The following is a 115343-nucleotide window of genomic DNA, read 5'->3' on the forward strand; positions in this document are numbered from 1 at the left end:
GAAATCACAATTTGATAGAGAACACCCATACAATAAAACTATCTTTACCGTGATTGAAAATGAGACACTTTTACAACAGGCGATGGATGCTGTTGCGAAAATTGTTGATGTGGATCAGCCTAACCAAGGAATGATGTTTACGATTCCCGTGGGTAAAGTTGTCGGTTTACGTAAAGAATAATTATTGAATCCTCAATGTTTCAAAAATGTTGAGGATTTTCTTTTTAATTATTTATATTTGGCTTCGGAAATAGTAGAAAAGACCGTCTTTTTAAGCGTATTTAAAGACATTTAAAATTAATTTAAACTTTTTACAAATTCATGTTGACACTGTCAATTCTTAATGGTATATTATTAAGGCAGTCAAGGGAATGGGCCTGTAGCTCAGTTGGTTAGAGCGCACCCCTGATAAGGGTGAGGTCGCTGGTTCGAATCCATTCAGGCCCACCATTCTTATTAACTGTATCTTCTAAATTTGGGGTTTTAGCTCAGCTGGGAGAGCGCCTGCCTTGCACGCAGGAGGTCATCGGTTCGATCCCGATAAGCTCCACCAAATTTATAAATTACAAGCATCTCAATCGAGATGCTTTTTTTTATATTTTGTGATGATGTTGTTTTCTGAATTCAGATGGAAGCATGTTATAGTGTGCTTCAAATATACGTGCGAATGATTTCTTATTTGGAAATCCTGCATCATAGAGAATTTTTATAAGAGGATCATCTGTATTGATAATTAGGTATACGGCATGTTCAAGGCGTAAGTAATCGAGATACTCCTTATATGTTTGATTCATATACTTTTTAAACAAGCGACTTATGTGTTGAGGTGACAATGGATAATGTTGACTTAAATCAGCAAGTGTAATGGGTCGGGTATAGTTTTTATGGACATAAAGTAATATGTCAGTAAATATTTGAGGGAAGTTCCCTTGCCAATTCGGAATATTATCGGCTTCAAGTTCAGAAATTTTGAGGTAATACTCATAGAAGAAAGTATCTAACGCAGCATTGAAACCAAAACGATCAATTTTTGAATAACAATCCATAAGCTTATATATTTGATTTATAGCATCTGTTAATTTATAACTATTAAACTGGTAAAAGCTACTTACGTAGGGAAACCAAGAAATATTCTGTACGACATAACGCCCTGATACAAAAAGAGTTAGAATTTCAGTTTCTTCAAGTACCTTTATTTGGTGATGAGTCATATAAGGTATCAATATTGTATCTTGTGGTGAAACTTCTCGGTTACCATCTTTATCATTAATCTGAAATTTTCCAGAAATACAATGAATAAATATGAGCGAATCACATTGTTTCTCTTCGATATGAAATTTATCATAAATTTCTTTTAATGCCAGTATCTCATGGTTATCATGATATTTATATTGAATGATATTTGATGGTTGTGTAAGGAGCTCATGGTAAATATCTTTAATTGTTTTGATTGCGGAATCCATTCTTTTACCTCTCTAAGTGAAAGTAGAGACTTCTTTCACATTCTAACGGTTCTTTGTTTGTATTATAACATGTTCAAAGATTATGTCCGGATACGACCCCTCTCATGTTCTAATTTGACCCTAATCGTAATTATTCTAGTGATATAGTTCGAATAGAGAGGAAACATGAATCATGTTTATGAGGTGAATCTATGAAAGTATTTATAATTGGCGCTACAGGATTGTTGGGAAGTGAGGCAGCACGTCAACTTATTGATGCAGGTCATGAAGTATCGGGCTTAGCACTTCCTCCAATCCCAACAGGTGCTCCAATTCCTAAAGAAATGACTTTAAAATTCGGAAACTATGCTGAATGTAGTGATGCGGAAATGGCAGAATATCTAAAAGATATGGATGGTATTGTATTTGCGGCAGGCGTTGATGAACGCGTGGATTGCCCATCTCCTGTTTATGATTTTTTCAAGAAGTGGAACATTGACGCATTGCAACGTATCTTAAAGATTGCGAAAGAACAGAAGGTAAAGCATGCTGTTGTATTGGGATCGTACTTTGTACATATGAATCGTAAATTTCCAGAATTTAATCTTTATGAATCACACCCTTATATTAGAAGTCGTGTTGATCAAGAAGAACTTGCAATATCTATGGCTGATGCATCATTTGATGTTGCAGTGTTAGAACTTCCATATATCTTTGGAACACAACCAGGACGTAAACCTGTCTGGACATTATTAGTGGATTCAGTGAGAGCAACTCCTGACGTTACCTATTACCCAACAGGCGGAACCACGATGGTTACAGTCAAACAGGTCGGACAGTCAATAGTAGGTGCCTTAACGTTAAATAAGGGAGGAAACTTCTATCCAATTGGATATACAAATATGACATGGAATGATTTGATGGGTGAAGTACACAATGCAATGGGATTGAAATCAAGACCTATCTATAATATTACTAAAGATCAATATATTGCCTCAGTAGAACCTTTACAAAACGAACTTGAATCTAAAGGACTCGATTCAGGTCTCAACATGGTCAAATTTGCGGATCTTCAATTTTCAAATATGTTTATTGATAAGAATGAAGGTAGCACACAACTGGGAGTTACTGAAGATGATATCATTGAAGCAATTCACGATTCAATTCGTTTAAGTATCGATGTTGTGGATGCTAATGTCGAAGTAATCGATATGAAAGTAGATTAGAAACGTTACATATTCATAATTAAATCAAAGAGGACGCGTCCTCTTTTTTAATATATATTACTTGAAACGTGATATGATAAAAGCAAATAAGAGGTATGATAACATGAAATTAGGAGAAGGCATTCGATTGAATCGACTCAAGTTAAATTTAACTCAAGATGATCTTGCTGATCAGCTTTTTGTTTCTCGCCAGACTATTTCAAAGTGGGAACAGGGAAATACGTATCCTGATTTATCAAACTTGATTCGTTTGGCAGAAATTTTTGAAGTGAGCATTGATGAATTGGTGACAGGTGATAAGTTTATTAAAAAACCATTTGTTATTGGAATCAAACCTAATCGTAAAATATTTTTAAAGAAGTTCTTTTGTAATCAATTTGTATTTTTAACGATGAGTTCAACAATGTTTCTGGCGTTAGGTATTTGGTCAATATTCTTTAATAACAGTGTAACGCTTGAGAGTACGTTTGCCTATCGTGTCCCAATTAATATCACTGTTGGACTTCTTCTAAGTTTTGCTATATTTGCACTATACAGTAGCAAGATCTATCCTTACTGGATGATTGCTGATGAAGGAATTTATTACATGGGACCCTTAACCTATCAACAATCTTGGAAAAGAAATTTGAGTCTTTTATTCCATGATACTGATGAGTCATTTTTGAGTGTAATACCTTATCATGATATTGAATCAGGAATTATCACATATGAACCGCGTGCGTATCAGGACAAGGATATTATTGCAATCCCTCAAGCGTACAATAATCCGACGGTTGCGATGTACTATATCATGCAAGCGCCTTTATATATTGCTTTGAAAACAAAAGATACCGTGATTAATCTGGATTTGAAAATCGATTATTACCGCGGAGATCAGGCCCTGTTTCATTACAACATTGAAATATTGCGCTACCTCAACAATCGCAATATAAAAATAAGTGATCCAGATAACATCATCGAAAGAGTTTTATCCGGCGAAGACCTTTCATAAAAAAAGAACATGTTCAACTTAGAACATGTTCTTTTAGTATTATACTTTGATTAACTTTTTCTCTAGATAACTTAGAGAAACATCAGCAAGTATTGCCATTAAGGCTGTTGGTAGTGCACCAGCCCATACAATGGCGCTCCCGTTGGATACGTTGATTCCGCGAGTGATTATGTCTCCCAGACCTCCGGCCCCTATAAAGGTACCTATAGCGGTGATACCGATAGCAAGCACAAGAGCATTCCGGATTCCCCCAATAATAATTGACATGGATAATGGTAATTCAACTTTAAGAAGAATTTGACGTGACGTCATTCCCATTCCTTTCGCAACGTCAAGAAGTTGAGGTTGAACATTAAGTACGGCTGTATAGGTGTTTTTCACTATTGGTAAAAGGGAATATAAAAATACAGTCATCACAACAGTATTGGGTCCCAGTCCCATCACGATCATTAAGATTGAAAGCATTGCCAGTGATGGAATGGTTTGGATGACATTACCAATTCGGATAACCCACGGTGCAAGTTTCCGGTGGCGTGCAATCTTGAATCCTAATGGAATAGCAACGATTGAAGCAAATAAGACACCATAAATTGATATTAGAAAGTGTCGTAGAAATTGTTCTAAGACGAGGTTCCCGTTTGTTGCATAATATTGTAATATTTCTGAAATCATTGAGCACTCCTTTCTTGGTACCAAGAATACCCATCACGCTGTGATAATGGCGTTGGTTGTACCGATTCAAAGTAGTTATTCTCTTCTAAGAATTGCTGTGCAACTTTCTTAGGTTCAATCTTTAATTCATCTGCTTTTCGATTTAAGCCTTGCATGACATCTTGAGGTATCTGGTTTTCTAATTTTAAGAATACCGTTTCTAACTCAGGATGTGCTTCTAGGAGCTTGATGGAAAGTAGCGGACTTGCATCATAGGGCGGAAAGAGATTTCTATCATCTTCTAAGATTACAAGATCATAAGCTTCAATACGACCATCGGTTGAATAACCGAGTACAGCTTGCATTTCATCAACTTGAAGAGCGTTATAGACTAAACCGATTTCCATGGGATAAAGGTTCGTAAAACTAAAGCCATATAGTTCTTTAAAGGATTCATAACCATCACCCGGACGATCAATCCATGATGAGTCTACTCCGACTTTAAGGGTAGATGACAGATTTTCAAAATCACTAACTTTAGAGAGATTGTTTTCTTCAGCAAACTTTCGTGTCACCATGAATGCATACGAGTTTTCAAATCCGTATGATGGAAACCAGAGCATTTGGTAACGATTATAGTATTCTTTTTGTACGGTTTCCATTGCCAGTTTAGGATCGGTAATTGGATCCATGTGAAGCTCACCAGTTAATGATGTCCCAGTATACATTGCCCCCGCCACGTTAGCATCGTTTCGAGTTAAGGCTTGATAGATAAGTAAGGTTGATCCGAGATTGTTAATTTGAGAGACTTTAACGTCTGGAATATAGTGTTGTGTCATTTGAACCAGAATTTCTGTCAGAATTTGTCGTTCTGTTGTGTTCCCACCAGCAATAACAATATCGTTGGATTGAGCATTCGCTCCCAAACCCGGTAGCGTACATCCTGTTAACAGTGTTAATGAAAGAAGCGTTATGATAAATTTTTTCATAATGATTCTCCTCCCTTTCGTTCTGTCTTCGGTGTCCAAGCAATTTCTACTTTTTCAAGAATTAAATCGATGATGAAAGCAAGAATGATTATCGGAAAGGTACCCGATAAAATAAGTGTCATATTAAAATTATTGAGACCACTAAAGATAAGATCACCCAAACCTCCTGCCCCAATATATGAAGCTAGGGTTGTCCATGCAAGAACAAGCGTAGTTGAAAGTCTGACCCCAGACATAATTACTGGGAAGGCAAGTGGGACTTGGACAGCCTTAATTTGTTGAAATGGATTCATTCCCATTCCTTTCGCAGCATCGACAATACTGGAATCTACGGACTGTACTCCAAGAAAAGTATTTCTTAAAATTGGGAGTAACGAATAAATACATAATGCGACAATTGCAGGTTTACGTCCAACCCCCATAATGGGAACAATCATTGCTAGTAATGCAAGTGATGGAATTGTTTGAAGGACCGAGGCAATCGCAATAACAACGGATGAGAGTCGTTTGCTACGACTGATAATAACACCAAGAGGAATTGCGATAAGACATCCCAAACCCAATGCTGATAAACTAATGATAAGATGTTGTCCTATCTTAGTTATGAGTGTGGGTAGTAGTGCTATAAAATCATTCATTTAAATCACCTTCGTATGTAGAAGCTGCCAGAGCTTTATCAGAAAGTTCCATATCTGCATCCTCATCAGCTTGAGGTTCATAGTCTTTCCATAACGCGTCGTAAACAGCTTGTACAATCGCACCACGAGTTACAATTCCTACAAGACGTCCTTTAGAATCAACAACTGAAATATTTCGATGACCTAATTCTTGAACATAATAAATAGCATCACGAATCGTTGTATCATTTTGAATATAAGTAACTTTCTTCATAATCGTACTCACTTTTTCATTGCGGTTTTTGACTTTTGTTAAGGCACGAATATCAACACGACCAATTAAAACATCATCTTTATCAACAATTAAGATATCATCGACTTTTGTTTTACGCATGCGTATTGCAGTATCACGGATTGTCATATCATCCGTTACTTTAATCGGATCAATCATCAATTTCTCAACGGATTCGTACTCAAAAATTGCCTGTTGAAGGCGTTCTTCACCAATTAAGTGCCGTACAAAATCATTAGCAGGATTAATTAGTATTTCTTCTGGCGTACCTTGTTGGATAACTTCACCTTTATCCATGATTACAATTTTATCTGCCATGGCTAAAGCTTCGTCCATATCATGTGTTACAAAGACAATCGTTTTATTCATATCTTTTTGAAGCTGTTTAACAAATCGTTGCAATGCATCACGAGTAATCGGATCCAATGCCCCAAATGGCTCATCCATAAGAATAATGGATTGATCCGCAGCCAAAGCACGAATTACCCCAACACGTTGCTGCATACCACCACTTAATTCCGAAGGATAGGCTTCAAGAAGCGTTTCAGGTAAGTCAGCACGTTCCATCAACTCTAAAGCTTTTTGTCTTGATTTCTCCTCATCCCATTTTAATAGTTTTGGAACTAAAGTTATGTTGTCATAAATTGTCATGTGCGGCATTAAACCGATTTGTTGGATAACATATCCAATTTGACGTCTCAGCTGAACTTCATTGATTGTTTTAATATCAACACCATTAATCAAGATTTGTCCTGTACTTGGATCAATCATTCGGTTGATCATACGCATGGTTGTGGTTTTACCACTTCCTGACGTTCCAATGAAGCAAACGAAAGATCCTGTCTCTATCTGAATATTTACATTATTTACGGCAGATTTAGTCCCGAATGTTTTGCATACATTTTTGAATTCAATCATAATCTTACTTCCTCCAATAGCAATGATGAACATGACTCGGAGACTTAAAATTAAAAGTTTTAATAAAAAAGAACATCAATATGTTCTCTATAGTTTATCGTGACATCATGTCATGCATTGGTAGGATAATTATATCACTGTGATGATTTTTTGCAAATTTCTATTAAATCAATGAGATTTTCACGGTGTTTTTCACAAGCAGTAGAACTCTCAGACATACAAACTTTAACTTAAATAATTGAGTGCTCAAATCCTCTTAATAACGCTTAAATTGGGTTTTAAAAAAGATATAATTAATAAGCGTAATAATTTCAGGAGGCTTTATGAAAAAAATATTAGGATGTATTGTTGCTTTATTATTAGTTACAGGTTGTCAAAGTAAACCTAAGGAAGAACTTCAAACTTTAAAAATTGGAGTGATGCCTGCGGTGGATACAGCACCCATTTTTGTTGCTATTGAAAATGGATATTTTGAGGAATTAGGATTGAAGTTGGAAGCAGATGTTTATACGAATGCTATGAATCGTCAAGCTGCACTTCAAAGTGGGGAACTCGATGGTGCGATGACAGATGTTATTGCTTTAGTTAATAATGTTGATAATGGTTTTGAAATGAAAGTAACACTTTCTACAGATGGCGTCTTTCCAATTCTAACTTCACCAAAATTCGAAGAAAAATCGGATATTAAAGTAGGCATGATGGAAGTGAGTGTTACAAACTACTTAAGTGATGAGTATTTAAGTAATTACACCATTAATAAAGAATATATAAATGAAATTCCTGCTCGACTAGAATTAGTAGCGAAAGGTGGATTGGATATGGTTGTTGTTCCTGAACCAGTAGCATCTCAAGGGGAAGCAAATGGACTGAAGAAAACAGTATTTGAATCCAAGGATAATTTCTCTCCGGATGTGATGATTTTTACGGATAAAGCAATTAAAGAAAAAAATACCGAAATTAAGAAATTCCACGAAGGATACAATAAGGCTGTCACTGAAATTAATAAAAATCCAGAACTTGCACGTAACGTATTAGTGCAAAAACTAGATTTAAAAGAAGAAGTTTCAAAACTTATGGTTTTACCAACTTACCATGAAGCACGCGTTCCAGATGAAGCGTTTGTAAATAAAATTATTGAGTGGAATAATCGAACTCTTAATACTGATGTGAAGGTTAGCTATAAGGACTTGGTTGACCCACAGTTTACAAAATGATTGATATCAATGCGTTAACTGTTAGGTATGGAGAACAGTCTGTTATTGAAAATCTTAATCTACACATTCAAAAGGGGACGATTTGTACTCTAATTGGACCTTCGGGTTGTGGTAAAACGACGCTTTTGTATTGTATCGCTGGACTTAAAAAAGGGAATCAAGGAGTCATTGAAATTGATGGTGAAACTCTCAATGATGTTCGTTCAAGTTCGAGCTTGATTCTTCAAGATTACGGTTTGTTTCCTTGGAAAACAGTTGCGGATAACATATCTTTTCCATTGAAATCTAAAGGGTATGCAAAAGATGAAATCAATCATAAACTTCAAAGTACTCTAGACAAACTGGGACTTAAGGGACTTGAAAATCGCTATCCTACTGAGCTCAGTGGTGGTCAGCGTCAGCGTGTCGCTTTGGGCAGAAGTCTCATCTTGGAACCAGATCTACTATTGATGGATGAAGCGACATCGGCTCTTGATTCGATAACAAAAGAAGCCATACAAGATCAAATACGAGATTTGTCTGCTCAAAATAAGTTAACAGTATTGGTGGTTACGCATAATATTGAGGAAGCTGTCTTTTTAGGAGATCGCATTTTAGTGATGAATCAAGGCAAAATTACCCATGACCTAAATAATGATTTAGATCGAAGTGATGATGCACGGAGTTCCGAAGCGTTTCATCAACAATGTTTGAAGGTTAGAGGATATCTCAATGAAACAATTTAAGACCAAAGGGCTGTCAATTCTCTATGGGTTTGGTATGGTGTTATTGTTTTGGTGGCTTCTTTATATATTACTTGATACTCCTGCGATACCTAATCCAGGTGCTACCATCACTCAAACACTAAAAATATTTCCAAATCAACTCGCTTACCATCTTTGGGTCAGCCTAAAACGAATTGGTTGCGCAATTCTTTTTGCGGCTCTGGTTGGTACAACGCTGGGCATCACGATGGGTTTAAATCAACGCTTTGACCAAGCACTATCTCCGATTGTTTATATCCTTTATCCATTACCTAAAATTGCATTTTTACCGATATTTATGATTTTATTTGGTCTAAACGAACTCCCTAAAATTATCTTAATCTTCGTAGTGATTGTCTTTCAATTTATATTATCTGCGAAAGATGCCGTGAAAGAGATACCAGTTTCGTGGTTTGACTCCTTCCAATCACTCGGTCTACAAAAAAGAGATGCTTTGAAACATCTTATTATACCGGCAATTCTACCGCAATGGTTCACAGCACTTAGAAGTAGTGTTGGAGTAAGCATTGCAGTCCTGTTTTTCGCGGAAAATTTTGCGACTAGCTATGGTATTGGCTACTATATTATGAATGCATGGGCTATGGCTAATTATGTCAACATGTTTTGCGGTATAACGGCTTTAGGCGTACTGGGACTTCTTATTTTCATGGTAATTGATTGTATAGAAGCTAAGGTTTGCCATTGGAAAACGATTGAAACGAAAATGAAACGAGAAAGTATACAGGCCTAATTCTTCGGATTTAGGTCTTTTTTGATATAGAAACAAGGATATTTGATGAAATCAGTGTGACAAAACAATGAGAAAGTGTATTTTTAGTGTTTAGAGTGTATACACGCATTTTTATATCTTTGCAATTACTTTATACTATAGTTAGCAATACGGTATTTTGACATGGGGATGATAAGGAGGAGAATATGAGTGTCTATATCGATAAAGTAATTGAAATGATTGATTTAAGTCAAAACTTACCATTGAATCAAATTATTTATGATGGATTACGAACTGCAATTATTACGGGTGTGATTCCAATGGGGGAACGCATCAATGAAAAATACTACGCTGAATCATTAAATGTGAGTCGTACACCAGTACGAGAAGCATTGCGTAGAATCCAAGACGAGGAAATTGTGGAATACATTCCTAATTATGGTATCGTCGTTTCAACTTTTGATGTTGAAGATGTAAAAGAGATTTACCAGATCCGTACTGCATTGGATATCTTAGCCGCAACTAATGCGATGAAACTAATGACTGAAGAAAAAGCAATAAAGATGGAAACATTGCTCGATAAAACAGATGAAGCACAACGAAACCATGATGTAGAAGGTGTCATTGAAATGTCGAAAGAATTTAATACGATGATTTATGAGTTTGCGGAAATGCCGCGGCTTGAGTCAATTCAAAATCGACTCCGTGACTATTTAATGCGTTTTCGTGATATCTCTTTAACAGCAGATAAACGTCGTGAACGTGCCTTGGCAGAACACCGTCTTATTTTCCGTTGCCTTAAAAATGGCGATGTTGAACAAATGCGTCTTGTTATTGCGGAACATTTAATGCTGTCAGAAGAATTTATTCTTCTCGAACTTGAGAGACAAACTAAAAAATGATTGACATTGATAAACTTGTATCGTGTGCGACAAAGGCTTTGGTTGTGGAAGTAAGTCTTTATCCCAAACCAGGATTGGTTGATCCTGTTGATTCGGGTGCACACCAGGATATGGATTACATTACATTCATGGAAAGTTGTTTCGCATTAATTCCAGGATTTAAAATATACATCGAAACGGGTATGAATCATCAGGGTGACTTAAAAGAGCTCTTTAATCTTATTCGTGAAATAGGGATGGAAAATGAATCGCGAATGTTTTCAGCGACTGAAAATGTAAATACACATAAAGGCGCAAACTTTATGTTCGGAATCATTTTAGCGGCCATTGGTTATCTTGATAACCCTACCTTATTGGAACTTCAAGACGCGATTAAAACTATGACTGCAGGACTTGTTGATAATGAACTTAAAGATCTACAAGAATACCGCACACATGGTGAAAAGATGTTCCAACTATATGGCTATACAGGCATTCGTGGTGAAGTAGAAAGTGGAATTCCGCATGCTTTTAATGTTGGATATCCAATTTTAGCTAAAAAGGACAGATCGTTTGATACGCGTCTCAAACATGCCTTACTTGCAATCATGGCATCCAATGATGATGCAAATATGCTAAAACGGGGTGGCTATAAAGGACTTCAAACAGGAAAAGAATGGTCTCGAAAAGCATATGACAATTTGAATCAGCATTTATCAGAAATGAATGCAAAATTTATAGAAGATAATTTGAGCCCAGGAGGAAGTGCGGACTTACTTGCTGTATCGATTTTCCTTTATTACTATCAAAAAGAAATTATAGAAAAAAATAACAGGTAGAGATACCTGTTATTTTACGGATGCTGTATATATTTTAAATTTAATGTTATCAAACGATTTGAAGAGATTCTCTACGTCTCTGTATTTCTTTAAGCTTTTGAATTTATAAACATGTTCATTATTCTTAGGGTTTGAGTACTCTAGCTTGCCCATTTCATTAAGCTCTGATATTTCATCATCACGAAGCTTTCTGCTTAATATAAATATAAATGTGAGGGTGCCTGGATAATCGATGGCGTCAGTTGTAAGTAAGAGTGGTTTGTAAACATTCTTCTTAAATTTACGTGCTTGCATGTAATTAATAAAGAAGAAAGAAATAAAACCAGCAAGGAGCCAACCTGATAGGGATCGCGGGAAAATGTTTGTCCAGATAAAGATGGCTTGAATGACTGCGAGTACAATCGATGAATTGGTTATAAATTGATTGAAATCTAAGAGTTGTTGGTTATAAAAAATTGCGAGTAAATCGGGGATAGTTCTTCAAAATTTTGTTTTTTACCAGCAGAATAAGAAATGGTAACATGTGAAGAAGTGTGTTCGGTAACAGAAACAGCTTGAGCACGTTGTGGTGCGTTTTTCTCGATGTATAACGTTACTTCTTGAGGGGTGTCACTCTTTTTGAAGAAATAAAAACCATATTTTATCTTGGTTAATGTATATCCCTTCGTGTATTTGCTATGTAAAAAATCTTGAATTTCTTGAGGTGTATCAAAAAAACGAATGCGGTTGATCATAGGTGTTCGGTTGTATTGATAGCAATACATTCCTTTCTATATATTGTTATCTTTACGATATCATAATTTATTTCTGATAGCTATGTAAGTCGAACAGGATTTATCTAAAAAACATATTAAATACAACAGATACTTAATAAGTACACTTCAAGTATCAGAAAAGTGTTAGGATTAAATTAGGAGGTATACTATGAACCCACTTAGTATTCATCAATCATTCCGTACAACTATTGAGACTGCTTTTTACCATAATCATGTAAAGTGCCTCAATTCGAGATCTGATATTTATGACTTGGCTTGCCAAGATCCAGCGAGCATTGTAACTGATATCCCTGTTCATCATACCCAAGAACTCGGACTTCCTAAGAATGCCAAGGTACTTGTTGATAATAATGGCTCTATTGTTGGTCGAACTGCTTCTGCACGGGTTATTGTTACTGGAAATAAGAATATGCAAGAACTTAAAGTACTGCAAGATTGTATCAGGGCGAATCATGAAAGAACATTCTATAAAACGGATATCCACATTGGTCTGAATGAAAATTTTGAAGTGAATGCTCATGTTATGGTACCTGATAACCAAATCAACAATCTTTATAATACAGTTATAAACTTTGAGTCGGGGTTAATTGAAAACCCTAAAGAAACGCTTTATTTGTATGTTGATGCAAACTGGCGTGATCCAAATTATCCACATGGTTTGGTTGTATTGGATCCTGAAAGTCATGTGGGAGCTGTACTTGGATTAAATTATTTTGGAGAAATTAAAAAAGCACTTCTCTCATTAACATGGAATGCATCAAAACTATATGGATATATTCCCTGTCACGGAGGTGTGAAATATCTCCGTCACAAAAATCGAGAAGAAACAATTGGTGTATTTGGATTATCCGGATCGGGAAAGTCTACGATTACGTTTTCAAAACCTAAACATGCTGATGATGTCCAAGTATTACATGACGATGCTTTTATAATTCATGAAGAAAATCTCAGTACCATAGCTCTGGAACCGTCCTATTTTGATAAAACGGCAGATTATGCAATGGATCATCCCGATATTGCTTCGTTTATAAGTGTGCAAAACAATGGAGTCACAAAAGATAAGGATGGCAATCTTGTCTTGGTTACAGAGGATATCCGAAATGGCAATGGGCGTTGTATTAAATCGCGCTACGCAAGAGAAAACCGTGTTGATTATATTGAGACACCACTCACTCGTATTTTTTGGATTATGCGTGATGATGCATTTCCACCATGTATTCAAATTACCGATCCAGCCCTAGCAGCAGTTATGGGAGCAACACTCACGACAACACGTAGCAATGCTGAAAATACCAAGGAAGTTGGAAAGCTTGTAATTGAACCCTATGCGAATCCATTCAGAATTTATCCATTGGTTGAGGATTATCAGCAGTTTAAGAATCTATTCTCAAAACAAAATGTAAAATGTTATGTTTTAAATACAGGATACTTCGATGGAAAGAAGGTAACTCCTGAAACGACATTTGATGCGATTGATCAAATTCTAACTGAAACAGGTGAGTTTGAACCATTTGGTTCTACAAAAACAATGAAATATTTGGTTCAAGAAAACTTCAAACCGGATATAAATTCACAAAGTTATCTTGAGAAAATTAAGAAGACCTTTGAATTGCGTCATAATTTCCTTGCAGATGCGAATGCTTGGACATGGCTTCCACAGGAAGCACATGAGAGCATTAAGGCTATTTTAAGCGGTTTATAAAAGAGGGACAATGTTTGTTCCTCTTTATTTTTATAACATTTAAAATGCAAATGAATTCTGTGTCACGCAGTGTTCACGAAGTGTTCACAGTGTATATTAGATGTTTTTTAGTCGTTAAACCCATTGATGTAAACGCTTTCCAATATTATGATGTGAATACATTCTCAAAGCGAGAATATCCGAAAGGGAGGAGAAGAAATTATGTTTAATGCAATAACTATTCTGGCATGGACAATGATTATAGTATTCTTATTCTTAATTATGAAAAAGAAACTATCACCATTTACTGCTTTGATTATAGTACCTTTGGTATTTGCATTGATTGGTTCATTTATGGGATTGTATACAGATCAGATTATGGAAGTAAAGAAATTAACTGATGCGTCTACAATTGGATTTATGGATCAAATTTGGATTTTGGGTGACTTTGTTCTTGGAGGTATTAAGAAAACCTCGACAACAGGAATCATGTTACTCTTTGCAATATTCTACTTTGCTTTGATGTTAGATGCAGGGATGTTTGACCCAATTACGAAGTTGATGATTAAATTTGCGAATGGGGATCCACTTCGTGTCTTAATAGCTACAGGGGTTGTTGCTGCAGCGGTATCACTAAATGGTGATGGAACGACGACAACACTGATAACCTGTACGGCATTTATACCACTTTATAAGAAACTTAATATGAAGATGATGAACTTGGCTGTTATGGTTATCTTGATGAACACCATCATGAACTTACTACCATGGGGTGGTCCTACAGCACGTGTTATCTCTGTATTACCAGAATTAAACGGTATGGATTCCCAAGTTCTTCGCGCATTAACACCAGGAATGGTTATTTCCGTTATCTATATGATGGGTGTTGCGGTATATCTAGGACTCCAAGAACGTAAACGTCTTGGTATCAAAGTTCTTGATGAAAAAGAACTTGCTGACCTTACAACAATTACAGATGAAGAAGTCCTAAAGATGCGTCGTCCTCATTTGTTCTGGCCTAACTTAATTCTTACAATTACAATTATTACATTATTAATGATGGAAAATACTTTCCCATCAGTATTCCTATTCTTAGTAGGTACTGTTATCGCATTAATGATGAACTATCCTAAACTTAAAGATCAAAAAGTGCGACTTCATGAAAACTCAGGTGATGCCGTTGCGGTTGTTATCTTAGTACTTGGTGCAGGGGTCTTTACCGGTCTCTTTACAAGTACAGGAATGTCAGATGGTCTTGCATTAAGTTTAACTAAGATGATTCCAACAAGCTTCGGACGCTTCTGGGGACTTGTAGTTGCATTCTTATCAGCACCTGGAACATTCTTCTTATCAAACGATGCATTCTACTATGGTGTTCTTCCAGTATTAACAACAGCTGGAGAAAGCTATGGTTGGACACAAATGGAACTTGGAGTGGCTTCCTTACTTGGACAAGCATTCCACTTACTCAGTCCACTCGTTGCCTTTATCTATCTCTTGTTACAAATGACAGGATTGGATATGGGAGAATGGCAAAAAGAATCAGCTAAATGGGCATGTGGTATCTTTATTATCTTCATTGTCACAGCAGGCTTAACAGGAGCAGTACCATTCTATAAATAAAAGTATAGCTGGTATCACTACCAGCTATCTTTGTTATTAACGCTTAATACCAGATAAGAAACGTTCCTTTACCCATACACTTAATAACATTGAGATCGTATCGGTTGGGATGAACGTAAACCAGTAAGCAACAAACAATTTACTTAAAGGAATTGAAACACCGCTATTCATCTTTACGTTGAAATATAGAATTGGAAGTGCAATAGCATAAAGTACAATTTCACTTGCAATGAATGCGAGCCATTTCTGTTTCTTCGGGAGACGATTGTAGAGGGTGTTGAGTGTTAAGGCCATTGGAATGAATCCAAGAATGAACCCAAATGTAGGGGACATAAAGACTTGAATGCCAGACATTCCACCTGCAAAAACAGGGAGACCAATCAATCCAAGTAAAATATAGATTAATATCGCAAAAAATGTTTGTTGAAATGTCAATGTTAATGCGGTAAGACAGATTGCAAATACCTGTAAAGTAAAAGGTATAACGGGTAAGGGAATTTTGATAAATGCAGAGATTGCAATAAAGCATGCGAACAACGCTGCAAGTGATAAATCTTTAGCTTTCATGTTTGAATTTTCCTCCAATACTGACTTCTCCAGAGTAGAGCAGTCTTTCATTACCATGATTATCTTTAACAAGAAGATGTCCTTGATCATTAATATCTACAGCGGTTACTGCTTGTTTTGGATCGTTATTAATCCAAACTTCTTCACCAAGAATGAAGCAAGCTGTACGATATTCATCCAATAATTTCTCACGACTATCTGGTAATGAGTTATAAATTTCGTAGAAATTATTAGCGATAGCTGCAACACACTCGTTGCGATCAATGGCACGGGTAGTGTGTTTATCGATTGAGGTATAAATATTTGAAATTGAATCGGGAATATCATTGTCTGTAAAGACATTGATACCAATTCCCAATACTAAATATTTATAACTTTGAGATTCAAGAATGATCTCACCTTCTGTTAAGATGCCGGAAAGCTTTTGATTGTTGATGTAAATATCGTTAAGCCATTTGATTTGAGCATCAATATCAAGACATTGCTTGAGACTCTTGATGACAGCAACTGCTGCAGCAAGCGTTAAAAGTTGTGTATCTTCGAGATGGGTGGTCGGTCTTAAGATAAAACTCATGTAGACACCGTTTTGAGAAGGAGAGTAGAAACTTCTTCCCATACGACCCCGACCCGCGGTTTGATTATCAGAAACAATCAAAACATCACTCAGATTGGAATCCTTGGCGAGATCTTTAGCATACGTATTCGTTGAATCAACAGATTCAAGATACTCGATGCCACGCAAAGTATTGGGATTAAGTAATGACTCAATGTAGGAAACGGAAATGTTATTATTTCGTGATAAAAGTTTATAACCCTGATTTCGAACAGATTCAATACAATAGTTTTTAGATTTAAGTTTTTGGATTTCTTTCCAAACGTTAGCGCGAGTCATTGATAAAGCGTTCGCAATTAATTCGCCACTGACGAATTGGTCAGGATGTTCTTCCAAGAATTCAAGAACAGTTTTCATAATAGTGCCTCCATTTATTTTCTACAGAATATCATGATAACGATTGATTGTAAACCACATGTGAAACGTAAGTTTACAATAGGGTGTGTTTTAAGTGTTTATACACGTAAAGAACACTCAAGATGTATCGTGGTAAATTGGGAGAGACTATAATTAAGATGTAGAAAGGACAGGTGTATCAATGTTTTGGGTAAAACGTAAGAAGTTAATTACTGATGAACCAATTATGAAGTCAGACCTTGTGAAACCTTTAGAACATAAAATAGACTTCACAGAAGAAGTCCTTGATCGTGAAGAACATGATGAAGTTGCAGTGATTGCATCGGCAATTTTATCAACAAGTTATGATGATGCGAAAGTCCGTGTCAAATCGATTCGTCGCGTTGATCAAGATAAAGAAGCTGCAGCGATTATTGCGGCTGCCGTCTTGGCTCATGATAAGCCAGAATCAACGTTTCGCTTGGTACGTATAACAGAGGAAGGGAGCAGTAAAGATGCTTAGAAAATTTAGAGTTAAATTAAATGATAAAGAATATGTCGTGGAAATGGAAGAAATTGGAAATCCAGAAGGATTATCATTTTCTCAGCCAGCAGCACCTGTTCAAGCAGTAAGTGAAGCAGAACCAGCACCAACACCGCAACCTCAAGCAAGTGCACCAGTACATGTTGAAGGTGGTACAGAAATTGTGGCACCAATGCCGGGAAATATTTTATCCGTTGCTGTGAACGTAGGAGACACAGTCAATGAAAATGATGTCTTACTTGTTTTAGAAGCTATGAAGATGGAAAACAACATTGTTGCTCCTAAGGCAGGAACTGTTGCAGCTATCTACACAACAAAAGGAACAAGTGTTGATGTTGGTGAAGTAATGGTTGTCATTAACTAAATAGAAAGCAGGGAAGATTATGGAATTTTTACTACAGGGATTTATGCAGGTTACCATTCCTCAACTTATTATGATGGGAATCGGTTGTGTGCTTATTTATCTAGGAATTGTGAAAGAGTATGAACCAACACTTTTAGTTCCTATGGGGTTAGGAGCAATACTCGTTAACTTTCCAAACTCAGGATTGATTACTCAACCTGGAGGACCCGAAGGAGTCCTAAACATTCTCTTCAAAGCAGGGATTGAGACTGAACTGTTTCCCTTGCTGATATTCATTGGTATTGGAGCGATGATTGATTTTGGACCACTACTTCAAAATCCATCAATGTTACTCTACGGTGCAGCAGCTCAATTTGGAATTTTCTTTACAGTTATCGTAGCTGTACTTGCAGGATTTACTTTACCACAATCCGCATCCATTGGAATTATTGGTGCTGCCGATGGTCCAACCTCAATATTCGTTGCGAATAAATTAGCACCTGAATTGTTAGGGCCAATTACCGTTGCGGCATATTCATATATGGCATTAGTACCTATTATTCAACCAGGTGCTATTAAATTGGTTACTACTAAAAAAGAACGTGCAATTAAAATGGAATATAAAGCAAGTGGTGTATCGAAACGTACAAAGATTTTATTCCCAATTGTAATCACAATTGTTGCGGGATTTATCTCACCAGTTTCACTTCCACTCGTAGGATTCCTCATGTTTGGTAACTTACTCAGAGAATGTGGTGTTCTCGATCGTCTGAGTACCACAGCTCAAAATGAATTGGTTAACTTAGTATCTATTCTTCTTGGATTCACCATTGCAGTTAAAATGACTGCAGATCAATTCCTTAATGTGCAAACATTGATGATTATTGGTTTTGGTCTTGTAGCATTTATTATGGATACTATCGGTGGTGTCTTATTTGCAAAATTCTTGAATTTATTTAGAAAAGAAAAAATCAATCCAATGATTGGTGCAGCAGGAATCTCAGCATTCCCAATGTCAGCACGTGTTGTTCAAAAACTAGCAACTGAAGAAGATCCGCAAAACTTCGTTCTCAACTATGCAATTGGTGCAAACGTCTCCGGACAAATCGCATCCGTTATTGCTGGTGGAATGATCTTGATGTTCTTTGCATAGGGAAGGAGAATTACTATGAATGTTGATATGAAATTAGTATATGAAGCATTACAGATTATGGTTGAAGGAATGGCAGGTATCTTTGCTGTTCTTGGTATTATTTATTTAGCGAGTGTTGCTTTATTAAAAATATTTCCTGAAGAAAAATAGGAGGAACGTCTATGTCTGATATTCGTCGTATTCCTACCAAGAGACATCGAGATGAATATGATCGATGGGTAGCATTTTTAAATGCTGCATCCATCCGTCATGAAGATAATGTCGATGCCACATATGGTGTTTATGAAGACAATCGTTTGATTGCAACAGGTTCAATATATCGAAATATCTTAAAATGTATTGCGGTATGTAAAGATTACACTGGAGGTCCGGTTCTGAATCAACTCATCTCATTTTTAATGAGTGAGGTTATGGAACAGGGATATACCGCAGTTTATGTCTATACGAAACCTGAATCCGTAGTTTCATTTAAGTATCTCGGTTTCAAAGAAATCGCTACAGTTGAAGATCTTGTCTTTTTAGAAAAGGCAGTACATGGTTTTGATGAATACCTCAATAAGTTAAAAGAATTAGCACATGATAAACCAGATTCTTCTGCGATTGTTATGAATGCAAATCCTTTTACGAAAGGACATCAATACCTTGTTGAATATGCATCACAACATTCAGAACATGTTTATGTCTTTGTGTTATCAGAAGATATATCAGAGTTTCCAGCCGCTGTTCGATTCAACCTTGTGAAAGCAGGTACCGCACATCTGAAAAATGTTGAAGTCGTAGAGACGGGAAATTATATGGTATCAAGCCAAACATTTCCTTCCTACTTCCTCAAAGAAGAAGCAGATGTAACATACGTTCATGCATCCTTGGATGCAAGCATCTTCAGACAAGTTGCTCAGGCGATGCATATTACGAAACGCTTTGTTGGCGAAGAACCTTATTCACAAGCAACAGCCATTTACAATCAAGCCCTATCAAGTATTCTTAATTCGGAAATAGAGTTGGAAATTATACCACGTAAAGAATTTGATCATGAGGTAATCAGTGCTTCACGAGTACGGAAAGCCTTAAAGATCAATGACCTAGAAACCGTTAAGAAATTGGTTCCTGAAACAACACTAGAGTATTTAGTATCTGATGAAGGTCAACACCTTGTTCATGAATTACGAAATGGAGGAAAGTACCATGACAAAGTTTGAAATTAAAAATCCTGCTGTAGCAGGAACATTAGAATCATCTGATTTACAAATAATGATTGATAGTAATGAAGGAAAAGGAATTGAAATTGATTTACAAAGTAGCGTCGAGTTCCAATTTGGGAAACAAATTCGTAAAGTAGTTTTAGAAACACTTGCGAATATGGGTGTTACAGATGCTAAGGTATCAATTGTTGATAAAGGTGCCTTAGATTGTACAATCAAAGCACGTACTATTGCTGTTGTTCACCGCGCTGCGGGACAAGTAGAATCGATTAACTGGGAGGAAATTGAAACATGGAACGTTTAAGAAGAACGATGATGTTCATTCCAGCAAGTAATCCTGGAATGTTACGTGATGCTAACTTGTATGGAGCGGACTCCATTATGTTTGACCTTGAAGATTCAATCTCATTAAAAGAAAAAGATACATCACGATTTTTAGTTTATCAAGCAGTGAAAACATTAGATTTTGGGGATACAGAAACACTCGTAAGAATTAACGATTTAGAACAAGGTGGTCGCGATGATATCAATGCGATGGTTCGTGCTGGTATCGATGTAATTCGTCTTCCTAAAACTGAATCAGCAGATGATGTTCATGCTGTTGAAGCAGTTATTGAAGAAGTTGAAAAGAAATGTGGACGTGAAGTTGGATCCACAAAAATCTTTGCAGCCATCGAGGGACCTCAAGGTGTTCTTAATGCATTAAGTATTGCGACATCAAGCCCACGTGTTGTAGGGATAGCTCTAGGTGCTGAAGACTACGTTACTGCAATGAAAACACGTCGTTACCCAGAACGTAACAGTGATGAAATTTTCTTTGCACGCTCAATGATTGTTCATGCAGCTCGTGCAGCAGGTATTGCAGCTGTTGATACTGTTTTCTCAGATGTTAATGATTCCGAAACACTTCGTCGTGAAGCAGAGTTTATCCGTCAAATTGGATTTGATGGAAAATCTGTTATTAATCCACGTCAAATTCCGGTTGTAAACTCTGTATTTAGACCAACAGACAAAGAAATCCGCAATGCTTTAGACGTTATTGATGCTATCAATGAAGCTGAGGCAAAAGGATCAGGTGTTGTAGCTCTAAACGGTAAGATGATCGATAAACCAATTGTTGAACGTGCAGAACGTGTCTTAATGCTTGCGCGTGCAGCGGGAATTGATGTAGAAGGGAAAGGGGAATAATCATGAGTGTAAATAAATTAGGTCGTAAAATACCACAAGAATATGCAGATAAATACGGTTTGTTTGTCGATCAATTTGATCGTAAACCGACTTATCGTCGTAATAGTGCGAGTGTTACCGCAGTTTTACCAGGGGAAACAAAGCTCCGCGATTCAATTAAAGATGTTATTATCGAATCAGGACTTAAAGATGGCATGACAGTTTCATTCCACCACCATTTCCGTGAAGGTGACTATGTCTTAAATATGGTTATGGAAGAAATTGCGAAGTTAGGTATTAAAAATCTGACATTAGCATCAAGTTCAATTGCTAATGTTCATGAACCAATTATTGAACATATCAAAAATGGTGTCATTACTAATATTACATCAAGCGGTCTTCGTGATAAAGTTGGTGCGGCTATATCATCCGGAATTATGGAAAATCCAGTTGTTATCCGTTCTCACGGTGGTCGAGCTCGTGCGATTGAAATGGGAGATATTAAGATTGATGTCGCATTCTTAGGAGCATCCAGCTGTGATGAATATGGAAATGCTAACGGATCACATGGTAAATCAGCATGTGGATCACTTGGATATGCGCGAGTTGATGCTGAATTTGCTGACAAGGTTGTTATCATTACAGACAATTTAGTAGCTTATCCTAACACACCAATTAGTATTCCTCAAAACCATGTTGACTATGTTGTTGTTGTCGATGCAATCGGTGATCCAAATGGGATTGCTAAGGGTGCAACACGATTCACAACAGATCCTAAAGAATTGTTGATTGCTGAGTACGCAAGCAAGGTTATTGTTCAATCACCTTACTTTAAACCAGGATTCTCATTCCAAGCAGGATCGGGTGGATCAGCACTTGCTGTTGCTCGTTATCTTAAAGAAACAATGATTGAAAAAGACGTCAAGGCAGGATTTGCATTGGGTGGTCTTACCGCTCACTTATGTGAAATGCATGAAGAAGGTCTTATTGACACAATTATTGATACTCAATCCTTTGATAGAGGAGCAATTGAATCTATTAAAAATAATGACAAACACTATGAAATTAGTGCTTCAATGTATGCAAACCCAGGTAACAAGGGAGCATCAGTTAACTTATTAGATATTGTAGTTCTTTCAGCACTTGAAGTTGATACCAAATTTAATGTTAACGTTATGACAGGATCCGATGGTGTTATTCGTGGTGCGTCAGGTGGACACAGTGACACAGCCGCAGCGTCAAAATTAAGCATTATTCTATCACCAATTGTTCGAGGACGTATCCCAACAATCGTTGATGATGTTAATACCGTTATTACACCAGGTCAATCTATTGATGTTGTTGTTACTGAAATTGGTATTGCAATTAATCCACTTCGTACAGACCTCATTGAATGCTTCAAAGGTTCAGATATTCCTCAATTTACTATCGAAGAACTTAAAGAAAAAGCTTATTCAATCGTAGGAAATCCAGAACCTATTCAATATGGTGAGAAAGTTGTAGCTTTAATTGAATATCGAGATGGAAGTTTGATTGATGCAGTTTGTCAGGTAGAACGTGACTAATTACCATCTTCATCAAACCATCGATGATGCCTTTGTGAGTGGAACTGCTCCAACATTGGAAGCAGTTTTACGCCACAGAGAAAATAGAATTAATTTTCTTGATACTTTAATTAATAAATATTCGAATTTTGCTTTAATTTGTACGAAAGTTAATATGCCGGGTTCAATTAAAAATAATGAACTGGTTCAAACGCTCATGCAGTATGCAAGTGAAATGTTAATGAATACTTTAAGTGATAACAACCTGGAAGTTATTTATGAAAAATGGATTAACTTAGAAACAGGCTGTGAATTAATTCAAGTTGTTGATGGAATATCAGGAATTGAACTTAAAAATTTGATGATTGATCTTGAAGAATCGTGGGGATTAGGTCGTTTGTTTGATTTTGATGTCTATACTACAAAGGGAGCAATTTCGCGTGAAGATTTAAACGTTGGAGTGCGAAAGTGTCTTGTTTGTGATTTACCATCAAAAGTATGCGGACGGGATCGAACCCACTCAGTTGAAGCATTACATCACGAAATGAAAAAAATAATACTCAATGAAGGGAGAGTGACCTTTGATGACACAACAGGTTAAAATTACAGATACGATTCTAAGAGATGCCCATCAAAGTCAAATTGCTACGCGAATGACAACAGAACAAATGCTGCCAGTTCTTGAAACACTAGACCATGCAGGATTTGAAAGTCTCGAAGTTTGGGGTGGTGCGACTTTTGATTCGTGTCTCCGTTATCTTAATGAAGACCCATGGGAACGTCTTCGAACCATTCGAAAACATGTAAAGAATACTAAATTACAAATGCTTTTAAGAGGTCAAAATCTCTTGGGATACAAACATTATTCAGATGATGTGGTAGATGCATTTATTCAAAAATCGATAGAAAATGGGATTGATGTTATTCGATGCTTTGATGCATTGAATGATTTACGAAATCTTAAACAATCGGTTGATTCAATTAATAAATATGGTGGTCATGCACAAATGACTATTTGCTATACCATTAGTGATATTCATACAGATGAATACTATGTCGAATTGGTTAAAGAAATGGAAAAAATGGGAGCTCATTCTATTTGTGTTAAGGATATGGCGGGTATTTTAACACCGGCACGTGCCTCAACACTTATTAAAGCACTCAAGGAAGTTACAAAATTACCAATTCATGTGCATACTCATGCTACCAGTGGGATTGCTGAGATGACATACCTCAAGGCTGTCGAAGCAGGGGCGGATGTTATTGATACTGCTAACTCATCGTTTGCGGGAGGAACAAGTCAACCGTCAACGGAAGCAATGGTTATTGTGCTTAGAGAACTTGGATACCAAGTTGATGTAAGTCTTGAAGATTGCCAAGAAGTATCGGAATACTTCAAAGGCGTGAAAGAAAGCTTTATTGAAAGTGGCGTCTTTAATCCAAAAGTTCTTGAAACAGATCCTAATACGCTCATTTATCAAGTTCCTGGGGAATGATTTCAAATCTGTTATCACAACTGAAAGATGCGAAACAGCTTGATAAGTTCGAACAAGTACTTGCTGAAGTGCCTAAAGTTCGAGAAGAGATGGGATATCCACCTCTTGTAACGCCACTATCACAGATGGTTGGAACACAAGCTGTTATGAATGTTTTAAGTGGTGAACGTTATAAATTGATTCCAAATGAGATCAAAGACTATGTAAAAGGATATTATGGAAAATCACCCGGACCTATTTCAGAAGAAGTTCGTCAAAAAGTGATTGGAAATGACACGGATGTAATTACAGTCCGTCCAGCCGATCTTTTAAAACCATCTCTTGAACAATTTGAAATTGAATCAAAAGCATTCGCAACAAGCATGGAAGATGTATTATCCTATGCATTATTCCCTCAAATTGCGACGCCTTTCTTGAAGAAGAAAAAAGATCCGTTCTACGATATACCTGAACAAAATGTCACCATTATTATTTAATTGATAAACATAAGTAAAAAAAGGATTGTTTCCACAATTTGCGGATTCAATCCTTTTTATTATCTTTGCAAAGATATATTTATTATATGTGATACACCATCCTAAATGGGGATTCGTATCCAAAAGGTGGTACCGTGAGGATCACTGGACTTTACCCCATATTCAAATTTATGAAGGTCTAAAATATTCTTGACGATTGATAAACCAAGACCACTACCATATTGATCTCTTTGATGATCGTTGTTGCTTTGGTAATAGCGATGCCAAATTGATTCAAACTCAGATTCTGGAATCCCTTCACCATAATCAATCACTTCTAATTGTATAAAGTTTGCTTTCGACTTCGCTTTAATACATAAATTACTATCAGTGTGGATAAGAGCATTATTCATGAGGTTATAGAGGACTTGTTCAAATTTGGATTCATCAACACTGACGATAATTTCGTCTGGAATATTCAATTCAATGAGTCGATTCGGATAGGTTTGTTGGAGTCTGCTCGTAATTGAAGCAATTTGTTGTGAAAGATTAATTTTTTGGATATCGAGTTGCATCATCCCGGATTGAATTTTTGATAAATCGAGCATATCTTCGACGAGTTTACTGAGTTTGTGGGTTTCTTTAATAATAATCTGAAGGTTATTTTCGGTCATTTCATCGGGAAGATCTTTCATCATTTCGGCATAACCTCCAATCATTGTCAGAGGAGTCTTTAAATCATGACCAACATTAGCAAGCAGTTCATTTCGTAATTTTTCAATATTACTAAGTTCGATTCTCATTTTATTAAGGGTATCACTTAATTCTTCAATCTCGGTATAACCTTTTCCTTGGAACGGTTCAATATAATTCCCGTTAGCCAATACTTTAGCACCATCGTTAATTTCGATAATGGGTTTGGATATTTTTTTATAGAGATATTTTGTGAGAAGATAAGAAATGAAGATAAGAATAACACTTACGAGTACAAGTTGTACCTTTATGGTATTGATTGTAGCGTTCACAGGGACGACTTGCGTTTGGACTAGAACCATACTGCTATCATCCAGTTTGAGCGCGTAGGTGATGTCTGAGGCGCTTCGAGTAGCATTGGAATAGTCGAAACTAATTGACTTACCAGAACTTCCAAGTTGATTGAAAATATATTGGAGTTCAAAAGAAGAGAAAACTGGATTTTTAAGTGAAACTCCAAAAGAAGAATCATCAATAATATTTCCGTTAGCATCAGCAATCAATACATATGTTTCGCGATTAATCGTAACGGGATTTTTTCGTGAAGGATTATTGTACTGTTCTTTGACAGTATAAGCTAATTTTTCTACTTCTCTGGTCTTAATATTTCGATAGAAAGGTTCTAAAAGTACGACCTGAAATACCCATAAAATTATGAGTAGTGAAACACTGAAGAGAATCAGTGAATTTTGAATTTTCCATTTAATGCTCTTTGGGTTCAAAACGGTACCCCACACTTCTAACAGTTACAATCCATGAACTGTATTGTTTCAATTTTCTTCGTAGTCTTTTTATATGTGTATCAAGCGTTCGATCATCACCATCAAAGTCGTATCCCCAGACATGATTCAAAATCTGTTCACGTTGTAATACAATTCCTCTGTTTTCAACAAAGAGGAGTAATAATTCGTATTCTTTAGGGGTAAGTTCCACAGGTTCATCATTGATAGTAACAGTATGTGCTTGTTTATTAATACATAGTTGTTGCCATTTATATTGAGTAAGGGTACTTTCATTTAAGGATCTTTTCAAGACAGCTTGGATTCGATACATCAATTCTTTGGGTGAGAATGGTTTTGTGACATAATCATCAACACCCAAATCAAAACCTTGATACTTATCTTGGTTTTGTGTTTTTGCAGTTAACATAATAATAGGAGTATCAAATTCTTTTCGAATAGCCCGACAGGTTTCAAATCCATTAAGACCATCCATCATCACATCTAAAATAATTAAGTCATAAGTAAAAGAACGAACTTTATCAATGGCTTCTAAACCATTGGAAGCTTCATCAACAAAGTAGCCTTCGAACTCAGCATATTTTCTGATCAGATTTCTAATATCTGCTTCGTCATCAACAATTAGTATATTCTTCATGATATCACCTCCCTTATTTAATCATGGCAATGTGGCATTTGTGTGACATTAACATTATATAATTAATCTAGAAATACATAAATATAAAAAAATCTAATCTAGAGAACTAGATTAGATGTTATTTATAATATGGTGGAGCTTATCGGGATCGAACCGATGACCTCCTGCGTGCAAGGCAGGCGCTCTCCCAGCTGAGCTAAAACCCCATATTAATCATGTTAATTATATACTTAAAGTATATATGGTGGGCCTGAATGGATTCGAACCAGCGACCTCACCCTTATCAGGGGTGCGCTCTAACCAACTGAGCTACAGGCCCATAACATGACTGCTTTAATAATATATCACTATGCCTAAAAGAAGTCAACATGAAAAACGAGTAAAATGTAATTTTATAATAAATGCCCTATTGATGTATAATAAATGAAAGGAGTGATACGCATGATTCAACAAATTAATGTCCATGAATATGATCTCAACCGCCTTCTTGATATTTGGGAAGCATCAATTTTAGCAACGCATAATTTTATTAACAGAGACGCTATTGATGAAATGAAACCATCAGTAATTACAGCATTCGCAGCGATGGATACCGTTCTGATTTATGAAGACCATGAATCAGTTGCTGGCTTTATGGGAATTAAGGATCATAAGATAGAAATGTTATTCTTAGATCCAGTCTATCGTAAAAGTGGTATTGGTAAACAGTTAATCGAAGAGGCACTTCAAACCTATAAAATTAAGTATGTCGACGTCAATGAACAAAATCTACAAGCCGTAGGTTTTTATAAACATCTGGGATTTAAGGTTATCTCTCGATCAGAAACTGATGATGAAGGAAGGAATTATCCTATACTTCATATGGAACACGAATTGTAATGATATTGTAATGTTTATATTAACTTTTGTTAACAAAACTCCTATTCTTCCAATGTTATGATGGATTTGGTCGAATATGATGGAGATTTAAATGTCAATATTAGTTGTGATTAGGGAATACAATTTAAATATTAATGCAAGACATTAAAAGAAAATACTCAGAGTGGTGACGGATGTCGACCGCTCTTTTGTGTATTCAAAAGCTCCTTACTATATTTATGGATTCATTTGAAGAGAAAATCTATGGAGGGAATTATGATTTTTTTAACAAATACACCACAACTCGGTGATATACAGTTTAATGTAATCTTAGGTGGTTTTGGTTTATTCTTATTGGGGATTAAGTTTTTAGGGGATGGATTTAAAGATGCAGCGGGTCCGAAAATTCGGGACTATATTGAACGCTACACGGGTAATTTGCTTTCCGCAATTTTAGTGGGAACCGTAATTACTGCACTGATGCAATCAAGTACGGCAGCTACTGTTATTTCAATCAGTTTGGTTCGTGCTGGATTGATGCGTTTGGATCAAGCGATTGGTATCTCTGTAGGCGCTAACTTGGGGACTACGGTTACCGCATTAATGATTGGTCTCAATATTGAAGACATGGGTTACTATTTTGTATTTATAGGTGCTCTCATGTTGATGTTTTTACAACGTAAGAAGTATAAGAATTATGGTCAAATCATCTTTGGACTCGGAATTACTTTCGTAGGTCTTCAATTAATGAGTGATCAATTAATTATTCTTCAAGATTTACCACAATTTGAAGCATTCCTATTAAAAATGTCAGACAATCCTTGGCTTGCATTACTAGCAGGAACTGTGGCTACAGCGGTCATTAATTCATCGATGGCAGTTATTGCATTAGTCCAAAAGATATATGCAGGTGGGAACATGACCATGGTAGCGGCATCGGCTTTCGTCTTTGGATCTAACGTTGGAACGACATTGACTGCAGTCTTAGCTTCGGTGGGGGGTTCCGTGTCGACACGTCGTGCTGGGTGGTTCCATGCGCTCTACAACATCATTGGTGCACTGATTACGATGATTGTGATTCAACCTTATTCTGAGATGATACTGAAAATCCATGAAATTGTGGGCGGATCACCAGAAATGGCGGTCGGAATCAACCACTTCGTGTTCAATCTCATATGGGTAGTTGGAATTATTCCATTTATTCCTGCATGTATTCGTCTGTTAGAGATACTGATACCTGGTGAAGATCGCATTAAAGAACGTGAAAAAATTGAACCGCTTGATTATGGACTGGTTACAACCTTCCCAGAAGGAGCATTACAATTAGCTCAAAAACAAACTTCCCAAATGGCTGATCTTGTTATGGAGTCACTAAATACAACGCGTGATTACTTACATTCACGTGATGTTGAGGATTATGATGTGGTTATGCAACTTGAAGAAATGGTGAATGAGATGGATAGCAATCTCACACGATACTTACTCGCTATTGCGAAACAAAATAATGACCAAGGTATTAAGGCCGAGACCTATGTTGCAAACGTTGAAATAGTAAAAAATATTGAACGTATTGGAGACATCACAACAAATATTGCGGAATTCTACAGTCGCATTTTTGAAAATAGAGAATCATTCTCAGAAGAAGCATTACAAGATTTAGATCTCATGTATAAACACTTAATAAGCATGCTTGAGAGAAGTTTCGAAGTCTTTAAAGATGAAAATCTTGAAGGCTTAGAAACACTCTTGAAAGATGAAGAATATCTTGACGCAATTGATATTAAATATCGTGAAAAACATTTTAGAAGAATGTCAGACGATGTTTGTGATGGGAAAATTACATCAAGTCTCTTCGTAGATATTTTGTCATCCCTCGAACGAATGGGTGATCATGGTATCAATGTTGTGAAGTATGTTAAATCGAAAAAGGAAGCAGTCTAATAAGATTGCTTCCTTTTTACTTGAATTAAGATGAGGTTCTCGGTTAAAATGGGCATAATAAAGGAGAATGAAGATGACAAAGAAAATATATTTTGCAAGCCCATTATTTTCAAATATGGAATTTGAATACAATGCTCGAGTGGTAGCGAAGATTCGCGAACACTATCCAAGTTTGGATGTTTATCTACCTCAGGAACAAGGGGATATCAATGATAAAAATTCTTATGCTGATTCAACCATGATTGCGAAGGCGGACACGGATGCATTGTTGAGTTCAGATTTACTCATTGCAGTACTTGATGGTATCTCTATTGATGCAGGTGTTGCGTCGGAAATTGGTGTTGCTTATCAAGCAGGTTTACCAATTCTTGGATTGTACACCGATTCGCGTCAACAAGGATCTAATAACAAACAAAAATTAGAAGCAATTGGAAATCTTGGTGAATCGCAATTCTCATATGTTAATCTTTACACTGTTGGATTATGTAAACTTGCGGGTGAACTCGTAGATAACGAAGCAACCATGATTGAAAAAATAGGTGAAGTTCTCGAATTAAATTCATAATTTAATAAAGAGGTGAGAGAATATCTCGCTTTTTTTATTATAGATAAGAAAAACTATTTCATGTACAATGAGACTATAAGGATGTGATGTTATGAAAGAACACATATTAAAATTAATGCCAGGAGACGACTTCTTAGCGGCTCTTGATAACTATTGCAAGAAGTTTGATATCAGTGCTGCATACATAGGAACATGCGTCGGTAGTTTGTCGAAAGTGATGTTGCGTAAAGGATATGATAAGTCATTATTAAAGCTTGATGGTCCTTACGAAATTGTCTCATGTGTGGGTACGTTATCCAAAACAGGAATGCATATTCATGGATCTGTGAGTGATCGTGAGTTTCGCGTTTATGGTGGACACTTTATTGGTGGATGTACCATTCAATCCACATGTGAAGTTGTGATTATTGAACTTGAGAATCATGAACTAACCCGTTCTAAAGGAGAAATGTCGGGCTATAAAGAACTTGTTATTTCTTCAGTGCAAAAAAGTTGCAACGAAAATTAGTGAGGAAGTTGAAATGGATATTAAATTAGTACCAATTACTGATGATAATGTTTGGGACGTCTATAAAATGTCAGTAGCGAAGCATCAAGAGGATTTTGTAGCCCCCAATGATCAAAGCCTGATTGAAGCGTATGTCACGTTATTAAAAGGTGATAATGTCCATACATTTGCTATTAATCAAGGGGATACACCTGTGGGATTCGTGATGTTAGGATATGGAGCTCAAGAAGGCGACCCTGAAATAGCGAAGGATAATTACTTGATTTGGCGATTTATGATTGATCATGAATATCAAGGTAAAGGTTATGGCAAACAAGCGCTACATGAAATCATTAAGTTCATCAAAAGTTTCCCAAATGGGGAAGCAAAAGCATGCTGGCTTTCATATGAACCTGAAAACATATTTGCTAAGAAATTTTATGCTTCGTTTGGATTTAAAGAAACTGGAGAAATTTGCGATGATGAACTTGTCGCAGTTTTGTCCTTGAATTCTTAAAATAACCTTGATTTGTATTCCAATGTTTTGTACAATTGGAATGCGCCGACTTAGCTCAATTGGTAGAGCAACTGAATCGTAATCAGTAGGTTGGGGGTTCAAGTCCTCTAGTCGGCACCATCATAAAATTAAAACACCGAATTTATCGGTGTTTTTATATTTTATGATTGATGATGTAATATTAAGCAAGTAGTCTCGCTTTTACTTTGTCAAATTCTTCTTTGGTGATAACATCTTCATCGAGTAATTTCTTGTATTTAAGAAGTTCTTCGACAGTATCAACCTCTGGTTTCTGAGGTTGGTTTTGAGGCTGACTTTGATTGATAGTGTTCGCAATTTGATTTCCAAATGCTGCACTAGCACCTAAACCAGCAAGACCGCCTTCTTGATTTGATGCATCACGCATCGCTCTAACGGATTGATATTGTGTAAAGGTAGCCATATCTTTTGAAGCCAAGCCAATACCTGATTGTTCATCAATAAGTTTTTCAACTTCCTCGGGAAGCGAAATATTTTCAACGTTGACATTCACAAACTCTAAACCTAAGTTTTGACATTCAAGGTTAACTTTATCTCTTACTGATTGGCCAATAGCTTTATATTTTGCACCTAAATCCAAAGCTGGAATCTGAAGTTCTGCGATAGATTCAGCAAATGCTGAAGAAACCATGGAACCTAAATAGGTGATGATATCCCAAGTTAAGGTTAGTTTTTGGGATCCAAATATTTCTTTCATGAATTTTTCTACATCGTTGATTCTAAAACTGAACATTCCAAATGCTCTCAGTCTAAGAACACCGAAATCACTATCACGCATCATAATCGGATTTTTAGTGGACCACTTATTATTAACTAATTGGTTTGTACTAACAAAATAAAAGTCACTCTTAATGGGAGAGTTAAAATTATGAGGGAACGCCATAAGAGACGATAGTACTGGAAGGTTTCCCGTATCAAGTGTATGCGTTCCAGGAGGCAAGATATCTGCTAGCTTTCCACCTGTCACAAACACACCATATTGGCCTTCTCTTACAATAGCCTTAGCACCCTGTTTGATTTCATTACTTTCTCGATCTGTGAATTTTTTTACTAAAATTAAATCACTTTCATCCACATACTCAATAACATCAAAAAATTGATCTTTTATCCAAGCCATAATGCACCTCCTATTGTACTACTGGCAATCCATTACCATCTTTAAACGCACCAGCCAGGATTACGACACAGTCCACAAGAACACCGAATCCACAGAAACCTGCTGTAAAAAAATAAAGAATTCCAGTTCCAATTTTTCCAACATAAAATCTATGGAAACCGAAGACTCCTAAGAATAAGCATAACGCAAAAGTTGGCCATTTTCCTTTTGGAGATACATTCGAATTTCCGTGAGTATTTCCGTAATTTGAAGTGTTATAGTTTGTTTGATAAGAATTATTAACGATAGTAGCTGATTCATTGCTAATAGATTCTTTATAATTACAATATGTGCAAATACCATCTTCCATTGGTGCGCCACAATTTTGACATTTCGACATGATTCAATACCCCTTTTCATAAATATATACATTTAACGTTATTATACTATCTTTCCTTGTTAAAATGAATATAAAAGAGGATATAGAGCCTTATAGGCAAAATAGTCGATAAAATTGAGTGACTGAACTGCTATATTTAAAAATTATGGTGGATCAAAAAATGTGAAACTCTAAGAGATTTAAGGAAAACATTATAATGCTATGAAACCTCAAATCTTTTTGTTATAATACCTATGAAGTAAAAGGAGTGTATTTATACATGGAAGGTATCGAATTACTAAGTTTTCAAATGATTTCATTTAATGGTTCAGCACGTTCATGCTTTGTAGAAGCAATCGCTGCTGCAAAAGAAGGCGACTTTGATCGCGCAGAACAATTAATGGCTGAAGGGGAAGAACAATTCATCGAAGGACACCGTGTCCACGGTCAATTGATTCAACAAGAAGCACAAAATGGTAACACAGAAGTTAATCTTCTTTTAATCCATGCTGAAGATCAAATGATGAGCGCAGAAGTCTTAAAGATTATTGCTGCTGAACTTATTGATATTCACAAAAAAATTCAATAAGAATTTTATCGTTAGTCCCTGGGATCTATCTTGCGTAGAACCTGGGGATTTTTTTATATGTTATTGTATCTTTTACATTTTATAGGTTCATGGTACAATTTGCTCGAGGTGGAGCAGATGGGAACTAATAATATTGTAATTATTTTAATTCGTTGTATCGTTGTCGCAATCTATCTATTATGGTTGATTCGCTATAACAAAGCCAAACGTATGGATGAAACATTGGCATTTTCGTTTGATACCCGATCATGGATCGAAATTGCAGCTGTAATTATCGGTAATCTATGCCTGATGTTTATTCCAGTTACGCAAGCTAATGTTGGATTGATGTTAGTATTAGGATATGCAATGCTAGTTATCTCTTTCTTGCATTTAAGACGATTTGTTATCGTTGGTAAGAAAGTTGTATTCTTGTTGGAACATCCTTTCGATGTGAAATCATTGAGTAATCTAAAATATCAAAAAGGGGTCATGCATATATCAATTAAGGGTCAATCCTTTAAGGTTCGTTACCCAATTGGTAACAAAGAAAAAATAGAAGAAAGACTTTCTGGCAAGTATTTTCGTAAAAGTCGTTAAATAGCCGTTATTTGTTAACGGTTTCATATAGACTATATAAAGTTTTATTGTTATAATGAAGTTGTATTCAAGGAGGATTTTATACTATGAGAAAAATTGTACTACTTTGCTCAGCAGGGATGTCAACTAGTATTTTAGTTACAAAAATGCAAGAAGCAGCAGCAGCTCAAGGCTATGAAGTTGAAATTTCAGCTCACTCAGTAAGTGAAGCTGCACGTGTGGGAGCTAACGCAGATATCGTGTTATTAGGACCACAAGTTCGTTTTAACTTAAGCACAGTACAAAAACAATTACCTGAAAAACCAATTCAAGTTATCGATATGCGTGCATACGGAACAATGAACGGTGAAGCAGTTATTGCTGAAGTTAAGAAAACATTAGGCGACGCTTAATTAGTCAAACAAATGTTAAATAGAAATGTTAGTGAAAACTAGCATTTTTTATTTGCTTAAAATGAATTATAATGTCTACAGGAGGTAAGGTTATGAAAGCAGTTATTGTATATTGGACAGGATCAGGAAATACACAAATTATGGCAGACTCAATTCAAGAAGCAATTGAGGATATGGATTTAGAATGTGAATACTATCAGGTATCTGAAACGAGTGCCGAAGATGTAAAGGATGCTGATATTTTCTTCTTAGGATCACCAGCTATGAATGATGAGAATGTGGAAGAGTATGAGTTTAGACCATTTCAAGATGACTTAAACCCACATCTATCAGGAAAAAAGGTCGTTATGTTTGGATCATACGACTGGGGAGAAGCTGAATGGATGGAAAATTGGAAACAAGAAATGAATGATGTTGGGGCTCAAATTATGGATACATTTGTTGTTCAATGGGAACCTAATGATGATCAATTGAAAGAAATTTACGATAAAACACAAGAAATAATGAAATAATTTACATTGAATGAAATATATTTAAATATTTTCAGAAAAGATGTTGACATTTTTCATTGGGTGGGTATAATAGTATTATAGATAGCATAACTATCTAATAATACTTGTCCTCAGGAGTCATATAGTAATCTCTTTCCTCGTTATTTACTATTTAATCTATAGTGTTTCCTCCATTGATTTATAGATGATTATGTCTCCGAAACTAGCGCATGAAAACATGTGCTTTTTTTCTTTCATTAAATACGTAAATACGCTATACTTTTAGTAGTGAGGTGCGCTATGAAAGTTATGTATCCAGGATCCTTTGATCCTATTACAATCGGACATTTGGATTTGATAGAACGTTGTTCAGCAAAATTTGAAGAAGTGATTGTCGCAATTATGATTAACGGAAGTAAGAGTGGTACTTTCACACTAGAAGAACGTTTAGAAATGGTTCAAGAATCTATTCAACATATGCCAAATGTAAAAGTTGAGGTAGGGGAAGGACTAACGATTGAATTTGCTCAAAAACTGGAATGTGATGTTTTAGTCAGGGGAATTCGTGCGGTTATGGATTATGAATATGAATTACAACAAGCAACAGCCAATCGTATTCTATGCCCACATATAGAGACGTTATTCTTAGTTGCAAATCCGAAGTATTCATACATATCTTCATCAGTAGCAAAAGAAATTGCGAAATACGGCGGGGCAATGGATGGTTTCGTTACCAAAAATGTGGCGCGTCGTCTTGAAGAAAAGTATCGAAAATAATAAAATAAAAAGAGAATATCGCATGATATCTCTTTTTAATCAAGCCCCTGTAGTTAAATGGATATAACAAACCCCTCCTAAGGGTTAATTATCAGTTCAATTCTGGTCGGGGGCGCCATATATATTTATTCATAAATCCTTTAGATAAAGGATTTTTTATATTCTAGATAGTTGGTGAAATATTTGAATGTCACTGATCCGCGCCTGTAACTGTAATATATTGTGAGTACGAGGTTTGAAAATGTTATTTATATGTTTTCGAGAGTGTACTATAAATTGAATTTACTCCAGTCACTGACACTTGTTATAATGGGAAGCCAACACTCTAATTTGAAAGAGTCTTTTGTATAAGGACTTGCGTAACCATCAATTATTGCTACACCTTCACAATGAATACGTACCCAATCTTCTTTAATTTCCTTAATTACAGAAGTATAGCGTACTAGCGGTTCATGTTCAAAAATATAAAAAGTATCTTCACGTTCATATGCTGCTTCAATATTTTCCACTTCGAAACAATGTCCTATTAATTCGTCAATTTGTCTAAAAGACGTTTCAATTTGGTTAATGCAAAGATAGGGACTTATACTTATTTCTCCGGTGGTATTTTTTTCGAAAGAACAATCGAAAGAATATTCTAAATTGCCGTTTTCTCCGTAATGGACGAAAAAGGCAGTATTTCTCGTTTTTGTATTTAAAGCAAATGTCGTATTCATAAATTGTAGACTCATAATAGTCCCCCTTACTGATATTATCCTATCACCCTTAACATACGAATGAGTGAGAACTTAATGATATTTAATTAAGATTTTAAGTAATGCTCCATGCATCTTTTAATGCCAAGAGACCTTTAATAACTGTAGCTTCACTTGATTGCGAAAGCCCTAAAAAAACTGTCGAACAATGTCGCTTATTTTGATAGAAATCTGTAGTAGGATATACTTTTACATTTTTTAGTTTTGCTAGTGCAACGAGTTCATCTGATGTTTGAAGAGAATGTAGATCTAAAATTACAAATAGTCCCCCTTGATTGTCACGAACCGTCACTTGATTTCCAAAAATATCTTTACATTGTGAGACAAGGAAACGATAGCGTTTCTTATATTCTTTGTTCATGATACGGATATGTTTTTCGTAATCGTGATTGTCTATAAATTTTGTAAGGATTGCTTGTTGAAGGGTAGATACCATTGAGGTTTGGTTACCAAAATATAAATCATAGAGAGGAACCAGTTGTTTTGGTAGAATCAGATAACTCATTCTTAAAGAGGACGATAGTGGCTTTGAAAAGGTTCCTAAATAAATGACGTTATCATGGGTTGCAATCGACTGTAACGAGGGTACTGGATCACCAACATAGCGGAATTCGCTATCATAATCATCTTCAATAATGAAAGCATTACGTTTTTGTGCCCAGTCAAGGAGTTCTAAACGCATCGGCATTTGCATCAATCCTCCCGTTGGGAAATGGTGTGAGGGGGTAATGAGCAGTGCGTTAATTGGAACATCAGAATTACTTGGAAGATGAATGACGCCGTTTTCGTAGTCAAGGGGTAAAACGTTGCCATGTTTTTTTAGAATATTTCTTGAAACAGGGAATCCAGGGTCTTCCATTGCTACTGTAATGGAATCTGATTTACTTTTCAAAATATCGCAAATTATATTTAAACTAAAAGTATGCTCATTTGTAATTACGATTTGATCGACATCTGCGTCAATGCCGCGATGCCGCGAAAGATAATGATTTAAGGCAGTTCTTAGTTCTAAACTTCCTTTAGCATCAAGATGATCTTCTATTTGTCCTTCGAGAACTTCTAAACTGTACTTTTGCCACTTAGAAATAGGAAAGTTTACGAAGTTGGTGCTACCATAGCTAAAGTCTGCAATATACTGTGGTTTAGTTTCAATCATAGAATATTTTTCAGAAATTGATTTGTTTTTAAGTGTTGTGAAATCATCCCTAACTTGAAATCCAACATTTGAAACTGAATTAAGATAGCCTTCAATTTCTAATTGTTGATAGGCACGATCAACACTATTTCTACTCACAGAAAGATCTTGTGCGAGTGTTCGAGTTCCAGGTAAGAAATCCCCTTTTTTTAGGCTGCCGTCAATCATGCTTTGAACCAAATATTTATAGATTTGTTGGAAAATGGGTGTTTCGCTTTTTTTATCGATAAACATATTCACCTCTACTGGACCCATAAAATATTAAATTGGTGGTACTTACGAGGGTCCAGTTAAAGTGTATAATTGTTGTAGATACAGGTCAAGAGGAGAAACTATGAAAAAACAAATAGATTATTATAAGGAAGCACCAGATGCAATGAAAGCAATGTTTGCAATGGAAAAGTTCATTAATGATATCCCGTTGGATTCTAAGTTAAAGGAATTGGTTAAAATAAGAACATCACAAATTAATGGATGTGCCTATTGTGTCAATGCACACTCAAAAGATGCTCTTGAAATGGGAGAGACAATTCAAAGAATTATTAGCCTTGTTGTTTGGAGAGAGTGTACGTTTTATTCACGTCAAGAGCAAGCTGCATTAAACCTTGTTGAACATGTAGTGGAAGTTGCAGATAAGCGTATTCCAGATGAAGTTTATCAAGAAGTATCTCAATACTTTACAGATCAAGAGTATGTTTACTTAGTATTTTGTATCAATCAAATGAATGCATGGAATCGCATTGCTATAGCAATGGGAAAGCATGCTGATTTAATGGAACTATAAAAAAGAAGGTTTCCCTTCTATCTCTTAAGCATGGTTTAAAGACCGTGCTTTTTAATATTTTGTTTATGGTATAGCAAAGCTGATGATAAGCAGAACCTAATTTCATTAAGTGGTAATGGCTCAAGAGGGTTTAACAATATTGCACGGTTGTTTAAGAATTGAAGATCATTTGGGAAAAGTTCTCGGAAATTCTCAATGAGAGACGTTTGACAGTGAAAATAGATTGCTACTTGATCATTGAGGCGATCCATTCGAATGGGAGTTCCAGACTTGCTCTTGAGAGTAGAGTAAGTAGGTTGTCCCCATTTTAAACTTTCGGTAATTTCGCCAATATCTTTGTTTTCTGCTGCAATAGTGTAGATTAGTGCTCTAATTTGAACCAAGTAAGAATGGTAGGGCTCTTCATAGTTTGCTAATATATCGAAATTGTCTGTGTTCATAAAACCTCCAGTATACGTGAGTTTATTTCAGTCTAACATAATAAAACAACAGGTAGGTTTATAGTGCTCGGTACATCGAGAAGATAAAAAAAACCAACAAATTGTTGGTTGTGAATTTCTTCTTGGTGCACCAGATAAGATTTGAACTTACACGACTTGCGTCACACGCCCCTCAAGCGTGCGCGTCTACCGATTCCGCCACTGGTGCAACTGCTTTGATATTATAGCATTCATATTTTTTGATTTCAACCAGTATTCGTAAATATTATCGCATTTTAGAGCGAACTTTATGTTTCAACCAAGTGCATGTCGTTTATCAACATGATATAATAATTCCATGAAATGAGGAAATTATGAAAAAGAAGTTTGGACTTTTATCGGCATTAGTGATTGCGATAGATTTATATACAAAATATTGGATTGAACAAACATTGAATCTTGGCTCTTCAATAACAATAATTCCTGGTTTTTTTGATTTGCATTATCTTCGAAATACAGGTGCAGCTTGGAGTATGTTAGATGGGAAACGTTGGTTTTTCATTATCTTGGGTTGCATCGTTACTTTGGTATTGTTGTATTATTTCTTGAAAGAAGAAAAACCATGGTATTCGTTAGGTATTGCATTGATGCTTGCTGGAACAGTTGGGAACCTCTATGACCGTATGGTATTGGGGTATGTTCGTGACATGCTTGCATTTAATTTGTTCGGATATCATTTTCCAGTATTTAATGTTGCAGACTCGGCACTTTGCATTGGAGTATTGATATTGGTAGTACAAATGTTTATTGATGAAAAGAGGTCTGTATAATGGAAGAAATTATAGTAAATGAGGAATTCGCAGGGATTCGTGTGGATCAGTTTTTAGCACTTGCCCTTCAGGATTACTCCCGATCAACCATACAATCATGGATTGATCAAAAGAAAATTATTGTGAATGATGAAATTGTGAAACGTAACTATCGGGTAAAAACGGGTGATGTCATTCGTTATGAAATATTAACCGAAGATATTGAACTTGTAGCAGTACCCATGGATTTAGATATTGTCTATGAAGATGATGCCATTATTGTAGTGAATAAACCAAAAGGTTTAATTGTTCACCCATCAGCATCAAGTCTTAATCAGGCAACACTTGTGCATGGTTTATTAGCACATACGAAGCAGTTAAGTGATATTAATGGTGAATTCCGTCCAGGGATTGTACACCGTATTGATAAAGATACTTCAGGGTTATTGGTTGTAGCGAAAACTAATGAAGCTCATGAGATTTTAGTACAAGATTTAAAAGATCGAAAAATTTCTCGTGAATACTTAGCGTTAGTTCACCATCCTTTTGAACATCAGTCGGCTACCGTTGATGCACCAATTGGTCGCGATCCTAAAAATCGTCAGAGAATGTGTGTTACTGATCAAAACAGTAAACATGCAGTGACTCATCTTTATCTTGTAGAAAACTTTAGAGAGTATAGCATTTTGAGATGCAAACTTGATACAGGGAGAACACATCAAATTCGTGTTCACTGTCAATATATCAAACATCCTATCGTTGGTGATCAAACATATAGTTATAAAAACACACCCGATACGAATGGACAATGTCTCCATGCTTATAAACTATCACTTGAGCACCCAATTACACGTGAGAAGTTAACTTTCGAATGTGAACTTCCTCAAGAAATGAAAGATGTGATCGAAGAAATTAGGAGGTTGGATTAGTGTATAAACAGACCCAGTATGATTCATGGCTTATCGAGTTATCCAATTACTTTATCAAAGAGTATGGATATCAAATGATAACAATGTCAAAAGATAATACTGAAATCTGGATGGTAAATCCTTTAAATAAGGTGAATCCAATTGTTATGCTTTCCTCATTGCCTATTTCTCGTTTTAACGCTGAGGCTATAGGAAAACATCGAGAGTCATTAGCAATCGTGTTTAAAACAATGGCTGAAGGCATAAACATCAGTGTTTATCCTGAAAAAGATTATATTACCGAAAAAAATGTCGTGGTTGGTCCACTCTATAAGTCTAATTCCTTGGCGTTAAGTCAATTCAAAAACATTGAAACAGTACTTAAAGAGAGTAATAATCCAGATCGCGCATTATCCAAAGCAGTCATTAACTTAAAACGTACTGTCCAACAAAGTCAAAAGAAATCCTTTGTTAAAGCGTTTCCTGTTACGAATGCAATTTCTACAATTTGTATTGTCATCTTTTCAATCGCAGTGTATCTCAGAATGTCGGGTATTGATTCAACAACTACAGCCGTGATGCTGGGGGCATTCTACAAACGTTTCATTCTTGATGCACATGAGTATTGGAGATTTATTACTGCAGGATTCCTTCATGTCGATTTTGTTCATATTATGATGAATCTCTTCGCGCTTCGAAATCTTGGAAGTATGTTGGAACCTGTATATGGGCATAAGAAATTCCTTGCAATCTTACTTGCGGGAATTATCGGTGGAAATGCGTTTGTCTATATTGTTGATTCAGGAGTAGTTGGTTTAGGACTATCAGGAGGACTCTTTGCATTACTTGGTGCCTTGCTTGTATACCTAATTGAAACTCAAGCTATTAAGAATCCGAAGGTTTTAAGACAAGTTGTTTCGATCTTAATGATTAATTTATTTATTAGTTTAATGCCGGGTGTAAGTATGGCAGCACATATTGGTGGATTCCAAGCGGGGGTATTCCTTGGCTTCGTCTTCTCCAAACGTAGCAGTTGGTCAACACTGCGCAAACAAGTAGCAGTACTGGGAAGTATTTTTGCTATTGCGATTATTTATATTATGACTCAAAAACCTTATACAACAGTCGATCTTGCACTGGATAACCGTGTCATTGATGCTTGGTCACAGATTGGTTTAAAGAGTTATGCAGATCGTTTATTACGATTACTATTTTAGGAGGCTATCATGAGCAAACGTAAGAATGCCATTACTTGGGATGAATATTTTATGGGTTTAGCCCATCTTTCAGCAATGAGATCTAAAGATCCATCCACTCAGGTTGGAGCAGTGATCGTTGATACATCAAAAAAAATAGTTGGAATTGGCTATAATGGCCTTCCAACTGGTTTGTCAGATGATGAATTTCCATGGGGACGTGAAGGTGAAGTTTTGGAAACAAAATATCCTTACGTAGTCCATGCTGAATTGAATGCAATCTTAAATGCGACATTATCATTAAATGGATGCAGTATCTATGTTTCATTATTTCCTTGCAATGAATGTGCGAAAGCAATCGTTCAAGCAGGTATTAAAGAAATTGTTTATGAAGATGATAAATATGCAGAAACTGATTCTGTAATTGCATCAAAACGAATGCTGAAAGCTGCAGGAATTAATCTCCGCCAGCTTCCACAAAGTGTTCATGTTACTCTTAATCATGGTGAATAATTCGCTGTGTATTACTAAAGTGGTATTTTGCCACTTTTTCCAATATTTCAGGACCGTGCTCTTTAACAAGAGCCTGTCCAAAGGTGTCAACGTGTGTGCCTGCTCCCTTAGGGAATGTGACGCCATATGTTTCCTCTAACTGTTCGTATGCTTTTAAGAAGGCATAACGTGCAATGATGGCACCACAAGCAACAGCAAGATATTTATTCTCAGCTTTTGTTTCAAAATGAAGCTTGCGGTAGACCGCTTTCTCATTGACTAGAGCTTCATAATAACGATTCTCAGGCATGAATTGGTCAACAACAGCCAAGTCAGGCATGACTTCAGCTTTTTCTGCAAGATGGAGATAGGCTTGGTTGTGAAGCTTCGCTTTGATGACATTAAGATTCATGGTTTGATGAATGATATTATAGCGTTGGTTCTGGAGAACTAATAAACTATAAGTAATCTCGTCCATAATTTTAGGTGCAATCTGGAGTATGACTTCATCCTTCATTTGTTTTGTATCCATGATTTCATGGATGGGAAGATGTTTCATATTTTCTTCAGTGACAAGCGCAGCACATACTGTGATGGGACCAAAGTAATCACCGGTTCCAACTTCATCACTTCCAGCATGGAATACTGCTTGAGGAGATGATATTGTTTGGGATGATGATTTACTTTCAGTTTTACCATCTGTGTAAGGCGATGCATGATATTCGGCACCTTCACCAGAAAACACAACTTTACCGCTGGTATAAGCTGTGATTGTGAAGTCTGAACCTTTAATTTGATAATGTGTATATTGAATATCAAAACGCATTGGCAATTTTGCATAGCGTTCTTTAAGTTCCTTAATTTGATTTTGTGTGAGTTTTACCGTAATTGTTTTCATACTAATAATATAGACTATAATAAGTGTTAGTTCAACGAAAAGGAGTGATCATTGTGTTTGTTTTTCCAACTGATTGGATTGTTTATTTAAATGGGGTGCTAATCATATGGTTGTTGATTGAAATATATCAAGGGTATAAGCGCGGCTTACTTTTACAACTCGTTGATTTCGTAGGAACTTTTGTATCGTTATTTATTGCATGGGTGATTTCACCAGTGTTTGAAAAAGTATATGCCTTCGTCGCAATCGAAGGGAATGGTTTTATTACCGTAAACCAAGTTGTATCACAACAAATTAATCGTTTGGTTTGGTTCGTAATCTTATTTGCTGCCATTCGTTTATTATTGATGTTAGTAACACCACTTGCATCGTTTATTTCAAAAATGCCTTTGATTAAACAAGTGAATTCAGCAATCGGTGGTGTCTTTGCTGTTTTATTATTTATCTTTAAAATGGTTGTAGTATGTATCTTACTCTCTACACCTATTGTAAAAAATGGAAATCAGATAGTCGAACGAACATGGCTCAATAAAATTGAGAGTGTTACGGCACCCATTTCTTCATCCGTTGATCAATTTATTCAACGCAATGATGCGATTCAATCGATTATCTTGAATCAAAGATTAACTCCTGAGCAAGAAGATGCTATGTCAAAATGGCTCTATGAAAAAGGATTTAATGAAAAAGAAATTAAGGAGTATATAAATAGTTATGAATAATATATCGTCGCGATTAGAGTTCGATAAAGTTCTGACTCAGGTTGCTCAATATGCTTCTTTCTCTTTGGGGAAAGAAGCTATTCTTGCAAGTGAGCCGTCTTATTCGCCACTAATTGTTAAACGTGACTTAAATCGAATGAGTGAGGCACTGCGATGCGTGGTGTCTTTTGGTTCGTTATCATTTGGGGGAATTAGTGATGTATCGAGAGAGCTTCGTTTTACTGAAAAAGCAGGCGTGCTTTCTGTCGATGAAATTGTGAAAGTTGGAAGATTCATGCAAGGTATTAATCGTCTTAAAAAGCAATTTGATGCTTTAGAAGATGATTATGAGGCTATGGATGATCTTTTCGCAAGTTTAGAAATCAATCAAACCCTACTTAATAATATTGATCACTGTTTTGGTGAACAAGGAGAAGTCTTGGATAGAGCAAGTGTTGAATTGGGTACAATTCGACGTGAAATGCGTCAACTTGAACAGACGATTGATCGTAAAACTCAGGAGTTTTTAAATAAGAATCGTGAGATGTTAAGTGAAGCAGTTGTATCACTTCAACAAGGTCGTCGTACCTTTCTTATTAAGCCCTCTGAAAAATATAAAATGGAAGGAACCATTTACGGTGAATCAGCATCCGGTCAGTCCATTTATTTTGAACCTGCATTCTTAGGGAAAATGCAAAATGATTTGCTTCAATATCGTCATCGAGAGCTGAATGAGATTGAAAAGATATGTGCTAGAACTTCTGCAGAAATAGCCCAAGATGCACAGCAATTAGATGCAAACCTTGATACTGTTACTGTAATTGATGCACTTTTTGCGAAAGCAGAGTGGGGATATAAGCATGATGCTGTCGTAGCAACGATGAGTCAAGATACTTTAAAAATTGTGAATGCCCGTCATCCACTCATTAATCCAAAAGAAGTTGTTGCGAATACATACCAATTAACACCACCTCATAAGATGATTCTTATAAGTGGTCCGAATACAGGCGGTAAGTCTGTTTCGCTTAAAACTATGGGACTTGCTGTCGCCATGACACATGCAGGTTTTCCAATTTGTGCTGAGTCCGCAACCGTGATGTTTGTGGATCAAATATTTGTCGATATTGGTGACCAACAATCAATAGAAAAGTCATTGTCATCATTTTCTGCGCATATGCAAACCATGACAACAGTGAGTCAGAAAGCGACTCGCAAGTCACTTGTTCTCTTAGATGAGTTAGGATCACAAACAGATCCTCTCGAAGGGGAGAGCCTCTCTATGGCCATTCTAGACCATTTTAGAGAAGTAGGATGTTGGGTAGTGGCTACAACACACTTTTCGCGTCTGAAACAATACGGAACACAGTATGATGATATTCTCATTGCGAGTGTTGAGTTTGATTTAAATAACTTGAAACCTACTTACCGATACCGTGAGAATATTATGGGTGAATCAAATGCTTTTGCAATTGCTAAACGTTTGGGGCTAGATCCTGAAATTATCGATCGTGCCTTTAAATATAAGCAAGAAAGCCAATATGAAACGGACCACATGATGGAAATTCTAGAAGGAAAGATTGCGGAACAAGAAAAACTTAACGAAGCTCTTAAAGAAAAAGAAACAGAACTCCATCAACAACAAGCAACGCTTCAAAAACAACTTGAAGAAAGTAAAAAACAACTTGAAGTAGAGCGTGAGAAGTTACGCGAAGAAAATGATGTCTTGTTAGAAGATATGATTCGTGAAGCTGAGAAGCAAATGGAAACACTCAACAAAACTAACCGTCCAGATTTACGTCAAAAGGCAGTAAAAAATATTGCGAAAATGCAAAAAGAAGTTATTGATGAAACCATTTCATCTGGTGATCGTGTTCAACTTAAAGCAACCGGTCAAGTTGGTGTCGTAGATAAGGTTGAGAAAAATTCAGCTCTCGTAACGATTGGTGGTCTTGTCATGAGTGTAAATCTCAATAAACTTACAAAAATTGCGGGTCCTGCCCAACCTGTTAAGAAAAAATATACGAAATCACATTCTGTTAAAACACTTTCTTCGTTTAAGACAGAGGTCAATGTAATTGGGCTCCGTGTTGCGGAAGCACTTCCCATCGTTGACAAATTTATCGATGAGTGTTTGGTTCACAATGTTCAGGTATGTCGTGTTGTTCACGGACATGGAACCGGAACGCTGCGTACAGCCGTTCATGATTCCCTACGAAGAAATCGAAATGTTAAGAGCTTTGAACTTGCATCCATTAGTGAGGGTGGAGCGGGTGCAACGGTCGTTAAACTTAAGTAATGAATAAAACTGTTGCAGAGAAATTAGAAATGCTTCCTACTGATCCAGGGTGCTACCTCATGAAAAACAAGCAAAATGAGATTATTTATGTAGGGAAGGCAAAAAATCTTAAGAATCGTGTGAGCTCCTACTTTACTGGAGCACACGATCATAAAACAACAAAAATGGTGAGCAACATTCATGATTTTGAGTTTATTATTACGAGTACAGAAAAAGAATCTCTGATTTTAGAAATCAATTTAATCAAAGAACATCGACCTCGATTTAATATTCTCTTCATGGATGATAAATCATATCCGTATTTAAAAATATCCAAAACTGGGAAACCTGAAGTCATGGTTGCTAGAGATCGTAAACAATCTCCAAAGTTTACGTATTTTGGTCCGTATCCCGATGCAACTGCAGCACGAGAAATGGCACGACTTCTCAATGAATCATCACCCCAAGGATCGGTATTACTACCGAATAGAGACGCAATTTATTCTCAATTCAACCGAACTCAAAAAGAATATACTGAAGAGGAATTAGAGACATGGAGACAAAATGTTGTTAGCGTTTTGAATGGAAATATCAAAGATTTTACTGATGTTCTTGAGAAGAAAATGATTCAAGCCAGTGAGAATCTAGAGTTTGAGTTGGCTCAAACTTATAAAGATCGTTTGGATGCGTTGCGTTACATAAGTGATAAACAACAAGTTCAATTTGCTAAAAACGAAAATTTCGATTTATTCCATTATGCTTATTATCAAGGGTATATTGCAATCGTGGGGTTATTTGTTAGAGCTGGACGTCTTTTAGAGAGAACAATGGCAATCGAACCCTGTATGGAAGAACCAGACGAGGCTCTCTTCTCGTTTATTGCCCAATTCTATGAGAATCAACCCGTTCCCAAAATTATTTATGTACCCGAAGCATTAAATGCTGAAGATCTTCAAGATATATTAGGTACTGAAGTTAAACATGCTCTGCGAGGTAAGAAAAGAACATTACTTGACATCACGCAACGCAATGCAAAACAGCAAATTACGGAACAATTCACATTGCTTAAAAAACGTCAAGATTTCCGTGATGATGCGCTTCTCGAACTTCAAAATGTGCTAGGATTTAAAGATTCGATTCATCGTATTGAAATCTTTGATAACTCCCATATTTCAGGGAGCTACGCAGTGTCTGCTTGTGTTGTATTTGATGATGGCGAACCTAATAAAAGCCAATACAGACGTTATCGCCTCCACCAAGGAAACGATGATGTGGCTTCAATGAAAGAAGTCCTATACCGTCGCTATTTTAGAATATTAAAAGAAGGAAAAGTCATGCCAGATTTAATTTGCGTCGATGGTGGTAAAGGTCAATTGGGTGCAGCCCTAGAGATTAAAGAAATGCTTGATCTTGATGTTACTATTTGTGGTCTTGTGAAAGATGACCGTCACCGCACGCATGCATTGATGAATGAAAACATGGAAATAATGAACGTTGATGAGCGTTCACCACTTTTCGGATTACTCGTTCAAATGCAAGACGAAGTTCACCGATTTGTTATCAGCTATCATAAATTATTACGTAAAAAAGCAATGACGAAATCAATTTTAGATGAAGTAGCTGGTCTTGGTCCCACCCGTCAAAAGAAACTCTTCAAAGAGTTTGGCAACCTTAAAAATATAAAAGAAGCTTCCGTAGAGGAACTAAGTCGTGTTGTTCCCAAAGAAGTTGCGGAAGAACTGTATGACATTTTAAACATTGATTGGGGGAATAAAAATGCCTACTAATAAAACACTAGGAATTTATGATTCAGGTCTTGGCGGATACAGTGTCTACCAAGATTTGAGAGTAGCGTATCCAGAGTATGATATGATCCTCTTTGCAGATCAAAAGAACGCACCTTATGGCAATCAGTCAGATGAAGCAATCAACAATCTCGCAAGAAATGCCATGCAATGGTTTGTAAATCATGATATTGAAAATGTACTCATTGCATGTAACACTGTATCAGCTGTCTCGTTATCTATTCTTAAAAAAGAATATCCAAGTTTGAATATTTATGGAATTATTGATTTAACCGCTTCGCAAATTCATAACCAAGATAAGCACATTGCCATCGTATCAACACAAGCAACTTATCAATCTCATGCCTATGCGAAAGTTTTGCATGAGAATGAAGTCACAGAACTAGCTCTTCCAGAGCTCGTGAAGCACATTGAGTCTTTAGATGATGAGCAAATCATAAAAAATTATCTTGATAAATTCAAACAACCAATAAGTGCATGTGATAAGATTATTCTAGGATGTACACACTATCCATTGGTTGATTATTTGTTCAAAGAAGTGTTCAATAAGGAAATACTTGATAGTCGTAAACCAATTCGTCAGTTTGTTGGAACACTGGCAATTGGCGAAAATGGATATCATTGTGTATATACTACTGGAGATGCAGAAATTATGTCTCAACAAATATTTGATTTATTTAATATTCAAGAGGAGGTAGTTCATTATGGCGATTGAAGTAATTATTTTAAGTGATAACCATGGCAAGGTAAAGGTCATGGATCAGATTAGGGAAGCGTACCCTAACGCTGATGCGTACCTTCATTGTGGTGATAACGAATTAAGAAATAGTGATATGGAACCTTACCATGCCGTAACAGGAAATAATGATTACTTTTATACTTACCCTGAACAATTAGTAGTAAATGTGAAGGGCCATCGCTTCTTTATTACACATAGCCATACTTTAAGATATGGGAAGCGTATTGAAGACCTCGTGATGCTTGCTAAGAAGAATCAATGCGAATTTGCATGTTATGGCCATACCCATATTTTTGATGATCAAATCGTCGATGGTATTCATATCATTAATCCAGGTTCGCTCTATTATAATCGTGATGGATCTCAACCAAGTTTCGCAAGATTAACCATTGATGATGAAGGAAATACAACTGTAGAAAAATTATATGCGGAAGATTTACAATAACCGTTGTAATCGTTGCGACAATTTGGTATTATAATAATCGTCGCACAGGTCTTCGTAGCTCAGTGGATAGAGCACGCGCCTTCTAAGCGTGTGGTCGGGGGTTCGAATCCCTCCGAGGACGCCATATAGACATCAAACCCACTCTAGAGTGGGTTTTTTAGTGTATCGATGAACGGTGCCTACCAAAATCCTACCACTTTCCTACCAAAGTTTATCTAGACGTTACCTAAATTGTTTAATTTTGCAAAAATTTCTTGATTTCTTTTTGGATATTAATGACCGTAAGTTTCTTTAACTTCATGTACCGAATGTCTTAATCTATCAGAAATATCTAAAGCTTCCTAACCGAGATCAATCAGTGTGAAAACATGACTATGTCGAGGTCTTTAAAAGTAAACCATTCTAGATCAAATATTTAAAGAATAGTCTGAGGAGGATTCAGGACTTGATTTGTTTTCTAATCGATAGATTTTCTGGCTAAGATAGCTCCAATTACAAACCCTAAAATAATACTAATAATGCCGTACTCGATGAAGTTGGCCCCAATTATTCCCGCTATAAAACAAATGCCAAAAGTTGTCGTATCGTGTTCATACTTCCTTTTCTTTTTTTTTATGAATGACACATTCTCCTTATAGATACATTATAAAACACTTACATTATTTATATTTAAAGGAGATGTTTTTTAGGCGTTTTGAATGATAAAATCGAAGCGTAAAAAACAAATGTTGAATTTGTGTTTGACTGTATGATTAAATCAACTCATAATGTATTAGTTGGAAAAATTTATAAAAACTTCGATTACAATACTGTGATAGAAAGAGGGGAACTATGATTTTATTTATCCAAGCACTTCATATTTTTATTATGCCTATGGTAATTGCGCTCTTGGCGTGGTTGTTTACTCGTAGAAAATATTCGCTAACAGTTCTCATGAGTAAGATGTGCCTATATTCTAATATTTTATTTAATATGTTCTACTATTTAATCAATAGAAAAATACTAATCTCTATTGAATCATTTAGTGCAAGAGCAACGGCATCGTACTTAGTAGCGTCGCTCTTGCTTGTTATAGTTTTAGTAATATTGGAAAATAAAAAGATTGAAAATCAATCATTAAAATATTTACCCAAAAAGTTCTATTACTATAGAACGTGGACGTTTGTATTATTTACAGTATCAACTGCTTTGGTGGTTCATACAACATGGTTGTCAGCATACTTGGGCAATATAAGTTTTGATCAGATGTTGTTTAATATGAAAACACCGATTAATACGTCGAATTCGACATTTTTTACAGATATCTTCCCATTTACTGCCCAGATTATTACAATCTCTGTTTCATTCATTGTACTTATGTTGAATCAAGTGAAATTTAATCCTATCAATCGACTAAATAAAAGAGAAATTAAAATTTCCACTAAGGTATGGGCAAGAACGGTGCCACTTATAATTTTCGCAATTTCGTTAACGATAGCTACTTTTAATTTGAAGATGAATGAATTCTTTGATTATTATGCAAGTAATGATACGTTTATTGCCGATAATTATGTTCAACCAACTGATGAAAATGTTATCTTTCCAGAGAAGAAACAAAACCTTGTCTATATCTTTAGTGAATCGATGGAAGCAACTTTCTTTTCTAAGGAATTGGGTGGAGCATCTCATGCAAACCTTTTACCTGGATTTACTGAACTCTTGAATGATGGCTATAATTTCTCGAATACCGATAAATTGGGTGGCGCGTTAACGCTACCTTACACAGGGTGGTCAATTGCAGGCTTGGTAGCACAACACTCGGGAATACCTTTTAAAATTCCTATTGATGGAAATGGCTATGATAAATTTGATTTCTTACCGGGTATTACGAACTTGGGAGATCTTCTCAAGAAAAATGGCTATAATACCTCTGTAATATTAGGAGCAGATGGTAATTTTGCGGGAGTTTCTAATTACTTTAAAGATCATGGAGACTACAAAATAGCGGACCATAATTCTAAAATTGCGGATGGATCCCTTCCGGCTGACTATAATGTTTGGTGGGGATTTGAGGATCGTAAACTCTTTGAGTATGGTCGTGAAGAAATGTTGGAACTTGCTAGAGATGGGAAACCATTTGCGATGGTTTTAGAGACGGCAGACACGCATTTCCCAGATGGTTTTTTGGATAGTGGGTGTCCCGCAAATCATGCTGAACCTTATGCGAACTCCATTCAATGTGCAGACACACAAATTACAGATCTTATCCGTTGGATTCAAGAACAACCATTTGGTAAAGATACAACTATAGTAGTAACAGGTGATCATCTAAGCATGGAAAAAAAATATTTTGAAAGTTTAGATGCAAACTATGAACGTACAATTTTTAATATGATTTTAAATCCGGTGAATAAAAATAAAAATTCAAATCGATATCATAATCGTGAGTTCTCTTCAGTTGATATTTTCCCAACAACATTGTCGAGTTTGGGTGTTGAAATAATAGGAAATCGTCTCGGTTTGGGAACTGATTTATTCTCTGAAATGCCGACAATTTATGAAGAATTCGGTCAAAAAGAAGTCCGTGATAGACTCGATAAGCGAAGTATGTTTTTCGATAATGAATTTATTTATGGTACAAGAGATAGAGGTTATTAGAAGTGAAGGAGCATTGCTCCTCTTTTTATTTGAAAAGGTTTCTAAAATAATGTGAAAGAAAGCATGATATATGTTATAATGATTATAATGTTATACAAGGTTAGGAGGATTGCATGCTATTATTAAAAAACGGACAAGATATTTCTGGAAACAGAATCGAGATTCTCATTGATGGAGAATCTATCGTAAGTATTGACGAAAGTATCGAAACTCCAACACATTGTGAGGTAGTGGACTTAAATCAAAAATATGTATCTTCTGGGTGGATTGATATGCATACCCATTGTTACGGAAGGCTAAAACTATATTATGATGATCCAGACTTAATTGGATATCGTACGGGTGTTACCACCGTCGTTGACGCTGGAACAACAGGTGCTGATGATATTGGAACATTCTATCAGGATATTCAGGAAAAGAAAACGCGCGTTTTGGCTTTTATAAATGTTGCACATCAAGGAATTAAAACTCAAGATGAATTATCAGATCTTGCTAATATCAAAGAATCAATGATTCAAGAATCAATTGATCGGTACAATGACTTCATTATAGGTATTAAAGTTAGAATGAGCGCATCGGTAGTTGGGAACAATGGAATTGTACCGCTTGATATGGCAAAGGATATTACGCAACGGATTAAGTTACCGTTGATGGTTCATATTGGATCAAATCCGCCATTACTTATTGATATTCTAGGAAGACTTGAAGCTGGAGATATTGTAACTCACATCTTCAATGGCAAGGCGAATGGAATTTTAGATAAGCATGGTAATATCATTCCAGAAGTATTAGATGCACATCGTCGTGGTGTCGTATTTGATTTGGGTCATGGTCGTGATAGTTTTAGTTTTAAAGTAGCACAATCCGCATTTAACCAATGTCTCTTATGTGATACGATTAGTACAGATATTTATCATGATAATCGTGTCGAGGGACCTGTAAGAAACATGTCGACAACAATGAATAAACTTTTAAAAATTGGGTACTCACCTCGTGCAATTCTTGATATGGTGACCCAAAAACCTGCGGAGGTTCTCGGACTGAAACGTTTTGGAACGTTGGAAGTTGGGAACGTGTCTGATATTACAATTTTTGATTTAGAAGAATTGGATGATGTTCTGGTTGATTCAATGGGACATACTGAAACATTGAATTATGGTTTTAAACCTAAAGCAGTAGTTGTGAAAGGAGCTTATTATGACATCGAATCTTAAAGAGAGATTAAAACTTGATCGGGTCATTAACGCATCGGGAAAAATGACAATTCTAGGTGGATCACGATTAGAGCGTGGTGTACTCGATGCAATGAATGAAGGTGCGTCGCAATTTTATGTCATGTCCGATTTGATGGAGCAATCCAATCAATATCTACAGGATTTATTGAAAGTTGAAGCAGCGTGGCTTATCTCTAGCGCTTCATCTGGAATTGCACAATCCGTTGCAGCTGCCATCAATCAAGGAAACTATAAATATGTTATGAATCCATATGACGAAACGCTTGTAAGAAACAAAGTGGTTATTGCCAAGGGACATATTGTAGATTATGGGACATCAATTGAAGTGCCGATTCGAATGGGTGGTGCAAAGATTGTTGAAGCAGGATATGCAAATGGTTGTACCGTAGCGCAAATGGAATCGGCTATTGACTCAGAAACTGCCGCAATTATTTATGTTAAATCGCATCATGCAGTACAAAAATCAATGCCGAAAATGGAAGATGTCATCGCATTAGCAAAAAAATATGAACTTCCAATCATTATTGATGCTGCAGCTGAGGGTGACCTCAACACTTATGCTGATATGGGTGCAGACGCTGTGATATACAGTGGTACGAAAGCACTTGAAGGACCGACATCTGGGGTCGTAATTGGTAGTACAACTTTCATATCATGGCTTAAAGCTCAAGGACAAGGAATTGGTCGTGTGATGAAGATTGGTAAAGAAAATATTTTTGGTCTTCTTGAAGCAATTACAGAGTATGTAAATCAAAGTGCAGTAACTTTGGAGCAACAAGAAGCACGTCTAAAACCTTTCAATGAGGCAATCAATGAATTAGCTGTATGTCATGCTAAAACTGTACAAGACGGTGCGGGAAGACCTATCCTGAGAAGTCAAATTCAATTTGATGAATCGGTAGATATGGATAAATTATCCCAAGGAATGAAGGCAGCACCCATTAGAATTTACACTCGAGATTACCGAATCAATGAAAATATAATTGAAATAGATATCAGAGATGTTTCTGAGGAAGAACTTGATATCATCACAAATCAAATAAAAGAAAATATATAGGGAGATTAAAATGGAAGCAAATTTTTTAAATAATCGTATTTGTTTAAATGTACTGGGAAATAGCTTGGAAAATGCTATTGATATTTATAAAGCAGCGGAAGGTCATGTTCTTGTAGGTCTTTTATCTAAGAATTATGAAACTGTTGATCTTGCAGTTGCGGATATGAAACGTGTTGCCGATCGTATTGATAATCATGTTTCAGTAGGCTTGGGTGCAGGAGATCCAAAACAATGGAAAATGGTTGCGGAAATATCACAACAAGTTCAACCTATTCACGTCAACCAAGTTGCGACAGCAACTGGCTATACACGTGCATTACTTGGACAAGATGAAACCATCGTCAACAGTTTAATTTCTCCGACGGGACGCGTTGGGTATGTTAATGTTGCAACAGGTCCTCTGAGCTGCCAAGAAGTACAGGCTGAAGTTCCTGTAGATACAGCGATTGAAATGCTAAAAGACATGGGAGCAAGCTCGGTCAAGTTTTTCCCAATGAGAGGTTTGGAAACTGTTGAAGAGTATCGAGCAGTGTGTGAAGCATGTGTTCGTCATGACTTTATGATGGAACCTACAGGCGGCATTGATTTAGAAAACTTTGAAGAAATCGTGACGATTGCCTTGAATGCAGGAGTTAAACGTGTGATTCCTCATGTTTATTCTTCAATTATCGATCCAGTAACTAAGGATACACGTCCAGAAGATGTAACAACGTTATATGAAATTATGAAGCGAGTGAGCCAATGAAACGGGTCCTCGCTTTTGGCGAAGTAATGATGCGTTTAGGTGTACCAGACCACAAATTACTTCAACAGACTTCACAACTTGATTACTTATTCTCAGGAACTGGCGTGAATATTCTTTCGGGATTATCACATATGGGACATGAGACATTTATAATTACAGCATTACCTGATAATCGTGTAGGGAATGTTGCGACGGGAAAACTGCGAGAAATGGGAATTGGAACTGAAATGATTCAATACGAAGGTGATCATATCGGGATTTATATTCTTGAAACAGGGTATGGTGCCAGACCGTCTCAAGTTACCTATCTTAATCGGTCGATGAGTAGTTTTGCCACCTATGATTACAGTGGAAAAATTAAAGATTTTGATACGATGTTTATGGATGTGGAAATGCTTCATATCTGTGGCATTGCTCTAATACATGACAATACCTATAAAATGGCACTAAAATTGGTTGATGAAGCAAAAATTAGAAATGTGAAAGTAGTATTTGATTGCAATTATCGTGCAAGTCTTTGGGGAAATCGTGATCCTCAAGACGTTTCGAAAATGTATCGATCTTTATTTGAAAATGCGGATATCGTGTTTGCGAGCTATCGCGACTTTGCCCTTCATGCACCAGATATTGTGAAAGACTGTGATGAAGAAGAAGCGATGTTTAGAGTTCAAGAAGCATTTAAAATTGAATACTTATGTCATACTAACCGCAATTTAGAAACTCAGGAAATTGAAGGCTGTCTGTATGTAAATCAAAAGAAATATACCAGTGACAGCTATAAATTGGAAATCCTAGATCGCGTGGGCGGTGGTGATGGATTTGCTTTAGGGATTCTTCACGGTATTTTGGAAAACTATGATATAGAAACTTGTGTGGAGTTTGGAATTGGTGCAGCGGTACTTGCCCATACGACTTATGGTGACCCATTTGTGAATGACACCAAAAGTGTATTTAATGTTATAAATAAATATAAACTCGACTTAATAAGGTAATTTTGTGAAATTGGTATGAAAATATCCAAACAGTTGTAGGTTTTCACTTCTTTTAATAAATCATCTAGTGTATTATTTGGATACCGCATCAATAGGTGCTTAAAGTAGCATATTAAAGGCTAGAGAATGATTTGTGAAAGCGAGGAAGCAAATTATGAAACTGAGTTCGAAGCGAAAACTAGGGATAGTTTCAATTGTTACATTATTAATGATTTCTGTGATATGGGGAGCAAATGTTTATCGCCGTTCTAATGACTTTGTAGCGCGCGCTCATGAACTTGATCAAGCTAGCACATCCAACAATGTTTTGGATGCTGAATCGCGATTAGAAACAAAAGATTCAGATGTATTAGAAATCGAAGATAAAGATATTATTACAACTCGCGAATATACAGAAACAGTGACAATCGAATACAAAGAAGAAATTATAGAAGAAGCATCAATCTATGCAAATGAATCCTATACGAAACAAAATGGATCAAATGGTAGCAAAGAGGTAACTTATCTAGAAACATCAACAAATGGTGAAGTAACAGATACTGAAGTTATTTCCGAATCAATCACCCTAAATCCTGTGACCAAAGTTTATGTTAAAGGTACTAAAGTAAAACCCGCTTCAGTTGAAAAAGTAAATGCGCCTACTGAAAATAAAACAGAAGGATCATACGATGAGGCATTGGCGAAAGCGATGCACCACGCAATTAATATTGAACGAAGAAGTCAAGAGCTTGCTCCAATTAGCTGGTCAAATCAACTTTACACTGCTGCAAAAACTAGGGCACAAGAAATCTCGGTTCGCTTTGAACATGTTCGACCCGATGGCAGTTCATGGGATAGTGTAAACCCTGATATCGTATATGCAGAAAATCTTGCAACCAAAGCATATTCTGTTGAAAGTGCGATGAAAGCACTCATGAAATCTGAAACACATAAAGAAAATATTCTCTCACCATTTCCAAAGGGAGCATCCGCAATTTATAAATTGGATGATAACCATTGGTATTGGGTTCAACTCTATGGATACTAAGAACTTCTAAGGAACAGTAAAACTGTTCCTTTTACTTTGTGGGTTTCATTAAATAAAGCTTGATAAAAAGAGGAGATTATACCACATCAAATAAAAAATGTGTTAGAATTAAAGAGTATGAAAGGAAACGTATGAATAACTATTATGATGCATGCATTGCAGATATTGAACGTCATATTAAAGACGGTAAATACGAAGATGCGAAATATCTATTAAGACAAGAATTATCGATGCCATATATTCCACAGGATGTCCAAAATAAATTGGAAGAGCTCTCACAAATTGTGATGGTTGAAAATCGTAGTGGAACAAATTATTACGATGACATCTATGAAATTGAGAATGCTTTACACGGTAACCAACAGAATCAAATTAAAGCATTGTTATCACTTGAACGTCTCAATATTCATCCTAATTTTGAATTGTTGAAAGAGTGGTTAGTTTCTGACTCGTTTGAAAAATGGGTTAAGCAACAATTGCTTGTAATTATGATGAGTCAGAATGTAACTGAGGAAGTTACAGTAATGATGGATGGAGAAACATACTGTCTGGTTCCTTCAAAAATTGAAAGTCCTTTAGAACAAGAAGCATATTGCGAGTGTCTCAATGAACTCAAACAAGTGTTTGAGTCGGAAAACCCAAGTATGCTTATTCTATGTCAAGAAGTTCTTGAAGCAATCGTATGGGATCAATTTCCCAACCAAGTCAACAACGTAGATGCAAACGAGATCATCAAGAGCGTCAACGACTACTTGGAACAACAGTAATTTAAGTTTTAGCACTCAATTGTTGACTGTGCTAAATATTGTGTTATAATAGTAAAGTACTAGGAGGAAAACATGAAATCTACATGGACATTAAATGAAAACTCAACAGGTTTATTAACAGTTGAAGTTGACGAAAAAGCTTGGAAAAAAGCACAAGAAAAAGCACTTGAGGAACTAACAAAGGACGTTGAAGTTCAAGGATTCCGTAAAGGGCAAGCTCCTACAAAATTAGCTCGTAAACAATTAGGCGATACAAAAATTTTAATGGAAGCAATGGATATGATTGCAAACGAAGCATTTGTTGCTGGTATGCTTGAAACAAAAATTGAACCAGTTGCTACACCTGAATTAGATATTGAAGTTATTACTGAAGATGCATTAACTCTTAAGTTTAACGTTACAATCAAACCAGATGTAGAATTAGGCGAATACAAAGGTATTAAAGTAGAAGCTAACGACGTAACAGTTTCTGATGAAGATGTTGCTGCTGAACTTGAAAAATTAAGAGAAGAACAAGCAGAACTTCATGTTAAAGAAACAGGCGCAGTAGAAAACGGCGATACAGTTGTAATCGACTTTGAAGGATTTAAAGATGAAGAAGCATTTGAAGGTGGAAAAGGCGAAAACTATTCCCTTGAAATTGGTTCAAATTCATTTATCCCAGGATTTGAAGAAGCACTTATTGGTTTAGAATCAGGTGCTGAAAAAGACTTAGACATTACATTCCCAGAAACATACCACGTTGAAGACTTAAAAGGTCAACCAGTTGTTTTCAAAGTTACTGTACACGAAATTAAAACACGTGTATTACCAGAATTAAATGATGAATTCGTTGAATTACTCGATGATGAATCAGTAACAACATTAGACGAATTAAAAGAAACAATTCGCACAAACTTAGAAGCACAACGTAAACAAATCGAAGAAGATCGCGTTAATGATGAATTAATGCAAACAGTTGCAAGCAATGCAAAAATCGATATTCCTGCAGCGATGATTGAAGAAGAAGTTAACCAAATGTTTAACGAATTCAACCAACGTTTAGCACAACAAGGAATGAACTTTGATTTCTATTCACAAATCTTAGGTCAAACTGAAGAAGATGTTAAGGGTCAAATGAGAGAAGATGCAGAAAAACGCGTTCGTACTCGTTTAACACTTGAAAAAATTGCTGAAGTGGAAAACTTAAAAGTTTCTGAAGAAGAAATTGAACAAGAATTCAATGAGATTTCTGAAATGTATGGAATTGAGTTAGAACAAATTAAAAACTTAGTTTCTCCTGAGGCTGTAAGTTACGATGTATTACTTCGTAAAGCAGTTGAATTAGTTAAAGAATCTCAGGCTTAAAAAAGAGACGCTAAGCGCGTCTTTTTTATCCTAAAAAAGGAGGATTGCTATGAGCGAAACAAATAAAATGAATGTTCCGGTCGTCGCGACACGTGGTGTCGTGGTCTTCCCAGAACAAGATATTATGATTGAAGTTGGCCGACACAAGAGCATGAATGCAATTGATGAAGCCGAAAAATATTTTAATGGACATCTCGTGTTAGTGAGTCAACGTGATATTCTTGTTGATGATCCAACAACAGAAGATCTCTATACTGTGGGATCACTTGTTCATGTTAAATCAGTAAAAAGAAAACAAGGATTCTTAAGAGTAACATTTTCTGGTCTTCAAAGAGTCAAAATTGATTCTATTAATGATGATGGAAAAATGTTATTTGGTGGTGTGACATTACTTGATGATGTCATGGGTGATGAAAATGAAGAACTTGCTCTCATTCGTCGTATTACGAGTGAAATAGAACAAGTATCAATTCAAAACATCACCATTCCAACAGAACTTGTTAATCAATTGACGATGGGTATTTCTGCACAACAATTGAGTGATCAATTTGCTCAGTATTTCCCTCTTCAAATTGAAAGAAAACAAGCTCTACTTGAAGAGCTGCGTGTTAATGAGCGACTCATGATTGTCTTAGAAGAAATGCAACGTGAACAAGCGCTTGCTAAAATTGAAAATACAATTAATGAAAAAGTTAAAGATCGTGTTGAAGAAAATCAACGTGAATACTACTTGCGTGAAAAAATGCGTGCAATTCGTGAAGAACTTGGCGATGTCAGTGATACGGGTGAAGATGTTGATGAATTCCGTGAATTGATCGAAAACAACCCATATCCAGATTTCGTTAAAGAAAAAGCGCTTGAGGAATTACGCCGATATGAAATGTTGCCACAAGCAGCTGGAGAATCGGGAGTAGTTCGTACTTACCTAGAATGGTTATTAAAAACACCATGGTGGCAAGAAACCGAAGATGTAGAAAATCTTAATACGGTTAGAGAGAGCCTCGATGCAGATCATTTTGGGCTTGAAAAAGTTAAAGATCGTATCATGGAATATCTCGCAGTTAAGAGTATGACAGGAAACTTGAATGCTCCTATCTTGTGTCTTGTAGGTCCTCCAGGAGTTGGTAAGACATCCCTAGCTAAGTCAATTGCTGATTCACTTGGACGTGAGTTTGTTAAAGCATCAGTAGGTGGTGTACGAGATGAAGCGGAAATCCGTGGACACCGTCGTACATACTTAGGCGCTTTACCTGGACGTATTATTCAAGGAATGAAAAAAGCAGGAGTTGTTAACCCTGTATTCCTTATTGATGAAATCGATAAGATGGCATCAGACTATAAGGGAGATCCTTCAAGTGCAATGTTAGAAGTACTTGATCCTGAACAAAATAAAATGTTCAGTGATAACTACTTGGAAGAACCTTATGACTTATCGAAAGTTATGTTTGTTGCAACAGCTAACTATTTAGGTGATATTCCTGAGGCACTTCGTGATCGTCTTGAAATTATCCAACTCAGTTCATATACTGAAGAAGAAAAATTAAATATTGCGAAAGAACACTTAATTCCAAAGCAATTAAAAGAGAATGGATTGAAGAAATCTCAATTCAAGATGAGTGATGCACAATTACGTTACATTATTCGTCACTACACTCGTGAAGCGGGCGTTCGTCAGTTAGAACGTGTTATCGCATCACTTTGCCGTAAGACTGTTCTCGCAATCCTTAAAGATGGTGAGAAATCCGTTACCATCAATAAAGAATTGATTACAAAATGGTTAGGACAAACAATCTTTGAGTATGGACAAAAAGAACGCAAAGATCAAGTTGGAGTTGTTACAGGGCTTGCTTATACACAATTTGGTGGTGATGTACTTCCTATCGAAGTCACAACCTTTGAAGGTAAAGGCAGACTTATCGTCACAGGACAACTTGGTGATGTTATGAAAGAATCATCAGAAATTGCATTTGGTTATGTTAAATCACATGCAAAGGAATTAGGAATTGCATCTGACTTCTTTGAAAAGAATGATGTTCAAGTTCACGTTCCTGAAGGAGCTGTACCAAAAGATGGTCCTTCTGCCGGTGTTACATTTACAACAGCACTTATTTCTGCGCTTACAAACCGTAAAGTTGATGCAAATATTGCAATGACAGGTGAAATTACACTTCGTGGTAACGTTCTACCTATTGGTGGTCTTAAAGAGAAATCTTTAGCTGCACACCGTGTAGGAATTAAACGAATCGCAATCCCTAAACTTAACGAAAAAGACATGGATGAACTTCCAGAAATTGTAAAAGAAAGTATTGAATTTATCCCATGTTCTACAATTGATCAAGTTCTTAAAGAGGCACTCATATAATGGCTTGGAATACACAGGATGCGCATCTGATAATATCGGCTGCGCATGCTTCTCAATTTCCTGAGACACATCAAAAAGAAATCGTGATGGTAGGGAAATCAAACGTTGGGAAGTCATCCATCATTAATGCGTTGACTAACCGTAAGAAACTTGCCTATGTAGGTCAAAGACCTGGTAAAACACGTCTGATTAACTTCTATCATATCAATGATAGCTTATTGTTAACTGACGTACCGGGATATGGATTTGCAAACCGTTCAAAGAAAGAACAAGCTGATTATGGCATTTTAATGGATGGCTATTTTGAACTAAGACATCCAAGTATTATGATGATCCTTGTAGATATCCGACGAGGTATTGCTGGTGAAGATGAAATGATGATTGAATTTGCTGAATACAATAAAATTGATTATTGCATTGTTCTTACAAAAACGGATAAATTGTCCAACAGTAAGATAGTAAGTACAAAACGAAAAATTGAAAATAACTATCTCGTTCCTGTATTTACATTTTCATCGTTAAAAAATGAAACTGTCGAACCTATTATCGAAGGTCTTCAGGATATGTTGGATCGATAACAACTAAATTTTCTAAAGGTTTCCATATTATTTGGAAACCTTTTTATATCTTTATGAGTAAAATAATAGTGTTGAGAGTTAAAAGTTTACTAAAATTTACTTAGGTGCTATAATCTAGTTAATTGGAGGTGTCTATGGCAACGATTAAAGATATTGCTAAAGCAGCGGGGGTAAGTAATGCTACAGTCTCAAGAATCTTAAATGAGGATAAAACTTTAAGTGTTAAAGATGAAACTCGAGAAGAAGTTATTCGTATTGCAAAGGAATTAGGGTATAAGATTAAGCCAAAGAAAACGACTCAGTTTGAAATGGTCGTGGGGATTATTCAATGGATATCTAGCTATGAAGAAGAAGAGGATCCATATTATTATGAGTTAAGAAAAAGTGTCGAAAACTTCTGTATCATGAATCGCATTATGGTACGAAAATTTTATATGGAAAATATTCAAGACGTATTTGAAGATGATTCGCTCATTGGATTAATTTGTTTAGGCAAGTTCTCTTTACAACAAGCAAATGATTTCAGTAATCATTGCAGTAATCTAATCTTCGTAGATTCTAATCCAAATAAAGATAAGTATTCGAGTGTGGTTCATGACTTTGAAACAGCAACATTCCGCACTCTAGAGTACCTTAAAGATAAGGGACATCGTAATGTAGGGTATATTGGGGGTCGTGAATATTTAGGACCAACCAAAATAGAATACATTGATAAGAGAGAAATAACGTATCTAAATTTTATGAGAAATGATCATGAAATGAATTTCAATGAATCATTTGTTTTTACAGGATCATTTAATGCAATGACAGGATATGAATCGATGTTAGAAGCATTGAAACATGATGATTGTCCATCAGCATTCTTTTGTGCGAGTGATACCATTGCAATGGGAGCCCTCAGAGCACTGGGTGAAATGGATAAAATTGGTGGTAAGGATATATCAATTGTTGGATTCAATGATATTCAGACAGCAAAATTTATGAATCCTCCACTGACTACAACAAGACTCGAAACTAAATATATGGGTGAAGTAGCTGTAAATATGCTATTACTTCAAATTAATTCAAAGCAATCCATTCCACTTAAAGTGGTTTGCTCCACTCAATTTGTTGAACGTGAAAGTGTCTTTGATTTAAAATAGCAGTTGACAAAAGCGCTTACATATTCTAATATGGTTAATATAAGGTAAACATTTACTTTAATATTAACCATTTTTTAGTAAACGAGGGAGGGATTTTAATAAATACTAAGAATTGAAGGAATGCGAATTATATTTAAGAACGCAAAATGGAGGAACTATGAAAAAATTAAAAAAAGCGTTATTAGTATCATTAGTATTAGTTGTTACATTTGGACTTACTGCTTGCTCAAAAAGTAAAGATTATACTGCTCACGTATTCTTCTGGAACTATGCAGACCCATTCGTTGGTGAAATTCGAACGAATCTTGAAAAAGAATTTAAAGAAGCTGGCATTGAATATAAATTTTATGATGGCGCAAATAACCAATCGAAACAAAATGAGCAAATTGAAACTGCAATTAGCTCTGGCGCAAGTATCTTAGTATTAAATCTTGTTGAAGCTGAAACGGGTGAAACTGTTATTAAAAAAGCTAAAGATGCAAATATCCCAACAATATTCTTTAACCGTCAACCACCACATGAAATATTTAAAGATCAGGAAGAAGCTGTCCTTATGGATGGAGATGTTATAGGTGGAGCAAAAGTACAAGGTGAGTTAATTGCTAATTACCTTCTAAAAGATTATGACAAATATGCTAAAGAAGATGGTGTAATTGACTACATAATGATTCGTGCAGAGTTATCACATGATGCGGCTACTGCTCGTACTAAGTATTCAGTTGAAAGAGCTAATGAAGTTTTAAAAGAAGCTGGTAAACCAGAACTTAGACGTCATGCATCCGCTCCTTCAGATTTACTTGCAGATGACTGGTCAGCAGCAAAAGGTAAAGATGCAATGAGTACCATTCTCTCAACCCTGAGTGATCCAAGTTCTATTGATCTTGTAATTGGAAATAATGATGGAATTGCAGAAGGTGTCGTCTCAGCATTGAACGATAAGGACTACAATAAAGGCGATGATGCTAAATTCATTCCTGTATTTGGTTATGATGCAACAGACTCAGGCAAAGACTTAATTGCAAATCACAAACTAGCTGGAACAGTATTGCAAGATGCAAAACAAAATGCAAATGTCATAACCATGATGGTTAAAAATAAACGTGATGGAAAAGAATTTATTGAAGGAACAGATCTAAAATATGATGGAGACTTCAAACGTATCGTTATTAAAGACGTAGCGTACGATCCTGCAGTACATAAATAGAGTTTTGATAATAGGCTCATTTGAGCCTATTTCACTTATTAGATACGGAGTGTATGAGATGAAAGAATTAATTCTGGAAATGAATAATATTACCAAGACGTTCCCAGGTGTTAAAGCACTCGATAATGTTAATTTGAAAGTCAAAAAGGGAACAATTCACTCGTTAATGGGTGAGAATGGTGCAGGTAAATCCACGCTAATGAAATGTTTGTTTGGAATCTATATCGAAGATGGCGGACATATCGAAATTGATGGGAAACAAGTTCATTTTGATAATCCCAAACAAGCACTTGAAAATGGTGTGGCTATGGTTCATCAAGAACTAAATCAAGCAACATCAAGAAGCGTTATGGATAATATGTGGTTAGGAAGATATCCCAAAAAGGGAATTGTAGTTGATGAGAAGAAAATGTACAAAGATACATTAGAAATCTTCAAATCCCTAAATATTAATGTTGATCCACTCGAAACATTGAGTGAACTTTCTGTCTCCCAAAGACAAATGGTAGAAATTGCGAAAGCAGTTTCGTATGATTCAAAAATAATCGTATTCGATGAGCCAACGTCATCATTAACTGAAAAAGAAGTTGGACATCTCTTTGAAATTATTTTTCAACTCAAAGAACAAGGATGTGCCATTATCTATATTTCCCATAAGATGGAAGAGATTCTAACAATTTCTGATGAAGTTACAATTCTTAGAGATGGTACATGGATTTCCACAACTTCGGCGAGTGAATTAACTACGGATATAATTATCAATCAAATGGTAGGTAGAGAGCTCAAACAAAGATTTCCTGACAAGACCAATAAACCATCTGAAATCCTTTTGGAAGTTAATAATCTTTCGGGATTATATCCTGATTCAGTGAATGATGCGACGTTTGATCTTAGAAAAGGTGAGATTCTCGGTGTTGCAGGTCTTGTTGGCGCAGGACGGTCTGAATTACTAGAATTATTATATGGGATGCGAACTTATGGAAGTGGCGAAGTCCACTTGCATGGAAAATCAATTTTGAATAAAAGTCCCATTCAAGCCATCGATAATGGATTTGCATTGCTTACAGAGGAAAGACGTGCAACCGGTATTTTCGGAGTTCTTAGTGTTAAAGACAATGCCATCATTGCAAACCTCAAAGAATATAAAAAACATGGTATTCTATCTGATAAATTATCAGATGCTGATGCAAAATGGGTCATTAACGCAACACATGTAAAAACACCATCACCAGAAACACGAATTATGTCACTATCAGGTGGTAATCAACAGAAGGTAATTCTTGGAAGATGGCTATTGACCTCTCCGGAGATTCTGATGTTGGATGAACCAACTCGAGGCATTGATGTTGGTGCAAAATATGAGATTTACCAGCTTATGCTTGAACTTGCTGAAAAAGACAAGAGTATCATCATGGTGTCATCTGAAATGCCAGAATTACTTGGTATTTGTGATCGCATTCTAGTTATGTCAAATCATCGAGTTGCTGGAGTTGTAGATGCTAAAAGCACTAACCAAGAAGAATTAATGGCGCTTTCAGCTAAATACTTGTAGGAGGATAACATGAAACAAGATAAAAGTTTAAATAGTTTTTTTAAACCTATAACTAATTTCTTTACATCAATTCGAAAGATGATTCGACTCGGTTTTTCTAAATCGTATCGTGATAGTCTGGACGAACTTGAACTAAAAAAACAAAAAGAAGATGTTAAGAACTTCTTCTTAAAGAATGGTCTCTACATTGCGATGCTTGTATTTATTACATTTGTCGCGATCTCAAGACCTGCATTCTTATCAACTCAATCTATTGTCAACAATATCAACTTAGTTGCTAAAAGACTTCCAATTGCTCTTGGAATTGCGGGTTTAATTATTATTTCTGCTACCGATCTTTCTGCAGGGAGAATCCTCGGAATTACCGCATTAGTTTCCACTGCTCTACTACAAAGAGCAGATTACCCTACGAAATTATTTCCAGAACTTGGAAATATGAGTATCCTATTGGTACTTGTTTGTGTGATTATAATTGGAGCGTTATTTGGACTGTTCAATGGATTCTTTGTAGCAAAGTTCAAAATTCATCCCTTTATCGTAACACTTGGAACTCAATTAATTATCCAAACATTAGCACTATCACTTCTTAACTTGAATGGAAATAGTGGACAAGCTCTAGGTGGTTTACGACCCGAATTTACCGAATTAATTACGGGCGGATTCTATATTGGTGGTATCAAAATTCAATTTTATATCATTTATGCCATCATTATTACTGCAATAATTTGGTTTATTTGGAATAAAACAATATTTGGAAAAAATATCTTTGCGATTGGTAGTAATGCTGAAGCAGCTGCAGTTTCAGGAATTAATGTTGATCGTGTGATCATTGTTACATTTATTCTTGCAGGAGTGCTCTTTGGTATTAATGGTTTTATTGAAAGCGCAGTTGTAGGATCTAATTCCGCAACAACAGGTGTCGGTGCAGAGTTTGATGCCATCGCTGCATGTGTTATCGGTGGTATTTCATTCTCCGGTGGTATTGGTAAGGTACGTGGTGTTGTAGTGGGAGTTTTACTTCTTCAATTAATTACAACCTCATTAATCTTCTTAGGAATTTCTCCAGAGTGGCAATATGCAATCAAAGGTCTAGTTATCATTGTTACAGTGGCTATTGATATGCGCAAAACCATTGCTCGTAAGTAATCATGGATACGATCGTAATTTTACTGATTGCATCCACCTTTATGGGACTGATGATGACTTTTCAAGCAAAGAAACTAGAACTTGAAAAAGAATCGTTAACACAAAGAGAACTATCAATGATCTATATCTCTTCAGCAATGTTCGGTTCTATTGGCGTGTTATGTGGTGTTGTAAGTCTTGATTTTCAAAGATCAAATAAGAAATTCGTAGTGACAAATTCACTGATTTTATTAATTCAATTACTGTTTATTGTTTGGTTTGTTTTAGGAGGATAAAATGATTAAATCGATAAATAATAACTGGCTTTATGATGCACAATATGATGAAAAATATATTTATGAAATCATGACTTCTGGGAATCGTATTCAAATCCCTCATACTAATGTTGAGCTTCCTTATAATTATGTTAACGAAAAAGATTATCAAATAAAATCAAGTTACCAATATGTTTTTGATGCAGATACATCGTTCAATCATACTTTTATAGAATTTGAAGGAGTAGCTCATTATACTCAAGTATATCTGAATGGGATATACGTTGGCGATCACAAAGGTGGATACACACAATTTACCTTTGAGATAACCCAAGAGTTAAAAGAAAAAGAAAATCTCTTAACGGTGTTTGTAGATAGTTCTGAAACTTTAAACATACCACCATTTGGAAAGGTCATTGACTATCTCACTTATGGGGGTATCTATCGTGAAGTAAATTTAATTCAGAAGAATGAATACTATATCAAAGATGTTTATTCTTATGGTTTGGATCTCCTTTCGTCTCCAGTTATTGGCTTGGATCTTGAAGTAAATAAGCAACTTGATGGACTTCTAGTAGATGTGGAAATTAGTCACGAAAACATCGGATTTATTGCATTAAAAGATATAGAACTTCACGATATAAAGGAATCTTTTAAGTTTGATGCAAAGAGTATTGAATTGTGGAGTCTTGAAAATCCAACTCTTTATGATGTAAAAGTCACGCTAAAAACTAAAGATAAAATCTATGATACGTATTCATTCAAAACCGGATACCGTGAAGCACAATTTACGGATAAAGGATTCTACCTGAATGGAAACCATCTGAATATTATTGGATTAAATCGACACCAAAGTTATCCTTATGTTGGCTATGCAATGCCCAAAAGTGCTCAAGCTAAAGATGCGGATATTTTGAAATATGAATTGGGTGTTAATTTGGCGCGTGGTTCACATTATCCGCAATCAAAACATTTCTTAAATCGTTGTGATGAAATTGGGCTTCTCGTATTTGAAGAAATACCAGGGTGGCAAAATATTGGTGATCAAGAATGGAAAGAGATTTCTATTAAAAATGTCAGTGAAATGATTCTTGCCCATCGAAATCATCCTTCAATTATAAATTGGGGTGTTAGAATTAATGAGTCTCAAGATGACAAAGAATTTTATACACGAACAAATGATGTGGCACGAAAATTAGACCCACATCGACAAACAGGTGGTATTCGTAATATTGAAATGGTTAAACCAGATAAAAATGCCTGGTTGGAGGATGTGTACACGTATAATGATTTTGATTATCGTGATGGTCATGCATTGACCGATACACGTAAAGTGTTCCCTGTATCAAATATTCCTGCTATTGTCACAGAGCATAGTGGTCATACTTTCCCAACAAAAAGTTTTGACAATGAGGCAAGACGCCAGATGCATACCTTAAGACATCTGAACATTATCAACCATATGATGGGTAAAAAAGAAATATCAGGATCAATTGGCTGGTGTGCGTTTGATTATAATACACATATCGAATTTGGTAGTGGTGACAGAATTTGCTATCACGGTGTGATGGACATGTTTAGAAATACGAAAATGGCAAGTGCTGCTTATGCATCACAAGGTGTCACAACACCGTATCTTACTGTCTCTTCGGAGATGAATATTGGTGAGCATGATCGTGCGATTATTTCAGATGCGTATGTATTTACAAACTGTGACTACGTTGAAATGTACCGTAACGATGAACTTGTTTCAACCTTGACACCAAATATTGATTTGTTTGCAAATCTTCCACACGCTCCAATGTTGATAGATTGGTTTGGGAATACCTTGGTTGACGAAGAAGGGTACACACCACAAGAAGCAAATCGTATCAAAGAGATTCATCGTGCTATCACTAGATATAGTATTCAAGGTCTTCCCGAAACATTTAGAGAACTAGCTAAGAACGATGAAGAACTTGACCACATCATGAATCTTCACAATAAATATATACAAAACTGGTCTAACAAGGTTGTCGTATATAAGTTTATTGGCTACCAAAATGATAAACCTGTTATTACAGTTCGAAAAGGTGGGGAATTTGAAAGCAATGTTAAGGTCACCGCTGATTCATCAACACTCATTAATGAAGCAACATACGATGTTACACGATTAACGATTGAAAGAATCAATGAAAATGGCAATCGACAAGTATACTCTAACGATGTATTTGAATTAGAGTGTAGTGATAATATTGAAATTATTGGAGATGATTTGGTAAGTCTAATTGGTGGTGTACGTTCATTTTGGGTCAAGAGTATTCATGGTACTACTGGTAATGCATGGGTGAAAATATCGAATCGTAGTTTCTCTCAGACTGTTGAATTGAGCATTCAATGAGTTCAAAATACTTAGAAACAAAACAAAAAATGAATGATGGACGCTTATATAAAGATATGCTTGACGAACTTGTTGAAGAACGAAATAAAGCAAAAGTTCTTCAATTCAAATACAATCAAACTTCTCCGATTGATCAAGAACAAAAAAATGCGCTTATCCAAGAAATGTTTGCTGAGATTACAGAGCCTTTCTGGATCGAAGCACCTGTCCGATTTTCATACGGAAAACATATTCATATAGGAAAAAACTTTTATGCCAATTTTAATTTTATTATTGTAGACGATGCAGAAGTAAGTATTGGGGATAATGTCTTAGTGGGTCCCAATGTCACACTTACGACAGCAGGTCATCCAGAAAACAGGGTTGATCGTATTGCAGGGTATCAATATTCATTACCAATCAGTATTGGTAATAATACGTGGATTGGAAGCAATGTTGTTGTAAATCCTGGCGTTAGAATTGGTGAAAATGTCATCATTGGGTCAGGGAGTATTGTGACAAAAGATATACCGGATAATGTTGTTGCTTTTGGGGTGCCTTGTAAGGTTATTCGTAATATTGATGAAAAAAGGTAGGTGTTCTATGTGAGTGATTCAAAAACTGAAATATTTGAGAAATTATTTAGTGAGGAACCTGAATATCAATTCTTCGCTCCGGGTCGAGTCAATTTGATAGGGGAACACATTGATTACAGTGGTGGGTATGTATTTCCAAGTGCAATAACTTATGGAACTCATGCACTTGCACGACGAAGAGAAGATCATATCATTCGTTTCTATTCGCTTAACTTTGAAGATAAAGGAATTATTGAAGTTGATCTGAATGACTTAAAGTTTGCTGAGAAAGATGGTTGGACAAACTACCCTAAAGGGGTGTTCAAAATGATCTTAGACGATGGATACAAGTTAGATACTGGAATGGATATATTATACGAAGGAAATATTCCTCATGGTGCCGGACTTTCAAGTAGTGCTTCTATTGAAGTCGTCACAGCGACATTATTAAATAAAGCATACAATTTAAATCTTAGTATGCTTGAGTGTGTCGTTATTTCGCAACGTGCAGAAAATGAATTTGTAGGTGTTAATTCCGGTATCATGGATCAATTTGCTATCGGAATGGGTCAAATGGATAAAGCAATTTTACTGAATACCAATACGTTATCCTATCGTTATGTGCCGATTAAGTTAGATAATATATCTATTGTAATCATGAATACGAACAAACGTCGTGATCTTATTGATTCAGCTTACAACAAGCGACGTAAAGAATGTGATCAAGGACTTCAGATTATTCGAAAATTTTATGATGTTGCTTCGATATGTGAATTGACTTCTGAACAATTAGAGTCCATTAAGAATCACTTTGATGGTGTTATATACAAAAGAGTACGTCATGCAGTAAGCGAAAATGAAAGAACTCTCGAAGCGGTTGAAGTCTTAGAAAAAAATGATATTATATCTTTTGGAATGTTAATGAATAAAAGTCATGATTCCTTGCGTGATGATTATGAAGTCACAGGAATTGAATTGGATACACTTGTCGATGCTGCACGAAGTGTGGAGGGTACCATTGGTGCGCGTGTTACAGGTGCAGGTTTTGGAGGTTGTGCGATTGCACTCGTTAAAGATGATCAAATCGACACACTTATCGAAACGGTTCAAGAAACATATTCAAAGCAAATAGGCTATGATGCGAGCTTTTATGTAGCCCAAATTGGTGAAGGAGCCCATGAGATTAATGAATAATATCATCATAGAAAATGAATTTTTAAAAGTTGAAATGTTGCCACAAGGTGCCACTGTAAAATCAATGGTATGGAAACCTAAGAATCGAAATATCATTGCAAGTTATGAAATGGAATCAGATTATTTAAAAAACGATGTCTATCTCGGATCATGCATTGGCCCCCTAGCAGGCAGAGTTAAGAATAATACTGTAGTTGTTGCAAACCAAAAATATCCATTGAAACCGAATAATAATGAAAGTCATCTTCATGGTGGTGAACATGGTTTGAGCCAAGTAATGTTTGAAGTTAAAAAAAGTGATGGTGATTATGTCCTTCTCGAAGGACTTGGCCATCATCAAGCTGATGGATATCCTGGAAATGTTATGTACAAAATAGAATATCGATTAGTCGGTTATAAAATGGTCCTTAAACTAGAAGCAAGTGTAACTGAATCAATGCCGCTTAATCTTACGAATCATATGTATTTTAGACTCAATGATCACGGTAATCTAGAGAAACATCAGATTAAAGTTCCTTCAAAAATAGTCTTTGGTCTCAATGAAAATATGGTTAATGACGGTCTCGAACTCGAAAAAGATGGTGTGTTTAATCTTGATGAACTGAGGGATGTTGAACGTCTATTGAAAATGAAACATCCACAATTTGATCTGACAGGTCATATTGATCATACATTTCTCCTAAATTCGAATGAAATGATTCTCCAATCTGATGATTTGAAAATGACGGTGAGAACTGATTATCCTGCAATCCATCTCTACTTTGCAAATTATTGGGATCAGGCATTTAAAGACAGTCTCGGTAAAATGAGTGCAAACCATGAAGCGGTTGCTATAGAGCCTCAAATTCCTGCACCTTGGGTCTTGAATAATCCTGATTATATTTTAAATCCTGAGGACAGGTATACATATGTTATTGAGTATGAGTTTGAAAATATTTAATAACTTAAGTTGATTGATCCAAAATTATAGTGTATTATATGTAAAATTAAAAACGTTGATAAGGACATGTTTTATTAAAAGCTGCTTCAAGCGAGATGATAGATGGTGAGAGATCATTAAGTAAGCATAATAAAGTAACCCCTTTGAGTTGTTATCCTGAATTGAGTAGGGATAAACGGGACTGCTCTACCGTTATCATTGGGCACGATTTGTTAGAATTGTAAAGTGATCGTCATGATAATCTGGGTGGTACCGCGGAAAGCAGCATTTTCGTCCCTATGGGATAGATGCTGTTTTTTTGTACAAGGAGGATATTATGAGAGTACAGACATTAAAATCAATTAGTAAGATTCAAGAACCAGGAGTCGAAGTGTATACAGCAGGTTGGGTTAGGACCGTTAGGAAATCGAAGAATGTCGGATTTATCGAACTTCATGATGGTACCCAACTATCAACAACTCAATGTGTTGTTGATAAGAACAGTCCGTTTTTTGAATCACTTGGAACCTTAACCCTAGGAAGTTGTGTAAGAATTCAGGGTGTTGTTCAAATCCCAATCAATCGTAAACAATCTGTTGAAATTTTAGTTTCCAATGTTGAAATTGAAGGTTTAGCGGATGCAGATTATCCACTCCAAAAGAAACGTCATAGTTTTGAATATTTACGAACTGTTCCACATTTGCGAGCACGTACAAACACGTTCAATGCAGTATTTAGAACACGATCCATTCTAACTCAAGGAATGCAATCTTTTCTTCATGAAAATGACTTTACTTATATTCAATCACCAGCGATAACGACCACAGATGCTGAAGGTGGGGGAGAAGTATTTAGAATATCAACACTCGACGCAGAGAAGGAAAAACAGTCCTATGAAGAAGACTTCTTTCATAAACCAGCTTATTTGAGTGTTACGGGTCAATTGAACCTTGAACCCTTCATTCATGCATTTCGAAATGTTTACACTTTTGGACCTTCTTTCAGAGCTGAGAAATCAAATACTTCAAGACATGTGGCAGAGTTTTGGCAAATAGAACCAGAGATGGCTTTTGTAGGACTTGATGAAATAATTGAAGTCATCGAGTCGATGATTAAATCAACAATCAGCTATACATTGGAACATGCTCATGAAGAAATTATGTTTTTTGATACCTATATTGAAGAAGAACTTATTGACAAATTAAACAAAACGATACGAGAACCATTTGCTAAGATCTCCTATAAAGAAGCAATTTCAATGCTCGAGCCATATCATGATGAGTTTAAAATCATTCCTACTTGGGAGAGCGTCTCTATTCGGAGCATGAACATTTCTTAACAGATGTCATATTTGGTAAACCTGTCTTTGTTACACACTACCCTAAAGAACAGAAAGCATTTTATATGTTGGTTGAAGAGGATGGAACAGTGGGGGCAACGGATCTCTTATTTCCAGGTATTGGAGAAGTTGTTGGTGCCAGTGAACGGGAGTATCGATACGAAGTATTAAAAGAGCGAATTGTGGAATGTGGTTTGGATTTATCGGAGTATCAATGGTACTTGGATACAAGACGATTTGGAACGTGTCAGCATAGTGGTTTTGGAATCGGATTGGAACGTCTCATGCGCTACATTACAGGTATGGAAAATATTCGTGATGTTATTGCTTACCCGCGAACACCCGGAAACGCAGAATTCTAAAAAAAGCTCTACCATTTTGGGTAGAGCTTTCATTTGATTAAAGTTCGATTATACTTGAGAATTTAGGTAATAAACCGGTTTTAACACCTGTGAGACTGGGTTTCATTTGGAAAACACCTGTATTATAATTTCCTTCAATTAAGACAGGTTTGGTTGCGGAAATAGCGACATCCCAACCAACGTATTGGATTTCAGGAACCACACGAGCAGCTTTATCTAATAGCTCGCAAACGTCTTCATAAAGAGGAATTTTAAATCCGATGAGGTCTTGATGTGTAATGGGATGTTGTTTATATGCAATGTCATTTTTATCAAAGGCAGGATACTGCACAATGCCGTCATCACTTAGCACTGTATACATTCCGCCAGCACCGAAGTTATCTAGGTTACCACCATTCCCAAGTTTTAAGACACCCTCTAATATATGAACATCTTTTCCATCAAAGAAAGTTATCATACGAATTGTATTAACACTGTCTGGATATAAACGAGAAAGTTCAGGATGTTGAATGAAGTATTCTTCAAATAAAAATTGTCTGTTTTCAAGTCGTTTTGCTACAAACGCTTCGACATTTTCGATTTCTTTTGACTCGAACTTTTCAACACCATGACCCATAAGGCTATCAATTGCTTTAGCCATAAAAAATTCATGTCTGAGTAAGAATGCATTAACTTCTTCTAAAGATGCTTCCCGAATATCGAGATAATCTCGTCCAATGTAATTTTTAAAGGTTTTATTGAAATTTACTTTATCTGCAAAAAGGTGACGAAACTCTTTTTGGTTATACTTCACTATAATTGAGTTCGCAATACCACCTGTTATGAAAGTTTGACGTTCTTTACGATTGAGTAAATAAAACTCAAACTCATAATAATCGATATAACCAGATTGATAAAAAATGGAACACCAGATCATATCAATAAATATAAAAAATGAAAATTTATGATTCTTTTTCGCAATTTCCTTGGCTGTTCGAATCATGTTTTTATAGTCAAGGGATTTAAGTCTTCTAAAGTAGTATTTAATTCTGTTCATAAGTTCCTCCACGATACAGACACTATTATATCATAGCAGTGTGTTATGTGTTGATTAAATCAGACACACATGATAAAATAAAACCACATTCTAAGACGATGAAGAGTAGTTATGAATCATTTGTAGAGAGCTTTGGGTTGGTGAAACAAAGTAGTGTAACATGATGAAGGTAGCATCCGAGATAAAATGGTGAACTTAAGTAGCTATTTTCGTTGCTGGCGTTAACAGGTTTGAGGCTTACGATTGTAAGTAAATTAAGGTGGTACCACGATGACATCGTCCTTTACGGATGGTGCTTTTTTTATTTTAGGAGGACATGTTATGAGTAATACTAAATTACCAATACTAGAAACTGAACGATTAATATTAAGAGCCGTTAGTGTCGGAGATGTCGATGATATGTTTGAATATGCATCTACTGAAGAAGTCACTCAGTACACTACTTTTAAGCGCCATATAACAAAAGAAGATACATCCCTAGCAATTCAAGAAGTCTTTTTAAAAAGACCTGTAAAGGGGTGGCCGGAGGCTTTCGCAATTGTTTTAAAAGAAACAAATAAAATGATCGGAACTTGCGATTTTTGGCCGATAGCTAAAAACGATGTCTTTGAAATGGGATATGCCTTAAGCCCAAAATACTGGAACCAAGGAATCGTTACTGAAGCTGGAGAATGCGTCTTAAAATATGCATTTGAAGAATATGGAGTCAGGAGAATGGAATTACGCCACATCGATCAAAATATCGGATCAAAAAAAGTGGGGCAAAAATTAGGATTTATTCATGAAGGTACAAAAAGAAAATTTATTAAAGTTAAATCTGAATATCGTGATTTAGAGTATTACGGTATGCTAAAGGAGGAATATAATGAAAGAACTCGATAAAAAATATGAACATGAAAATGTTGAAAAAGATAAATATAATGAATGGATAGAAAAGGGATACTTTACTGCAGGTGATACCAGTAAGAAACCTTATTCACTCGTTATCCCGCCACCTAATGTAACTGGAAAACTTCATTTAGGTCATGCTTGGGATAATACACTTCAAGATATTGCACTTCGTTATGAAAGACTTAAAGGTAAAGACGTACTGTATTTACCGGGAATGGATCATGCGGGGATCGCTACACAAGCTAAAGTTGAAGAACGCCTTCGTAAAGATGGTGTTTCTCGATATGACTTAGGACGCGAAGCATTCTTACAAAAATCTTGGGATTGGAAAGAAGAATATGCTTCTCATATACGTGAACAATGGTCAAAACTGGGGATTTCTGTTGACTATAGTCGTGAACGATTTACATTAGATGAAGGCCTCAATCAAGCAGTTAATAAAGTATTTGTTGATTTGTACAATGATGGATTAATTTTCCAAGGCTACCGTATCATTAACTGGGATGTTGAAGCTCAAACTGCGCTTTCTAACATTGAGGTTATCCATAAAGAAGTAGAAGGAAACTTCTATACATTTACTTATAAAGTTGTTGAAACTGGAGAATTACTTGAAGTTGCAACAACGCGTCCTGAAACTATGTTTGGTGACGTTTGCATTGTTGTTCACCCTGATGACACGCGTTATTCGCATGTAATCGGTAAACACGCAATTAACCCTGCCAATGGAGAAACACTTCCTATCATTGCTGATGATTACATTGATATTGAATTTGGTACAGGTGTTATGAAGTGTACTCCTGCTCACGATCCTAATGACTTTATGATTGGTGAAAAATATAATCTTGAAATGCCTATCTGTATGAATCCAGATGGAACTATGAATGAACTTGCGGGTCAATTTGCCGGTTTAGAGCGCTTTGAATGTAGACGTCAATTAGTAGAGTACATTAAAGAAAATGGTAACCTTGTTTCAATTGAAAAACATGTACATCAAGTAGGTCATTCAGAAAGAACTGATGTCATTGTGGAACCTTACTTGTCAAAACAATGGTTTGTAAAAATGAAACCACTGGCAGACGAAGTATTGAAATTCCAAAATACAGATGAAAAGATCAATTTCTATCCAGAACGTTTTGAGAACACATTTACACGTTGGTTGGAAGGAATTGAAGATTGGTGTATTTCTCGTCAATTATGGTGGGGACATCGTATCCCTGCATGGTTCCATAAGGAAACTGAAGAAATTTATGTTGGCTTAGAAGCCCCAAAAGATATTGAAAATTGGCGTCAAGATGAAGATGTACTTGATACATGGTTCTCATCGGCACTTTGGCCTTTCTCAACATTGGGTTGGCCAGATGAAACGGTCGATGTTCAACGTTATTTCCCTACAGATCTTTTAGTTACAGGTTATGATATCATCTTCTTCTGGGTAGCTCGTATGGCTTTCCAAGCGCGTTACTTTAAGAATGACAGACCCTTTAAGGATGTTTTACTCCATGGATTAATTCGTGATGAAAAAGGTCAAAAAATGAGTAAATCACTCGGAAATGGTGTTGATCCAATGGATGTTATTGAAGAGTATGGTGTTGATGCACTTCGTTATTTCTTAACTACAAACTCTACACCGGGACAAGACATGCGTTATGTTCCTGAAAAAGTAGAAGCATCCTGGAACTTTATTAATAAAATTTGGAATGCTTCCCGATTTGTACAAATGCATATTGGTGATACATTCTATGATATTGAGAAAGCAAATCTTTCTCAAGTAGATCGTTTTATCATTGCGAAATTCAACAGCACTCTTGAAGAAGTTAACCGTAATATGGAAAAATACGAGTATGCTCTAGTTGGTAATGCTCTCACACGCTTCGTATGGGATGATTTCTGTTCATGGTATATTGAATTGAGTAAATCTGGGTTACAAAGTGATGATGAAGAAGTTGTTTATGCAACAAAAGCAACGCTATATACAATGCTTAAAAATATACTAATTATGTTAACACCGTTCATGCCATTCGTAACTGAAGAAATTTACCAATCAATGCCTGAAACGAAAGAATCGATTAACCTTGAAGTATGGCCGAATACAATAGCTATTGAAGAAAAAGGCATTGAAGAAGTTAGCTTTATGATTGATGCGATTACTTCAATTCGAGAAACTCGTGCTCAGTATGATGTAAAACCTTCTAAACCACTTACTGCAATGGTATTGGATTCAAATGATAAACCCTATGAACTTTCATCTCTAATCAAATCAATGTTAGAAAATATGGCTAAAGTTACTTTAAGCAACATTGATGAGAATGCCCTTATCCAACCTATCAAAGGAGGCGCTGTTGTTTTAATTGAAACAGAACTCGTTGACAAGGAAGCGCTACTTGAGAAATTAACGAAAGAAAAAGCTCGTCTTGAAAATGAAATTCTTCGCGGTGAGAAGATGCTGTCAAACGAGAAGTTTATTTCAAAAGCGCCTGAATCTAAAGTTAATGAAGAAAAAGAAAAGCTTGAAGAGTACAGACGTCAATTACAACTCGTACTTAATCAACTAAAATAATTAAATAGAATATTCAAAAAGAGAATCGTAGATGATTCTCTTTTTTTTATAGAAGTGGTATACAGGGTCTTGACTTGAATAAATCGTATATTTTCTAATATACTTCATCGGTATTTCAAAATATTACACGGATTAACCACTTAGTTTTCACAGTTGTATCACTGTTGTATGTGTTTCAAAACTTATAATAAATATGCACTAAATGGAGGAAATAATGAAGAAAACGAGTATCGTATTGACGTGTATTGCCCTGTTAAGTTCTGGAACTTATCTATCTGTAAATGCTCAAACTGAAAATGTAAATGCTGAGCAAACTTTGGTAGAAACTAAAGAAGAAAATCAGGTACCGGTTGAAAAGACTCAGTTAATTTCTAATACTGAAACACAAGAAAATTTAGAATTAGAGATGAATGAGGAGTCAGAACCAATAAATAATGAAGAATTCAAAGCAGTTGAGGAAGCAGTCTCAACGATTGCATCTGCAGAAATAGCGCCTGTAGAAACTGAATTAGAACTCAAAGATAAGTTAAATTCAGCTCAGGATGATGCTGTAATTATCATTAAAGGTGGTATTACATTGCAGCTTACATCGCCATTGATAGTAAATAGTGGAAAAATGACCTCACTAACTATTAAATCAAGTGATGGACAGCCAGTAACACTTAAAAATAATATAGGTCAGAGACATATACAAATTATTGGTGACAATGATACTAATATAAAATTCGAATACATCACTCTTTCTGGGAATGAAGATGCTATCGGTGGAGGTATTCTATACGATACAAATCATTCTCATAAACTTACCGGACTAACGATTGCGAATAACACAATAAAGTTTAGTGCCTGGGAAGAGGGATTTATTAAAGTTAAAACCCAAAATTCTAAGTTCACATTAGAGAATGTTAATTTTGAAAACAATAAAATTATAAATTGGAAAGACGGTACCGGTGCAGCAGTACTTCTATTTGATACAAAAAATGTTGAAATTCAACTGAACAATATTAATTTTAATCAAAATATTACCGCAAACCAACAAGGATCACCAATTGTTGCTTATCTGTCAGATGGCTCACTTAACGCAAATAATGTAACAATGAACCAAAATAAAGGTGCTGGATATTCTGGTGGACTCTACTTTTCAGGACGAGGAAATGCACGTTTTGATCTAACAAACTCGAAATTTGAAGGGAATATTGCGGATTATCAAGGTGGAGCTTTAGGAGTGTCTCTAAAGAATCAATCAGTTGCTTATGTATCAAATACTACATTTGAAGGAAACTTTGGTAAACGAGGCGGCGGTGCTATTCTTGCAGAGATGGAAAGCGACGCATCCGTATTTGAAATCGAAAATTCAAAATTCGTAAATAATAAAACTAGTAGATTAGATTATAATCATGAAACAGGTGTTGAGACTGGTGAACAAAGTGAAGGTGGCGCTGTTTCAATTATCCAAAAATCAAACAGCGGAAACATCAAAATTGGTAAATCACAGTTTTCAAATAATGAATCTCATTCTGGTGGTGCTCTTTATATACGCCTCGATAGTAATGCAGAAACTCAAACGCTCATTACAGATTCAATATTTGAGAACAATACAGCCGATTTTCGAGGTGGAGCACTTCAACTTAATAATAATGATACACCAAACGTATCTTACACTATAAAAGATACGATCATTCGTGGCAATGTGAATACTGGAAAAGATTTCGGTCCAGGATACTATGAAGGTGGTCAAGGTGGCGGTATCTATATTGATGATCTTCAAGATAATTTTGCAGCATTAAAACTTGAAAATACTACGTTTGATGATAATCATTCGCCATTTCCACTTGTTTGGCATTATGATTCCCAAGTCGAAGACGCACTAAACCAAGGATATAGAGATAATGTTATTAATTCTACGACAACAACAAAACCTTATGACCGGTTTATCGAAAGTTATGATAACGTCTATAATGGAGACGATGTATTTTATGATTACTCTGCATTAACTTATTACCACATAGCAGATGAAAATATTAATGTCGAAAATTACAATGCGAAACAATATGTATTTTCTCTAGTGAATCAGTTAAATGTGAAACCTATAGATCCTATTGCGAAAGGATACAAATTCTTAGGATGGTATACAGAAGAGAATGAAAAATGGGATTTTGAAGCAAGCAAAACAACAGAAAATATTGTGAACTTATATGCGCGTTTCGAAGAAGAAAAAGAATATACTGTTCAATTTGATAGTCAAGGTGGAACATTAGTTGATTCAATTCAAAATATTAAAGAAAATTCTCGAATTACTCAACCTGAATCGCCGCTTCGTGAAGGGTACTCATTTACAGGTTGGTATACCGATACTACTTTGAGTACTCCTTGGATATTTGAGGAAGATGTAGTTACAGACAATCTTGTTCTTTATGCAGCTTGGAGTAAAAATCCAGAAATAAGATTTAATGTAACATTTGATTCTAACGGAGGAAGTCTTATTGAGGGTTATAAAAATATCACTCGTGGATCACTTATTGAAAAACCATTAAATCCTACTAAAGAAGGTTATAAATTTATTGGCTGGTCTAAAAGCATTGAGTTAGATTCACTATGGCAATTTGATAACGAAACTGTAACAAAAGACATTATTCTTTATGCAAAATGGGAAAAGAATGATCCAGTAGATCCAGTAGATCCAGTAGATCCAGTAGATCCAGTAGATCCAATCGATCCGGTAAAACCTGTTGAACCTACTGACCCTGTAGAACAAGACGATAAAACAATCAAAGTTGAAAAAACAGATGAACTTCCAAGTACAGGTATCAATGATCCCCAAGCAATTCAAGTAATTATAATTTTATCTGGATTTCTACTTGTAATAACGTCATTAAAATCGAAACGAAATTCTCAAAACTAAAACACCTAAGGGTGTTTTTTTTTATCTGAAGAACCAATTACTTTAAGTTAATTGTGATATATTTGCTTTTTTTAACAAATTTTAAAACTATTTTGTTTTCTCACTCGTTAATACAGTGTGAGGTGATAAATATTTTATAAGGGGAAATAATGTTAAAAGGCTTTGTTAAAGGGTGTGAATACACTTGCTATTTATATCACATAACTTTGACAGTCAAAATAATTTTATTTGAAAATATTCAGGCATATAATAAAAAAATAAATGAGGAGGATTGTAATGTCGAAGAAAAAAATATTAAAAGTATTTCTTTCTTTTTCCATAATGCTAGTGTTAATCATTAATACAGTTGGAATTAGAGTAAATGCTGAAAGCACTCCGAAAGAGCTCAATCAAATGGGCTTTGTTGATCAAATAACCATGACACCTAATGAACTCACTTATGGTGAGCATACGAAGATAAGTGTTACATTTTCAGAAAAGAACTTCACAATTAACCCAGGAGATACATTAACTTTAATGCATCCGGAAAATATCGGTCTTTTTGATTTTGATAAACCAACAATTGATTTATCAGATTCAGCTTCTGGAAAAGTTTATGCTACGGCAGAGGTTAGTCCTGATAAAAATAGCGTCATCATCACATTCAACGAAAATGTGAAAATGTTTAGTGAATTCCAAGGTGAATTTTATTTTTCTGGTAGAGCAGGATTTGTAGGTCCAGACGATCAAGAAGAATGGTCAAACTACCGTGTTGACTATAAAACTGATTTAGGTACTGATGCTCCTAAGGTTGATTATTCTATTACGACTTCAATGGTTATTGGAACCAACCCGTTTGTTTATAAAACGAATGGATCGATATGGCCAACTAACCGAGGTTATGTTGCATGGAATATAAGTATTAACCGAGATCAGAATTTATTTTTATCTGACTTATATGTCGTAGATGAATTCAGTGAAGGACAAGAATTTGCTTTAGAAAATGAAAACCTGCCATTGAGCATTAATAATTTGGATTCCTTAAGAACCTATATCCAAATGATAGATGAAAAAGATGGTGATGCGAGAAGACTAACTATTTCCGAATTTGTTGAAAAAGGATATGGTAAGTTCACGATTGATCCAAATAACTCACGTAAGTTTGAATTCATTGTCTATAAAGATAAAATTTCACCAACTCAAAAAGTAGGGTTAAACTATCAGACAAAAATAACGAGTGCTGGTAAGTTTATGCCTAAATTTTATAATTCAGCAATTTCAAAATGGACTCTTGCAGATGGTACACCTCAGGTTAGGGAAGATTTAGATAGAGAAGCTGATAATATTTTTGAAGGCGGGATTGTGGCACCTAAAAAAGGAACTCTTAGAATTGTAAAAACTATTAATGACAACGGTAAGAGTGAACAATTAGGAGAAGTAACATTCAAGATGTTCCATGAAGATGGAACTCCAGTCGCTAAACTTGAAAATATTGTTTTAAAAACCAACTCAAGTGGAGTTTTCGATACACCTGTACTTGATCAAGGTAAATACTATATAACAGAAATTAGTGCACCTGATTACGCAACATTTGATCCAAATGAAAAATTTCCTTTTGAGATTAAAGATGCGGATTTAATTGGGATTTCACTTGTAGTTCCTAACGGTTTAACTAAGCAATCAATTAATGTTGAAAAACAATGGTTTGATAAAGAAACTACTCATAATTCCATTACTGTTGACCTTCTTGCAAATAGTGTGAAAATCGATACAGTAGAACTTAAAGAAGGAAAATGGAGTCACGAATTTATCAATCTTCCCACTCACACTCTAAAAGGTGAAAAAATTAATTATACTGTTGAAGAATCGCCAGTAAATGGGTACAAATCTGTTGTAGTTGGTAATGAAACAGATGGATTCATTATAGAAAACAGACTTAACGGTCAAATTGGAGCAGAGAAAAAAGCAAGTAAGGGTACTGTCAACGTTGGTGATAAATTCAACTATACAATTGTAGCTAAAAATATTGTCGAAGACAGTAGTCCATTGAACAACGTTTCAATCAAAGATATTCTCCCTGAGGGAATCGAATTTACTGATTCAATCGTTTATGTTGATGGTGTCGCTCAAGACAGCGTTGTAAGTGGACGTGGCTTTGAGGTTATCATCCCATCATTAGCATTTGGTAAAGATGTGGAAGTAACATTTGAAGTAATTGCAACCGGATCTAAATTAGAAACTGTTGTAAATAAAGCTACAGTTACAAATCCAGAAGACCCAACGAATCCAATCGAACCTGAGGTTCCAGTAGTCGTGACTCCAGATAAAGCGGTCGTTACGGCTGAAAAACTCGTCTCAAAAGATACGGTGAGCGTCAATGAAAAGTTCAACTATACTATCAAAGTAAGTAACACAACTGCAACGTCATTACCAGTAGAAAATGTATCAGTTAAGGATACATTACCTGAAGGCATTGAGTTTACTGATTCAATTGTTTATGTTGACGGTGTAGCTCAAGAGGGTGTTGTAAATGGGCGTGGCTTCGAAGTCAACATTCCATCATTAGCTTATGGTAAAAATGTGGAAATAACATTTGAAGTAAATGTAACAGGATCCAAACTAGAAACTGTCGTAAATAAGGCTACAGTTACAAATCCTGAAGATCCAACAAATCCAATTGAACCGGAAGTTCCAGTAGTTGTGACCCCTGACAAGGCGGTTATCACAGCTAAAAAGCTGGTATCAAAAGATACTGTCAACGTGAATGAAAAGTTCAATTATACTATTAAAGTAAGCAACACAACTGCAACGTCATTACCTGTCGAAAATGTATCAATTAAAGATACATTACCAGAGGGCATTGAGTTTACTGATTCCATCATCTATGTTGATGGTGTCGCTCAAGACGGTGTCGTAAATGGACGTAGTTTTGAAGTTATTATTCCTTCGTTAGCTTATAGCAAAGACGTGGAAATAACGTTTGAAGTAATCGCAACAGGATCCAAGCTAGAAACTGTGGTTAATAAGGCTACAGTTACAAATCCAGAAGATCCGACGAATCCAATTGAACCGGAAGTTCCAGTAGTTGTGACACCGGATAAAGCGAATATTTATGCAGAGAAATTAGTTGATAAAGCAGTTGTTAATGTTAATGAAAAATTCAACTACTCCATCAAAGTAAGCAACACAATAGCAACGTCATTACCTGTAGAAAATGTATCAATTAAAGATATATTACCAGAAGGCATTGAGTTTACAGATACTATCGTTTATGTTGATGGTGTAGCACAAGAAGGTGTCATAAATGGACGCAGTTTCGAAGTTATTATTCCGTCACTATCCTATGGTAAAGATGTGGAAGTAACGTTTGAGGTAATCGCAACAGGAAGCAAACTTGGTGGAATTGTAAATAAGGCTACAGTTACAAATCCTGAAGATCCAACAAATCCAATTGAACCTGAAGTTCCAGTAGTTGTGACACCTGACAAAGCGGTTATCACAGCCGAAAAACTGGTGTCAAAAGATACTGTCAATGTGAATGAAAAGTTCAATTATACTATCAAAGTAAGTAACACAACTGCAACATCACTACCTGTCGAAAATGTATCAATTAAAGATACATTACCAGAGGGCATTGAGTTTACTGATTCCATCATCTATGTTGACGGGGTAGCATACGAGGGGTCGTGAGTGGCCATGGCTTCGAAGTTATCATTCCATCATTAGCTTATGATAAAGACGTAGAAGTAACGTTTGAAGTAATCGCAACAGGATCCAAGCTAGAAACTGTGGTTAATAAGGCTACAGTTACAAATCCAGAAGATCCGACGAATCCAATTGAACCAGAGGTTCCGGTAATCGTGACTCCAGACAAAGGTAAAATCGTGGCTGAGAAGATTGTAAATAAAGATACAATTTCAGTTAATGAAACATTTATCTATTCTATTAAAGTCAAGAATATTGTAAAAACATCGTTACCTATGAAAAATATCGTTGTTAAGGATAGTCTTCCAGAAGGTATATCATTTACAGATAAAATTATTTACGTGAATGGCGTAGCTAAGACAGGACTAATAAATGGTGTTGATTTTGAAGTAGTAATTCCATCCTTAGCTTATGGTGAAGAAATTGTAGTTTCCTTTGAAACTAAAGCGTCGGGTAGTAAAATAGGAGAAACAATAAACAAAGCTAAAGTAGTGAACCCAGAAGATCCAACGAATCCAATTGAACCAGAGGTTCCAGTAGTTGTGACTCCGGATAAAGCGGTTATCACAGCTGAAAAACTGGTGTCAAAGGACACTGTCAATGTGAATGAAAAGTTCAATTATACTATCAAAGTAAGTAACATAACTGCAACGTCATTACCTGTCGAAAACGTATCTGTTAAGGATACATTACCAGAAGGCATTGAGTTCACAGATTCTATCATTTATGTTGATGGGGTAGCTCAAAATGGTATTGTAAATGGACGAAGTTTTGAAGTTATTATTCCTTTATTGGCTTATGATAAAGATGCGGAAGTAACATTTGAAGTAATCGCAACTGGATCCAAACTGGAAACTGTCGTAAACAAGGCTACAGTTATAAATCCAGAAGATCCTACGAACCCGATTGAACCGGAGGTTCCAGTAGTTGTGACCCCTGACAAGGCGGTTATCACAGCTGAAAAACTGGTGTCAAAGGACACTGTCAACGTCAATGAAAAGTTCAATTATACTATCAAAGTAAGTAACATAACTGCAACGTCATTACCTGTCGAAAATGTATCAGTTAAGGATACATTACCAGAAGGCATTGAGTTCACAGATTCTATCATTTATGTTGATGGGGTAGCTCAAAATGGTATTGTAAATGGACGTAGTTTTGAAGTTATTATTCCTTCATTAGCTTATGGCACAGATGGGGAAGTAACATTTGAAGTAATTGCGTCTGGATCGAGAGTTGGCGAAATTATTAATATTGCTAAGATCACAAACCCAGAAAATCCTACAGATCCAATTGAGCCGGAAGTTCCTGTGACAGTTGTACCTGTAGAACCTGTAGAACCTGTAGAACCTGTAGAACCTGTAGAACCTGTAGAACCTGTAGAACCTGTAGAACCTGTTAATCCAACCGACCCGGTTGAACCAAACCCTACAGAACCTGTATTACCTTCAACAGGTGTTAATAATTATTCTAATGTTAATTACTTACTCTTAATGTTAGGCTCGATCTTTGTATTTATTTCTGGAAAGAAAAGAAAGTCAATTTAAGTAAAGAAAATACTCTGTGAAGTTCAAAGCACAGAGTGTTTTTATTTGAAAAAAACTGTAGTGTGATTCTTAACATATCTATACATTAACTGTATCAAATAAAAGATAAAAAAAGGAAGCATTGAGCTTCCTATAATTGATTAATCGAGTGGTGTCCACACGAATTTTTTGATTAATGCAGTAGTAATTAAGTAAAGACCAACAATACCAAATACCCATATTGCGTGAGGGCGGGTTAGAATTGTGAGTTCAATAGTGCTTGCTAGTGGTGTTAATACGAAGAGCAATGTAATTCCGATTGCAAGTGCATTTACAAGAACAAGTACTGTAGAAGGTCTATTCTTAAATGAGAATGGATGTTTGGCACGAATTACGAAGATAATTAGTGCTTGGGACAAGATACCAAATGTAAACCAGAAAGTTTGGAAAATGATAGCTTGTTGCGGTGTACGAATATCAAATACAAACCATAATACAATAAAGCACATGATATCAAAGATTGAGCTGAGTGGGCCAAATACCATCATAAAGCGTGTTAGAGATTTTGAATCTAGTTTACGTGGTTTATCAAGATCTTTTGGATCACAGTTATCAAATGGAATACCTGTTTGAGCTAAATCACTGAGTAAGTTTTGGACAAGAATATGAACTGGTAACAATGGTAAGAAAGGTAAGAAGATACTTGCAACGATAACTGAAATCATGTTACCGAAGTTACCACTAACGGCCATTTCTAGGTATTTAACCATATTAATAATAGTTTTTCTACCTTCTAAGATACCTTGTTCTAAAACGTTAAGATCTTTTTTAAGAAGAATAATATCTGCAGATTCTTTAGCAATATCAACTGCTGTATCAACTGAAATTCCAACATCAGCTTGTTTTAATGCAAGTGCATCGTTGATACCATCTCCAAGGAATCCTACTGTATGACCATTGTTTTGGAATGATTCTACAATGCGTTTCTTTTGATCTGGTGATATTTTAGCGAAGAGATGGCAGTGTTTAACTGCTTCTCTTAGTTGATCGTCATCCATTTCATCAATATCTTTACCAATATAGGTTACTTCTGTATCGACACCAACTTTGTTACATACTTTCTTAGCAACACCGAGGCTGTCACCTGTTATAACAACAACATCAACACCGTGGTGATTGAGACTTTCGATAGTTGGTTTTGCACTTTCTTTAGGTGGGTCTAAGAAACCGATAAATCCGATAAGTACAAGGTCATACTCATCATCTACACCAAATTCATGATCGGCAGGAACATCATTTTTCTGAGCAACAGCAATCATACGAAGACCATCATTATTATGTTGCATGTAAACGTCCATTGCTTCTTTACGTGTTTCATCATCAAGAAGTGAAACCTTACCATCGCGGTCGATGTATTTACATAACTTCATTATTTCTTCAACGGCACCCTTAGTGATAAGTTGACGTTTATCATTTGAATCTTCAAGGATAACCGACATTCTTCGACGTGAGAAATCAAATGGGATTTCATCAACGATTGTATAATAGTTAATCAAGTCATCCATGTTATAGGATTTAGCACGTTCAATGATTGCCAAGTCAATTAAGTTTTTTAATCCGCTTTGGAAATATGAGTTCAGATAAGCATGACGCAATACACGCATGTCATCATCACCGTTCACATCCATATAGCGTTCTAGAATAATATCATCTTGAGTGATCGTTCCTGTCTTATCCGTACAAAGCACATCCATCTCACCAAATGAAGAGATTGAACTTTGTGATTTAACAATTGTTTGGTGTTTAGCCATATTAATAGCACCACGAGCAAGTCCTGAACTTAGAACAACTGGTAGCATCTCGGGTGTAAGACCAACAGCAACAGTGAGAGCAAAAACGAAAGCACCAATGAAATCATGTTTTAGAAGTCCGTTAATGACAAAAATGATTGGTAACATAATAATCATCAATCTCATTAAGAGACGGCTGATGGTACTAATACTGTGCTCAAAACTGGTAGATCGTTTTGTAGTTTTTAGGATGTGTGTCATCTTTCCTAAATATGTATTCGAACCTGTACGAACAACGATTGCTCGTGCAGTACCACTGACGACGTTGGTTCCCATTAGACATAGGTTTGAATAATCGGATTCTCCACCATCTATGGATTCTTCATCAAAACGAACAAATTTTTCAACTGGTTGTGATTCACCTGTAAGTGTCGCTTGCGAAATAAATAAGTCTTTTGCCGAAATAACACGTAAGTCAGCAGGGATAATATCACCAGCAGACAAATTCACAATATCTCCGAGTACAAGGTCATCAATAGGGATTTCAATAAATTCCTTATCACGAAGTGCTGCGGTCGTGTTTGAAACCATGTTTAATAGTTTTTCACTGGCTGCACTGGAACGTTCATCTTGAATAAATGAAATTAACGTCGAAATAATAACGATAATTGATAAGATTGAAATTGTTAGATAATCTTTTTCCCCTGTACTCAGAATAATATCTGTAATAAATGTAATGGCAATGACAACCATTAATACGAGGTTGAAAGGATTAATAAGAACATTCACAAAACCAACAAAAGGATTTTTTTTCTTATGAGGTTTTATCTCATTAGGTCCTAATTCTTCCAACTTCTTTAAAGCAACCTCACTGGTATAACCATCTGAGGTTGTTTCGAATGCTTCGAAAAGTTCATCTTGGGGTAGTGACAACGTTTCGATTAATTGTTTATTTTTTTGCGTCATAAACTAACTCCTCCTTATTTAATAAGTGAGCTCAGTTTGAAACAATCCATGAGGTAAAACCCAAAGGATCATCGTCTAGAGAACACTCTGTGCAACTTTTGAAGATACAACTCTGATCTTCCATCGGCTAATACCTCCCTTTTATTCAAACTATAACAAAAAAGGCGTTGAAATTCAATGCCAGTTCGAATGAGAATGTGTTTCTATACAATGAGTTTTGTCCTGTGTTATACTTTGGTTAAATGGAGGTTAAGGAAATGATAAAAACAGTAATATTTGATTTAGATGGAACGTTATTGCCTATGGATGCGCAAGCGTTTGAACGAGCCTATATAACCTCTATTACTCAATCTGTGAGTGATATGGTGGAACCGGAAAAATTGGGTCGTGCGCTGTGGTCAGCGGCACATGTCATGGTGAAGGATGATGATCCAACACGTATTAATAAAGATGTGTATTACGAAGCTTTTGAAAAAGCTTTAGATATCCCTAATTTTGAAGAATTAGAACCGCGTTTAGACGCCTATTATGAATCAGATTATGATGTTGTGGAAACCGTGACAAAGATTTCAGAAGAAATGGTTGAATCTATCCGCTATTTAAAGGATAAGGGTTATGACATTATTCTGGCTACGAATCCTATGTTCCCACAACTTGCGACCGATAAAAGAATTCGTTGGGCGGGATTGGAACCGAGTGATTTTAGATATATTACTCGCTTTGAGTCCAGCCATTTCTGCAAACCAAATTTGAATTATTACCATGAAATTGTTAAGATATGTGAATTGAACCCTCATCAATGTCTTATGATTGGTAATGATGTTGAAGAGGATTTAATTGCGAAACAATTAGGCATGGAAGTGTGGCTTCTTGAAGATAACATCATTCATCGTGGAAGTGACATTCTATGTGATTGGCGAGGGGATCGTAAAGCATTGTTGACCCATTTGAAGGAGGTTTTATAATTATGATAGTTGGATCAGTCAAGGAATTAAAAGATTTTGAAAATCGTGTAGGTTTAATGCCTTCACACGTATTCGAATATGTTAATAAAGGGCACCGTGTTATCGTAGAAAACGGACTGGGTGTTGGGAGTGGTTTTACAGATGAAATGTACCGTGAAGCTGGAGCTGAAATCTTAGGTAGTGCACAAGAAGTTTGGGCCCTTGCAGAAATGATCGTCAAAGTAAAAGAACCAATTGAAGAAGAATATAATTTAATGAGAAAAGGACAAATTCTTTTCACATATCTTCATTTAGCAAGTAACAAACAACTTGCTGATGCACTTTTAGAACGTGGAGTTAGTGGTGTAGCTTATGAAACAATTGAAGATCATCTACATCATTTACCACTTTTAAAACCAATGTCTGAAGTTGCAGGTCGTTTATCCATTCAAGAAGGATCGAAATACTTAGAGAAAACATATGGTGGCAAAGGTATCTTACTTTCAGGAGTTCCTGGAGTTAAAAGTGGTCATGTTGTTGTCATTGGTGGTGGTGCTGTTGGAATGAGTGCAGTGAAAACTGCGTTAGGAACCGGCGCTACAGTAAGTGTTCTTGACCGTAATCTTGAAAGACTTGCATATATGGAAGATGTCTTTGGTGGCCGTATCAATACGATCTTTAGCGATTCTAAGAGTCTTGAAGAAGAACTGAAAGTAGCGGATGTTGTTATTGGTTCCGTACTTTTACCGGGTGCTAAGGCTCCAAAACTTGTGACTAAAGAACATTTAAAAATAATGGAACCAGGAACTGTTTTAGTGGACGTCGCAATTGACCAAGGTGGTTGCTTTGAATCAAGTAGACCAACAACTCATAGCAATCCAATCTTCATTGAAGAAGGTATTGTTCACTACTGTGTAACGAATATGCCAGGAGCCGTTCCGCAAACTTCAACCGTTGCGTTAGGTAATGCTACATTACCTTATGGATTGATGTTAGCAAACGTTGGTTTAGAAAAAGCAATGGAGAGTGATGAAGGCTTTAGAAAGGGTTTAAATACCTATGCAGGATGCATTACTAATGAAGCAGTTGCTAAAGCACTCGATTTTGATTTTTGCAAATATGAAAACTGCGTTAAAACCATGAATTTATAGAATTAATTTGTTATAATATGTAAAAGGAGGTGGCCGTCATACCAAATGTGATAACTCATGGACTGATGGCACTCGACGTTTATAACAAACTAGAAGAGTCCGATGTCCAAAAGGCAATTAAAAATCATCCAAGAGCGTATTTACTTGGAAGCAATGGGCCGGACCTTTTCTTTTACTACAATGTATTACCGTGGCAAGACCAAAATAAGAATCGGATTGTTACTGGTTATGGTGAAACCGTCCATACACGTCATATCAATGATTTTTATAATACTGCTGCAAAAACAATTGTAGAAAATAAAGATGAGCGTCGACGTGAAATTTTAACTGCTTATCTCGCAGGTCATTTTATGCATTGGTCCTTAGACTCTCTTGGACACCCTTTTATATTTTATCGGGGTGGAGAGATTGCCGGAGAAACACAGTATTGGCATTTTAGATATGAGTCAATGCTTGATTCGTTGATGGTACTCTATGTTAAACAAAGACGATTAGAAGATATTAATATTGAAAAATTTGTAGATGTAGACGACGAAGAACGTCGTGTTATATCGACCTTCTACCAAAGTATCTTGAAAACTGTGTTTGATATACATATTAGTACATCAGTTGTTGATTCTTGCATTCGTTCATTTAAAACGACACTCAGGTTCCTATTTGATCCTCATAACATCAAAACTCCCATTATTAGGATGTATGAGAACTATAAAGGAAAACCGTGGGCTTATACCAGCCATGTTGTGAATTCGAATATAGATGCTGAATACGATGTCCTTAATTTAAAAAAAGAGGCGTGGTGTAATCCCACGAATCTTGAGGATGTATCGCATTTGAGTTTTATTGAAATCTATGATCAATCTGTAGAACAAGGAGTTGTTCTCATAGAATCATTAAATAGTTTTCTAAAGGGTGAGACTGTTTCATTTGACCCATTATTACAAAATCGTCAATATGATACAGGAAGACCCGTAGGGGATGTAATGAAGTATTATGGAAGTATTTATGAACACAATAAGGAGGCAATATAATATGTTAGTATATATCCATGGAAAAAACGTAGAAATTACAGAAGCAATGCAAGCAGCAGTTGAGGATAAATTAGATTTCTTAAATAAATATTTTGAAATTGATGATACATGGCGTGCTAATGTCGTGGTTAATGTTTATCCAGAAGGCGTAAAAGTCGAAGTAACTGTGAACTCCAAAATTGGTGCATTGCGAGCAGAAGTTCAACATGAAGACTTCTACGCAGCTCTTGATAAAGTTGTTCATAAACTTGAAGATCAAATTCGTAGACATAAAACAAAATTATCACGTAAAAACCGTGAAAGTCTCTCTGCAGCATTCATTAATATGATCGAAGAAAATGATCAAGAAGAAGAAGCTAAGATTGTTCGTACTAAGACAATTGATGCACAAGTTATGAATCTAAATGATGCAATTCTTCAAATGGAAATGTTAGGCCACTCATTCTTCATTTATACAGATGATGAAACAAATGGTGTTGCAGTAGTTTACAAGCGTCATGATGGTGACTACGGTTTACTAGAAGTTGAGTAAAATCGTGTACTGTAAATCCATATTTTATGATATAATAATCGAAACGGAGGTTTGATGATGAGCTTTAAAGACAAACTTAAAAATATTCTCACACCTATAGAAGATGACGAATATCTTGAATTAACAGACGAGGAGGTAGAAAGCTTGAGTGATTATGAAACGCTACAAGGCAGCGTAACACCTAAACTTCCTTCAGATGCAAAAATGATTTTGTTTGAACCACGTTCTTTCGAAGAATCTGAAGAAGTAGCACGTTATTTAAAAGAAAAACGAGCAGCAGTTGTGAACTTGCACAGACTTCAAAGAGATTATGCACAAAGAACAATTGACTTCTTAACAGGAGTAGTCTTTGCATTAGATGGATCAATTCAAAAAATTGGTCACAATGTTATTTTGTGTACACCTAAAACTATTGGAGTTGAAGGCGAAATCAGCATGAACATTGAAGATTTAGATTCGTAATATTTGGATGACAAATAAGTCGAATTTCCGAATTGTTCGCCAAGGTTATGATAGATTTGAAGTAGATCAACACATACTGACTTTACTTCGTGAACAGGCTCTCTTACGGAAACAAAATCAAGTCTACAAAGAACAAATTGAGGCTTTATTTGAACAGCGTGATCTTCAAAAGAAACGTTATTCAAAGCTTGCCAGTGAAATATCTGTGCGAGAAAGAGCTGCGGAAGAAATGTCCCGTCGTGCACTGGGTGAAGCAAATTTCATCGTAGATACGGCTCAAAAAAATGCAGATTTGATAATTAGAGAAGCTATGTCAATATCTCGTCAGGTCCTAGTCGAAATAGCTCGTATATCAAACGAATCAAATGAACTTCGTGATGAATTGAAAGACAAAATAAAAGATTTAGAAATGGTACTGGATGGGTTAGACCTACCAGATAGCCCTAATCTAAATTCAATAGGCGATGATCAAGACACATTAGATTAATAACTCATAGTAGAGACTTCGTGGTTGGTGAAAACGAAGATGAGCTTAGTTTAATATCACTTGTGAGCTTGTTTTTGAAATTAAAAGTAGAAAACACGTAATGCGGCGTTAACGCTTCTGAGTGCATGCACATTTGTGTATGAATTTAAGGTGGTACCGCGTTATCAACGTCCTTATTAATTTAAGGACGTTTTTTTTATTAAAGGAGAAAAATATGGATTACAAAGATACACTAAAATTACCTAAAACTGAATTTGAAATGCGTGGTAATTTAAATAAAAAAGAACCTGTTTTACAAGCAAAATGGGATGAAATGGAATTATACGAAAAAATGATGGCTGTTCGTGAAGAAGAAGGTGCACCACTTTTTGTTGTGCATGATGGGCCTCCGTATGCTAATGGTAATATCCATTTAGGACACGCACTTAATGGTATCCAAAAAGACCTACTTGTTCGTACCAAGTTTATGGCTGGATTTAAGACACCTTTTAGACCAGGATGGGATACTCACGGTCTTCCTATTGAAACTGCAATTCAAAAACTTGGTGTTGATCGTAAAACAATGCCAACTCATGAGTTCCGAGCATTATGCGAAAAATATGCCTTGGAACAAGTTGCTATTCAAAAGAAAGATTTTAAATCACTTGGAAAAATCGGAGACTACAACAATCCTTACATCACTCTAACAAAAGATTATGAAGCATCACAAATTAGAGTCTTTGCTAAAATGGCATTAAAAGGCATGATTTTCAAAGGATTAAAACCAGTATATTGGTCACCATCCAGTGAAACGGCACTTGCTGAAGCAGAAATTGAATATTATGACCGTAAAGACCCTGCAATTTATATTGCATTTGATGTTGTAGATGGTAAAGGTGTTTTAGATGCAGGAACTAAACTTGTAATTTGGACAACAACACCATGGACAATTCCAGCAAACCTTGCGATTTCAGTCAATCCAGATATGGAATATGCATTGGTAAAGACAGCTAAAGGTAACATGGTTATGTTAGTAAGTCGTGTCGAGGCAGTTCTTAAAGAACTTGACCTAGAAAATGAAGGAATTCTAAAAACATTCAAAGGATCTGAAATCGAACATGTTACATACCAACATCCACTTTATGAACGTATTTCACCAGTATTAAATGGTGATCACGTTACGGATGAAGCGGGTACTGGTTGTGTTCATACTGCTCCTGACCATGGGGTAGAAGACTTTGATGTTTGTGTAAAATACGGAATTAAACCTATTGCTCCTGTCGATGCACAAGGACATTTAAATGAACAAACTGGAGAATTTGCAGGAATGTTCTTTGAAAAAGCTAATAAAGCTGTGACTGTTCGTCTTGAAGAAGAAGGAGCATTACTAAAACTAGATTGGATTACCCATAGTTATGCACATGACTGGAGAACAAAGAAACCAATTATCTATCGTGCAACAACACAATGGTTTGCATCAATTGATGGTATTCGTCAACAAATCTTAGATGAAATTGATAAAGTTGAGTGGTATCCAAAATGGGGTCAAAAACGTATGCACAATATGATTGCAGATCGTGGTGACTGGACTATTTCACGTCAACGTGTTTGGGGGGTTCCAATTCCTATTTTCTATGCAGAAGATGAAACACCAATTATTGATGAAGCGGTATTTGAACATGTTGCTCAATTGTTCGAAGAACACGGATCAAATATTTGGTTTGAAAAAGAAGCAAAAGAGCTTCTTCCAGAAGGATTTACACATCCCAATTCACCTAACGGTAAATTTACTAAAGAAAAAGACATTATGGACGTATGGTTCGATTCAGGATCATCCCATACTGCAGCTCTAAATCATAATGAAACACCACTTCCTGTTGATGCCTATGCAGAAGGTGCAGACCAATTCAGAGGATGGTTTAACTCTTCACTTATTATTTCAGTAGCACTTTATGGTATTGCACCGTACAAACGTGTCATTACTCATGGTTTCTTAAAACTTGATGGTGGCGAAAAAATGAGTAAGTCTAAATCTAATGGGTTAAGTCCAAATGAAATCACTTCAACATTGGGTGCCGACATTCTTAGACTTTGGGTAGGGAGTGTTGACTATCATTCAGATATCAATATGTCACAAGATTTATTAAAACAAGTAAGCGAATCATACCGTAAAATTAGAAATACATTCAGATTTATGCACGGAAACCTCGAAGGATTTGACTTTGATAAACATGCAGTATCTGTAGAATCAATGTCATTAATGAACCGATATGTCTTAAATGATGCAATTCGTGTAAATCGTGAAGCTCAAAAAGCATATGAACAATTCGATTACCAAAAAGCAACAACAGCTGTATTAAACTCATTGATTAATACAATGTCATCCTATTACTTGGATTACACTAAAGATATTCTTTATCTGAATGCAGAAGATGATCGTGCACGTCGTGAAATTCAAACAGTAATCTACTTAACTCTCGATATGTATTTAAAACTTCTATCACCAATTCTTGTTCATACAACTGAAGAAATGTATCAAATCTTCAAACCCGAAGAAGAAAGTATTCACTTAACACGCTTTATTGCAGTGAGCGATGATATTATTACTGAAAATGAAGCAGAACAAATGGAAACATTATTAGCAGTGAGAGAATCTGTATTTAAAGCGCTTGAAGAAAAACGTGCTGAAAAAGTAATTGGTAAGTCATTAGAAGCTAATGTTAAATTACACCTTGAAAATGATGTAAAAGAAGCTGTGGAAAATGTTCTTGGACAACATGTTGCACAGTGGTTCATTGTTTCTCATGTCGATTTTGTAGAAGATACACTAGCTGAAGTCATGGGTTATGAGGTTTCTGTTGAAGCTTATGAAGGTCATACATGTCCACGTTGTTGGAATGTTGTGAAAGATGTTCATGAAGATGGACTCTGCGATCGCTGCCACCACGTTTTGGAAACAAAATAATGAAAATAACATCGCTGAAAAATGATCAAGTTAAAGAATGGTTAAAACTGAGTCAGAAAAAATATCGCGATAGTTCAGGTAAATTACTTCTTGAGGGAGAACATCTTCTTCAAGAAGCTCGCAATGCGGGATGTACAATGCAATCAATTGGTGTTGATTCATCATTTGATATTGAAATAACAGAACATATTGCAGAGAAAATATCAACGACTCGATCAGGATCATCCGTCTTTGCACTCGTAGAAAAACCGGTTTTCCATTATCAAAAGGGAAAGAGGTTCTTTATTTGTGATGGAGTTCAAGATCCTGGAAATCTTGGAACCATAATAAGAACTGCATATAGCTTTGGCTTTGATGCTGTTATTGTTTCTATGGATTCAGTTGACGAATTTAATGATAAGACGATCAGGGCAAGCCAAGGAGCAATTTTCCATTTTCCTGTAATTCGAATGGAAATTAAAGACGCAATTCAGTTACTTAAAAAAGATGATGTCACTGTATATGCAACGTACTTGGGTGATAATACACTTCCTTTATCTGAAATCAAAGATGAGAAAATAGCAATTATTCTCGGATCAGAAGGTCAAGGTGTATCAGAGGAATCACTTAGGCTATGTGACCATAGTGTAAAAATCGAAACACACCAATTTGAATCGTTAAATGTAGCTATGGCTGCAGCAATTATTGCATACACTTTACGTGTGGTTTAATGGAGGAAATATGAAATTAATAGAATTTAAAGAAAATGATTTACAAAAATATATCGACTTAGCAACGAAATTCCACTCAGGTCCTGCTAGTTTTACAGATCCTGATCTTACAATTTTTGAAAGAAACTTTGATTATATCCGAAATCATGATTCAGCATTTGGCTGGTTTATTGAAGAAGATGGTTATACCTGTGGCTATTGCCTTTGTTCAATGATGTATTCAACTGAAGTTGGTGCAATGTCACTTTGGGTTGAAGAATTAAGCATTGATGATGACTTTCAAGGTAAAGGGTACGGTACCAAAGTCTTTAATGACCTAATGGTACTCTTCCCAGAAGTGAAACGCTTCCGTTTGGAAGTTGCTCCATCAAATACTTCTGCAAAAAAATTATATGAACGATTGGGATATACATATCTTGGATATGAGCAAATGATTATTGATCGTTAGAAAAAAGCAAACTTCTGTCAAGAACCAAGTAAAGTAGACAGTTAATAAAAGCAGTGCTCTTTAAGGTATGTATTCCTAAATTCAATAGGAGTCATACCTTTTAATTTTTCTTGTGGTCGATCATTGTTATACCACCCTATGTACTCATGAACTTGCTGGGTTAATGCTTGCTCGTTAGTAGGTACATTTAACTCCAAAGACTCACTTTTCAAATGCGAGAAGAAATTTTCGCAACATGCATTATCGTAGCAATTAGCCTTACGGGAGTGTGATATCGTAACTCCTAACGAATCTAATTTCTCCATGTATTGGCGATTTGTATATTGAAACCCCTGATCAGAGTGCAAGATACATTCATATGTTGAATCCCACTCCGAAGTAAATACTAAATCTAAATTATCAAATACTAGTTTATTATCATTAAATTTTGATACTGTATATGCTAGAATTGAATTATCATAAAGATCCTTAATGACGCTTATGAATAAGCGACCTTCTTTATGATAGATGTAACTGACATCAGTTACCAATTTATGTAAAGGTCGATTGGCCTTAAACTGTCTGGCAAGAACGTTGTAGTGAACGTTTCTTGCCTTTTCATTTATTTCTTTTTGCGTACAACTCTCAAATCGTTTCTTGCGTATTGGAGATTTTAGTCCTAGTATTTGCATGTAACGCAATACTGTTTTTCGATTAACGACCACTCCAAATTTTCGTTTTAGTTGATATGTAATATATCTATATCCTTTAAAAGTTTCTTTGAAGATTTCCTCTATTTTACAGGCAAGCCATTCATCCCAACATTTGTAAAGAGGTTTTCCATTTTCAAGCCAACTATAAAATGATGCTCTTGATATATTGAAGTATTGGCATAACTCACTAACTGTGTAATCAATCCTAAGTTGGTCAATTGTTGAGTACATTAGCGCTCTTCGTAATCCCGAAGGAGCGCATTTAACTTTTTTAGAATATCATTCTCCATTCTAAGATAATGATTTTGTTCTTCTAAAGACATATCATCTAACCTAATAACTTTCGGTCTTCCAGTCGCTTTTTTACCTCTCATATCAATGCCTAATGAGGAAGGATCTTCATTGTACTTCTTAATCCAACTACGAATTTGAGCGTTTGATTTAAGTTCATATTTTTTTACAAGTTGATCAAGACCACCGCTTTTTCCACTTAAATAGTCTTCAACTACTTTTATCTTGAATTCAACTGTGTATTTATTATTAATTCTCCCTGTTTTTCCCATAAGAAAAGAACCTCCTAAAATAGATTTTCCCATGCTTTTCTTCATGTGTCTATTTTAATTGGTTCTCTTCATTCGGTTTGCTTTTTATTTATATTATTTTTAGGATATCTAAAGGATTATCGAATGAATATGTAGGATGAATTATTCCTTCATCAGATATACTGCCCCACTTAGCATAAACAAAGTCAATATTTGCAGCTTTAGCAGCTAAATAATCTGCAAGAGAATCTCCTATATAAACAACGTCACTATCAATATAACCAAGTTTTTTTAAGCATTTTAATAGGGGGTCCGGATGTGGTTTATGGTTAGTCGTATCCTCTTGTAATACGCAAGTTGTCATGTAAGCATCTAATCCGGAATCAATCATATCTATTTGATACTGATCACGAGTTTTAGAGGATACAACCGCTTGAATTATTCCGCTATCCGATGTTTGTTTTAGTACTTGTATTATGCCTTCAAAGGGAACCGCACCAAATTCATATTCATTAACATACCTTACCCAACGTTCATAAGTCGTTTCTACTTCTTTAATACCGAGTTCTTCCATTACTTTAATTCCTGGATAAGAACCGAATTTGAGAACATCCTTATATTCCCAGTCTTCGTTAAGTTCTTCTTTAATAATTTTTAGTAAGGGAATCATATTCATCTCAAGTGTATTTAAAATCGTACCATCTACATCATAGATAAGTGCTTTATATTTTTTCATAAACATCCTCGATTCATCTCTCTTAATCATACCAAAAATAATATGAGACTGTAAAAAAAGACTGGCTTAGCCAGTCAATTGATTAGATTGCTTTGTTGAAAAGTTCTTGTACTTGTTTCCAGTTAACAACTTCAAACCATTCTTTGATGTAGTCTGGACGACGGTTTTGATAGTTTAGGTAGTAAGCATGTTCCCAAACGTCAAGTCCTAGAATTGGTGTATAACCATCCATAATAGGGTTGTCTTGGTTTGCTGTTGAGATTACTTCTAATTTCTTATCAGCATTAACAACTAACCATGCCCAACCTGAACCGAAACGTGTTTTGGCTGCTGCATCAAATTTTTCTTTGAAAGCATCAACTGAACCGAAGTCACGATCGATTGCTTCTTTTAATGAACCTTCAGGTGTTTGACCTTTTTCAGGTGACATGATGTTCCAGAACATTGAGTGGTTTAAATGTCCTCCACCGTTGTTACGAACTGCAACACGGATATCTTCTGGTACTTCATTAATATTGCTGATTAATTTTACAAGATCCTCGTCAGCAATTTCTGGATGTTTTTCAAGAGCTGCATTTAAATTTGTAATATATGTTTGGTGATGTTTTGTATGGTGAATCTCCATAGTTCTTGCATCAATTTGTGGTTCTAATGCATCGTATGCATAGTTTAATTCTGGTAATTTATAAGTCATTTTTACAATTCCTCCTCTATAACTAAAGTTTATCAAAGAAGTGTTTACTATGCCAATTTAATGCCTAGAAGATCTGAGTATTTGTCTACTAAATATTTCACATAGTAATTAGGGTTGAATGGTTCGCCACTTACACGTTGGAGCATTTCTTGTGCTGTGAACATACCACTATATTGGTGGATATTTTCTTTTAACCAAGCGAAGATAGGTTTCATATTTCCTTCGATAAGTAGAGTTGTAACATCAAGGTCTTTTTCCATTGCATGCATGAATTGAGCTGCATATGCAGTTCCTAGAGCATAGGTTGGGAAGTAACCGAAAGAAGCATCAGACCAATGCACATCTTGAAGTACGCCTTCACTATCTGATTCAGGAGTGATGTGTAAGAGTCTTTTCATTTCGTTTGCAAAATCAAAGTTAAGATTTTTTGTTGAAAGGTTTTCGTTAAAGAGTTTCTTTTCAATCTCATATCTGACCATGATGTGAAGCGGATAGGTAACTTCATCTGCTTCAATACGAATTGGTGAACGATCAACATAGTTGATACCTAAAATAAATTCATCAAGACTTACATTTCCTAAAACATCAGGGATGATGTTTTGGAGTTTTGGATAAAGAGGTGTCCAAAATGCTTTACTACGGCCAATCATATTTTCTAAGAATCGTGATTGGGATTCGTGCATACTCATGCTCATATTATCTGCAAGAGGATATCCTTCAAATTCAGGATTCACTTGATGGTTATAAGTTGAGTGTCCAATCTCGTGAATAATTGAAAAAATATTGGATGTAAAATCATTTTCATAATAGTGTGTTGTAATTCTTGAATCATTAATTGAGAAAGTGCTGCTGAAAGGATGTTCAGCATGGCCAACATAGCCAAAACTTTCATTGTAACCAAGGTGTTCACAAATCATTTGTGTAATCTCATCTTGTTGTTGATACGATACAAACTCAGTTAAAAATGCAGGTTTTTGACCTTGGGCAGCAATAATTGTATCGATATGAGGTACTAAATCTTTTTCTAACGTTGAGAAGAATGATTCAACATGTTCCATTCTTAATCCTTCTTCATAATCATTAAGGCATGATTCATATGGTATTAGGCCATCGTTACGATAGGTTAACATTTTCTTTTGAGTTTCTACTAATTTTTGAAGATCGGATTCAAAGATTGAGAAATCTTTGCTGTTTTTTGCTTCTTCCCAGGTTTGTTGTGCATCCGCTTTTAAGTTCTCAAATGCAACAAACTCCTTTTGAGGAATGTTTCTAATTTTGTCGAGTCCTTTGAGTTGATCTTTAACACTCAGACGAATAATATCATTTTCAGAATTTTTATTATCTTGAAGGATTTTATATGTCCCTTCACTTGTCATAATATTGAAGTATTCACCATAAAGGATACTCATTGCTTTGTTTCTATATTTAGCACCGGAACGGGGTGCGATTGTTAATGCATCATAATTCATTGTTGTGATAGCGAGGCTAAGACTGTTTAATTGATCTAATAATTCATTGTAATTCATAATATTTCTCCTTTTCTATCTCTATTTTACATTATTTATAAAATAATAAAACAAGCGTAACTATATTTTAATGGGTGGTTGAGGTATAATATTTGTACATTAAAAATATAACGACGGAGGTTTTACTATGCATTATAATGAATGTGTTGAATTACTGAACCAAAGAGGGGTCGAATTAAACGACATTGTTGATTGTGTTATATTTCTACAGAAAGATTATGTCAAAGATATTGAAACTCTTGATATCTTGCATTATGTAAACAGTGTCTTGCACAAACGAGAAGTTCAACACGCTTTACTGACAGCAATTAATATTGATATTCAAGTTGAAAAGAAACAGTTTGGTAGTAAAGCAATTGAAGAAATAATTGCTACAGATATGGGGTTGTATGGTATTGATGAAGTTTTAGCCTATGGAATCTGTAATTTATACGGATCAATCGCGCTGACTAACTATGGTTATATCGACAAGGTTAAACCAGGAATTATTGGTGTTCTTAACGAAGATCACGAGAAACAATGTAATACATTTTTAGATGATATTGTAGGAGCAATCGCTGCATCAGCAGCAAGCAAATTGGCTCATACTCAAGATTAAATAGGAAGGGGTATCGTAATGGATTCGTTAGAACTTAATATAAAAAGGCTCTTAAAGCGTTTGGATGTTGATCGTGATGGCACGTTGCTGATTCATGAAGGTGAAAATGTTCCTTCGCACTATTCAAGAAGATACCTCAATATCTTCCTAAATATTATGCCAGAAGGAACGGTCTCTATTATGGGAGATTGTGATTTCAATCAATCCATTTATTCTATTGAAGAAAGCCCGTTTTTAAATAACCAAGAACGTATTGTTCTTTCAGCAGGGAAAATGCTTCAACTGATGACCTTAAAAGATGATTGTTATTTTGTAAACCATCCTTCATTAATGATGGCGTCGATTGGTCACTATAGTCGTTTTTTTGCTAGACCGTTTGAGTTGGATTTCCCATACGGACCCGAATCCTTATTTAATGATCTGTATGACCTTGATGCTACTATCCTTATAATAGGGAAGACTCATTCGATTTACGAAGCTAAATATTCTTATGCTTCAAGTCAAATGGTTTCTATTTGCAAAAATACATGTCTTCAAGATCAAACATTAAAAAAATATCTAGATTACGATATCGATTTGGAACGTTTAACTAAACAAATATGGGAATCGCCATTGATGTTGTATGAAGAAATGGATGGACATAGAATTTACGGTATCTCATATCGAAAAATGATTGACTATCTTAGATTGCAAAATGATATTTACTAAAACACTTTCATATAGCGCATAAGCATGTATAATAGATGTGTGAACAGGGGAGCCATTAGGCTGAGATTGAATTTCAAAAACCCTTATCACCTGATCTAGATCGAGCTAGCGTAGGGAGTTCAAGGTTATTTTTCCTTGCGCCTCATATATGGAGGTGTTTTTTTATGAAAACAAAGGATCTGGTTTTAATCGCAATGTATGTTGCGTTGTATGCTGTATTGGAGTATGTATCCCGTTTTATAGGAATACTACAAATGCCACAAGGTGGAAGTGTTTCGCTAAGTGTTATTCCTTTAATACTTGCAAGTTATCATTTAGGGCTTGGTAAATCGTTAATTGTTGCAGTCCTATCATTTATTGTGAAGTTTATGATTAAAGCGCCTGTGATCATTCATCCGATTCAATTCTTGACGGATTATATTGTAGCGTTTGGAGCTTATTCGCTTTCATCACTTATTCCTTCGCCAAAAGTTGGGAAAATAGAGTTGCCTCTAGGAGTTATCGTGGCAAACTTTGTAAGATTTATGTCTCATAACATTTCAGGGTGGGTTTTCTTTTCTGAGTACTATCCAGGAAACGTCTTTAAAGGTGTCATGATATACAATGCGACGTACATGATTCCCACTACAATTTTAAGTTTTATTATTGTTATGATAATTAAACCAAGACTTCAAACACAATTTAAGTAAAACTTAATGTGATAGCAGTACTAAACTTGTGTATAATATAACATGAGATAGGAAGTGTCGCTGTGGTACCAAAAGTTGGAGAAGTCATCTATATACAAAGCTATAAACATGATGGGTCACTACATAGGACTTGGTCAAGTGGAACAGTTTTAGATGTTGATGATGAAAAAGTAGTGTTAATTACTTACAAAACATGGGTTGTTGAATCAGACGGTAGACGCTGGTTTACACGAGAACCCGCAATTTGTTTTTATTATTTCGATCGTTGGTATAACGTTATCTCAATGATTAGGAATAAAGGAGTCTACTATTATTGCAATCTTGCTTCACCTAATGTCTTTGACGGCGAAGCACTCAAGAATATTGATTATGATTTAGATGTGAAAGTGTTCCCTGACGGGAAGTGCATTCTCTTAGATGAAGATGAATTCTTAGTTCATCAAAAGAAAATGAACTATCCTTCTGAAATCATAGAGATTGTTACTGAAGAAAAAGATCGACTCATGTGGCTTGCAAAGACAAAAGGCTATCCATTTGATGATGAAATCATTCATGATTATTTCGATAAATACTTCTCAGTAAAAGAATTTAAATAAAATGACGGAAGTTGTTGACTTCCGTCATTTATCATTGTATGATAATAAGGCATTCAGGAAATAACGAATGCAACGGTCTTTGAAAACTGAACAGGAAACGTCAATTTCAAGTAAATAAAAACAAAACAAAACAAACTCGTCAGAGTTAAAAAAATGAGAAAGAATCAAATGGAGAGTTTGATCCTGGCTCAGGATGAACGCTGGCGGCGTGCCTAATACATGCAAGTCGAACGAAGTTAGAAACTAGCTTGCTAGATTCGAAACTTAGTGGCGAACGGGTGAGTAATACATAAGCAACCTGCCTCTATGCCTGGGATAACAGATGGAAACGTCTGCTAATACCGGATACGTTAATCGAAGACATCTTCGATTAATTAAAGTTGGGATACAACACAAAGAGATGGGCTTATGGCGCATTAGTTAGTTGGTGAGGTAACGGCTCACCAAGACGATGATGCGTAGCCGACCTGAGAGGGTGACCGGCCACACTGGGACTGAGACACGGCCCAGACTCCTACGGGAGGCAGCAGTAGGGAATTTTCGGCAATGGGGGAAACCCTGACCGAGCAACGCCGCGTGAGTGAAGAAGGCCTTCGGGTTGTAAAGCTCTGTTGTAAGGGAAGAACAAGTATGAGAGGGAATGCTCGTACTATGACGGTACCTTACCAGAAAGCCACGGCTAACTACGTGCCAGCAGCCGCGGTAATACGTAGGTGGCGAGCGTTATCCGGAATTATTGGGCGTAAAGGGAGCGCAGGCGGTTTATTAAGTTTATGGTGAAAGTTCGGGGCTTAACCCCGTGATGCCATAGAAACTGGTAGACTAGAGTGCAGGAGAGGTTAGTGGAATTCCATGTGTAGCGGTAAAATGCGTAGATATATGGAGGAACACCAGTGGCGAAGGCGGCTAACTGGCCTGTAACTGACGCTGAGGCTCGAAAGCGTGGGGAGCAAATAGGATTAGATACCCTAGTAGTCCACGCCGTAAACGATGGATACTAAGTGTTGGATAGAATTCAGTGCTGTAGTTAACGCAATAAGTATCCCGCCTGGGGAGTATGCGCGCAAGCGTAAAACTCAAAGGAATTGACGGGGGCCCGCACAAGCGGTGGAGTATGTGGTTTAATTCGAAGCAACGCGAAGAACCTTACCAGGTCTTGACATACCGCGCAAAAGCATAGAGATATGTAATAGTTATGGCGGATACAGGTGGTGCATGGTTGTCGTCAGCTCGTGTCGTGAGATGTTGGGTTAAGTCCCGCAACGAGCGCAACCCTTGTCTTCAGTTACCATCATTAAGTTGGGGACTCTGGAGAGACTGCCGGTGATAAACCGGAGGAAGGTGGGGATGACGTCAAATCATCATGCCCCTTATGATCTGGGCTACACACGTACTACAATGGCGTATACAGAGGGAAGCGAAGCAGTGATGTGGAGCGAATCTCAGAAAGTACGTCTCAGTTCGGATTGGAGTCTGCAACTCGACTCCATGAAGTCGGAATCGCTAGTAATCGCGGATCAGCATGCCGCGGTGAATACGTTCTCGGGCCTTGTACACACCGCCCGTCAAACCATGAGAGTTGGTAATACCCGAAGCCGGTGGCCTAACCCTGTAAAGGGAGGGAGCCGTCGAAGGTAGGACCGATGATTGGGGTTAAGTCGTAACAAGGTATCCCTACCGGAAGGTGGGGATGGATCACCTCCTTTCTAAGGAGTAATATTTTAGAAAGACGTGAAATTGACAAAATAGTTTCCTGTTTAGTTTTGAGAGGCTGTAAGCATCTCAGAAATGAATGATCTTTGAAAACTGAATAACAGAAGAGATAGATAGACATTAAAAGTTATCAACAGAATATCTTTTCGAATAGTTGTAATAACTAGATTTACATCAAGTTAAACAAACAGTAACTTAAGCAATAAAAAAATAAGCGAACACACGTTTATCAAGCGATAAACATAAAAAACTGATTTTAAATAGATCAGGCGCGAAATTACATGTGATTAAATATGTAAGGGCGTACGGTGGATGCCTAGGCACTAAGAGCTGAAGAAGGACGCGACGAACGGCGAAACGCCTCGGGAGTGGTACGTACACAACGATCCGGGGGTATCCGAATGGGGAAACCCAGTACAGGTTATGCTGTACTACACATAAGTGAATACATAGCTTATGATGAGGCAACCTTGTGAATTGAAACATCTTAGTAACAAGAGGAAAAGAAAACAAAATGTGATTCCCTGAGTAGTGGCGAGCGAAACGGGAAGAGCCCAAACCATCTTCGTGATGGGGTTGTAGGACCACAACGTGGGATTAATCAAAGTTAGTCGAATGGCATTGAAAGGCCAGTCAAAGAAGGTGCAAACCCTGTAGACGAAAGCGGCGATTACTCTAGTGGTATCCTGAGTACGGCGAGGCACGAGAAACCTTGTCGGAACCAGCCGGGACCACCCGGTAAGGCTAAATACTCCTTAGTGACCGATAGTGAACCAGTACCGTGAGGGAAAGGTGAAAAGAACCGCGGGAGCGGAGTGAAATAGAACCTGAAACCGTATGCTTACAAGAAGTCAGAGCCCGTTAATGGGTGATGGCGTGCCTTTTGTAGAATGAACCGGCGAGTTACTCATAATGTGCGAGGTTAAGTTGGAAAAGACGGAGCCGTAGCGAAAGCGAGTCTGAATAGGGCGAAATAGTACATTGTGGTAGACCCGAAACAAAGTGATCTAGCCATGACCAGGTTGAAGTTTGGGTGAAACCAAATGGAGGACCGAACCGACTGTCGTTGAAAAGCCAGCGGATGAGTTGTGGCTAGCGGAGAAATTCCAATCGAACTTTGATATAGCTGGTTCTCCCCGAAATAGCTTTAGGGCTAGCGTCAATGGAAGGCCACTGGAGGTAGAGCACTGAATGTATGATGGCCCCATCTCGGGGTACTGAATATAATCAAACTCCGAATGCCAGTGGATGGTAGTTGGCAGTCAGACTGTGGGTGATAAGGTCCATAGTCGAAAGGGAAACAGCCCAGATCGCCAGTTAAGGTCCCAAAATTCATACTAAGTGGAAAAGGATGTGGGGATGCACAGACAACTAGGAGGTTGGCTCAGAAGCAGCCATCCTTTAAAGAGTGCGTAACAGCTCACTAGTCGAGTGACCCTGCGCCGAAAATTTACCGGGGCTAAGTATGATACCGAAACTGCGGATTTGCATTAAATGCAAGTGGTAGGGGAGCGTTCTATACAGCGTTGAAGATGTACCGTAAGGAGCGTTGGAGCGTATAGAAGTGAGAATGCCGGTGTGAGTAGCGAAATGTCAGTGAGAATCTGACACACCGATTGCCTAAGGGTTCCAGGGGAAGGCTCGTCCTCCCTGGGTAAGTCGGGACCTAAGATGAGGCTGAAAAGCGTAGTCGATGGACAACAGGTTGATATTCCTGTACCCGATATATGAGTGAAGGAATGACAGAGAAGGCTAAGTTTTGCCAGCGACTGGAAGTGCTGGTTTAAGCGAAGGAGCAGTAAGATAGGCAAATCCGTCTTACAATGCAAAGGCGTAATGAGGAGCGAACCCGTGAGGAAGTAGCGAAGGAACCGATGCCAGCTCTCAAGAAAAGTTTCTAGCGTTAATCATATATTGGCCCGTACCAAAACCGACACAGGTAGGCAAGGAGAGAATCCTGAGGTGAGCGAGAGAACTGTTGCCAAGGAACTCGGCAAAATGACCCCGTAACTTCGGGAGAAGGGGTGCTCTTGTAAAAGGGAGCCGCAGTGAAGAGGCCCAAGCGACTGTTTAACTAAAACATAGCTCTCTGCGAAGTCGCAAGACGAAGTATAGGGGGTGACGCCTGCCCGGTGCTGGAAGGTTAAGGGGATGTGTTAGATTTCGATCGAAGCATTGAACTGAAGCCCCAGTGAACGGCGGCCGTAACTATAACGGTCCTAAGGTAGCGAAATTCCTTGTCGGGTAAGTTCCGACCCGCACGAAAGGCGTAACGATTTGGGCGCTGTCTCGGCAGCAGACTCGGTGAAATCTTAGTACCGGTAAAGATGCCGGTTACCCGCAACTAGACGGAAAGACCCCATGGAGCTTTACTGTAGCTTGATATTGAATTTTGATCCTACATGTACAGGATAGGTGGGAGACAATGAAGCATGCACGCTAGTGTATGTGGAGTCGCCATTGGGATACCACTCTTGTATGATTGAAATTCTAACCGCGGTCCGTGATCCGGATCCGGGAGAGTGTCAGGTGGGCAGTTTGACTGGGGCGGTCGCCTCCTAAAGAGTAACGGAGGCGCCCAAAGGTACCCTCAGATTGGTTGGAAATCAATCGACGAGCGTAAAGGCAGAAGGGTGCTTGACTGCGAGACCTACAAGTCGAGCAGGGACGAAAGTCGGGCTTAGTGATCCGGCGGTTCCGCGTGGAAGGGCCGTCGCTTAACGGATAAAAGCTACCCTGGGGATAACAGGCTGATCTCGCCCAAGAGTTCACATCGACGGCGAGGTTTGGCACCTCGATGTCGGCTCATCGCATCCTGGAGCTGAATTAGGTTCCAAGGGTTGGGCTGTCCGCCCATTAAAGCGGTACGCGAGCTGGGTTCAGAACGTCGTGAGACAGTTCGGTCCCTATCTGTTGTGGGCGTAGGAAATTTGAGGAGCGCTGTCCCTAGTACGAGAGGACCGGGATGGACATACCGCTGGTGTACCAGTTGTTCTGCCAAGAGCATCGCTGGGTAGCTAAGTATGGACTGGATAAGCGCTGAAAGCATCTAAGCACGAAGCCAACTCCAAGATGAGATTTCCCATACGTAAGTAGTAAGACCCCTGAGAGACGATCAGGTTGATAGGTCAGAGGTGGAAGCATAGTGATATGTGTAGCTGACTGATACTAATAGGTCGAGGTTTTAATCACACAAAGACAACATTCGAAAAGATATCGAAATTTCTGTTATTCAGTTTTGAGAGATTATCTCTCAGCAATGCCAGGATCTGGTGATTCTAGCGAAGTGGTCACACCTGTTCCCATCTCGAACACAGAAGTTAAGCACTTTAGCGGCGACAATATCTAGCCCAGCGCTAGTGAAGATAGCTCATTGCCAGGTAATTAGACATCCTTATGGATGTCTTTTTTTATGTCTTCTTGTAAATTTATAAGATAAAACCTGTTTTCTATCAATTAGAGAACTGTAATGTATGAATTGATAGCTGATTCACATGTTTATATTAAATTGTTGCGATTGTTTAATGCATGATACGTATAATCTTGGTATAATAATGGAGTAGTGAAAGTTTATAATTGAAATATTAATGGCAACATTGAGTTTCAAATGTAGGAGGAAATTTAATGATAGAAGTCAAAAACTTGAGGAAAGTATTTGATAATGGCTTTGAAGCGCTCAAGAGTGTAAACTTTGAAATTGAAAAAGGAGACTTAGTATGTCTTCTTGGACCTTCAGGATGTGGTAAAACTACTATTCTGAACCTGATTGCTGGATTATTAGATCCAACCGATGGAGATATATTGTTTAATGGGGAAACTGTTGTCGATAAACACCCTAAAGACCGTGATATTGGTTTTGTATTCCAAAACTATGCATTGTATCCACATATGACAGTATTAGAGAACGTTATGTTCCCATTAAGAGTTGGTAGCAAGAAAATACCTAAAGAGGAAGCAGAAGTCATTGCCCGTAAGTTTATGGCTCTTACAAGTATTGAAGAACTTGAAAATAAAAAACCAGGTACGATGTCTGGAGGACAACAACAACGTGTTGCGATTACACGTGCTTTAGTACAAAATCCAAATGTCTTATTACTGGATGAACCACTCAGTAATCTTGACGCACGTCTTCGTTTGAAAATTCGTGAAGAAATTCGTCGTCTCGTAAAAGAAGTTGGAATTACAACTATCTTTGTTACCCATGACCAAGAAGAAGCATTATCCATTAGTGATAAAATTGTTCTTATGGATCAAGGTGTAATTCAACAACATGATATACCACAAAATTTATATTTAGAACCTAAAAATTTATTCGTAGCTAAGTTTATTGGTAACCCAGTTATTAATATTATTCCAGTTGAAGTGAAGAATGGAAAAATTGTTGCGGATTCATTCGAATTTGATAGAACAAATCTAGTAGCAGATCGTTTTAAAGGTGAAATGCCAGATGGTCATTACCAAATTGGGATTCGTCCTGAGGATGTTCTAATTAATAGTGAAAGCCCATTGTTCTCTGTCAATACAGAAACAGTTGAACTAATTGGCCGTGAACGTATTTTAAACTTTAGTTTAAATGAACTTCATGCAAAATCAATTGTTCCTATTGAAGAACAAATCGATGAAGGAGATACAATTTCATGTAGTTTTAACTACTCCCGTATGTTTATCTTTGATGAAAATGGCGAGAGGGTTTACTAATGAAACGCTTCCACAAGTACAGTGCTGAAAATCAACCTAAAGCATGGCTTTATTTAATGCCAGCAATGATTATTGTAACTATGTTTACAATCTATCCGTTGTTCCGCTCTTTTTGGTTGTCTTTTCAAAAAGGTAGTTTACTAAGACTGTCATTTACTGGATTAGATAACTATAAAACTGTATTAACCGATCCTGTATTTCACACAGCAATGAAGAATACTTCAATTTATGCCTTTATTGTTGTTCCTATTGCATTGATTATATCGTTAGTCATTTCATGGCTTATTTTTGAAAAAATTAAACATAAAAATTTCTTCGAAACAACATTCTTTATTCCTTATGTTACAAGTACATTAGCAATTGGGATTGTGTTTAGATATTTGTTTAATGGTGATTATGGTATTATTAACCACTTGTTATCTTTTTTTGGAATACCAGGTGTTAACTGGCTTAATAGCACTTCAACAAGTGTAACAACACTAATTATCTTTGGTGTTTGGTCAGGACTTGCCTTCAACATCATTATTCTGTTAGCAGGATTAAGAAATATTAATCCTGAATACTATAAAGTTGCGGATATGTTTGGCGCTACAAAATGGGAACAATTTAAAAAGATTACCATGCCACAACTCATCCCAACAGTTACGTTCTTATTAACTGTAAACTTTATTGGTGCCTTTAAAGTATACTCGCAAGTTTATGCTTTATTTGGAGGAACTGCAGGTGTAGCGAATAGTGCTTCAACCGCAGTATTCTATATTTATGATAAGTTCCATGTTGCTGGACGTCCTGGTATCGCGATGGCTGCAACAGTAATCCTCTTCGTAGTGATTCTTATCTTTACATTCATTCAAAATAAATTGATAAAGAAAGTTGAGAATTAACATGAAACGTTTTATTAATATTATTTCAATAATCTTTATTTCTTTACTGGCTATTATGACAGTATTCCCTTTTATCTACATGGTATTAGCGGGACTCATGACATATCAAGAAGCAACAAGTATTCCGCCAACATTTTGGCCTCAAGTTCTGAATTTCTCGAACTATGCTGAAGTGTTTGAGAAGGCTCCATTTGTTCGTTACTTCTTTAACACAGTATTTGTTTCATTGATTACAACGGCAGGAATCTTGATTACATCAGTACTTGCTGCATTCGCTCTTGTAAAACTTGAGTTTAAGCAAAAAGGTCTTGTACTGACAATTATGATTTCACTATTGATGATTCCTTACGAATCCATAGTCTTTACAAACTATCAAACCATCGCGAGAATGGGACTTCTTAATACGTATTACGCTTTGATTATTCCATCACTTGCAAGTGTTTTCTACATTTATTACTTACAAGGTTACTTAAAGAGTATTCCAAGTTCGTATTATAAAGCAGCAAAAATTGATGGTTGTACTGATCTTGAGTTTATTCGTAAAATTATGATTCCACTTGCAAAACCTGCACTTGTTACTGTAGGAATTCTAAGCTTTATTTCAGGTTGGAACTCATTCCTATGGCCATTGCTCGTTACTAACGATAGTAAATATCGACTATTAAATAACGGTCTTGCAGCCTTTACTTCAGAAAGTGGTAGTGATGTTCACTTGCAAATGGCAGCTGCTACACTTACCATTATTCCAATTCTGATCGTCTATTTTGTATTTAGAAAAGAAATTATTCGAGGAGTATCAAAAAATGGTATTAAAGGATAAAAAAACTAAGATAACATTCCACAGTGGTATGATGACTATTGGGGGTACAGTTATCGAAGTTGCTTATGAAGATGCACATATCTTCTTTGACTTTGGTACTGAATTTAAACCAGAGCTTAATTTAAAAAACGAATCATTAGAAGAACTTCTTGAATATCGTCTCGTACCTCATCTTGAGGGTATGTATGATCAGAACTTTGGTTATGTTTACCCAAATGAATCAACCGGAACTTATAACCACACTGCTGTGTTTGTGAGTCATTGTCATTTGGATCATACAAGAATGTTGAACTACTTGGATCAATCCATTCCACTCTATGCCCTTAAAGAAACAAAGGTGTTAGTAGAAAGTCTCAATGCGAAAAATGACTTCCTCTTACCAAATGCACATTTGAAGGATACGTATACTCGTGATATCATTGGATGTGAGAACCATGAAGTTATTCAGGTTGGAGATATTAAAGTAGAATTAAGTCGTGTTGATCATGATGCATATGGCGCATGCGGACTACTGATTCAAACTCCAGACCTAAAAATTGCTTATACAGGTGATTTAAGACTTCACGGATTTGATGTAGAAGATTCATTAAACTTCTGCGAACAAGCGCGTGATACAGATGTATTAATTATCGAAGGTGTATCAATCAGTTTTCCAGAGGATCCATCTCGTAATTTAAATCGTATAAATAGCGAACAAGATTTATTAAACCGAATTTTAGATATTGTTGATACAAACCCAGATAAGCAAATAACATTTAATTGCTATCCTGGTAATGTTAAGCGTATTGCGGAAATCGTGAAATCAAGTCCACGAGAAGTGGTCCTTGAAGCATCGTTTGCGTATATACTTAAAGAATGTTTAGATATGAATTGTAAATATTATATTCACGATTTTAAATCAGATAAACTCGATCCAAAACTCGAAGTTAATTATCAAGATTTAATCGCAGACGAAGGTCGTTATTTATGGCAGGCTGTATCTAATTTTGAAAATCTTAAAGGAGGTGGTATCTACATCCATAGCGACGCAACACCGCTTGGAGAGTTCGATCCAGCATATTTACCATTTATTGAATTGTTGAAGAGTCACAATGTTGAATTCGTAAGAATTGCATGTTCAGGTCATGCATTCCCAGAAGATTTAAATAAGATTGTGAACTTAATTCAACCGAAACTGCTCGTTCCGATTCATTCATTAAGACCCGATCTTTTAGAGAATGAACACGGTGAACGACTATTACCTGAAAGAGGACAAGTTATCTAGAGGAGAATACATAAAATGAAAAAGTATTTAGTAGCTTTACTAGCAGTATTTATGTTAGTTGGATGTTCTAATAAAGGATCAGGATCATCTGACGATACAATCATTGATAAAGTACCAGAAGGAACAGAAATCACATTCTGGCACGCAATGAATGGTGGACAAGAAAAATCATTAACAGAGTTAACTGAGCAATTTATGGCTGAAAATAAGAATATTAAAGTTGTATTACAAAATCAAACAAAATATCCTGATTTACAAGCAAAAATTAATGCAACAGTTACATCACCAAAAGACTTACCTACAATGACTCAAGGTTATCCAAACTGGTTCTGGAGTATTTCAGAAGAAAACATGCTTGTTGACTTACAACCATACATGGATCACAAGACGATTGGTATCGCTGACAAAGATGATATTGTAAAAGTATTCTTAGATGGTGCTAAAATTCATGATAAACAATATGGAATGCCTTTCAACAAATCAACTGAAGTTCTATACTACAACGAAGGTATGCTAAAAGAATACGGTGTTGAAGTTCCAAAAACAATGGAAGAACTTGCAGCAGCATCAAAAACAATTTATGAAAAATCAAATGGTGAAGTTGTTGGAGCTGGTTTCGATTCATTAAATAACTACTACGTTATTGGTATGAAAAACGAAGGTGTTGAATTCAACAAAGATGTAGATATTACAAGCCCACAAAGTGAAAAAGTAGCTCAATACTACCATGATGGTATTAAAGAAGGTTACTTCCAAATTGCAAATAAAGGTGAATATCTTTCAGCTGTATTTGGAAATGGTAAAATTGCTATGAACATTGGTTCAATGGCAGGGGAATCACACGTTAAAAAAGCTATCGAAGGAAAAAATATCGAATACGGTGTTGCTCCACGTCCAAGTGTGAAAAACTTACAACAAGGTACTGACTTATACATGTTTGCGGAAGCTACACCAGAACAACGTTCTGCAGCATTCCAATACATGAAATTCTTAGTATCTAAAGAATCACAAATGAAATTTGCTTTAGACACAGGTTACATG

Annotated in this window: 109 protein-coding genes, 8 tRNA genes, 3 rRNA genes, 1 riboswitch and 3 other annotated features (2 of these 124 only partly in view); of the genes, 93 read left to right on the top strand and 27 right to left on the bottom strand. The window is 36.2% G+C overall.

Annotation, left to right across the window (positions count from 1 at the left end; translation table 11 throughout):
- The 3 genes from H9L01_RS06160 to H9L01_RS06170 all read left to right on the top strand — a co-directional run.
- A protein-coding gene (locus H9L01_RS06160) for a P-II family nitrogen regulator (RefSeq protein WP_187533103.1) crosses the window boundary here: on the top strand, nucleotides 1-181 show its 3' portion. 164 nt of this gene lie to the left of the window's left edge; the window shows 181 of its 345 coding nt (coding positions 165-345); its start codon lies off the left edge, out of view; the stop codon is at nucleotides 179-181.
- A gap of 192 nt (nucleotides 182-373) precedes the next feature.
- A tRNA-Ile gene (locus H9L01_RS06165) sits at nucleotides 374-450 on the top strand.
- Between the two features lie 27 nt (nucleotides 451-477).
- Nucleotides 478-553: transfer RNA gene (locus tag H9L01_RS06170), tRNA-Ala, on the top strand.
- A 40-nt stretch (nucleotides 554-593) separates the two neighbouring features.
- On the opposite strand, the gene H9L01_RS06175 is transcribed toward H9L01_RS06170, so the two are convergent.
- A complete protein-coding gene (locus H9L01_RS06175; protein WP_187533104.1) occupies nucleotides 594-1463 on the bottom strand; it encodes a helix-turn-helix transcriptional regulator in 870 nt (289 codons plus the stop codon).
- Nucleotides 1464-1654: 191 nt separating this feature from the next.
- Here H9L01_RS06175 and H9L01_RS06180 point away from each other — a divergent pair, with 191 nt between their 5' ends.
- Together H9L01_RS06180 and H9L01_RS06185 are read left to right on the top strand one after the other, a co-directional pair.
- Complete coding sequence (locus H9L01_RS06180) at nucleotides 1655-2668, top strand: NAD-dependent epimerase/dehydratase family protein (RefSeq protein ID WP_187533105.1); 1014 nt, start codon at nucleotides 1655-1657, stop codon at nucleotides 2666-2668.
- 103 nt (nucleotides 2669-2771) lie between these two features.
- The gene (locus H9L01_RS06185; protein WP_187533106.1) at nucleotides 2772-3659 is read left to right on the top strand and encodes a helix-turn-helix domain-containing protein; all 888 of its coding nucleotides are present in this window, start codon (nucleotides 2772-2774) and stop codon (nucleotides 3657-3659) included.
- Nucleotides 3660-3698: 39 nt separating this feature from the next.
- On the opposite strand, the gene H9L01_RS06190 is transcribed toward H9L01_RS06185, so the two are convergent.
- From H9L01_RS06190 to H9L01_RS06205, 4 genes are read right to left on the bottom strand one after another with little or no spacing between them, the layout of a single operon-like run.
- Nucleotides 3699-4331 (bottom strand): ABC transporter permease, encoded by a 633-nt coding sequence (locus H9L01_RS06190; protein WP_187533107.1) that lies wholly within the window; start codon nucleotides 4329-4331, stop codon nucleotides 3699-3701.
- Entirely contained in the window at nucleotides 4328-5299 is a 972-nt protein-coding gene (locus H9L01_RS06195; protein WP_187533108.1) for an osmoprotectant ABC transporter substrate-binding protein, read from the bottom strand. The genes H9L01_RS06190 and H9L01_RS06195 overlap by 4 nt, the downstream gene beginning before the upstream one ends.
- A complete protein-coding gene (locus tag H9L01_RS06200) occupies nucleotides 5296-5937 on the bottom strand; it encodes an ABC transporter permease (RefSeq protein ID WP_187533109.1) in 642 nt (213 codons plus the stop codon). Before H9L01_RS06200 ends, H9L01_RS06195 begins: the two co-directional genes overlap by 4 nt.
- Nucleotides 5930-7126, bottom strand: a complete 1197-nt coding sequence (locus tag H9L01_RS06205; protein ID WP_223151003.1) for an ABC transporter ATP-binding protein — start codon at nucleotides 7124-7126, stop codon at nucleotides 5930-5932. The genes H9L01_RS06200 and H9L01_RS06205 overlap by 8 nt, the downstream gene beginning before the upstream one ends.
- A gap of 323 nt (nucleotides 7127-7449) precedes the next feature.
- Here H9L01_RS06205 and H9L01_RS06210 point away from each other — a divergent pair, with 323 nt between their 5' ends.
- The 5 genes from H9L01_RS06210 to citG all read left to right on the top strand — a co-directional run bounded on the left by H9L01_RS06210 (nucleotide 7450) and on the right by citG (nucleotide 11533).
- Nucleotides 7450-8340 carry an ABC transporter substrate-binding protein gene (locus tag H9L01_RS06210; protein WP_187533110.1) on the top strand — a complete coding sequence of 297 codons (891 nt, stop codon included), beginning with the start codon at nucleotides 7450-7452 and terminating at the stop codon, nucleotides 8338-8340.
- A complete protein-coding gene (locus H9L01_RS06215) occupies nucleotides 8337-9065 on the top strand; it encodes an ABC transporter ATP-binding protein (RefSeq protein WP_187533111.1) in 729 nt (242 codons plus the stop codon). The genes H9L01_RS06210 and H9L01_RS06215 overlap by 4 nt, the downstream gene beginning before the upstream one ends.
- A complete protein-coding gene (locus H9L01_RS06220) occupies nucleotides 9052-9834 on the top strand; it encodes an ABC transporter permease (protein WP_187533112.1) in 783 nt (260 codons plus the stop codon). Before H9L01_RS06215 ends, H9L01_RS06220 begins: the two co-directional genes overlap by 14 nt.
- 185 nt (nucleotides 9835-10019) lie before the next feature.
- Nucleotides 10020-10715, top strand: a complete 696-nt coding sequence (locus H9L01_RS06225; protein ID WP_187533113.1) for a GntR family transcriptional regulator — start codon at nucleotides 10020-10022, stop codon at nucleotides 10713-10715.
- Nucleotides 10712-11533 carry a triphosphoribosyl-dephospho-CoA synthase CitG gene (gene citG, locus H9L01_RS06230; protein WP_246448935.1) on the top strand — a complete coding sequence of 274 codons (822 nt, stop codon included), beginning with the start codon at nucleotides 10712-10714 and terminating at the stop codon, nucleotides 11531-11533. Before H9L01_RS06225 ends, citG begins: the two co-directional genes overlap by 4 nt.
- 9 nt (nucleotides 11534-11542) lie before the next feature.
- Here the strand turns inward: citG and H9L01_RS06235 are convergent, their stop codons facing one another.
- Together H9L01_RS06235 and H9L01_RS06240 are read right to left on the bottom strand one after the other, a co-directional pair.
- Nucleotides 11543-11827, bottom strand: a complete 285-nt coding sequence (locus H9L01_RS06235) for a hypothetical protein (RefSeq protein ID WP_187533114.1) — start codon at nucleotides 11825-11827, stop codon at nucleotides 11543-11545.
- A gap of 137 nt (nucleotides 11828-11964) precedes the next feature.
- Complete coding sequence (locus H9L01_RS06240; RefSeq protein ID WP_187533115.1) at nucleotides 11965-12267, bottom strand: hypothetical protein; 303 nt, start codon at nucleotides 12265-12267, stop codon at nucleotides 11965-11967.
- A gap of 190 nt (nucleotides 12268-12457) precedes the next feature.
- Here H9L01_RS06240 and H9L01_RS06245 point away from each other — a divergent pair, with 190 nt between their 5' ends.
- Complete coding sequence (locus H9L01_RS06245; protein WP_187533116.1) at nucleotides 12458-14011, top strand: phosphoenolpyruvate carboxykinase (ATP); 1554 nt, start codon at nucleotides 12458-12460, stop codon at nucleotides 14009-14011.
- A 201-nt stretch (nucleotides 14012-14212) separates the two neighbouring features.
- Nucleotides 14213-15613, top strand: coding sequence for a CitMHS family transporter (locus H9L01_RS06250; protein ID WP_187533117.1), 1401 nt, complete (start codon nucleotides 14213-14215; stop codon nucleotides 15611-15613).
- Between the two features lie 36 nt (nucleotides 15614-15649).
- On the opposite strand, the gene H9L01_RS06255 is transcribed toward H9L01_RS06250, so the two are convergent.
- Both H9L01_RS06255 and H9L01_RS06260 read right to left on the bottom strand, forming a co-directional pair.
- Entirely contained in the window at nucleotides 15650-16180 is a 531-nt protein-coding gene (locus H9L01_RS06255; protein ID WP_187533118.1) for a biotin transporter BioY, read from the bottom strand.
- Nucleotides 16170-17150 carry a biotin--[acetyl-CoA-carboxylase] ligase gene (locus tag H9L01_RS06260; protein ID WP_187533119.1) on the bottom strand — a complete coding sequence of 327 codons (981 nt, stop codon included), beginning with the start codon at nucleotides 17148-17150 and terminating at the stop codon, nucleotides 16170-16172. Before H9L01_RS06260 ends, H9L01_RS06255 begins: the two co-directional genes overlap by 11 nt.
- A 181-nt stretch (nucleotides 17151-17331) precedes the next feature.
- Between H9L01_RS06260 and H9L01_RS06265 the strand changes: the two genes are divergently transcribed.
- From H9L01_RS06265 to H9L01_RS10685, 11 genes are read left to right on the top strand one after another with little or no spacing between them, the layout of a single operon-like run.
- Complete coding sequence (locus tag H9L01_RS06265; RefSeq protein ID WP_187533120.1) at nucleotides 17332-17652, top strand: hypothetical protein; 321 nt, start codon at nucleotides 17332-17334, stop codon at nucleotides 17650-17652.
- A complete protein-coding gene (locus tag H9L01_RS06270; protein ID WP_187533121.1) occupies nucleotides 17645-18037 on the top strand; it encodes a biotin/lipoyl-containing protein in 393 nt (130 codons plus the stop codon). The genes H9L01_RS06265 and H9L01_RS06270 overlap by 8 nt, the downstream gene beginning before the upstream one ends.
- A 19-nt stretch (nucleotides 18038-18056) precedes the next feature.
- Nucleotides 18057-19169 carry a sodium ion-translocating decarboxylase subunit beta gene (locus H9L01_RS06275; protein ID WP_187533122.1) on the top strand — a complete coding sequence of 371 codons (1113 nt, stop codon included), beginning with the start codon at nucleotides 18057-18059 and terminating at the stop codon, nucleotides 19167-19169.
- Between the two features lie 15 nt (nucleotides 19170-19184).
- Nucleotides 19185-19319 carry an OadG-related small transporter subunit gene (locus H9L01_RS10880; RefSeq protein ID WP_281381168.1) on the top strand — a complete coding sequence of 45 codons (135 nt, stop codon included), beginning with the start codon at nucleotides 19185-19187 and terminating at the stop codon, nucleotides 19317-19319.
- Nucleotides 19320-19330: 11 nt separating this feature from the next.
- Entirely contained in the window at nucleotides 19331-20368 is a 1038-nt protein-coding gene (citC, locus tag H9L01_RS06280) for a [citrate (pro-3S)-lyase] ligase (RefSeq protein WP_187533123.1), read from the top strand.
- Complete coding sequence (gene citD, locus H9L01_RS06285) at nucleotides 20355-20675, top strand: citrate lyase acyl carrier protein (protein WP_187533124.1); 321 nt, start codon at nucleotides 20355-20357, stop codon at nucleotides 20673-20675. Before citC ends, citD begins: the two co-directional genes overlap by 14 nt.
- On the top strand, nucleotides 20663-21559 hold the full coding sequence (locus H9L01_RS06290; RefSeq protein ID WP_187533125.1) for an aldolase/citrate lyase family protein: 897 nt from the start codon (nucleotides 20663-20665) through the stop codon (nucleotides 21557-21559). Before citD ends, H9L01_RS06290 begins: the two co-directional genes overlap by 13 nt.
- Before the next feature lie 2 nt (nucleotides 21560-21561).
- Nucleotides 21562-23103, top strand: coding sequence for a citrate lyase subunit alpha (gene citF, locus H9L01_RS06295; protein WP_187533126.1), 1542 nt, complete (start codon nucleotides 21562-21564; stop codon nucleotides 23101-23103).
- On the top strand, nucleotides 23096-23683 hold the full coding sequence (gene citX / locus H9L01_RS06300; protein WP_187533127.1) for a citrate lyase holo-[acyl-carrier protein] synthase: 588 nt from the start codon (nucleotides 23096-23098) through the stop codon (nucleotides 23681-23683). Before citF ends, citX begins: the two co-directional genes overlap by 8 nt.
- On the top strand, nucleotides 23667-24578 hold the full coding sequence (locus H9L01_RS06305; protein ID WP_223151004.1) for a pyruvate carboxylase subunit B: 912 nt from the start codon (nucleotides 23667-23669) through the stop codon (nucleotides 24576-24578). The genes citX and H9L01_RS06305 overlap by 17 nt, the downstream gene beginning before the upstream one ends.
- Entirely contained in the window at nucleotides 24575-25054 is a 480-nt protein-coding gene (locus H9L01_RS10685; RefSeq protein WP_223151005.1) for a hypothetical protein, read from the top strand. The genes H9L01_RS06305 and H9L01_RS10685 overlap by 4 nt, the downstream gene beginning before the upstream one ends.
- Before the next feature lie 101 nt (nucleotides 25055-25155).
- Here the strand turns inward: H9L01_RS10685 and H9L01_RS06310 are convergent, their stop codons facing one another.
- The 4 genes from H9L01_RS06310 to H9L01_RS06325 all read right to left on the bottom strand — a co-directional run bounded on the left by H9L01_RS06310 (nucleotide 25156) and on the right by H9L01_RS06325 (nucleotide 27482).
- Nucleotides 25156-26508: a sensor histidine kinase gene (locus H9L01_RS06310; RefSeq protein WP_187533128.1), complete on the bottom strand. Its 1353-nt coding sequence runs from the start codon at nucleotides 26506-26508 to the stop codon at nucleotides 25156-25158.
- Complete coding sequence (locus H9L01_RS06315; protein WP_187533129.1) at nucleotides 26489-27163, bottom strand: response regulator transcription factor; 675 nt, start codon at nucleotides 27161-27163, stop codon at nucleotides 26489-26491. The genes H9L01_RS06310 and H9L01_RS06315 overlap by 20 nt, the downstream gene beginning before the upstream one ends.
- 130 nt (nucleotides 27164-27293) lie before the next feature.
- Nucleotides 27294-27369: transfer RNA gene (locus tag H9L01_RS06320), tRNA-Ala, on the bottom strand.
- A 36-nt stretch (nucleotides 27370-27405) separates the two neighbouring features.
- A tRNA-Ile gene (locus H9L01_RS06325) sits at nucleotides 27406-27482 on the bottom strand.
- Between the two features lie 122 nt (nucleotides 27483-27604).
- Between H9L01_RS06325 and H9L01_RS06330 the strand changes: the two genes are divergently transcribed.
- From H9L01_RS06330 to H9L01_RS06355, 6 genes are all read left to right on the top strand, one after another.
- Entirely contained in the window at nucleotides 27605-28042 is a 438-nt protein-coding gene (locus tag H9L01_RS06330) for an acetyltransferase (protein ID WP_187533130.1), read from the top strand.
- A gap of 255 nt (nucleotides 28043-28297) precedes the next feature.
- On the top strand, nucleotides 28298-29962 hold the full coding sequence (locus tag H9L01_RS06335; RefSeq protein ID WP_246448937.1) for a Na/Pi cotransporter family protein: 1665 nt from the start codon (nucleotides 28298-28300) through the stop codon (nucleotides 29960-29962).
- Nucleotides 29963-30035: 73 nt separating this feature from the next.
- A complete protein-coding gene (locus tag H9L01_RS06340) occupies nucleotides 30036-30527 on the top strand; it encodes a nucleoside 2-deoxyribosyltransferase (protein ID WP_187533132.1) in 492 nt (163 codons plus the stop codon).
- Between the two features lie 91 nt (nucleotides 30528-30618).
- Nucleotides 30619-31035 carry a PPC domain-containing DNA-binding protein gene (locus H9L01_RS06345; protein WP_187533133.1) on the top strand — a complete coding sequence of 139 codons (417 nt, stop codon included), beginning with the start codon at nucleotides 30619-30621 and terminating at the stop codon, nucleotides 31033-31035.
- Nucleotides 31036-31048: 13 nt separating this feature from the next.
- The gene (locus H9L01_RS06350; protein ID WP_187533134.1) at nucleotides 31049-31531 is read left to right on the top strand and encodes a GNAT family N-acetyltransferase; all 483 of its coding nucleotides are present in this window, start codon (nucleotides 31049-31051) and stop codon (nucleotides 31529-31531) included.
- 44 nt (nucleotides 31532-31575) lie between these two features.
- Nucleotides 31576-31651, top strand: a tRNA-Thr gene (locus H9L01_RS06355).
- Nucleotides 31652-31712: 61 nt separating this feature from the next.
- Here the strand turns inward: H9L01_RS06355 and H9L01_RS06360 are convergent.
- Entirely contained in the window at nucleotides 31713-32687 is a 975-nt protein-coding gene (locus H9L01_RS06360; protein WP_187533135.1) for an SPFH domain-containing protein, read from the bottom strand.
- 10 nt (nucleotides 32688-32697) lie between these two features.
- Complete coding sequence (locus H9L01_RS06365) at nucleotides 32698-33066, bottom strand: TM2 domain-containing protein (RefSeq protein WP_223151006.1); 369 nt, start codon at nucleotides 33064-33066, stop codon at nucleotides 32698-32700.
- A 259-nt stretch (nucleotides 33067-33325) separates the two neighbouring features.
- Here H9L01_RS06365 and H9L01_RS06370 point away from each other — a divergent pair, with 259 nt between their 5' ends.
- From H9L01_RS06370 to H9L01_RS06395, 6 genes are all read left to right on the top strand, one after another.
- On the top strand, nucleotides 33326-33634 hold the full coding sequence (locus tag H9L01_RS06370) for a PTS lactose/cellobiose transporter subunit IIA (protein WP_187533136.1): 309 nt from the start codon (nucleotides 33326-33328) through the stop codon (nucleotides 33632-33634).
- A gap of 117 nt (nucleotides 33635-33751) precedes the next feature.
- Nucleotides 33752-34213, top strand: a complete 462-nt coding sequence (locus H9L01_RS06375; RefSeq protein ID WP_187533137.1) for a hypothetical protein — start codon at nucleotides 33752-33754, stop codon at nucleotides 34211-34213.
- An 86-nt stretch (nucleotides 34214-34299) separates the two neighbouring features.
- Nucleotides 34300-34605: a PTS sugar transporter subunit IIB gene (locus tag H9L01_RS06380; protein ID WP_187533138.1), complete on the top strand. Its 306-nt coding sequence runs from the start codon at nucleotides 34300-34302 to the stop codon at nucleotides 34603-34605.
- A gap of 92 nt (nucleotides 34606-34697) precedes the next feature.
- Entirely contained in the window at nucleotides 34698-35117 is a 420-nt protein-coding gene (locus H9L01_RS06385; protein ID WP_187533139.1) for a flavodoxin, read from the top strand.
- 279 nt (nucleotides 35118-35396) lie between these two features.
- Nucleotides 35397-35873, top strand: a complete 477-nt coding sequence (gene coaD / locus H9L01_RS06390) for a pantetheine-phosphate adenylyltransferase (RefSeq protein WP_187533140.1) — start codon at nucleotides 35397-35399, stop codon at nucleotides 35871-35873.
- 43 nt (nucleotides 35874-35916) lie between these two features.
- Nucleotides 35917-35991 (top strand) — tRNA-Arg (locus H9L01_RS06395).
- Nucleotides 35992-36142: 151 nt separating this feature from the next.
- On the opposite strand, the gene H9L01_RS06400 is transcribed toward H9L01_RS06395, so the two are convergent.
- Together H9L01_RS06400 and pdxR are read right to left on the bottom strand one after the other, a co-directional pair.
- Complete coding sequence (locus H9L01_RS06400; RefSeq protein ID WP_187533141.1) at nucleotides 36143-36604, bottom strand: trafficking protein particle complex subunit; 462 nt, start codon at nucleotides 36602-36604, stop codon at nucleotides 36143-36145.
- A gap of 79 nt (nucleotides 36605-36683) precedes the next feature.
- Entirely contained in the window at nucleotides 36684-38057 is a 1374-nt protein-coding gene (gene pdxR / locus H9L01_RS06405) for a MocR-like pyridoxine biosynthesis transcription factor PdxR (protein ID WP_187533142.1), read from the bottom strand.
- A gap of 100 nt (nucleotides 38058-38157) precedes the next feature.
- Here pdxR and H9L01_RS06410 point away from each other — a divergent pair, with 100 nt between their 5' ends.
- Complete coding sequence (locus H9L01_RS06410) at nucleotides 38158-38607, top strand: carboxymuconolactone decarboxylase family protein (RefSeq protein ID WP_187533143.1); 450 nt, start codon at nucleotides 38158-38160, stop codon at nucleotides 38605-38607.
- A gap of 35 nt (nucleotides 38608-38642) precedes the next feature.
- Here H9L01_RS06410 and H9L01_RS06415 read toward each other — a convergent pair whose 3' ends face one another.
- Together H9L01_RS06415 and H9L01_RS06420 are read right to left on the bottom strand one after the other, a co-directional pair.
- A complete protein-coding gene (locus H9L01_RS06415) occupies nucleotides 38643-39047 on the bottom strand; it encodes a DUF1801 domain-containing protein (RefSeq protein WP_187533144.1) in 405 nt (134 codons plus the stop codon).
- A gap of 123 nt (nucleotides 39048-39170) precedes the next feature.
- Nucleotides 39171-39255, bottom strand: a tRNA-Leu gene (locus tag H9L01_RS06420).
- 145 nt (nucleotides 39256-39400) lie between these two features.
- On the opposite strand from H9L01_RS06420, the gene lspA reads away from it, so the two are divergent.
- Genes lspA through H9L01_RS06440 form a run of 4 tightly spaced genes read left to right on the top strand, consistent with a single transcriptional unit; the run spans nucleotide 39401 to nucleotide 42452 of the window.
- The gene (lspA, locus tag H9L01_RS06425; RefSeq protein ID WP_187533145.1) at nucleotides 39401-39856 is read left to right on the top strand and encodes a signal peptidase II; all 456 of its coding nucleotides are present in this window, start codon (nucleotides 39401-39403) and stop codon (nucleotides 39854-39856) included.
- Nucleotides 39856-40764, top strand: a complete 909-nt coding sequence (locus H9L01_RS06430; RefSeq protein WP_187533146.1) for an RluA family pseudouridine synthase — start codon at nucleotides 39856-39858, stop codon at nucleotides 40762-40764. The genes lspA and H9L01_RS06430 overlap by 1 nt, the downstream gene beginning before the upstream one ends.
- A complete protein-coding gene (locus H9L01_RS06435; protein WP_187533147.1) occupies nucleotides 40764-41960 on the top strand; it encodes a rhomboid family intramembrane serine protease in 1197 nt (398 codons plus the stop codon). The genes H9L01_RS06430 and H9L01_RS06435 overlap by 1 nt, the downstream gene beginning before the upstream one ends.
- Before the next feature lie 9 nt (nucleotides 41961-41969).
- On the top strand, nucleotides 41970-42452 hold the full coding sequence (locus H9L01_RS06440; RefSeq protein WP_187533148.1) for a deoxycytidylate deaminase: 483 nt from the start codon (nucleotides 41970-41972) through the stop codon (nucleotides 42450-42452).
- On the opposite strand, the gene rnhC is transcribed toward H9L01_RS06440, so the two are convergent.
- Nucleotides 42436-43329 carry a ribonuclease HIII gene (rnhC, locus tag H9L01_RS06445; protein WP_187533149.1) on the bottom strand — a complete coding sequence of 298 codons (894 nt, stop codon included), beginning with the start codon at nucleotides 43327-43329 and terminating at the stop codon, nucleotides 42436-42438. The genes H9L01_RS06440 and rnhC overlap by 17 nt on opposite strands.
- Nucleotides 43330-43382: 53 nt before the next feature.
- On the opposite strand from rnhC, the gene H9L01_RS06450 reads away from it, so the two are divergent.
- The 27 genes from H9L01_RS06450 to H9L01_RS10885 all read left to right on the top strand — a co-directional run bounded on the left by H9L01_RS06450 (nucleotide 43383) and on the right by H9L01_RS10885 (nucleotide 74084).
- Nucleotides 43383-44048 carry a CvpA family protein gene (locus H9L01_RS06450; RefSeq protein WP_187533150.1) on the top strand — a complete coding sequence of 222 codons (666 nt, stop codon included), beginning with the start codon at nucleotides 43383-43385 and terminating at the stop codon, nucleotides 44046-44048.
- Nucleotides 44041-46323, top strand: coding sequence for an endonuclease MutS2 (locus tag H9L01_RS06455; RefSeq protein WP_187533151.1), 2283 nt, complete (start codon nucleotides 44041-44043; stop codon nucleotides 46321-46323). Before H9L01_RS06450 ends, H9L01_RS06455 begins: the two co-directional genes overlap by 8 nt.
- Nucleotides 46323-48089 carry an excinuclease ABC subunit UvrC gene (uvrC, locus tag H9L01_RS06460; protein WP_187533152.1) on the top strand — a complete coding sequence of 589 codons (1767 nt, stop codon included), beginning with the start codon at nucleotides 46323-46325 and terminating at the stop codon, nucleotides 48087-48089. The genes H9L01_RS06455 and uvrC overlap by 1 nt, the downstream gene beginning before the upstream one ends.
- Nucleotides 48079-48822, top strand: coding sequence for a glutamate racemase (locus H9L01_RS06465; RefSeq protein WP_187533153.1), 744 nt, complete (start codon nucleotides 48079-48081; stop codon nucleotides 48820-48822). Before uvrC ends, H9L01_RS06465 begins: the two co-directional genes overlap by 11 nt.
- Nucleotides 48812-49291 (top strand): metallophosphoesterase family protein, encoded by a 480-nt coding sequence (locus tag H9L01_RS06470; protein ID WP_187533154.1) that lies wholly within the window; start codon nucleotides 48812-48814, stop codon nucleotides 49289-49291. The genes H9L01_RS06465 and H9L01_RS06470 overlap by 11 nt, the downstream gene beginning before the upstream one ends.
- Nucleotides 49292-49339: 48 nt before the next feature.
- Nucleotides 49340-49415 (top strand) — tRNA-Arg (locus H9L01_RS06475).
- Nucleotides 49416-50122: 707 nt separating this feature from the next.
- A complete protein-coding gene (locus H9L01_RS06480; protein ID WP_187533155.1) occupies nucleotides 50123-51928 on the top strand; it encodes an LTA synthase family protein in 1806 nt (601 codons plus the stop codon).
- Between the two features lie 113 nt (nucleotides 51929-52041).
- The gene (locus H9L01_RS06485) at nucleotides 52042-53142 is read left to right on the top strand and encodes an amidohydrolase/deacetylase family metallohydrolase (RefSeq protein ID WP_187533156.1); all 1101 of its coding nucleotides are present in this window, start codon (nucleotides 52042-52044) and stop codon (nucleotides 53140-53142) included.
- The gene (locus H9L01_RS06490; protein ID WP_187533157.1) at nucleotides 53126-54220 is read left to right on the top strand and encodes a DgaE family pyridoxal phosphate-dependent ammonia lyase; all 1095 of its coding nucleotides are present in this window, start codon (nucleotides 53126-53128) and stop codon (nucleotides 54218-54220) included. The genes H9L01_RS06485 and H9L01_RS06490 overlap by 17 nt, the downstream gene beginning before the upstream one ends.
- Nucleotides 54221-54230: 10 nt before the next feature.
- Nucleotides 54231-54965: a 2-dehydro-3-deoxy-phosphogluconate aldolase gene (gene dagF, locus H9L01_RS06495; RefSeq protein WP_246448939.1), complete on the top strand. Its 735-nt coding sequence runs from the start codon at nucleotides 54231-54233 to the stop codon at nucleotides 54963-54965.
- Nucleotides 54962-55957, top strand: a complete 996-nt coding sequence (locus H9L01_RS06500; protein ID WP_187533158.1) for a sugar kinase — start codon at nucleotides 54962-54964, stop codon at nucleotides 55955-55957. Before dagF ends, H9L01_RS06500 begins: the two co-directional genes overlap by 4 nt.
- Before the next feature lie 154 nt (nucleotides 55958-56111).
- On the top strand, nucleotides 56112-56984 hold the full coding sequence (locus H9L01_RS06505) for a G5 domain-containing protein (protein ID WP_187533159.1): 873 nt from the start codon (nucleotides 56112-56114) through the stop codon (nucleotides 56982-56984).
- A 59-nt stretch (nucleotides 56985-57043) separates the two neighbouring features.
- Nucleotides 57044-57751 (top strand): DUF3196 family protein, encoded by a 708-nt coding sequence (locus tag H9L01_RS06510; RefSeq protein ID WP_343062558.1) that lies wholly within the window; start codon nucleotides 57044-57046, stop codon nucleotides 57749-57751.
- 72 nt (nucleotides 57752-57823) lie between these two features.
- Nucleotides 57824-59098: a trigger factor gene (gene tig / locus H9L01_RS06515; RefSeq protein ID WP_187533161.1), complete on the top strand. Its 1275-nt coding sequence runs from the start codon at nucleotides 57824-57826 to the stop codon at nucleotides 59096-59098.
- A 49-nt stretch (nucleotides 59099-59147) separates the two neighbouring features.
- Entirely contained in the window at nucleotides 59148-61460 is a 2313-nt protein-coding gene (gene lon / locus H9L01_RS06520; protein ID WP_187533162.1) for an endopeptidase La, read from the top strand.
- Nucleotides 61460-62038 (top strand): ribosome biogenesis GTP-binding protein YihA/YsxC, encoded by a 579-nt coding sequence (gene yihA / locus H9L01_RS06525; RefSeq protein WP_187533163.1) that lies wholly within the window; start codon nucleotides 61460-61462, stop codon nucleotides 62036-62038. The genes lon and yihA overlap by 1 nt, the downstream gene beginning before the upstream one ends.
- Before the next feature lie 134 nt (nucleotides 62039-62172).
- Nucleotides 62173-63180, top strand: coding sequence for a LacI family DNA-binding transcriptional regulator (locus H9L01_RS06530; RefSeq protein WP_187533164.1), 1008 nt, complete (start codon nucleotides 62173-62175; stop codon nucleotides 63178-63180).
- 157 nt (nucleotides 63181-63337) lie between these two features.
- The gene (locus H9L01_RS06535; RefSeq protein WP_187533165.1) at nucleotides 63338-64384 is read left to right on the top strand and encodes a substrate-binding domain-containing protein; all 1047 of its coding nucleotides are present in this window, start codon (nucleotides 63338-63340) and stop codon (nucleotides 64382-64384) included.
- Nucleotides 64385-64442: 58 nt separating this feature from the next.
- Nucleotides 64443-65936, top strand: a complete 1494-nt coding sequence (locus H9L01_RS06540) for a sugar ABC transporter ATP-binding protein (protein WP_187533166.1) — start codon at nucleotides 64443-64445, stop codon at nucleotides 65934-65936.
- Between the two features lie 9 nt (nucleotides 65937-65945).
- A complete protein-coding gene (locus tag H9L01_RS06545) occupies nucleotides 65946-67082 on the top strand; it encodes an ABC transporter permease subunit (protein ID WP_223151007.1) in 1137 nt (378 codons plus the stop codon).
- Between the two features lie 2 nt (nucleotides 67083-67084).
- On the top strand, nucleotides 67085-67357 hold the full coding sequence (locus tag H9L01_RS06550) for a hypothetical protein (RefSeq protein ID WP_187533167.1): 273 nt from the start codon (nucleotides 67085-67087) through the stop codon (nucleotides 67355-67357).
- A 1-nt stretch (nucleotide 67358) separates the two neighbouring features.
- The gene (locus H9L01_RS06555) at nucleotides 67359-69716 is read left to right on the top strand and encodes a glycoside hydrolase family 2 protein (RefSeq protein ID WP_187533168.1); all 2358 of its coding nucleotides are present in this window, start codon (nucleotides 67359-67361) and stop codon (nucleotides 69714-69716) included.
- Nucleotides 69713-70291: a sugar O-acetyltransferase gene (locus tag H9L01_RS06560; RefSeq protein WP_187533169.1), complete on the top strand. Its 579-nt coding sequence runs from the start codon at nucleotides 69713-69715 to the stop codon at nucleotides 70289-70291. Before H9L01_RS06555 ends, H9L01_RS06560 begins: the two co-directional genes overlap by 4 nt.
- A 9-nt stretch (nucleotides 70292-70300) precedes the next feature.
- The gene (locus H9L01_RS06565; RefSeq protein WP_187533170.1) at nucleotides 70301-71464 is read left to right on the top strand and encodes a galactokinase; all 1164 of its coding nucleotides are present in this window, start codon (nucleotides 70301-70303) and stop codon (nucleotides 71462-71464) included.
- Nucleotides 71457-72404, top strand: coding sequence for an aldose epimerase family protein (locus H9L01_RS06570; protein ID WP_187533171.1), 948 nt, complete (start codon nucleotides 71457-71459; stop codon nucleotides 72402-72404). Before H9L01_RS06565 ends, H9L01_RS06570 begins: the two co-directional genes overlap by 8 nt.
- A gap of 46 nt (nucleotides 72405-72450) precedes the next feature.
- Nucleotides 72451-72685: a binding site (T-box leader), on the top strand.
- A gap of 35 nt (nucleotides 72686-72720) precedes the next feature.
- Complete coding sequence (locus H9L01_RS06575) at nucleotides 72721-73722, top strand: amino acid--tRNA ligase-related protein (protein ID WP_187533172.1); 1002 nt, start codon at nucleotides 72721-72723, stop codon at nucleotides 73720-73722.
- A 65-nt stretch (nucleotides 73723-73787) separates the two neighbouring features.
- Nucleotides 73788-74084: an amino acid--tRNA ligase-related protein gene (locus tag H9L01_RS10885; RefSeq protein WP_415696572.1), complete on the top strand. Its 297-nt coding sequence runs from the start codon at nucleotides 73788-73790 to the stop codon at nucleotides 74082-74084.
- Nucleotides 74085-74121: 37 nt separating this feature from the next.
- Here the strand turns inward: H9L01_RS10885 and H9L01_RS06585 are convergent, their stop codons facing one another.
- Nucleotides 74122-75120, bottom strand: coding sequence for a sugar-transfer associated ATP-grasp domain-containing protein (locus H9L01_RS06585; protein ID WP_187533174.1), 999 nt, complete (start codon nucleotides 75118-75120; stop codon nucleotides 74122-74124).
- Nucleotides 75121-75203: 83 nt separating this feature from the next.
- Nucleotides 75204-75407, top strand: a binding site (T-box leader).
- A gap of 34 nt (nucleotides 75408-75441) precedes the next feature.
- Here H9L01_RS06585 and H9L01_RS06590 point away from each other — a divergent pair.
- The 5 genes from H9L01_RS06590 (at nucleotide 75442) to H9L01_RS06610 (ending at nucleotide 86701) form a co-directional block, all read left to right on the top strand.
- Nucleotides 75442-76002, top strand: a complete 561-nt coding sequence (locus H9L01_RS06590) for a GNAT family N-acetyltransferase (protein WP_187533175.1) — start codon at nucleotides 75442-75444, stop codon at nucleotides 76000-76002.
- Nucleotides 75986-78568 (top strand): valine--tRNA ligase, encoded by a 2583-nt coding sequence (locus H9L01_RS06595; RefSeq protein WP_187533176.1) that lies wholly within the window; start codon nucleotides 75986-75988, stop codon nucleotides 78566-78568. Before H9L01_RS06590 ends, H9L01_RS06595 begins: the two co-directional genes overlap by 17 nt.
- Before the next feature lie 214 nt (nucleotides 78569-78782).
- A complete protein-coding gene (locus tag H9L01_RS06600) occupies nucleotides 78783-81470 on the top strand; it encodes an InlB B-repeat-containing protein (protein WP_187533177.1) in 2688 nt (895 codons plus the stop codon).
- A 276-nt stretch (nucleotides 81471-81746) separates the two neighbouring features.
- On the top strand, nucleotides 81747-85139 hold the full coding sequence (locus H9L01_RS06605; protein ID WP_187533178.1) for a Cna B-type domain-containing protein: 3393 nt from the start codon (nucleotides 81747-81749) through the stop codon (nucleotides 85137-85139).
- Nucleotides 85136-86701 carry a DUF11 domain-containing protein gene (locus H9L01_RS06610; protein WP_187533179.1) on the top strand — a complete coding sequence of 522 codons (1566 nt, stop codon included), beginning with the start codon at nucleotides 85136-85138 and terminating at the stop codon, nucleotides 86699-86701. Before H9L01_RS06605 ends, H9L01_RS06610 begins: the two co-directional genes overlap by 4 nt.
- 140 nt (nucleotides 86702-86841) lie before the next feature.
- Here the strand turns inward: H9L01_RS06610 and mgtA are convergent, their stop codons facing one another.
- On the bottom strand, nucleotides 86842-89436 hold the full coding sequence (mgtA, locus tag H9L01_RS06615; RefSeq protein WP_187533180.1) for a magnesium-translocating P-type ATPase: 2595 nt from the start codon (nucleotides 89434-89436) through the stop codon (nucleotides 86842-86844).
- 257 nt (nucleotides 89437-89693) lie between these two features.
- On the opposite strand from mgtA, the gene H9L01_RS06620 reads away from it, so the two are divergent.
- The 9 genes from H9L01_RS06620 (at nucleotide 89694) to H9L01_RS06660 (ending at nucleotide 98142) form a co-directional block, all read left to right on the top strand.
- Nucleotides 89694-90401 (top strand): HAD family hydrolase, encoded by a 708-nt coding sequence (locus H9L01_RS06620; RefSeq protein ID WP_246448940.1) that lies wholly within the window; start codon nucleotides 89694-89696, stop codon nucleotides 90399-90401.
- 2 nt (nucleotides 90402-90403) lie between these two features.
- A complete protein-coding gene (gene ald / locus H9L01_RS06625; RefSeq protein WP_187533182.1) occupies nucleotides 90404-91531 on the top strand; it encodes an alanine dehydrogenase in 1128 nt (375 codons plus the stop codon).
- A gap of 47 nt (nucleotides 91532-91578) precedes the next feature.
- A complete protein-coding gene (locus H9L01_RS06630; protein ID WP_246448942.1) occupies nucleotides 91579-92559 on the top strand; it encodes a zinc dependent phospholipase C family protein in 981 nt (326 codons plus the stop codon).
- A gap of 1 nt (nucleotide 92560) precedes the next feature.
- Complete coding sequence (gene hpf / locus H9L01_RS06635) at nucleotides 92561-93091, top strand: ribosome hibernation-promoting factor, HPF/YfiA family (RefSeq protein WP_187533184.1); 531 nt, start codon at nucleotides 92561-92563, stop codon at nucleotides 93089-93091.
- A gap of 57 nt (nucleotides 93092-93148) precedes the next feature.
- Entirely contained in the window at nucleotides 93149-93553 is a 405-nt protein-coding gene (locus tag H9L01_RS06640) for a cell division protein SepF (protein WP_187535013.1), read from the top strand.
- A gap of 7 nt (nucleotides 93554-93560) precedes the next feature.
- On the top strand, nucleotides 93561-94040 hold the full coding sequence (locus H9L01_RS06645) for a DivIVA domain-containing protein (RefSeq protein ID WP_187533185.1): 480 nt from the start codon (nucleotides 93561-93563) through the stop codon (nucleotides 94038-94040).
- Nucleotides 94009-94218: a binding site (T-box leader), on the top strand. It overlaps the preceding gene by 32 nt.
- A 36-nt stretch (nucleotides 94219-94254) precedes the next feature.
- Nucleotides 94255-96984, top strand: coding sequence for an isoleucine--tRNA ligase (ileS, locus tag H9L01_RS06650; RefSeq protein ID WP_187533186.1), 2730 nt, complete (start codon nucleotides 94255-94257; stop codon nucleotides 96982-96984).
- Nucleotides 96984-97694, top strand: coding sequence for a TrmH family RNA methyltransferase (locus H9L01_RS06655; protein WP_187533187.1), 711 nt, complete (start codon nucleotides 96984-96986; stop codon nucleotides 97692-97694). The genes ileS and H9L01_RS06655 overlap by 1 nt, the downstream gene beginning before the upstream one ends.
- 10 nt (nucleotides 97695-97704) lie before the next feature.
- Nucleotides 97705-98142 (top strand): GNAT family N-acetyltransferase, encoded by a 438-nt coding sequence (locus tag H9L01_RS06660; protein WP_187533188.1) that lies wholly within the window; start codon nucleotides 97705-97707, stop codon nucleotides 98140-98142.
- A gap of 41 nt (nucleotides 98143-98183) precedes the next feature.
- On the opposite strand, the gene H9L01_RS06665 is transcribed toward H9L01_RS06660, so the two are convergent.
- The 5 genes from H9L01_RS06665 to H9L01_RS06685 form a co-directional block, all read right to left on the bottom strand.
- A complete protein-coding gene (locus H9L01_RS06665) occupies nucleotides 98184-99065 on the bottom strand; it encodes an IS3 family transposase (protein WP_187533189.1) in 882 nt (293 codons plus the stop codon).
- The gene (locus H9L01_RS06670) at nucleotides 99065-99442 is read right to left on the bottom strand and encodes a helix-turn-helix domain-containing protein (RefSeq protein ID WP_223151008.1); all 378 of its coding nucleotides are present in this window, start codon (nucleotides 99440-99442) and stop codon (nucleotides 99065-99067) included. Before H9L01_RS06670 ends, H9L01_RS06665 begins: the two co-directional genes overlap by 1 nt.
- Nucleotides 99443-99485: 43 nt before the next feature.
- Nucleotides 99486-100112 carry an HAD family hydrolase gene (locus H9L01_RS06675; protein ID WP_187533190.1) on the bottom strand — a complete coding sequence of 209 codons (627 nt, stop codon included), beginning with the start codon at nucleotides 100110-100112 and terminating at the stop codon, nucleotides 99486-99488.
- A gap of 82 nt (nucleotides 100113-100194) precedes the next feature.
- Complete coding sequence (locus H9L01_RS06680) at nucleotides 100195-100806, bottom strand: superoxide dismutase (protein ID WP_187533191.1); 612 nt, start codon at nucleotides 100804-100806, stop codon at nucleotides 100195-100197.
- A 47-nt stretch (nucleotides 100807-100853) separates the two neighbouring features.
- Nucleotides 100854-102332 carry a carboxypeptidase M32 gene (locus H9L01_RS06685; protein WP_187533192.1) on the bottom strand — a complete coding sequence of 493 codons (1479 nt, stop codon included), beginning with the start codon at nucleotides 102330-102332 and terminating at the stop codon, nucleotides 100854-100856.
- A gap of 127 nt (nucleotides 102333-102459) precedes the next feature.
- On the opposite strand from H9L01_RS06685, the gene H9L01_RS06690 reads away from it, so the two are divergent.
- The 12 genes from H9L01_RS06690 to H9L01_RS06745 form a co-directional block, all read left to right on the top strand.
- The gene (locus H9L01_RS06690) at nucleotides 102460-102930 is read left to right on the top strand and encodes a phosphatidylglycerophosphatase A family protein (protein ID WP_187533193.1); all 471 of its coding nucleotides are present in this window, start codon (nucleotides 102460-102462) and stop codon (nucleotides 102928-102930) included.
- Between the two features lie 18 nt (nucleotides 102931-102948).
- The gene (locus tag H9L01_RS06695) at nucleotides 102949-103638 is read left to right on the top strand and encodes an AAC(3) family N-acetyltransferase (RefSeq protein ID WP_187533194.1); all 690 of its coding nucleotides are present in this window, start codon (nucleotides 102949-102951) and stop codon (nucleotides 103636-103638) included.
- Between the two features lie 35 nt (nucleotides 103639-103673).
- Nucleotides 103674-103772: riboswitch (TPP riboswitch) on the top strand.
- A 30-nt stretch (nucleotides 103773-103802) separates the two neighbouring features.
- Nucleotides 103803-104327, top strand: coding sequence for an energy-coupled thiamine transporter ThiT (locus H9L01_RS06700; RefSeq protein ID WP_187533195.1), 525 nt, complete (start codon nucleotides 103803-103805; stop codon nucleotides 104325-104327).
- A 62-nt stretch (nucleotides 104328-104389) separates the two neighbouring features.
- A complete protein-coding gene (locus H9L01_RS06705) occupies nucleotides 104390-104923 on the top strand; it encodes a DUF402 domain-containing protein (protein ID WP_187533196.1) in 534 nt (177 codons plus the stop codon).
- A 165-nt stretch (nucleotides 104924-105088) separates the two neighbouring features.
- A 16S ribosomal RNA gene (locus H9L01_RS06710) occupies nucleotides 105089-106629 on the top strand.
- A 292-nt stretch (nucleotides 106630-106921) separates the two neighbouring features.
- A 23S ribosomal RNA gene (locus tag H9L01_RS06715) occupies nucleotides 106922-109828 on the top strand.
- Between the two features lie 76 nt (nucleotides 109829-109904).
- Nucleotides 109905-110018: ribosomal RNA gene (rrf, locus tag H9L01_RS06720) — 5S ribosomal RNA — on the top strand.
- Together the 16S, 23S and 5S rRNA genes form the textbook arrangement of a ribosomal RNA operon.
- A 242-nt stretch (nucleotides 110019-110260) precedes the next feature.
- Nucleotides 110261-111334 carry an ABC transporter ATP-binding protein gene (locus H9L01_RS06725; RefSeq protein WP_187533197.1) on the top strand — a complete coding sequence of 358 codons (1074 nt, stop codon included), beginning with the start codon at nucleotides 110261-110263 and terminating at the stop codon, nucleotides 111332-111334.
- Complete coding sequence (locus H9L01_RS06730; protein WP_187533198.1) at nucleotides 111334-112218, top strand: carbohydrate ABC transporter permease; 885 nt, start codon at nucleotides 111334-111336, stop codon at nucleotides 112216-112218. Before H9L01_RS06725 ends, H9L01_RS06730 begins: the two co-directional genes overlap by 1 nt.
- 1 nt (nucleotide 112219) lies before the next feature.
- On the top strand, nucleotides 112220-113038 hold the full coding sequence (locus H9L01_RS06735; protein ID WP_187533199.1) for a carbohydrate ABC transporter permease: 819 nt from the start codon (nucleotides 112220-112222) through the stop codon (nucleotides 113036-113038).
- The gene (locus H9L01_RS06740; protein ID WP_187533200.1) at nucleotides 113022-114302 is read left to right on the top strand and encodes an MBL fold metallo-hydrolase; all 1281 of its coding nucleotides are present in this window, start codon (nucleotides 113022-113024) and stop codon (nucleotides 114300-114302) included. Before H9L01_RS06735 ends, H9L01_RS06740 begins: the two co-directional genes overlap by 17 nt.
- Nucleotides 114303-114317: 15 nt before the next feature.
- Nucleotides 114318-115343, top strand: the 5' portion of a protein-coding gene (locus H9L01_RS06745; protein ID WP_187533201.1) for an extracellular solute-binding protein. It continues 240 nt past the right edge of the window; only the first 1026 of its 1266 coding nucleotides appear in the window; its start codon is at nucleotides 114318-114320; its stop codon lies off the right edge, out of view.

It is taken from the genome of Erysipelothrix inopinata (assembly GCF_014396165.1).
Lineage (GTDB): Bacteria > Bacillota_I > Bacilli_A > Erysipelotrichales > Erysipelotrichaceae > Erysipelothrix > Erysipelothrix inopinata.

Coding starts and splice junctions, on each gene's coding strand:
- H9L01_RS06175 (WP_187533104.1), bottom strand. CDS start 1,463: ATGGATTCCGCAATCAAAACAATTAAAGATATTTACCATGAGCTCCTT.
- H9L01_RS06180 (WP_187533105.1), top strand. CDS start 1,655: ATGAAAGTATTTATAATTGGCGCTACAGGATTGTTGGGAAGTGAGGCA.
- H9L01_RS06185 (WP_187533106.1), top strand. CDS start 2,772: ATGAAATTAGGAGAAGGCATTCGATTGAATCGACTCAAGTTAAATTTA.
- H9L01_RS06190 (WP_187533107.1), bottom strand. CDS start 4,331: ATGATTTCAGAAATATTACAATATTATGCAACAAACGGGAACCTCGTC.
- H9L01_RS06195 (WP_187533108.1), bottom strand. CDS start 5,299: ATGAAAAAATTTATCATAACGCTTCTTTCATTAACACTGTTAACAGGA.
- H9L01_RS06200 (WP_187533109.1), bottom strand. CDS start 5,937: ATGAATGATTTTATAGCACTACTACCCACACTCATAACTAAGATAGGA.
- H9L01_RS06205 (WP_223151003.1), bottom strand. CDS start 7,126: ATGATTGAATTCAAAAATGTATGCAAAACATTCGGGACTAAATCTGCC.
- H9L01_RS06210 (WP_187533110.1), top strand. CDS start 7,450: ATGAAAAAAATATTAGGATGTATTGTTGCTTTATTATTAGTTACAGGT.
- H9L01_RS06215 (WP_187533111.1), top strand. CDS start 8,337: ATGATTGATATCAATGCGTTAACTGTTAGGTATGGAGAACAGTCTGTT.
- H9L01_RS06220 (WP_187533112.1), top strand. CDS start 9,052: ATGAAACAATTTAAGACCAAAGGGCTGTCAATTCTCTATGGGTTTGGT.
- H9L01_RS06225 (WP_187533113.1), top strand. CDS start 10,020: ATGAGTGTCTATATCGATAAAGTAATTGAAATGATTGATTTAAGTCAA.
- citG (WP_246448935.1), top strand. CDS start 10,712: ATGATTGACATTGATAAACTTGTATCGTGTGCGACAAAGGCTTTGGTT.
- H9L01_RS06235 (WP_187533114.1), bottom strand. CDS start 11,827: ATGCAAGCACGTAAATTTAAGAAGAATGTTTACAAACCACTCTTACTT.
- H9L01_RS06240 (WP_187533115.1), bottom strand. CDS start 12,267: ATGATCAACCGCATTCGTTTTTTTGATACACCTCAAGAAATTCAAGAT.
- H9L01_RS06245 (WP_187533116.1), top strand. CDS start 12,458: ATGAACCCACTTAGTATTCATCAATCATTCCGTACAACTATTGAGACT.
- H9L01_RS06250 (WP_187533117.1), top strand. CDS start 14,213: ATGTTTAATGCAATAACTATTCTGGCATGGACAATGATTATAGTATTC.
- H9L01_RS06255 (WP_187533118.1), bottom strand. CDS start 16,180: ATGAAAGCTAAAGATTTATCACTTGCAGCGTTGTTCGCATGCTTTATT.
- H9L01_RS06260 (WP_187533119.1), bottom strand. CDS start 17,150: ATGAAAACTGTTCTTGAATTCTTGGAAGAACATCCTGACCAATTCGTC.
- H9L01_RS06265 (WP_187533120.1), top strand. CDS start 17,332: ATGTTTTGGGTAAAACGTAAGAAGTTAATTACTGATGAACCAATTATG.
- H9L01_RS06270 (WP_187533121.1), top strand. CDS start 17,645: ATGCTTAGAAAATTTAGAGTTAAATTAAATGATAAAGAATATGTCGTG.
- H9L01_RS06275 (WP_187533122.1), top strand. CDS start 18,057: ATGGAATTTTTACTACAGGGATTTATGCAGGTTACCATTCCTCAACTT.
- H9L01_RS10880 (WP_281381168.1), top strand. CDS start 19,185: ATGAATGTTGATATGAAATTAGTATATGAAGCATTACAGATTATGGTT.
- citC (WP_187533123.1), top strand. CDS start 19,331: ATGTCTGATATTCGTCGTATTCCTACCAAGAGACATCGAGATGAATAT.
- citD (WP_187533124.1), top strand. CDS start 20,355: ATGACAAAGTTTGAAATTAAAAATCCTGCTGTAGCAGGAACATTAGAA.
- H9L01_RS06290 (WP_187533125.1), top strand. CDS start 20,663: ATGGAACGTTTAAGAAGAACGATGATGTTCATTCCAGCAAGTAATCCT.
- citF (WP_187533126.1), top strand. CDS start 21,562: ATGAGTGTAAATAAATTAGGTCGTAAAATACCACAAGAATATGCAGAT.
- H9L01_RS06305 (WP_223151004.1), top strand. CDS start 23,667: ATGACACAACAGGTTAAAATTACAGATACGATTCTAAGAGATGCCCAT.
- H9L01_RS10685 (WP_223151005.1), top strand. CDS start 24,575: ATGATTTCAAATCTGTTATCACAACTGAAAGATGCGAAACAGCTTGAT.
- H9L01_RS06315 (WP_187533129.1), bottom strand. CDS start 27,163: ATGAAGAATATACTAATTGTTGATGACGAAGCAGATATTAGAAATCTG.
- H9L01_RS06330 (WP_187533130.1), top strand. CDS start 27,605: ATGATTCAACAAATTAATGTCCATGAATATGATCTCAACCGCCTTCTT.
- H9L01_RS06335 (WP_246448937.1), top strand. CDS start 28,298: ATGATTTTTTTAACAAATACACCACAACTCGGTGATATACAGTTTAAT.
- H9L01_RS06340 (WP_187533132.1), top strand. CDS start 30,036: ATGACAAAGAAAATATATTTTGCAAGCCCATTATTTTCAAATATGGAA.
- H9L01_RS06345 (WP_187533133.1), top strand. CDS start 30,619: ATGAAAGAACACATATTAAAATTAATGCCAGGAGACGACTTCTTAGCG.
- H9L01_RS06350 (WP_187533134.1), top strand. CDS start 31,049: ATGGATATTAAATTAGTACCAATTACTGATGATAATGTTTGGGACGTC.
- H9L01_RS06360 (WP_187533135.1), bottom strand. CDS start 32,687: ATGGCTTGGATAAAAGATCAATTTTTTGATGTTATTGAGTATGTGGAT.
- H9L01_RS06365 (WP_223151006.1), bottom strand. CDS start 33,066: ATGTCGAAATGTCAAAATTGTGGCGCACCAATGGAAGATGGTATTTGC.
- H9L01_RS06370 (WP_187533136.1), top strand. CDS start 33,326: ATGGAAGGTATCGAATTACTAAGTTTTCAAATGATTTCATTTAATGGT.
- H9L01_RS06375 (WP_187533137.1), top strand. CDS start 33,752: ATGGGAACTAATAATATTGTAATTATTTTAATTCGTTGTATCGTTGTC.
- H9L01_RS06380 (WP_187533138.1), top strand. CDS start 34,300: ATGAGAAAAATTGTACTACTTTGCTCAGCAGGGATGTCAACTAGTATT.
- H9L01_RS06385 (WP_187533139.1), top strand. CDS start 34,698: ATGAAAGCAGTTATTGTATATTGGACAGGATCAGGAAATACACAAATT.
- coaD (WP_187533140.1), top strand. CDS start 35,397: ATGAAAGTTATGTATCCAGGATCCTTTGATCCTATTACAATCGGACAT.
- H9L01_RS06400 (WP_187533141.1), bottom strand. CDS start 36,604: ATGAGTCTACAATTTATGAATACGACATTTGCTTTAAATACAAAAACG.
- pdxR (WP_187533142.1), bottom strand. CDS start 38,057: ATGTTTATCGATAAAAAAAGCGAAACACCCATTTTCCAACAAATCTAT.
- H9L01_RS06410 (WP_187533143.1), top strand. CDS start 38,158: ATGAAAAAACAAATAGATTATTATAAGGAAGCACCAGATGCAATGAAA.
- H9L01_RS06415 (WP_187533144.1), bottom strand. CDS start 39,047: ATGAACACAGACAATTTCGATATATTAGCAAACTATGAAGAGCCCTAC.
- lspA (WP_187533145.1), top strand. CDS start 39,401: ATGAAAAAGAAGTTTGGACTTTTATCGGCATTAGTGATTGCGATAGAT.
- H9L01_RS06430 (WP_187533146.1), top strand. CDS start 39,856: ATGGAAGAAATTATAGTAAATGAGGAATTCGCAGGGATTCGTGTGGAT.
- H9L01_RS06440 (WP_187533148.1), top strand. CDS start 41,970: ATGAGCAAACGTAAGAATGCCATTACTTGGGATGAATATTTTATGGGT.
- rnhC (WP_187533149.1), bottom strand. CDS start 43,329: ATGAAAACAATTACGGTAAAACTCACACAAAATCAAATTAAGGAACTT.
- H9L01_RS06455 (WP_187533151.1), top strand. CDS start 44,041: ATGAATAATATATCGTCGCGATTAGAGTTCGATAAAGTTCTGACTCAG.
- uvrC (WP_187533152.1), top strand. CDS start 46,323: ATGAATAAAACTGTTGCAGAGAAATTAGAAATGCTTCCTACTGATCCA.
- H9L01_RS06465 (WP_187533153.1), top strand. CDS start 48,079: ATGCCTACTAATAAAACACTAGGAATTTATGATTCAGGTCTTGGCGGA.
- H9L01_RS06470 (WP_187533154.1), top strand. CDS start 48,812: ATGGCGATTGAAGTAATTATTTTAAGTGATAACCATGGCAAGGTAAAG.
- H9L01_RS06480 (WP_187533155.1), top strand. CDS start 50,123: ATGATTTTATTTATCCAAGCACTTCATATTTTTATTATGCCTATGGTA.
- H9L01_RS06485 (WP_187533156.1), top strand. CDS start 52,042: ATGCTATTATTAAAAAACGGACAAGATATTTCTGGAAACAGAATCGAG.
- H9L01_RS06490 (WP_187533157.1), top strand. CDS start 53,126: ATGACATCGAATCTTAAAGAGAGATTAAAACTTGATCGGGTCATTAAC.
- dagF (WP_246448939.1), top strand. CDS start 54,231: ATGGAAGCAAATTTTTTAAATAATCGTATTTGTTTAAATGTACTGGGA.
- H9L01_RS06500 (WP_187533158.1), top strand. CDS start 54,962: ATGAAACGGGTCCTCGCTTTTGGCGAAGTAATGATGCGTTTAGGTGTA.
- H9L01_RS06505 (WP_187533159.1), top strand. CDS start 56,112: ATGAAACTGAGTTCGAAGCGAAAACTAGGGATAGTTTCAATTGTTACA.
- tig (WP_187533161.1), top strand. CDS start 57,824: ATGAAATCTACATGGACATTAAATGAAAACTCAACAGGTTTATTAACA.
- lon (WP_187533162.1), top strand. CDS start 59,148: ATGAGCGAAACAAATAAAATGAATGTTCCGGTCGTCGCGACACGTGGT.
- yihA (WP_187533163.1), top strand. CDS start 61,460: ATGGCTTGGAATACACAGGATGCGCATCTGATAATATCGGCTGCGCAT.
- H9L01_RS06530 (WP_187533164.1), top strand. CDS start 62,173: ATGGCAACGATTAAAGATATTGCTAAAGCAGCGGGGGTAAGTAATGCT.
- H9L01_RS06535 (WP_187533165.1), top strand. CDS start 63,338: ATGAAAAAATTAAAAAAAGCGTTATTAGTATCATTAGTATTAGTTGTT.
- H9L01_RS06540 (WP_187533166.1), top strand. CDS start 64,443: ATGAAAGAATTAATTCTGGAAATGAATAATATTACCAAGACGTTCCCA.
- H9L01_RS06545 (WP_223151007.1), top strand. CDS start 65,946: ATGAAACAAGATAAAAGTTTAAATAGTTTTTTTAAACCTATAACTAAT.
- H9L01_RS06550 (WP_187533167.1), top strand. CDS start 67,085: ATGGATACGATCGTAATTTTACTGATTGCATCCACCTTTATGGGACTG.
- H9L01_RS06555 (WP_187533168.1), top strand. CDS start 67,359: ATGATTAAATCGATAAATAATAACTGGCTTTATGATGCACAATATGAT.
- H9L01_RS06560 (WP_187533169.1), top strand. CDS start 69,713: ATGAGTTCAAAATACTTAGAAACAAAACAAAAAATGAATGATGGACGC.
- H9L01_RS06570 (WP_187533171.1), top strand. CDS start 71,457: ATGAATAATATCATCATAGAAAATGAATTTTTAAAAGTTGAAATGTTG.
- H9L01_RS06575 (WP_187533172.1), top strand. CDS start 72,721: ATGAGAGTACAGACATTAAAATCAATTAGTAAGATTCAAGAACCAGGA.
- H9L01_RS10885 (WP_415696572.1), top strand. CDS start 73,788: ATGTTGGTTGAAGAGGATGGAACAGTGGGGGCAACGGATCTCTTATTT.
- H9L01_RS06585 (WP_187533174.1), bottom strand. CDS start 75,120: ATGAACAGAATTAAATACTACTTTAGAAGACTTAAATCCCTTGACTAT.
- H9L01_RS06590 (WP_187533175.1), top strand. CDS start 75,442: ATGAGTAATACTAAATTACCAATACTAGAAACTGAACGATTAATATTA.
- H9L01_RS06595 (WP_187533176.1), top strand. CDS start 75,986: ATGAAAGAACTCGATAAAAAATATGAACATGAAAATGTTGAAAAAGAT.
- H9L01_RS06600 (WP_187533177.1), top strand. CDS start 78,783: ATGAAGAAAACGAGTATCGTATTGACGTGTATTGCCCTGTTAAGTTCT.
- H9L01_RS06605 (WP_187533178.1), top strand. CDS start 81,747: ATGTCGAAGAAAAAAATATTAAAAGTATTTCTTTCTTTTTCCATAATG.
- mgtA (WP_187533180.1), bottom strand. CDS start 89,436: ATGACGCAAAAAAATAAACAATTAATCGAAACGTTGTCACTACCCCAA.
- H9L01_RS06620 (WP_246448940.1), top strand. CDS start 89,694: ATGATAAAAACAGTAATATTTGATTTAGATGGAACGTTATTGCCTATG.
- ald (WP_187533182.1), top strand. CDS start 90,404: ATGATAGTTGGATCAGTCAAGGAATTAAAAGATTTTGAAAATCGTGTA.
- hpf (WP_187533184.1), top strand. CDS start 92,561: ATGTTAGTATATATCCATGGAAAAAACGTAGAAATTACAGAAGCAATG.
- H9L01_RS06640 (WP_187535013.1), top strand. CDS start 93,149: ATGAGCTTTAAAGACAAACTTAAAAATATTCTCACACCTATAGAAGAT.
- H9L01_RS06645 (WP_187533185.1), top strand. CDS start 93,561: ATGACAAATAAGTCGAATTTCCGAATTGTTCGCCAAGGTTATGATAGA.
- ileS (WP_187533186.1), top strand. CDS start 94,255: ATGGATTACAAAGATACACTAAAATTACCTAAAACTGAATTTGAAATG.
- H9L01_RS06655 (WP_187533187.1), top strand. CDS start 96,984: ATGAAAATAACATCGCTGAAAAATGATCAAGTTAAAGAATGGTTAAAA.
- H9L01_RS06660 (WP_187533188.1), top strand. CDS start 97,705: ATGAAATTAATAGAATTTAAAGAAAATGATTTACAAAAATATATCGAC.
- H9L01_RS06665 (WP_187533189.1), bottom strand. CDS start 99,065: ATGTACTCAACAATTGACCAACTTAGGATTGATTACACAGTTAGTGAG.
- H9L01_RS06670 (WP_223151008.1), bottom strand. CDS start 99,442: ATGAAGAAAAGCATGGGAAAATCTATTTTAGGAGGTTCTTTTCTTATG.
- H9L01_RS06675 (WP_187533190.1), bottom strand. CDS start 100,112: ATGAAAAAATATAAAGCACTTATCTATGATGTAGATGGTACGATTTTA.
- H9L01_RS06680 (WP_187533191.1), bottom strand. CDS start 100,806: ATGACTTATAAATTACCAGAATTAAACTATGCATACGATGCATTAGAA.
- H9L01_RS06685 (WP_187533192.1), bottom strand. CDS start 102,332: ATGAATTACAATGAATTATTAGATCAATTAAACAGTCTTAGCCTCGCT.
- H9L01_RS06690 (WP_187533193.1), top strand. CDS start 102,460: ATGCATTATAATGAATGTGTTGAATTACTGAACCAAAGAGGGGTCGAA.
- H9L01_RS06695 (WP_187533194.1), top strand. CDS start 102,949: ATGGATTCGTTAGAACTTAATATAAAAAGGCTCTTAAAGCGTTTGGAT.
- H9L01_RS06700 (WP_187533195.1), top strand. CDS start 103,803: ATGAAAACAAAGGATCTGGTTTTAATCGCAATGTATGTTGCGTTGTAT.
- H9L01_RS06725 (WP_187533197.1), top strand. CDS start 110,261: ATGATAGAAGTCAAAAACTTGAGGAAAGTATTTGATAATGGCTTTGAA.
- H9L01_RS06730 (WP_187533198.1), top strand. CDS start 111,334: ATGAAACGCTTCCACAAGTACAGTGCTGAAAATCAACCTAAAGCATGG.
- H9L01_RS06735 (WP_187533199.1), top strand. CDS start 112,220: ATGAAACGTTTTATTAATATTATTTCAATAATCTTTATTTCTTTACTG.
- H9L01_RS06740 (WP_187533200.1), top strand. CDS start 113,022: ATGGTATTAAAGGATAAAAAAACTAAGATAACATTCCACAGTGGTATG.